The 111,880-nt window shown below is 68.9% G+C and carries 77 protein-coding genes and 3 tRNA genes (1 of these 80 only partly in view); 27 read left to right on the top strand and 53 right to left on the bottom strand.

The genetic code is table 11. The features are described 5' to 3' along the window. Window positions 1-150: 150 nt before the first annotated feature. Complete coding sequence (locus AC1DP3_RS08085; RefSeq protein WP_477292640.1) at window positions 151-1,011, bottom strand: alpha/beta fold hydrolase; 861 nt, start codon at window positions 1,009-1,011, stop codon at window positions 151-153. Window positions 1,012-1,170: 159 nt separating this feature from the next. On the opposite strand from AC1DP3_RS08085, the gene AC1DP3_RS08080 reads away from it, so the two are divergent. Further along, entirely contained in the window at window positions 1,171-1,374 is a 204-nt protein-coding gene (locus tag AC1DP3_RS08080) for a hypothetical protein (RefSeq protein ID WP_477292639.1), read from the top strand. Between the two features lie 125 nt (window positions 1,375-1,499). Here AC1DP3_RS08080 and AC1DP3_RS08075 read toward each other — a convergent pair whose 3' ends face one another. Together AC1DP3_RS08075 and AC1DP3_RS08070 are read right to left on the bottom strand one after the other, a co-directional pair. Further along, the gene (locus AC1DP3_RS08075) at window positions 1,500-2,294 is read right to left on the bottom strand and encodes an SDR family NAD(P)-dependent oxidoreductase (protein ID WP_477292638.1); all 795 of its coding nucleotides are present in this window, start codon (window positions 2,292-2,294) and stop codon (window positions 1,500-1,502) included. Continuing rightward, the gene (locus AC1DP3_RS08070) at window positions 2,281-4,002 is read right to left on the bottom strand and encodes an IlvD/Edd family dehydratase (RefSeq protein WP_477292637.1); all 1,722 of its coding nucleotides are present in this window, start codon (window positions 4,000-4,002) and stop codon (window positions 2,281-2,283) included. Before AC1DP3_RS08070 ends, AC1DP3_RS08075 begins: the two co-directional genes overlap by 14 nt. A gap of 315 nt (window positions 4,003-4,317) precedes the next feature. Here AC1DP3_RS08070 and AC1DP3_RS08065 point away from each other — a divergent pair, with 315 nt between their 5' ends. After that, window positions 4,318-4,668, top strand: a complete 351-nt coding sequence (locus AC1DP3_RS08065; protein WP_477292636.1) for a metallopeptidase family protein — start codon at window positions 4,318-4,320, stop codon at window positions 4,666-4,668. Window positions 4,669-4,733: 65 nt separating this feature from the next. Here the strand turns inward: AC1DP3_RS08065 and AC1DP3_RS08060 are convergent, their stop codons facing one another. Together AC1DP3_RS08060 and AC1DP3_RS08055 are read right to left on the bottom strand one after the other, a co-directional pair. Continuing rightward, window positions 4,734-6,287 (bottom strand): molybdopterin-dependent oxidoreductase, encoded by a 1,554-nt coding sequence (locus tag AC1DP3_RS08060; RefSeq protein ID WP_477292635.1) that lies wholly within the window; start codon window positions 6,285-6,287, stop codon window positions 4,734-4,736. Window positions 6,288-6,600: 313 nt separating this feature from the next. Next, window positions 6,601-7,317: a TetR/AcrR family transcriptional regulator C-terminal domain-containing protein gene (locus AC1DP3_RS08055; RefSeq protein WP_477292634.1), complete on the bottom strand. Its 717-nt coding sequence runs from the start codon at window positions 7,315-7,317 to the stop codon at window positions 6,601-6,603. Between the two features lie 123 nt (window positions 7,318-7,440). Here AC1DP3_RS08055 and AC1DP3_RS08050 point away from each other — a divergent pair, with 123 nt between their 5' ends. The 3 genes from AC1DP3_RS08050 to AC1DP3_RS08040 all read left to right on the top strand — a co-directional run bounded on the left by AC1DP3_RS08050 (window position 7,441) and on the right by AC1DP3_RS08040 (window position 9,887). Further along, entirely contained in the window at window positions 7,441-8,130 is a 690-nt protein-coding gene (locus AC1DP3_RS08050; RefSeq protein WP_477292633.1) for a hypothetical protein, read from the top strand. A 51-nt stretch (window positions 8,131-8,181) separates the two neighbouring features. Then, complete coding sequence (locus AC1DP3_RS08045) at window positions 8,182-8,967, top strand: DUF2382 domain-containing protein (RefSeq protein ID WP_477292632.1); 786 nt, start codon at window positions 8,182-8,184, stop codon at window positions 8,965-8,967. Window positions 8,968-9,098: 131 nt separating this feature from the next. Continuing rightward, window positions 9,099-9,887: a hypothetical protein gene (locus AC1DP3_RS08040; protein WP_477292631.1), complete on the top strand. Its 789-nt coding sequence runs from the start codon at window positions 9,099-9,101 to the stop codon at window positions 9,885-9,887. A 393-nt stretch (window positions 9,888-10,280) separates the two neighbouring features. Here the strand turns inward: AC1DP3_RS08040 and AC1DP3_RS08035 are convergent. The 4 genes from AC1DP3_RS08035 to AC1DP3_RS08020 all read right to left on the bottom strand — a co-directional run bounded on the left by AC1DP3_RS08035 (window position 10,281) and on the right by AC1DP3_RS08020 (window position 13,155). Continuing rightward, a tRNA-Met gene (locus AC1DP3_RS08035) sits at window positions 10,281-10,354 on the bottom strand. Between the two features lie 34 nt (window positions 10,355-10,388). Further along, window positions 10,389-10,460, bottom strand: a tRNA-Thr gene (locus tag AC1DP3_RS08030). Window positions 10,461-10,545: 85 nt separating this feature from the next. Next, a complete protein-coding gene (locus AC1DP3_RS08025; RefSeq protein ID WP_477292630.1) occupies window positions 10,546-12,099 on the bottom strand; it encodes a M23 family metallopeptidase in 1,554 nt (517 codons plus the stop codon). 261 nt (window positions 12,100-12,360) lie between these two features. Beyond that, window positions 12,361-13,155: an inositol monophosphatase family protein gene (locus AC1DP3_RS08020; RefSeq protein WP_477292629.1), complete on the bottom strand. Its 795-nt coding sequence runs from the start codon at window positions 13,153-13,155 to the stop codon at window positions 12,361-12,363. 64 nt (window positions 13,156-13,219) lie between these two features. Here AC1DP3_RS08020 and AC1DP3_RS08015 point away from each other — a divergent pair, with 64 nt between their 5' ends. Beyond that, window positions 13,220-14,872, top strand: a complete 1,653-nt coding sequence (locus tag AC1DP3_RS08015; RefSeq protein WP_477292628.1) for a phytoene desaturase family protein — start codon at window positions 13,220-13,222, stop codon at window positions 14,870-14,872. A 13-nt stretch (window positions 14,873-14,885) separates the two neighbouring features. Here AC1DP3_RS08015 and AC1DP3_RS08010 read toward each other — a convergent pair whose 3' ends face one another. The 7 genes from AC1DP3_RS08010 to AC1DP3_RS07980 all read right to left on the bottom strand — a co-directional run bounded on the left by AC1DP3_RS08010 (window position 14,886) and on the right by AC1DP3_RS07980 (window position 21,735). Further along, the gene (locus AC1DP3_RS08010; RefSeq protein WP_477292627.1) at window positions 14,886-15,836 is read right to left on the bottom strand and encodes a hypothetical protein; all 951 of its coding nucleotides are present in this window, start codon (window positions 15,834-15,836) and stop codon (window positions 14,886-14,888) included. Between the two features lie 184 nt (window positions 15,837-16,020). Continuing rightward, window positions 16,021-16,102 (bottom strand) — tRNA-Tyr (locus AC1DP3_RS08005). Window positions 16,103-16,222: 120 nt separating this feature from the next. After that, on the bottom strand, window positions 16,223-17,140 hold the full coding sequence (locus tag AC1DP3_RS08000) for a PfkB family carbohydrate kinase (RefSeq protein ID WP_477292626.1): 918 nt from the start codon (window positions 17,138-17,140) through the stop codon (window positions 16,223-16,225). Next, window positions 17,137-17,631, bottom strand: a complete 495-nt coding sequence (locus tag AC1DP3_RS07995) for an FBP domain-containing protein (RefSeq protein ID WP_477292625.1) — start codon at window positions 17,629-17,631, stop codon at window positions 17,137-17,139. Before AC1DP3_RS07995 ends, AC1DP3_RS08000 begins: the two co-directional genes overlap by 4 nt. 169 nt (window positions 17,632-17,800) lie before the next feature. Further along, the gene (locus AC1DP3_RS07990; RefSeq protein WP_477292624.1) at window positions 17,801-18,802 is read right to left on the bottom strand and encodes a sugar ABC transporter permease; all 1,002 of its coding nucleotides are present in this window, start codon (window positions 18,800-18,802) and stop codon (window positions 17,801-17,803) included. A 1-nt stretch (window position 18,803) separates the two neighbouring features. After that, the gene (locus AC1DP3_RS07985; RefSeq protein WP_477292623.1) at window positions 18,804-20,423 is read right to left on the bottom strand and encodes an ABC transporter permease subunit; all 1,620 of its coding nucleotides are present in this window, start codon (window positions 20,421-20,423) and stop codon (window positions 18,804-18,806) included. Between the two features lie 88 nt (window positions 20,424-20,511). Continuing rightward, on the bottom strand, window positions 20,512-21,735 hold the full coding sequence (locus AC1DP3_RS07980; protein ID WP_477292622.1) for a sugar ABC transporter substrate-binding protein: 1,224 nt from the start codon (window positions 21,733-21,735) through the stop codon (window positions 20,512-20,514). Between the two features lie 265 nt (window positions 21,736-22,000). On the opposite strand from AC1DP3_RS07980, the gene AC1DP3_RS07975 reads away from it, so the two are divergent. Beyond that, entirely contained in the window at window positions 22,001-22,489 is a 489-nt protein-coding gene (locus AC1DP3_RS07975; RefSeq protein ID WP_477292621.1) for a YajQ family cyclic di-GMP-binding protein, read from the top strand. Between the two features lie 26 nt (window positions 22,490-22,515). Here the strand turns inward: AC1DP3_RS07975 and AC1DP3_RS07970 are convergent, their stop codons facing one another. The 6 genes from AC1DP3_RS07970 to AC1DP3_RS07945 form a co-directional block, all read right to left on the bottom strand. Then, entirely contained in the window at window positions 22,516-22,788 is a 273-nt protein-coding gene (locus AC1DP3_RS07970) for a hypothetical protein (RefSeq protein ID WP_477292620.1), read from the bottom strand. A gap of 750 nt (window positions 22,789-23,538) precedes the next feature. After that, window positions 23,539-24,369: an endonuclease domain-containing protein gene (locus tag AC1DP3_RS07965; RefSeq protein ID WP_477292619.1), complete on the bottom strand. Its 831-nt coding sequence runs from the start codon at window positions 24,367-24,369 to the stop codon at window positions 23,539-23,541. Between the two features lie 946 nt (window positions 24,370-25,315). Beyond that, on the bottom strand, window positions 25,316-26,689 hold the full coding sequence (locus AC1DP3_RS07960) for an FAD-dependent oxidoreductase (protein WP_477292618.1): 1,374 nt from the start codon (window positions 26,687-26,689) through the stop codon (window positions 25,316-25,318). A 79-nt stretch (window positions 26,690-26,768) separates the two neighbouring features. Then, window positions 26,769-27,824, bottom strand: a complete 1,056-nt coding sequence (locus AC1DP3_RS07955) for a polyprenyl synthetase family protein (RefSeq protein ID WP_477292617.1) — start codon at window positions 27,822-27,824, stop codon at window positions 26,769-26,771. A gap of 9 nt (window positions 27,825-27,833) precedes the next feature. Further along, entirely contained in the window at window positions 27,834-28,565 is a 732-nt protein-coding gene (gene ubiE / locus AC1DP3_RS07950) for a bifunctional demethylmenaquinone methyltransferase/2-methoxy-6-polyprenyl-1,4-benzoquinol methylase UbiE (RefSeq protein WP_477292616.1), read from the bottom strand. A gap of 9 nt (window positions 28,566-28,574) precedes the next feature. Then, window positions 28,575-29,138 carry a DUF402 domain-containing protein gene (locus AC1DP3_RS07945; protein WP_477292615.1) on the bottom strand — a complete coding sequence of 188 codons (564 nt, stop codon included), beginning with the start codon at window positions 29,136-29,138 and terminating at the stop codon, window positions 28,575-28,577. A gap of 120 nt (window positions 29,139-29,258) precedes the next feature. Between AC1DP3_RS07945 and AC1DP3_RS07940 the strand changes: the two genes are divergently transcribed. Then, a complete protein-coding gene (locus tag AC1DP3_RS07940) occupies window positions 29,259-30,518 on the top strand; it encodes an isochorismate synthase (protein ID WP_477292614.1) in 1,260 nt (419 codons plus the stop codon). A gap of 125 nt (window positions 30,519-30,643) precedes the next feature. Here the strand turns inward: AC1DP3_RS07940 and AC1DP3_RS07935 are convergent, their stop codons facing one another. The 6 genes from AC1DP3_RS07935 to AC1DP3_RS07910 form a co-directional block, all read right to left on the bottom strand. After that, window positions 30,644-30,964, bottom strand: a complete 321-nt coding sequence (locus AC1DP3_RS07935) for a hypothetical protein (RefSeq protein WP_477292613.1) — start codon at window positions 30,962-30,964, stop codon at window positions 30,644-30,646. Between the two features lie 183 nt (window positions 30,965-31,147). Continuing rightward, complete coding sequence (locus tag AC1DP3_RS07930) at window positions 31,148-31,972, bottom strand: SGNH/GDSL hydrolase family protein (protein WP_477292612.1); 825 nt, start codon at window positions 31,970-31,972, stop codon at window positions 31,148-31,150. Window positions 31,973-32,061: 89 nt separating this feature from the next. Then, complete coding sequence (locus AC1DP3_RS07925; protein ID WP_477292611.1) at window positions 32,062-32,871, bottom strand: ABC transporter permease; 810 nt, start codon at window positions 32,869-32,871, stop codon at window positions 32,062-32,064. 53 nt (window positions 32,872-32,924) lie between these two features. Continuing rightward, window positions 32,925-33,962, bottom strand: a complete 1,038-nt coding sequence (locus AC1DP3_RS07920) for an ABC transporter ATP-binding protein (RefSeq protein WP_477292610.1) — start codon at window positions 33,960-33,962, stop codon at window positions 32,925-32,927. Between the two features lie 137 nt (window positions 33,963-34,099). Beyond that, window positions 34,100-34,996: a permease prefix domain 1-containing protein gene (locus tag AC1DP3_RS07915; protein ID WP_477292609.1), complete on the bottom strand. Its 897-nt coding sequence runs from the start codon at window positions 34,994-34,996 to the stop codon at window positions 34,100-34,102. Then, the gene (locus tag AC1DP3_RS07910) at window positions 34,993-35,343 is read right to left on the bottom strand and encodes a PadR family transcriptional regulator (RefSeq protein ID WP_477292608.1); all 351 of its coding nucleotides are present in this window, start codon (window positions 35,341-35,343) and stop codon (window positions 34,993-34,995) included. Before AC1DP3_RS07910 ends, AC1DP3_RS07915 begins: the two co-directional genes overlap by 4 nt. Before the next feature lie 79 nt (window positions 35,344-35,422). Between AC1DP3_RS07910 and AC1DP3_RS07905 the strand changes: the two genes are divergently transcribed. Continuing rightward, window positions 35,423-36,181: a class I SAM-dependent methyltransferase gene (locus AC1DP3_RS07905; RefSeq protein ID WP_477292607.1), complete on the top strand. Its 759-nt coding sequence runs from the start codon at window positions 35,423-35,425 to the stop codon at window positions 36,179-36,181. A gap of 21 nt (window positions 36,182-36,202) precedes the next feature. Here the strand turns inward: AC1DP3_RS07905 and AC1DP3_RS07900 are convergent, their stop codons facing one another. From AC1DP3_RS07900 to AC1DP3_RS07890, 3 genes are all read right to left on the bottom strand, one after another. Further along, on the bottom strand, window positions 36,203-37,066 hold the full coding sequence (locus AC1DP3_RS07900; RefSeq protein ID WP_477292606.1) for a PPK2 family polyphosphate kinase: 864 nt from the start codon (window positions 37,064-37,066) through the stop codon (window positions 36,203-36,205). Window positions 37,067-37,138: 72 nt separating this feature from the next. Next, on the bottom strand, window positions 37,139-38,998 hold the full coding sequence (gene menD / locus AC1DP3_RS07895; RefSeq protein ID WP_477292605.1) for a 2-succinyl-5-enolpyruvyl-6-hydroxy-3-cyclohexene-1-carboxylic-acid synthase: 1,860 nt from the start codon (window positions 38,996-38,998) through the stop codon (window positions 37,139-37,141). A 3-nt stretch (window positions 38,999-39,001) separates the two neighbouring features. After that, window positions 39,002-39,478, bottom strand: coding sequence for a PLDc N-terminal domain-containing protein (locus tag AC1DP3_RS07890; protein WP_477292604.1), 477 nt, complete (start codon window positions 39,476-39,478; stop codon window positions 39,002-39,004). Window positions 39,479-39,560: 82 nt separating this feature from the next. Here AC1DP3_RS07890 and AC1DP3_RS07885 point away from each other — a divergent pair, with 82 nt between their 5' ends. After that, window positions 39,561-39,836 (top strand): DUF4229 domain-containing protein, encoded by a 276-nt coding sequence (locus tag AC1DP3_RS07885; protein ID WP_477292603.1) that lies wholly within the window; start codon window positions 39,561-39,563, stop codon window positions 39,834-39,836. A 10-nt stretch (window positions 39,837-39,846) separates the two neighbouring features. On the opposite strand, the gene AC1DP3_RS07880 is transcribed toward AC1DP3_RS07885, so the two are convergent. Beyond that, window positions 39,847-40,827, bottom strand: coding sequence for a 1,4-dihydroxy-2-naphthoate polyprenyltransferase (locus AC1DP3_RS07880; RefSeq protein ID WP_477292602.1), 981 nt, complete (start codon window positions 40,825-40,827; stop codon window positions 39,847-39,849). Window positions 40,828-40,920: 93 nt separating this feature from the next. Between AC1DP3_RS07880 and AC1DP3_RS07875 the strand changes: the two genes are divergently transcribed. Further along, entirely contained in the window at window positions 40,921-41,292 is a 372-nt protein-coding gene (locus tag AC1DP3_RS07875) for a VOC family protein (RefSeq protein WP_477292601.1), read from the top strand. Window positions 41,293-41,314: 22 nt separating this feature from the next. Here the strand turns inward: AC1DP3_RS07875 and AC1DP3_RS07870 are convergent, their stop codons facing one another. Further along, the gene (locus AC1DP3_RS07870) at window positions 41,315-42,466 is read right to left on the bottom strand and encodes an AMP-binding protein (protein WP_477292600.1); all 1,152 of its coding nucleotides are present in this window, start codon (window positions 42,464-42,466) and stop codon (window positions 41,315-41,317) included. 98 nt (window positions 42,467-42,564) lie between these two features. Continuing rightward, on the bottom strand, window positions 42,565-43,491 hold the full coding sequence (locus AC1DP3_RS07865; RefSeq protein WP_477292599.1) for a 1,4-dihydroxy-2-naphthoyl-CoA synthase: 927 nt from the start codon (window positions 43,489-43,491) through the stop codon (window positions 42,565-42,567). 80 nt (window positions 43,492-43,571) lie between these two features. Here AC1DP3_RS07865 and AC1DP3_RS07860 point away from each other — a divergent pair, with 80 nt between their 5' ends. From AC1DP3_RS07860 to AC1DP3_RS07835, 6 genes are all read left to right on the top strand, one after another. Further along, on the top strand, window positions 43,572-44,117 hold the full coding sequence (locus AC1DP3_RS07860) for a hypothetical protein (RefSeq protein WP_477292598.1): 546 nt from the start codon (window positions 43,572-43,574) through the stop codon (window positions 44,115-44,117). A gap of 4 nt (window positions 44,118-44,121) precedes the next feature. Further along, complete coding sequence (locus AC1DP3_RS07855) at window positions 44,122-47,004, top strand: ATP-binding cassette domain-containing protein (RefSeq protein ID WP_477292597.1); 2,883 nt, start codon at window positions 44,122-44,124, stop codon at window positions 47,002-47,004. Continuing rightward, window positions 47,001-47,405 carry a glucose-6-phosphate dehydrogenase gene (locus AC1DP3_RS07850; RefSeq protein WP_477292596.1) on the top strand — a complete coding sequence of 135 codons (405 nt, stop codon included), beginning with the start codon at window positions 47,001-47,003 and terminating at the stop codon, window positions 47,403-47,405. Before AC1DP3_RS07855 ends, AC1DP3_RS07850 begins: the two co-directional genes overlap by 4 nt. Before the next feature lie 158 nt (window positions 47,406-47,563). Beyond that, entirely contained in the window at window positions 47,564-48,025 is a 462-nt protein-coding gene (locus AC1DP3_RS07845; protein ID WP_477292595.1) for a methyltransferase family protein, read from the top strand. Between the two features lie 93 nt (window positions 48,026-48,118). After that, window positions 48,119-48,316, top strand: coding sequence for a hypothetical protein (locus tag AC1DP3_RS07840; protein WP_477292594.1), 198 nt, complete (start codon window positions 48,119-48,121; stop codon window positions 48,314-48,316). Next, window positions 48,316-48,501, top strand: a complete 186-nt coding sequence (locus AC1DP3_RS07835) for a hypothetical protein (RefSeq protein ID WP_477292593.1) — start codon at window positions 48,316-48,318, stop codon at window positions 48,499-48,501. The genes AC1DP3_RS07840 and AC1DP3_RS07835 overlap by 1 nt, the downstream gene beginning before the upstream one ends. 910 nt (window positions 48,502-49,411) lie before the next feature. On the opposite strand, the gene metH is transcribed toward AC1DP3_RS07835, so the two are convergent. Further along, window positions 49,412-53,041: a methionine synthase gene (gene metH, locus AC1DP3_RS07830; RefSeq protein WP_477292592.1), complete on the bottom strand. Its 3,630-nt coding sequence runs from the start codon at window positions 53,039-53,041 to the stop codon at window positions 49,412-49,414. Window positions 53,042-53,108: 67 nt separating this feature from the next. After that, window positions 53,109-53,906 (bottom strand): LLM class F420-dependent oxidoreductase, encoded by a 798-nt coding sequence (locus AC1DP3_RS07825; RefSeq protein WP_477292591.1) that lies wholly within the window; start codon window positions 53,904-53,906, stop codon window positions 53,109-53,111. A 169-nt stretch (window positions 53,907-54,075) separates the two neighbouring features. Between AC1DP3_RS07825 and AC1DP3_RS07820 the strand changes: the two genes are divergently transcribed. Continuing rightward, entirely contained in the window at window positions 54,076-55,041 is a 966-nt protein-coding gene (locus tag AC1DP3_RS07820; protein ID WP_477292590.1) for a TIGR03885 family FMN-dependent LLM class oxidoreductase, read from the top strand. Then, the gene (locus tag AC1DP3_RS07815) at window positions 55,038-56,699 is read left to right on the top strand and encodes an alpha-amylase family protein (RefSeq protein ID WP_477292589.1); all 1,662 of its coding nucleotides are present in this window, start codon (window positions 55,038-55,040) and stop codon (window positions 56,697-56,699) included. The genes AC1DP3_RS07820 and AC1DP3_RS07815 overlap by 4 nt, the downstream gene beginning before the upstream one ends. Before the next feature lie 25 nt (window positions 56,700-56,724). On the opposite strand, the gene AC1DP3_RS07810 is transcribed toward AC1DP3_RS07815, so the two are convergent. Continuing rightward, window positions 56,725-57,696, bottom strand: coding sequence for a permease prefix domain 1-containing protein (locus AC1DP3_RS07810; protein WP_477292588.1), 972 nt, complete (start codon window positions 57,694-57,696; stop codon window positions 56,725-56,727). Between the two features lies 1 nt (window position 57,697). Beyond that, entirely contained in the window at window positions 57,698-58,033 is a 336-nt protein-coding gene (locus AC1DP3_RS07805) for a PadR family transcriptional regulator (protein ID WP_477292587.1), read from the bottom strand. 108 nt (window positions 58,034-58,141) lie between these two features. Between AC1DP3_RS07805 and AC1DP3_RS07800 the strand changes: the two genes are divergently transcribed. Beyond that, window positions 58,142-59,134 carry an o-succinylbenzoate synthase gene (locus tag AC1DP3_RS07800; protein ID WP_477292586.1) on the top strand — a complete coding sequence of 331 codons (993 nt, stop codon included), beginning with the start codon at window positions 58,142-58,144 and terminating at the stop codon, window positions 59,132-59,134. 45 nt (window positions 59,135-59,179) lie between these two features. Here AC1DP3_RS07800 and AC1DP3_RS07795 read toward each other — a convergent pair whose 3' ends face one another. Beyond that, window positions 59,180-59,839 (bottom strand): TetR/AcrR family transcriptional regulator, encoded by a 660-nt coding sequence (locus AC1DP3_RS07795; protein ID WP_477292585.1) that lies wholly within the window; start codon window positions 59,837-59,839, stop codon window positions 59,180-59,182. 101 nt (window positions 59,840-59,940) lie between these two features. On the opposite strand from AC1DP3_RS07795, the gene AC1DP3_RS07790 reads away from it, so the two are divergent. After that, window positions 59,941-62,814, top strand: a complete 2,874-nt coding sequence (locus tag AC1DP3_RS07790) for an MMPL family transporter (protein ID WP_477292584.1) — start codon at window positions 59,941-59,943, stop codon at window positions 62,812-62,814. Further along, on the top strand, window positions 62,811-64,826 hold the full coding sequence (locus tag AC1DP3_RS07785) for a YhgE/Pip family protein (protein WP_477292583.1): 2,016 nt from the start codon (window positions 62,811-62,813) through the stop codon (window positions 64,824-64,826). Before AC1DP3_RS07790 ends, AC1DP3_RS07785 begins: the two co-directional genes overlap by 4 nt. Before the next feature lie 199 nt (window positions 64,827-65,025). Here the strand turns inward: AC1DP3_RS07785 and AC1DP3_RS07780 are convergent, their stop codons facing one another. The 6 genes from AC1DP3_RS07780 to AC1DP3_RS07755 all read right to left on the bottom strand — a co-directional run bounded on the left by AC1DP3_RS07780 (window position 65,026) and on the right by AC1DP3_RS07755 (window position 102,456). Beyond that, complete coding sequence (locus AC1DP3_RS07780; RefSeq protein ID WP_477292582.1) at window positions 65,026-97,257, bottom strand: hypothetical protein; 32,232 nt, start codon at window positions 97,255-97,257, stop codon at window positions 65,026-65,028. 257 nt (window positions 97,258-97,514) lie between these two features. Then, window positions 97,515-98,567 (bottom strand): c-type cytochrome biogenesis protein CcsB, encoded by a 1,053-nt coding sequence (gene ccsB / locus AC1DP3_RS07775; protein ID WP_477292581.1) that lies wholly within the window; start codon window positions 98,565-98,567, stop codon window positions 97,515-97,517. A 23-nt stretch (window positions 98,568-98,590) separates the two neighbouring features. Further along, window positions 98,591-100,342: a cytochrome c biogenesis protein ResB gene (gene resB / locus AC1DP3_RS07770; RefSeq protein ID WP_477292580.1), complete on the bottom strand. Its 1,752-nt coding sequence runs from the start codon at window positions 100,340-100,342 to the stop codon at window positions 98,591-98,593. Continuing rightward, window positions 100,323-101,177 carry a cytochrome c biogenesis CcdA family protein gene (locus tag AC1DP3_RS07765; RefSeq protein ID WP_477292646.1) on the bottom strand — a complete coding sequence of 285 codons (855 nt, stop codon included), beginning with the start codon at window positions 101,175-101,177 and terminating at the stop codon, window positions 100,323-100,325. The genes resB and AC1DP3_RS07765 overlap by 20 nt, the downstream gene beginning before the upstream one ends. A 14-nt stretch (window positions 101,178-101,191) precedes the next feature. Next, complete coding sequence (locus AC1DP3_RS07760; protein WP_477292579.1) at window positions 101,192-101,830, bottom strand: TlpA family protein disulfide reductase; 639 nt, start codon at window positions 101,828-101,830, stop codon at window positions 101,192-101,194. Next, a complete protein-coding gene (locus tag AC1DP3_RS07755; protein WP_477292578.1) occupies window positions 101,827-102,456 on the bottom strand; it encodes a histidine phosphatase family protein in 630 nt (209 codons plus the stop codon). Before AC1DP3_RS07755 ends, AC1DP3_RS07760 begins: the two co-directional genes overlap by 4 nt. A 124-nt stretch (window positions 102,457-102,580) precedes the next feature. On the opposite strand from AC1DP3_RS07755, the gene aspS reads away from it, so the two are divergent. Next, window positions 102,581-103,924, top strand: coding sequence for an aspartate--tRNA(Asn) ligase (gene aspS, locus AC1DP3_RS07750; protein WP_477292577.1), 1,344 nt, complete (start codon window positions 102,581-102,583; stop codon window positions 103,922-103,924). 228 nt (window positions 103,925-104,152) lie between these two features. Here the strand turns inward: aspS and AC1DP3_RS07745 are convergent, their stop codons facing one another. The 4 genes from AC1DP3_RS07745 to AC1DP3_RS07730 all read right to left on the bottom strand — a co-directional run bounded on the left by AC1DP3_RS07745 (window position 104,153) and on the right by AC1DP3_RS07730 (window position 105,188). Then, on the bottom strand, window positions 104,153-104,407 hold the full coding sequence (locus AC1DP3_RS07745; RefSeq protein WP_477292576.1) for a glutaredoxin family protein: 255 nt from the start codon (window positions 104,405-104,407) through the stop codon (window positions 104,153-104,155). 35 nt (window positions 104,408-104,442) lie between these two features. Next, window positions 104,443-104,736, bottom strand: a complete 294-nt coding sequence (locus tag AC1DP3_RS07740) for a rhodanese-like domain-containing protein (RefSeq protein ID WP_477292575.1) — start codon at window positions 104,734-104,736, stop codon at window positions 104,443-104,445. Window positions 104,737-104,815: 79 nt separating this feature from the next. Next, entirely contained in the window at window positions 104,816-104,914 is a 99-nt protein-coding gene (locus AC1DP3_RS07735; protein ID WP_003792170.1) for a 30S ribosomal protein bS22, read from the bottom strand. 82 nt (window positions 104,915-104,996) lie between these two features. Further along, a complete protein-coding gene (locus tag AC1DP3_RS07730; RefSeq protein WP_477292574.1) occupies window positions 104,997-105,188 on the bottom strand; it encodes a helix-turn-helix domain-containing protein in 192 nt (63 codons plus the stop codon). Between the two features lie 180 nt (window positions 105,189-105,368). Here AC1DP3_RS07730 and AC1DP3_RS07725 point away from each other — a divergent pair, with 180 nt between their 5' ends. Further along, window positions 105,369-105,710, top strand: coding sequence for a hypothetical protein (locus AC1DP3_RS07725; RefSeq protein ID WP_477292573.1), 342 nt, complete (start codon window positions 105,369-105,371; stop codon window positions 105,708-105,710). 50 nt (window positions 105,711-105,760) lie between these two features. On the opposite strand, the gene AC1DP3_RS07720 is transcribed toward AC1DP3_RS07725, so the two are convergent. Further along, window positions 105,761-106,174 (bottom strand): ArsR/SmtB family transcription factor, encoded by a 414-nt coding sequence (locus tag AC1DP3_RS07720; RefSeq protein ID WP_477292572.1) that lies wholly within the window; start codon window positions 106,172-106,174, stop codon window positions 105,761-105,763. A gap of 176 nt (window positions 106,175-106,350) precedes the next feature. On the opposite strand from AC1DP3_RS07720, the gene AC1DP3_RS07715 reads away from it, so the two are divergent. After that, window positions 106,351-107,721 carry a TrkH family potassium uptake protein gene (locus tag AC1DP3_RS07715; protein ID WP_477292645.1) on the top strand — a complete coding sequence of 457 codons (1,371 nt, stop codon included), beginning with the start codon at window positions 106,351-106,353 and terminating at the stop codon, window positions 107,719-107,721. Then, a complete protein-coding gene (locus tag AC1DP3_RS07710; protein WP_477292571.1) occupies window positions 107,714-108,385 on the top strand; it encodes a potassium channel family protein in 672 nt (223 codons plus the stop codon). The genes AC1DP3_RS07715 and AC1DP3_RS07710 overlap by 8 nt, the downstream gene beginning before the upstream one ends. A 45-nt stretch (window positions 108,386-108,430) precedes the next feature. On the opposite strand, the gene AC1DP3_RS07705 is transcribed toward AC1DP3_RS07710, so the two are convergent. The 3 genes from AC1DP3_RS07705 to proC form a co-directional block, all read right to left on the bottom strand. Next, window positions 108,431-109,126, bottom strand: a complete 696-nt coding sequence (locus AC1DP3_RS07705) for a potassium channel family protein (RefSeq protein ID WP_477292570.1) — start codon at window positions 109,124-109,126, stop codon at window positions 108,431-108,433. Further along, window positions 109,119-110,480: a TrkH family potassium uptake protein gene (locus AC1DP3_RS07700; protein ID WP_477292569.1), complete on the bottom strand. Its 1,362-nt coding sequence runs from the start codon at window positions 110,478-110,480 to the stop codon at window positions 109,119-109,121. The genes AC1DP3_RS07705 and AC1DP3_RS07700 overlap by 8 nt, the downstream gene beginning before the upstream one ends. 227 nt (window positions 110,481-110,707) lie before the next feature. After that, on the bottom strand, window positions 110,708-111,544 hold the full coding sequence (proC, locus tag AC1DP3_RS07695) for a pyrroline-5-carboxylate reductase (protein ID WP_477292568.1): 837 nt from the start codon (window positions 111,542-111,544) through the stop codon (window positions 110,708-110,710). An 86-nt stretch (window positions 111,545-111,630) separates the two neighbouring features. On the opposite strand from proC, the gene AC1DP3_RS07690 reads away from it, so the two are divergent. After that, on the top strand, window positions 111,631-111,880 hold the start of the coding sequence (locus AC1DP3_RS07690; RefSeq protein WP_477292567.1) for an ArsR/SmtB family transcription factor. 263 nt of this gene lie beyond the right edge of the window; only the first 250 of its 513 coding nucleotides appear in the window; its start codon is at window positions 111,631-111,633; its stop codon lies off the right edge, out of view.

The raw sequence follows: 111,880 nt of genomic DNA, 5'->3' as shown, positions 1-111,880 counted from the left end.
AGTCCATGCCGGTCTCGCGCGGCTGGTCAGTGCGCATCCACAGCAGGATCGACGAACTGAAATGCTTGGACGCTTTCAGGGGTGGTGACGACGCGTTGATGATGTCTCCTTCGTGATGAATTGCTGGTTTGCTGCGCGTGGAGTGGCGGTTCACTCAGCAAGGAAGGCGGCGGCGACAGGTGCGAACTTCTCCCAGTACTGGAAGATGCCGCCGTGTCCGGAGTTGGGGTAGATGATCAGCTCGCTGCCTGCGATGCGCGTGTGGAGGTCGCGGGAGAGCACGGAGGGCACCATGCGGTCGTGGTCGCCGTTCGCGATGAGGGTCGGCTGGGTGATGGCCGACAGGTCTGACGGCTTCGAGCGGCCGAAGCGCTGGATGGCTTTCAACTGCGTGCGGAAAGCCTTCGTCCTGATCGGCTGGTCACGGTCCGTCGCGCGCTCCTTGAGCCGCTCCACGAAAGCCTTGCCGGCCTTCTTGCCCGCTTCGTCCCGGTTGAAGAACAGGAACTCCTTCGGGTCGGACCGGGTGATGAGGGAGCGGAAGATGTCGCCGTACGTCACAGCCACGACCTTGTCGATGTCCTTGCCGCCCCGGGGGCCGGTTCCGGTCAGCACGAGTTTGCGGATCAGTTCGGGATGCTTGACCACGAGGTCTTGCGCGATCATGCCGCCCATCGAGAACGAGAAGACGTCGATCTGGTCCAAGCCGAGTGCCGTGATGAAGGTGTACGCGTCGTCGGCTGCTTCCTCGATCGTGAGCGGTACGACGCCGGATGAGGAGCCGACGCCGGTGTTGTCGAACGTGATCACGTGACGGGTCTCCGCGATCGAGTCCACGATCCGTGGGTCCCAGTTGTCCAGCGTCGCGGCCAAGTGCACGAAGAAGACGACCGGGATGCCGCCCTTCGGGCCGAGTTCCCGGTAGGCGTACGAGGTGCCGCCGGCGCTGATCGTCTTCGTCGGAGCTTTCGGATACGAGGTCATGACGGATTCGCTGTTCTTCGCATTCATGCTCGACGGCTTCCTTGGTGTCGGGTGAGTCGGGAATTCCACTCACGTTGTTGACTGTACTCATACTTGAGCGTACTCACAAGCCGTACGAGGAGATGAGGTCGGGGCCGGGAGTCCCCTCTCAGTGGAATAGTTTCTGACTGCGTCCAGGTCGTCGGGGTGCACGTCGGCTACGTCGACACCCCCATGGCCGCCCACGCCACCAGTGCGAAGCTCGACCCCGCCGTGCTCGTCGCCAAGGTGTTCGACGCGACCGAAGCCGGCGAGCACGAGGTCCTCGCCGACCAGACCTCMGTGCAGGCCAAGGCCGGGCTCTCGGCACCGCTCGAAGTCGTCTACCCGCAGCTGGCGGTCGCTCGGTAACGCGATGCCGGGGAGGTGACTGGAGTTTCAGCCGGTCGCCTCCCTCCACCCTCGACTCACAGAATGTCCCGCTTTCGGGAGGGGATGCCGGCGGATCTGCCCGCACGCTGCCGCATTGTGGGTCTTCAGCGAATGGTCCATCCGCCGTCGACGACAAGCGTCTGGCCGGTGATGAGCGAAGCCGCCCGAGAGCAGAGGAACAGCACGGCTCCCGCCACCTCACTGGGGACACCCACCCGATGCAGCGCGGCGATCCGGTCGATGACGTCGGCGCGGAAAGCTGGATCCGACAGCGCCTCGGCGGTGCCGTCCGTCTCGATGAACGTGGGGGCGACCGCATTGACGCGGATGCCTCGCTCACCCCACTCGATCGCATGACAGCGAGTCATGTGCAGCATCGCCGCCTTCGCGATGCAGTACGAGGATTCTCCCGGCAGCGCGACGATGCCTGCCTGCGAGGCGACATTCACGATCGCACTCCCGGACGGCATGGAGCGCGCGACATGTTGCGAGAGGAACAGCGCCGAACGCAGGTTGAGCGACCAGACCGCATCGAAGTCCGCCTCGGTGACGTCGATCGCCGGCCCGACGATTCCACCCCCGGCGTTGTTCACGAGGATGTCGAATGCGCCATCTCGGGATGCCGAATCGATCGCAGCGCGAGCCTCGTCGAGCCGCGTGACATCAAGGGCGATCGATGAGGCTGAACCGCCTTCGGCGCGAATCGCCTCCACTGGTTCTTCCGCGCTCTCAGGATTGCGCACGCCCAGAACGACGTCGGCGCCGGCATCGGCCAAAGCGGATGCGATCGCACGACCGAGACCGCGGTTGGCGCCTGTGACGAGAGCTCGCCGGCCGGCCAGATCGAAGTACCCCATGTCCTTCACCTCCGCTTCCGATGCGATGTCAGTGGGACTCACGGCTGATTCCGGCTCCGCTGGATCCGACGAGGAAGTCGAGGTCGGCGCYGGTGTCGGCCTGCGTGACGTGGTCGACGTAGAGCTTCGCCCAGCCGCGTGTCGGCGCTGCATACGCAGCCTCGCTCGCGGGGGCCTGGCTGCGGGACTGCAGTTCGTCTTCCGTCACGTCGAAACTCAGGATGCGGTTCTCGACGTCGACGGTCACGATGTCGCCGGTCCGGATGAAGGCGAGCGGTCCGCCGGCGGCGGCCTCCGGCGCGACATGCAGGATGACGGTGCCGTACGCGGTGCCGCTCATGCGCGCGTCGCTGATGCGCACCATGTCACGAACGCCCGCCTCGAGGAGCTTGCGAGGCAGCGGCATGTTCCCGACCTCCGGCATGCCCGGATACCCGCGCGGCCCGCACCCCCGCAGCACGAGCACGGAGTCGGCGGTCACGTCCAGGTCGGGATCGTCGATGCGGGCACGCATGTCTTCGATCGAATCGAACACCACCGCGGGTCCGACGTGCTGCAGCAGCTCGGCTGTGGCTGCAGAGGGCTTGATGATGGCGCCGCGCGGAGCGAGGTTGCCGCGCAGCACCGCGATTCCGGCATCCGCCATCAGGGGAGCGTCACGCGGGAAGATCACCGACTCGTCGTACACCTGCCGGTCGGGCGTCAGATAGTCGACGAGCGGTTTGCCGGTGACGGTGATCGGCTCCGGGTGCAGCAGGTCCTTGACCTGGGTCAGCAGCGCGAGCACTCCCCCTGCCCGGTACAGGTCGTCCATCAGGAACTCGCCGCTCGGCTGCAGGTTGGCCATGACCGGCACGCCGGCGCCGGCTGCGTCGAAGTCGCCCAGAGTGAGGTCGAGGCCGAGCCGTCCCGCGATGGCGAGGAGGTGCACGACGGAGTTCGTCGATCCGCCGACGGCGGCGACCGCGACGATCGCGTTGAGGAAGGCTTCCTTCGTCATGATGTCGCTGGGCTTCCGGTCTGCCGCAACCAAGTCGACGATGAGCCGGCCGCTGTCGTGCGAGAGCGAGAGCAGCCGGGCGTCTGCGGCCGGTGTGCCGGCGAAGCCGGGGATCGTCATGCCGAGTGCCTCGGCGACGACCGCCATCGTCGACGCGGTGCCCATTGTGTTGCAGTGCCCCTTGCCGCGGATCATCGACTGCTCCGACGCGATGAACTGCGCGCCCGAGATCGTGCCAGCACGTGCCTCTTCGCTCAGCCGCCAGACGTCGGTGCCGCAGCCGAGCGCCTGACCGCGGAAGTGTCCTGTGAGCATCGGGCCGCCGGGAACGACGATCGCCGGGATGTCGACGGATGCCGCTGCCATCAGCAGTGCGGGGATCGTCTTGTCACAGCCGCCGAGCAGCACGAGCCCGTCGATCGGGTTTGCGCGGAACATCTCCTCCATGGCCATCGCGGCCATGTTGCGCCACAGCATCGCGGTCGGCTTGACCTGCGTCTCGCCGAGGGAGACGACCGGGAGGTTGTAGGGAACTCCGCCCGCCTCCCAGACGCCGTGCTTCACGCTCTCGGCGACCTCGTTGAGGTGCATGTTGCACGGGGTGAGGTCAGAGGCGGTGTTCGCGATCGCGATCTGCGGCTTGCTGCCGTCGAGCGAGTCTTCAGGATTGCCGCGGCGCATCCATGCCCGGTGGATATACGCATTGCGGTCACTGCCCTGGTACCACTCGGCACTGCGGAGTTGATTCACCTGCGAACCTCATCTACAAAATGTTGAACCCTAGGTCAATGTTCTGAATCATGCCACCGAGGGCACTTCCGACGATAACTTCGGGAACCATGACGTCCATCGACGCTGCCGCCGCCACCGCGAGGGCCTGATGCGAGCCTCATCGCACCGCACGTCGCCGGGCCGAGGTGGTCGAAGTGCCGGACCCGGTTGCAGCGCCGGGACAGCTGCTGGTCGAGGTCGAGCGGTAGGGATCTGCGGCACCGATGTCGAGCTGTACACCGGCGAAATGGCATACATCGAACGCAACCCGGCCACGAGCGGGAAGATTGGACCATGGTCGAGATCTCCGACGACGACTTCGAACGCATGGTGTCCGAGGTGTTCGACGCGCTTCCCGACGACATGGTCAGCGGGCTCGAGAACGTCGGGATCGTCATCGAGAACCAGCCTGCGGGGCAGCGGCCGCGGCTCTTCGGGCTGTACCGAGGACATCCCCTGACAAGACGCGGCGTTTACGGCTTCGGAGAACTTCCCGACCGGATCACGTTGTACAAGAACACCATGCAGGAGCACAGCGCTGACCTCGACTCGCTGCGTACGCGAGTTCGCATAACGCTCGTGCACGAGATCGGTCACTACTTCGGGCTGGAGGACTCCCGACTCCAGGAGCTCGGCTGGGCATAGCGCGCTCCAACCCGGGTGGCGGCGCGCATGGATGCCGGATGCCGGGGGCGGCCGATGAGGAACTCTCAGCTCACCTGAACGAGCATGCGGTGCCAGCCGGTTGAGCCGTTCGGCGCAATCGGCGCTTGCTGCTCGGCCTGCAGCTCACCGTTCTTGTTCACGGCACGCACGGTGATGTTGTGGCTGCCGGGAGTGGCGTCCCAGTCCACGAACCACTGGACCCACGTGTCGTCGTTGACGGGCGCCGACAGCGTCGCCTGCTGCCATTCTGTGTCGTCGATCTTCACCTCGACCCGCTCGATGCCCACGGTCTGGTCCCACGCGACGCCGGCGACCGGCGTGCGTCCCGCGGCCAGGGGCGTCAGCGTGCGAGGGGTATCGAGGCGGGAGGAGAACTTGATCGGTGCCTCGGCGCTGTAGCCCCGCGGGGTCCAGTACGCCTCGTCGGCGGCGAACGTGGTCACCTTGAGCTCCGTCAGCCACTTCGTCGCTGAGACATAGCCGTAGAGGCCGGGGACCACCATGCGTACCGGAAACCCGTGTTCCAATGGCAGCGGCTCGCCGTTCATCCCCACCGCGAGGATCGCATCGACCCCGTCATCGGTGAGCGAGGCAAGGGGTGTGCTGGCCGTGAACCCGTCGACGCTTCGGGAGAGGACCATGTCGGCCCCGGGCTGAACTCCGGCGAGCCGCAGCACGTCCCGCACCGGGACACCCAGCCACTTCGCGTTGCCGATCAGGTCGCCCCCTACGACGTTCGAGACGCAGGTGAGGGTGATCGAGTACTCATCGAGCCCCATCCCGATGAGGTCCTCGTAGCTCAGCTCCACCCTCTCATCGACCATGCCGTCGATCACCAGACGCCAGGTCCCGGGGTCGACCGAGGGCACGGTGAGGGCGGTATCGACGCGATAGAAATCGCTGTTCGGCGTGAAGAGCGGAGAGAGTCCCGGGATGTCGAACTCGGCGCCATCGGGAACCACGACCGTCGATCGGGGCGCCGGCAGCTTCAGTGCCTTTCGCACCGCGGCTATMGACGACGTCGTGGCGTTGAGCGCGCGCGCACCGATACCGACGATGAGAGCGGATGCTGCGGCAATCGCGGTCACGCGGAGGAACATGCGTCGGTCCACCCCGGCCTCCTCCGCGGCCGTTGTCGGGGCTGTCGACCAGCGGCGAAGGCGGGAGACCAAGTAGGTGAGGAGCACGCTCCCGGCGATCGTCCCCGCGATAGGAGGGAGCGACGCGAGTGGGGTCGCGCCGGCACGCGTGACGATGGCAGCGATCGAGATGGCCCCGGCGATGACCAACGCGACGACCCCGAGAGGAGGCTTGATGTATTGCGCGATCCCGGCGATGGCAGAGGCGATCAGCACCGCCAGGCCGAGGCCGGCCAGCAGGGCGATCTTGTCGTATTCGCCGAATGTGGCGATGGCGAACTCTTTGAATGGCTGCGGGACGATATCGATGACGAAGGACCCGATCGCCAGGATCGGGCTGGCCTGCGGCGCGACGACCAACGCGACCAGCTCGGCGACCGCCAGGAACACCGCCGCGCTCACCACTCCGGCGAGCGCGCTCAAGAACCAGAACCACGCATGACCGTTCTTCTTGTCCATCGACCGAACCTCCGCATCCGCGCAGTCGAGAGCCCGCGTCACCGGGTTGTTCGGAGCGGCGAGGTATCCGGATTGTTCCGGTTCACGAGGAAGGTGGTCGATCGCGAAACGCGTAGAACTCTCCTCATGGCGGTCCTGGATGGACTCCGCCTTCAATGGCTGCTCAACCCGGCCGTCAACGTCGCGGATCCCCTCCACCAATTCACGGCATGGCTCATGCTGCCTGATCCGGCAGTCGTAACTCGCGCCCAGGTGGTCATCGCCCAGCTCTCGGCGGAGATTGATGGTGAGACCTTCCTTGTACGTCGCCGCGTCACTGGGAGATGTCGCGATCCAATCGGTCGAGCAGGACCTCCAGCGAGACTTCGAACTCCTCGTCGCTGCGGTCCTCACTCAGAAACGTGCGGAGGCGACGAACCTCGGGTGCGCTGTCCAGGGAGATCAGGCMGTCACCTTCYGGGATGGCCGCGCCACCCTCATCCAGCGGTTCCTCCACGGGGCCAGTCTCGGCCCCGCGGACCGCGGACTCCAGGAGCAGTTGTCCGAGCAGAAAGCTGCTGAACGCTCGATACGCGCCGACAGCTTGCGCATCCGTGAATCCGTGGCCGATGAGCGTGGTGAGGAAGGTGTTGACGACGTCGACGCTGCGAAGCGGGGGTCGAAGCCAGGGCGCTGCCGGGTGCCGTGTGGCGACCAGCGGGAACGCCCGGGGGTGGTCGATTGCGATGCGGCGGACCTCGTGTGCGACGGTCTGCAGGAAGCCTTGCCAGTGCTCAGTCAATTCGTCATCGAGGCTGGATGTCAGATTCCCCATCAGCAGTGCGACCACGCCCTCGAGCAGATCCTCTTTGCCGTGAACGTACCGGTACAGAGACATCGCCTCGACGCCAAGCTCCTGTGCCAGCGTCCTCATCGACAAGCCTTGCGTCCCAGAACGGTCGATCTGAGCGAGGGCGGTTTCGACGATCAGCTCCCGATGGAGGCGGCGTGTCGTCGGTCCCGCCGTCGTCTTACCTACGGGCTTCTCCATACCTCACTCTCCCGCCTGCACACAAGTCCCACGGCAGGGCAGTTCGATGCCGATTACTCTCACGCTAGTCCGGCTTACGGTGTAAGCGGACCTCACCCAACGGTCGTCACCCAGGAGGCAGAAATGACAACGAATCGTGTGAACAGACCCGACGGCGCGGCAGCGCGCTCCGTCGCCACCGATGACGATGCGGCGAAGGAGGCACTCATCGGCACGGAACGCCTCGGGCGGCCTGCGAACGTGTCATGGGGCTCGATCTTCGCCGGTGTRGTCACTTTTCTGGCCGTAACGGTGCTGCTCTCGCTGGTCACTGCGGGGATCGGCCTCGGCGGCTCGGGGGTCGGCGCCGGCATCTGGAGCGTCATCGCCCTCGCGCTCGCCCTTGCCGCGGCAGGCTTCGTCGCMGGCGCCCTCGCCGTCCGCAGCGGGCTTCTGCACGGATTTCTCACCTGGGCTACGTCTCTGGTCGTCGCTCTAGCACTCACGGTGTGGCTCAGCGCCAGCCTGCTCGGTGCCGTCGGCGGCGTCGTCAGTTCGGCGACACAGGCTCTGTCGGGTACCGACATCAGCCAGGTCGCCGAAGATGTGCAGGGCAACGTCGACGAGCAGCAGGCGCAGGACCAGGCGGACCAGGCACTCGAGGACGCACAGCAGACCGCTGAGGACGCGGCCGATACCGCTCAGGCAGGCTCCTGGTGGGGATTCGTCGGCCTGCTCCTCGGCGCGGTGATCGCGGCGCTGGGAGGCATGCTCGGCGTCCGCACGGTGGTCAATCGCGACCGCGACAACAAGACCGTCAGCACCACCCGCTGACCCGCCACACCAAACCCCAACGGACCCTCGCCAACTCACCTGGAGGAAGAAATGATCCACGCAAACAATCTCGGCAGCATCATCGGCTCCAACGTCGTCGACTCGGACGGTGACAAGATCGGCACGGTCGGCCAGGTCTACGTCGACACCGACACGGGCGCCCCCTCGTGGGTGTCGGTCCGCACCGGATTCTTCGGCATGTCGGAGAGCTTCGTCCCCATCGATCAGGCGGACCAGACCGGCGAAGAGCTCCGGGTGCCGTACAGCAAGGAGTTCGTCAAGGACGCACCGCGGATCGACGCCGACGGCGCCCTCGAGCACGCCCAGGAAGACGAGCTGTTCGCCTACTACGGCAACGGCTCGACCGGCTACGGGAACGCGACCACCGGCACCACCGGCTATGACCGCGAGGTCAATACCGATACCACCGTCGGCCACGACACATCCGGCCCCACGACTGACGACGCGATGACCCGCTCCGAGGAGCGTCTGCGCGTCGGTACGGAGAAGCGCGAAACCGGACGGGCTCGCCTGCGCAAGTATGTGGTGACCGAGAACGAGACGGTCACCGTCCCGGTCAGCCGTGAAGAAGTGCGCCTCGAGCGTGAGCCGATCACTGACGCGAACATCGGCAACGCGATGAGCGGTCCTGAGATCAGTGAGGAGGAGCACGAGGTTGTCCTGACCGAAGAGCGCCCCGTCGTGGCGAAGGAGACCGTACCGGTCGAGCGCGTCCGTCTCGACAAGGAGACCGTCGCTGACACCGAAACCGTCACTGGCGAGGTCCGCAAGGAAGAGATCGAGCTGGAGGGCACGGAGCGCAGCAGCCGCAGCTGACTTCTCCCTCATGCCCCCGCGGTGACCCAACCGGTCCCCGCGGGGGCGCCCGTCCAGCGAAGTAGCCGCCCTCGCGCCGATTCCGCAGCAGCAGCACGCGCCTGTGCCCACCTGGAGTTACTGTTTTGCCCATGAAACGAGCGACGAGCGTAGGGAGACTCGGGCGGGCGGGCGCACTGAGCGCGACCGTGCTGACGATGGGGTTGGTCGTCGCAGGATGCAGCGGGGGCGGCGGCGAAGCATCCGGGGAGAATTCCACCGCGCCGACGAATGCGCTCCCGCAGGGGTCGGCCACAGTCACCATCGATCCGGCACAGTTCAGCACCACCATCGACAACCCCTTTTTCCCCATGGCGCCCGGTGATGTCTGGACCTATCGAGAAACCGATGACGACGGAAAGAACGGCACCGTGGTGGTCACGGTGACCGAAAAGACCAAAGTGATCGACGGAGTGACCACTCGCGAAGTGCACGACGTGCTCACCGACGCCGGCGAGGTGGCCGAGGACACGCTCGACTGGTACGCGCAGGACCACCAGGGCAACATCTGGTACTTCGGGGAGGCGACCACCGAGTACGGCGCCGACGGTGAGGCGTCGACGGAAGGCTCATGGCAGGCCGGCATCGGCGGCGGACAGCCGGGAATCGTGGTGCTCGCCGAGCCGCAGCCGGGACAGTCATACCGCGAGGAGTACCTCGCCGGTCACGCTGAGGACAATGCACGCGTGCTCAGCATCGACGAGATGGCCGATGTGCCGTTCGGAAGCTTCGATGACCTGCTGATGACTCGCAACGCGTCCCCGATCGAACCGGACGTTCTCGAGTACAAGTGGTACGCGAAAGGAGTCGGGCCGATCCGCGAGGAGAGCGTCTCTGGTGGGTCCGACAAGACGGTGCTGATCGACTTCCAGAACGGATGATCAGCTCAGCCGGCCGCCGCGTCGGTCGAAATCCCGAGGGCGCGGTGCATCCTCCTCGCCCGTACGAGCGGACGGCCAATAGTCGTGAGGTCACTCGTCGAGGATGTCGGCCTCCGACGTCCTCGTTAGGGCTCATTCGTCATCGTTTCTCGGAGTTGGTCAACCGTATGACTGCCCGAAGCATGCTCAAGACAACCCTCCCGATACGAAGAAAGCGCCCCGGCAAGCGGGGGCGCCTTCTTCATAGCAGGAGCGGGGCTTGGCCACTCCGCCCCTCCACACGCCGCTGCGCGTCGCGCGGAGCCTCCGGCGGAGCGGGACCGCCCGAAGCGGGCTCGAGACAACCCTCCCGATACGAAGGAAGGCCGCCCAAAAGCGGGCGGCCTTCCTTCGTAGCAGGAGCGGGGCTTGAACCCGCGACCTCACGATTATGAGTCGTGCGCTCTCACCAACTGAGCTACCCTGCCGCACGGCATCCGTGGTCCAGATGTGGATGCTGCGAGCCCCGAGTCAGGATTGAACTGACGACCCCTTCCTTACCATGGAAGTGCTCTACCACTGAGCTATCGGGGCGTTGAACCCGCGAACGGGCAACTAGAAGAGAATACCAGAGCGGAGGCATCCCGCTGAATCGAGGCCGTGTCAGAGCCCCTCGGGATCACCAGTGATCGAGGCTGTAGCGGCCTGCGTACGAGCGGAGCCACRTGATCGGGTCGATCGCCGTCGTTCCGCCCTGCAGAATCTCGAAGTGGGTGTGGGCGCCATATGAGCGCCCGGTGTTGCCGGTGTTGCCGAGGACGGTGCCGACCGTCACGTGCTGACCCACCGACACCTTGAGCGAGCCATAGAGCATGTGCGCGTAACGGCTCGAGACGAGCTGCCCGTCGATGATGTGGTCGATGACCACCGTCACGCCGAAGGCGCCTCCACTGCTCGTCGCGATTCGGACGGTGCCGTCGGCGATCGCCTGGATCTCGGCACCTTCTCCGGGCACGAAGTCGGCACCCTCGTGCATGCGGCCCGACCGCATTCCGTATCCGAACGTGATCGGCACGCCGACCGCGAACGGCCACTGGATGGCGGCGTTCTGGTCGTTGATGAAGAAGTTCGAGTAGTTGGTGATGCCCTCTTCGGAGGCGAGCTCGCCCATCGAGACGCTCGAGTAGTTCTCGTCGCGCTCGAGGGCTGCGCTCTGCAGGCCGCCGGGAGCCACCCATGCCTGGATGTCTTCTGCGTGCGAGTGGGACTCGACATCCGACGCGAGGAGCGATGTCGGGTCGGTCCCGTTCGCGGCAGCGACAGCGGCCGCGGGCGTCGTCATGCCGACGGCGAGAAGTCCCACGATGCCCATCACCCCGACCGAGAACGAGGCGGCGCTCATCTGGCGGCCGATATTCCGCACCCCGCGTCGCGTGAGGGCGACGTGCGAAGCCGCTGGCGTGGGCTCGTCGGCAGCCGCCTCGGCGGTCTCGTCGGACGCAGCCTGCGATTCGGGATCGGCAGGAGCGGCGGATTGCACGGGCGTCTCGCCGGTGAAGGCGAAGAGGCGGGCTGCCAACTCGAATTCGTCGACATCGGATGCCGGCGGCTCGGGCTCGTCGGCATCGTTCGCCGCGTGCTCGGCATCCGTTGCGGCGGCAGGCTGCGGTTCGTCGGCCTCGACGGGCTCCAGAAGCTCGAAGGGCTCGGCCGGCGCGAGGACGGGCTCGACCGGAACGATCTGCGGCTGCGCGACGGCTGCGGCGGCAGCGGCCGCCCAAGCGAGGGCAGCAGCGGGAACGATCGGATCGACCGGCCCAGACTCGGCCGAGCCAGTCTCGGCGCCGGGGCCGGCGGGGGCCGAGGGAACAGGGATGGCTGCCGAGCTCGCGTCCGGCGCCTGTCCGATGATCTGCGTGGACGCCGTGCGAGCGCGGCGGCCCGCACGGGTCGTCGGCGCGGCTGGGGCTTCCGCAACCACTGCTGAAGCTGTCGGCTCCACCGAATCAGCGGGTGCGGCGGCGGCATCAGGCGACACAACCGTCGCAGCGATGACGGCGACCTGCGCGACCACGACGTCCGGCAGCGATGCGGCGTCGGCGTCCGCCCCGACGGCCGCGGCGTCTGCCTGCGTGCCGGGCGACGAGATCGTCTGCTGAGCACCAGTGACCGCGCGCTGCACGCGGGCATCGCGTCGGCTCAGCGCAGTCTCGCGCGCGTCGGCGGCGGGCACAGCGGAGGATCGGCTGGTTCTGCGCGTACGCGCAGGCTCAGCCATGGGGGCGTCAAACGGCAAAACGCAGGGCTCTCGGTCGGAGTCGCTCGATCGAACAACGGAGGGGCAGCGGGCTCTAATCACCTCGCCGTTCGGGCGGCGATGGTAACGATCAGGTAAACACTATCGGGCAGAGACTGAGAATGCCATGTGGGGCGCGCCTTCCCAGCGATATATCGTCACGCTCCGATCCGTGTTGACACGTGGCGAAGCATCCCCTCAATCCGTGGCAAGGGCGAGAACCTTCTCGAAGAGGGCCGGGGCGGCGGCGACGATGAGCACGCGGCCGTGCTCGTCGGCCGGGAGTCCCCCGACCATTCCTCCCGCTTCGACGACCAGCAGGCCGCCGGCCGCATGGTCCCAAGGAGCGAGTCCGCGCTCGAAGTACGCATCCAGTCGCCCCGCCGCGACAAACGCCAGGTCGAGGGATGCCGCGCCGATGCGGCGGATGTCGCGCGCGATCGGCATGACGCGCGAGAGCCGGGCGAGATCCCCTGCGTGCGTCTCGGGGCGGTAGCCGAAACCGGTCGCCACGAGGGCACCCGCCGGCGACGGCTCGGCGTTGACCGTCAGACGCGTCTCGCCGAGCCACGCCCCACCGCCGCGGGTGGCATGGAAGAGCTCGTCGGTGACCGGGTTGTAGACGGCCCCGGCGAGGGCCTCCCATCGCTGCGGGTCCAGCTCGCCGGCCACCGCCGCGATGCTGACGGCATACGCCGGGATGCCGTACGCGTAGTTGACCGTGCCGTCGATCGGATCCACCACCCAGGTAATGTCGCTGGTGCCTCGGCCTGCACCCGACTCCTCGCCGAGGAAGCCGTCATCGGGCCGCTCAGCGGCAAGACGCCCCCGGATGAAGGACTCCACCTCGCGGTCGGCCTCGGTCACGATGTCGGCGAGGGCGGACTTCGTCGCGGCCACCGAGACGCCCTCCGAACGGCGACGGCGTGCGAGCTCTCCCGCCTCTCGTGCGATCTCGCGGGCGAGCAGTCCCAGGTCCTGTGCAAGCGGCATGGTCCCACGCTACCGGGGCGGCGCCTGCCACAGCCCTGTCGCACACGAGGGCTACCGTGGGCGGATGGGCTCTGCGATCCACGACGTCGTCATCGTCGGCGGCGGGCACAACGGCCTCGCCGCGGCCGCCTATCTCGCCCGGGCAGGCAAGAGCGTCGTCGTGCTCGAGCGGCTGGCTCACGCCGGAGGAGCAGCCGTGTCGGAACGGCCCTGGGCGGGTGTCGACGCCCGCCTCTCGCGGTACTCGTACCTGGTGAGCCTGCTCCCCCAGCGAATCATCGACGAGCTCGGCCTGCGCATCTCGCTTCGCCGGCGCCGGTTCTCGTCGTACACGCCTGATCCTGACGACCCGCGTCGCGGAATTCTGATCGACAGAGCGGATGCCGCTGCCACGGCCTCCTCCTTCCTTCGCGCGACGGGTGATGCGGCCGAGGCATCGCGCTTCGGCGCCTTCTACGACCGGCTCGCCCCGCTCGCGCGTTCGATCTTCCCCACGATGACCGGCCCCCTCCCCCGCGCTCACGAGCTGCGCCCTCTCCTGGGCGACGACTCGCTGTGGTCGGGAGTTGTCGACCGGCCCCTCGGTGAGCTGCTGAGCTCCTCGCTGCGCAGCGATCTCGCACGCGGCATCGCACTCACCGACGGACTCATCGGCACCTTCTCGCACTCCGACGATGAGACGCTCCGCCAGAACCGGTGCTTCCTGTACCACGTGATCGGCGGCGGCACAGGAGACTGGGACGTCCCCGTGGGCGGCATGGGTCACGTGACAGCAGAGCTGGAACGAGCGGCTCGAGATGCCGGGGCCGACGTCCGCACCGGCTCGGACGTCACCGCGATCAGCCCGGACGGCGACGTGACGATCGACGGAGCCACCTCCGTCGCCGGCCGCCTCGTGCTGAGCGCGGTCGGTCCGGCCGTCCTCGCGCGGCTGCTGGTCGCGGGTGGTGCCTCCGAAGCCGCGGTGAGCGCGGAGCGCGCGGGCGCCCCGGCGAGCGCGGAGCGCGCTGGCGCCGCGGCGAGCGCTCCCGAAGCGCCAGGGACCGCTGAGCCCGAGGGTGCCCAGGTCAAGGTGAACATGCTCCTGCACCGGCTTCCCCGGCTGCGCGATGCCGAGGTGCCACCGCACGCGGCGTTCGGGGGAACGTTCCACGTGAACGAGTCGCTGTCACAGCTGGACCGGGCCTTCGCCGCGGCGACGGGCGGCAGCATCCCGGATCCTCTTCCAGCCGAGATCTACTGCCACTCCCTCACCGACCCGTCGATCCTCGGGCCTGAGCTGCGTGCCTCCGGCGCGCAGACGCTCACGCTTTTCGGACTGCAGGTGCCGCACCGACTGATCGCGCAGCGCGACCCTGACGCGGCGCGAGCCGAGCTGCTGCGCGCCGCGCAGGCATCGCTCGACTCGGTGCTCGCGGAGCCGATCGCCGACTGCGTCTACGCGGCCCCCGACGGGACCCCGTGCATCGAGGCGAAGACCACCATCGACCTCCAGTCGTCGCTGGGGATGATCGGCGGTGACATCTTCCATGGGCCGCTGTCGTGGCCGTGGGCGGCCGACGGCGAGGCGCTCGCGACGCCAGCCGCACGCTGGGGAGTCTCGACCGAGCACCCCCGAGTGCTGGTGTGCGGATCGGGGGCGCGGCGCGGTGGGGCGGTCTCGGCGCTGGGAGGCCAGAACGCGGCGATGGCCGCGCTCGAGCTGCTCGGAGACTGACGACCGCGATGCGTCAGCCGCGCGGCGGCAGCGGCGGAGGGGGCGGATAGCCGTCGTATCCGGGCCCGGTCTGCGGGGTCGGGTGCTCCGTCGGCGCGGACGTCTGTGCCGGTGACGGAGCACGCCACTCGGAGTCGTCGACCGGGGGCGCACCCGGATGCGATACCGGAGCGAGCGGGGCGGTCGGCATGATCGCCTGCGAGATCGTCGACGGATAGCCGGTGTAGTACGCGTTCCAATCCGGTGAGCCGTCCGGCATGACCGGCAGCGGAGTCACGCCGTCGACATACGTCGGCCACGGCTGGAGGCCAGGAGGCTGCGCGACCGACCGTGCCGGCCGGGGCGCGAAGAGGGCGTTGATGAGCGGGATCAGCGCGGTGCCGACGGCGGCGAGGATCGCGAGGGCCACGACCGCGCGCCAGTACGGATCGCTGTAGGTGACGAACTCCCACGTCATGAGCGGGAGCACGAGCAGGAACGCGAGGATCAGCACGATGGCGATCGTGATGATCGTGACGGCACGCGTGAATCCTGTGACGTGGCGCAGATGCGCCTTCACGAGCAGCCGGCTGTGCAGGAGCGCCAGCTGGAGGATCAGGACGATGAGCAGGAACGACACGAACCGGCCGTAGCCGCCGTCGTAGTAGTACATGTCCGGCGAGGGCAGCCAAATGAGGACCGCGCCGATCAGCAGGGCCAGCACCCACGACACCATGCTCGCGAGGGCGAACCACGGAGGGCGCTTCGGTGCGAGGCGAGCATCCAGCAGCGCGATGCCCGCGAAGGCGGCCAGGAGGACGACCGTGAGGAATGCCCGCCCCACGATGTCGTTGTCGGAACCGACGAGCACCCACACCACGCACACCAGCGCGGCCACGATCAGCGCTCCGATCGCGACCCAGAGCGCGATGCGAATGAGCTTCGATTCCGATGTCCCCGTCTGAGGGCGCTCGGGCACAGTCATTGTGGTCCCCACTCTCTACAGGTCGACCCTGCACGCCCATCCTGGCACGCGGGGACCACGCCCGAGCGGACAGGTGAAAGGGAGTGGACGGATGCCGTGCCGTGCGCCCGCGCTGTGTTCGGCCGTCACAGAAACGATGAACGACGGAAGGGCTCCGCTTTCGCGGAGCCCTTCCGTCGTCCGGTGGCGAGTGAGGGATTCGAACCCCCGAAGTCGATGACAGCTGAGTTACAATCAGATCCCTTTGGCCGCTTGGGTAACTCGCCATGCGCACCCGCCCAGCTTTTCCAGTCGACCGGAGGCGCGATCAACGATATTACCCTCCAATGCCGGAGGTCAGAAATCGGCCCCGTCGTCTCCGCTCCATGCGGGCAGGAATGCCGGCGTCAGGTGCCGATCTGGTCGAGATCGAGGTCGGCGACCGCTGAGGGGAGACGCAGCAGCGCTCCCTCGAACCGGCACGTGGCGGCGGCGACGTCCATGGCCCGCTCCAGCAGTTCGCCCCAGGCATCGGCGTCTGCGGGAGTCGACTCGAGCAGGCCGGCGACTGCCGTCGCGAACGCGGCGTCGCCGGCGCCCATCGTGTCGACGATCCGCCCGGGAAGCGACGAGATCGGTCGTGTGACGACATCCGACCCCGCCTCGATCGTCGCGCCGTTCGCCCCCTCGGTGGCGAGCACCGCCCCGACCCCCATGTCGACGAGTCGCGCGCGCAGTGCGTCGAGTTCGTCGCCGTACAGCAAGCGCGCGTCGTCGTCGCCGACCTTCACGAACGACGCGCCCACCGCGAGCGCCTCGAAGCCGCGCACGAACTCGGCACGGTCCGACATCATGCCCGATCGCGGGTTGGGGTCGATCGCCAGGCGGACCCCGGCGACCCGCACGGCCTCGGTGAACTCGAGCGTCTGCGCGACGTCGTCGAACGGGAAGCAGCTCACCGCGACGATGGATGCCGCCGCCATGGCCTCGCGCTCGGCATCGCCGAAGCGGATGCGGCGCGCCTGCGCCGCCGTGTTGAACTCGTACGTGGGCTCGCCGCCCGCGCTGCGCGTGCTGACCGCGCGGGACGAGCCGTGCGGTGACGGTGTCGCGAGCAGCTCCACGCCGAAGTCGCCCAGATAGGCGCGGATGTGATCGCCGGCCTCGTCATCGCCCACCATGGCGATCAGGGTCGCCGGCACGCCCAGGCGGCTCAGCCCGACTGCGACGTTCAGTGCGGCGCCTCCGACGAACTCGCGTACGCCGGCATCGTCGCGCAGCTCGTCGATCAGCGCGTCGCCGACGACGACCGCACGGCCGGTCACGCGGCCGCCCCCTCGAGCACTCGCTCGACGAAGGCCTGTGTGCGGCGCCGGGTCCCATCGATCTTCCGGTCGACGCTCGCCCTCAGCTCGCTCGGAGCGAGGGGCGCAGCGAGCCTGACATTCTCGTGGCACGACAGGTCACGGCAGATGTAGGTGCCGACGCTGTCGCCCTGGCTCCCCGAAGACCCGGCCTTGCGGGCGGTGAACAGCGCGACCTGGTCGGCCGGCTGCATCGTGTGGCACAGATTGCACATCGCAGACCGGGCGCGGGACGTGCCTTCGGCTGCGCGGAGGACGACCCCGGTCGGCTCACCGTCGACCTCCGCGATCAGATAGCCACGACCCCGCGTGCGAGGGTCGGGCCACGCGAAGAAGTCGAGGTGATCCCAGTCCGTGAGGATGAAATCGGCGGGCAGCGCGAGGTGGCGCACCTCCTCGGGTGCTGCGTTCACGAACGTCTCGCGGATCGCTTCCTCGGTCAACGGGTGCATGGTTCCTCCTCGCCGTGGAGATCCCCAGTTTACGAAACAGCCGGGATCGCGGAAGGTCCGTGTTCAGCGAGGAGGCCGGACAGCCCTTTCGCACGACACGACGACGCGTGACGGATGCCGAGGCCCGGCCCGGGCGCCGGGCCCCAGCATCCGTCTCTCGAAATGCGTGTCAGCCCTTGGTCGCGCCTGCGGTCAGGCCACCGACGATGTACCGCTGGAGCAGCAGGAACACCACGACCACGGGGATCGCCGCCATGACGGCGCCCGCCGAGAATGCCGACCAGTCCGCGTACCGCGGGTTGGAGACGAGCTTGGTGAGGCCGACGACGAGCGTCTGCTTCTCGGGGTCGATGAGCATGACGCTCGCGATGACGTACTCGTTCACGATGCCGATGAACGACAGGAGGCCGACGACCGCGAGGATCGGGGCGACCAGGCGCAGGATGATCGTGAAGAAGATGCGCGCGTGGCCTGCTCCGTCGATCTTGGCGGCCTCGTCGATCTCCTTCGGGATCGTGTTGAAGAACCCGTACATCAGGTACGTGTTCACGCCCAGCGCGCCGCCGAGGTAGATGAGGATCAGACCCGTCAGCGTGTTGAGGCCGATCGCCGGGAACCAGTCGCCGATCGAGCTCATCATCAGGAAGATCGCGACGACGGCGAGCAGCTGGGGGAACATCTGCACGACCACGATCGTGACGAGCCCGACGCGCCTGCCGGAGAAGCGCATGCGCGAGAACGCATATGCGGCGAGCGCGCCGATGACCACCATCGTGACACCCGTGACGGTCGCGACGAGCAGGGTGTTGAGGAACCACATCGGGTACGGGATCTGCGGATCGGTGAGGATCCGGACGTAACTGTCGAACCCGATCGCGGAGAACAGCTGGTTGGTGCCGGTGAGCGTGYCGCGCGGATTGAGCGACGCCGACACGACGTACAGGATCGGGAACACCGCGAAGATCGACACGATGATCGCGACGAGGTGGCGCCAGCCGGTCGAGCCGAACCACCGACCGAACGAGCGGCGGCGGCGCGGCGCCTGATACTTCTGCGAGCCGAGGCCGACGGTCGCGGTCTCGAACTGCTCGGCGGTGCCGCCGGCGAAGACGGCGAGCGCGGTGTTCTGGCCGATGGTCTTCTCGGCGTGAGGGAGGCGATCGTCGGTCATGTCAGTTCAGCTCCTCGAGGGCCTTGGTCTTGCGGAAGCTGACTATCGCGATCACCGACACCACGATGAAGATCAGGATCGTGAACGCCGACGCCAGCCCGTAGTCGCGGTTCTGACCGGTGAACGCCACCTTGTAGACCATCGAGATCAGGATGTCGGTGTGTCCGACGGGGATCGAGACGTCCGAGAAGCGGGGCCCGCCGTTGGTCAGCATGTAGATGAGGTTGAAGTTGTTGAAGTTGAACGCGAACGATGCGATCAGCAGCGGCGCGACCGTCACGAGCAGGAGCGGCAGCTTGATGCGGCGGAAGATCTGCCACGGGTTGGCGCCGTCGACAACAGCCGCCTCGTTGACGTCTTCCGGGATGCCCTGCAGCGCACCCGTGCACACCAGGAACATGTAGGGGAAGCCCAGCCACAGGTTGACCACGAGCACCGAGATCTTCGCGAGCACGGGGTCGGTGAGCCACGGGATCTCGGCTCCGCCCAGCAGCACCTGGTTGATGAAGCCGAAGCTCTCGTTGAGCATGCCCGCCCAGATGAGAGCCGACAGGAAGGCCGGGAACGCGTACGGGAGGATCAGCATGATCCGGTACCCGTTTCGGAACCGCATGCTCTTGTGGTTGAACACGAGCGCGAGCAGCAGGCCCAGGAAGAACGTCGAGGCGACCGAGATCGTCGCGAACACGAAGGTCCAGATGGTCACCGCGATGAGCGGACCCCGGATCGTGGCATCCGTCAGTGCCCGGACGAAGTTGTCGAACCCGACGAAGACCTGCCAGCCGGGAAGCAGCTGCTCACCCGATTCGGACGTGAAGGCGCCCTCGCCGGTGTTGCTGTAGACGGTGCCCGTCTCGGTGTCGGTCATCGTGTCGGCGACCGGGTCGTACTCGAGGGTCGAGACGTACAGGTAGCCCTTCTGCCCGTCCTGCGTGCGGATCGCCCCGTCGTTGGGGTCGTCGCTGTAGGCAACCGCGAGCGCCTCGACCTCGTTGCTTCGGCTGAGCACCTCGGCGAACGTCAGGGTGTCCCAGCCGTCGAGCGAGACGGCCTTGCCGCCCTCCATCGTGGCGCCGTCGGCGGGATGCAGCGGCTCGGTGTTCGTGCCGACGCTCACCTCGCGGTCGGTGGGGTCGGTCACGAGGAGACCCAGCACGCCGACGCGCTCGACGACGGCGACGTCGAAGGTGGGCGAGTCGTCGACCCGGACGAGCGAGGACCGCATGAGCGACGCGATCGCCTGGTCCTGGCTGCCGTTGTGGCCGGTGCCGTAGTTCGTGAAGCCGATGTACGCGGTGTAGCAGAGGGTGAAGATCTGGAAGACGACGAGGAGGATGATGCCCGGCGTCAAGTACTTCGCCGGGATGTGCTTGCGTGAGAAGTAGATCCAGTTGACGAGGATCGTGACCGCGACCACCAGGCCGAGCACGAGCCATTCGCCGTGCAGCGCGAGCACGGCGGCCGCGTAGAGCGCCACCGCATCGACGACGGCGAGCATCGCGATCTTGAAGATGATCCAGCGATTGCGGCCGGACGCGGCATCCGCCAGACGCGCCGCCTGGCGCTGCTTCTTGCTCGGCGGCTCGGTCTTCTCGGCCGTCGCCTCGATGGTGTCGGTCATACGTCGTCCTCGTCGTAAGGGCCGGCCGGGACGGATGCTGGGCACCCGCCCCGGCCGGCATGTTCGCGGCCCTGGGGCAGCGACGGTGTTACTTGATGGCTGCCGTCACGTCGTCGACGAGCTTCTGCCACGTCGCCGTCGGGTCTGCGCCGTTGATGATCGCGGCCTCGGCCACGCCCCAGAACGACCAGACCGAGCCCATGGCGGGGATGGCCGGCATCGGGACGGCCTCGGCGCCGACGGCCTGGAAGCCGGCGACGATCGGGTCGGCGGCGGCGGTGTCCGCTGCGGCGGTGAGCGCCGGGAGGACGTTGCCGGCCTCGAACAGCGAGAGCTGGACGTCTTCGGTGCCGATGTAGTTCACCAGGAAGTCGTTCGCGGCGACCTTGTTGTCGGACTCCGAGCTGATGAAGAAGCCCTTGACGCCGGCGAACGGCGATGCGGGGGCGTCGGTGGGGCTCGGGACCGGGTCGATCGCGACGTTGATGCCGGCATCGACGGCMGACCCGACGTTCCAGGGGCCGGTCAGCCAGAAGGCCGACTCACCTGCGAGGAACTTGTCCTTCGCGATCTGGCCGTCGATGTCGGTGTTGAGGGTGCCCGCAGCGCCCTGCGCGCCGAGCCAGGTGGCGAACTCGAAGCCGCCGGCGCTGCCGAGCTGCAGGTCGGCCGGGTCGTAGTTGCCCTCGGCGTCGGTGCCGAACACCGGGGCGCCGAACGCCGTCYGGAACGGGTACAGGTGGTACGGGTTGCCCTCGGCACCCTGCTCGACCACGAACGGCGTCGCCAGGCCTGCGGCCTGGCCCTTGGCGATCATGTCGTCGAAGCTCGTCGCCGGCTCGGCGATGATGTCGGCGTTGCGGAGCACGGCGATGTTCTCAACCGCGTACGGGAGCATGTAAGTCGTGCCCTCGTAGGTCGAGGCCTGCAACGCGACCGGTGCGTAGTCGTCGGCGGTGTCGCCGAGCTCGATCGGTGCGACGACGCCGTTGGTCGACAGCTCGCCGAGCCAGTCGTGCGCGCCCATGACGACATCCGGACCGCGGCCGGTGGGGGCCTGCTGGATGAAGTCATCCTTGATGGTGTTGTTGTCCTTGCCGACGAGATCGACGGTCACGCCGGTCTTCTCGGAGTACGCGTCAGCCGCGCCCTTGAGCGCATCCACGCGCTCGGAGTCGACCCAGACGGTCAGGGTGGTCGCGGCGTCTTCGGTCGCTTCGGGCTCAGCGGAGTTGCCTGCGCAGCCTGCGAGCACGATCGAGACGGCGGCGATGCCGCCGAGAGCCAGCCAGCTCTTCTTGTTCACCTTCATCGGTGCAGTGCCTCTCTGGAGTACATGTGAATGTCGGCGGCGATGCCGTTCGCAACACCGCGGACACTGTGACGTGATGCCTGCATGATGCAAGCGCTTACATTTGTAACACGCGATCCCCGGTTCCGAAGAATTCGATCCCGCTTTCGATATAGGTTCGTGACATATCGAGCCTCGGTAAGCGTTTCCAACCTCGCGGGGTCGCAAACGCTTGCATTGCGGGACGACAGGGAGAGTCGCGGCTGAGCCGGACTAGACTCCCCGCATGGCTGATTCTTCGTTCGACATCGTGAGCAAGGTCGATCACCAGGAGGCCGAGAACGCGCTCAACCAGGCCCGCAAAGAGATCGAGCAGCGCTACGACTTCAAGGGCACCGGCGCCTCGGTCGAGTGGAGCGGCGAGTCCGTGCTCATCAAGGCGAGCTCCGAGGAGCGCGCGAAGGCTGTTCTCGACGTCTTCCAGTCGAAGCTCATCAAGCGCGGCATCTCGCTGAAGAGCCTGGAGTCGGGCGAGCCCTTTGCCAGCGGCAAGGAGTTCCGGATCGTCTCTACGATCAAGGACGGCATCTCGTCCGAGAACGCCAAGAAGATCTCGAAGATCATCCGGGACGAGGGGCCCAAGGGCGTCAAGTCGCAGATCCAGGGCGACGAGCTGCGCGTGCAGTCCAAGAGTCGTGACGACCTCCAGGAGGTGCAGCGCCTGCTGAAGGCCGCTGACCTGGACGTCGATCTGCAGTTCACCAACTACCGGTAAACGCGCTTCCGCACCGCTGGGGCTGGTCACACCACCCTGCGGCCGCCCCAGTCTGCGATGGGTCCTCCGCCGGGACCGTGGTCTTTGACATAGGCCCCGTGGACGCGCTCGCACGCGACGCGCAATGACGTCGCCCAGCCGATCACCTCGCCACGGTAGATCGCCTTGTAGCGGACCTCGGCACCGTTCATCACGCGGCGGATCTCGATCGACCCGTAGGTGCGGCCCTGCGCCTCGATCATGCGCCACGTCCCCGTAGGGCCCTCCTGCGCGCACAGGATCGGGTGCCAGTCGGCCATTCGCGGGGGCGTTCCTTCCTCCGGCCGACAGGATCAGGCTAGGCCGATCTCCCGACACCCGGAAGACGGGGTTGGTCGCGCCGGCGCCGGGCGCAGAGGGCGTCGATCTCGGAGGGCGCCGATCTCTGAGGGCGCCGCGCGCAGAGGGATGCGGCGGCGCAGGTTTCGGCATCCCGCGCGCTGCGGCATCCCCCACGCTGCGGCGGCTCACGGGTTGGGGCATCCCCCGGGCGGCGATAGCGGGCTGGGGAGGTTGTGTGCCCGATGGGAGGAGGAAACCGCGGGAAGGGTCCTCCGATGACCTGCGAGTCCTCCGATCGCCCTCACCGCGCGGGATGCAGGCCGGCCGCCACGGCCCGCATGATGAGGCATCTCCCGGGCTGTGCCACACCCCGGGCTGCCAGCCGGCGCGGGCTGCGACAGCCGGTGGGCCGCGGCATCTCCCGGCGGACAGCGGGTTGCGGAGGTCTTGTGCCCGATGGGAGGAGAAGACGGCGGGAAGGGTCCTCCGATGACCGGCAAGTCCTCCGATCACCATCACCTTCCGCGATGCCGACCGGCCCCACGGCCGGCATGATGAGGCATCTCCCGGGCTGTGCCACACCCCGGGCTGCCAGCCGGCGCGGGCTGCGACAGCCGGTGGGCCGCGGCATCTCCCGGCGGACAGCGGGTTGCGGAGGTCTTGTGCCCGATGGGAGGAGGAAATCGCGGGAAGGGTCCTCCGATGACCGGCGAGTCCTCCGATCGCCCTCACCGCGCACGATGCAGGCCGGCCGCCACGGCCCGCATGATGAGGTCCTGCACCGTCGGCCACCCGTCCACCATCTGCCGATACCCGACGCGGATCACGTGGTAGCCCATGAGCATGAGCGCCGCATCGTGGGCGATGTCCTGCTCCCGCTGTGCGCCTACGTGGTGTCCACCGTCGATCTGCAGCACGAGCCGCTCACCGATGAGCAGGTCGACGCGGTGTCCGGCTATGGAGATCTGGCGCACCATCGGCAGGCCGAGCCAGCGCAGTCGGGGCAGCGCGAAGCTCTCGAGACCCGAGTCCGCCCACGGCTGGGCCACCTCGAGCAGGGCGCGGGCGGATGCGGGCAGCGGAAGCCGGCCCATCGCGAGGCGGTCGACCAGACCCTTGCGCAGCGCCGATTCCCAAATCGCCAGCGCCGCCTCGCGCGGCTGACATCGCGCGGTGAGGACGAGCACATTCTCGATCGAATCGACGAGATGATCCGGATGCCGCGGCACGAGCGGCCTGCCCCAGTGGACTACGGCAGTCCCCGTCGGTGCTCGACCTGCGTGCGGGCCGGCTGCGACATGGACGGCCGGTTCCTCGAGCACCCAGAGACCCAGTCGTCGAGCCTGACTGATGCACGAGATGACAACGCCCGCGCGAGCGGCGGCGATCTGCATCGGATCGGCGTCGGGAGTGGACACCCACCCTCGGCGCACTCGCGTCACTTCGCCTGCGGCGAGGGCACGCTGAAGGGCTCGCTCACCGAACCCCGCTTCGCGGAGAAGGGTCACACGAGCGACGCCGCCGGCTCGGGTGACAGCATCCCGAATGGCATCCTGCATCCGCCCACACTGCCCAGTGCCGAGCGTTCACACTTCCCGGGCGTGCGCGTCTGTGGACAACGATGGCGATTGCTGCGGAGGTGAGGACAACCCTGCAGGCCGATCCGGATGCCGCGCCCGGCGGAAGGGGACCTGCGGGCGAGGGCCAGCGGAGGTGTTGTCGCCTATCGGAGGATGGATGCCCCGGCTCGCTCCTCCGATCGACGACACTTCCTCCCGAAACGGCGCGCCACTCCCGGAGTCCGTGCCCAGCGGAGGTGTAGGCCGCCGGGACCCGCAGAGGCTCGACCCGTGAAGGTGACACCGGCGCGCGAGGGCCAGCGGAGGTGTTGTCGCCCATCGGAGGAGGGATGCCGCGGCTCGCTCCTCCGATCGAGGACACTTCCTCCCGAAACGCCGGTGCCCGCGGAGGCTCGGCCCGTGAAGGTGACACCTGCGGGCGAGGGCCAAGCGGAGGAGTTGTCGCCTATCGGAGGATGGATGCCGCGGTTCGCTCCTCCGATCGAGGACACTTCCTCCCGAAACGGCGGGGCACTCCCGGAGCCCGGGCCCGCGGAGGTGTAGGAACGCCGGGACCCGCGGAGGCTCGACCCATGAAAATGACCCCCGGGCGCAGGGCCGGCGAGGTGTTGTCGCCTATCGGAGGATGGATGCCGCGGCTCGCTCCTCCGATCGACGACACTTCCTCCCGAAACGGCGCGCCACTCCCGGAGTCCGTGCCCAGCGGAGGTGTAGGCCGCCAGGACCCGCGGAGGCTCGACCCGTGAAGGTGACACCGGCGCGCGCGGCCAGCGGAGGTGTTGTCGCCTATCGGAGGATGGATGCCGCGGCTCGCTCCTCCGATCGAGGACACTTCCTCCCGAAACGGCGCGCCACTCCCGGAGTCCGGGCCCAGCGGAGGTGTAGGCCGCCGGGACCTGCGGAGGACACGTCCTCCCGAGCCCGCCTACTCCGCGCGCGAGACCGAGACCATCTCGTCGCGCGGGACGACCTTCACGCGGGCACGCCCGTGGGGCGCGCCGAGTCCCATCTCGTGCTCGTCGAGGCGATGCCAGCCCTCGAGATCCGTCCAGGCGACGCCGCGCGATGCCAGGAGTGCCGGGATCGCCTCCTCGGACGGGTCGACCGGCTGCCACCACGACCCCTGGTCGTTGATGATGTGACGCACGGTCTCCATCGCATCCGATTTCGTGTGGCCGATGAGCCCGACCGGACCGCGCTTGATCCATCCCGTCGCGTAGACGCCCGACACCCGTTCGTTGGAATCGGGATGCAGCGCCTGGCCCTCGTGGTTCGGGATCACGCCGTGGCGCTCGTCGAAGGGCACGCCCGGAAGCGGGGAGCCGAAGTAGCCCACCGCGCGGTAGAGCGCCTGAATGGCGACCTCGCGGATCTCACCGGTCCCCACGACCCCGCCGGCGCCGTCGGGTCGCGTGCGCTCCCAGCGGAACGCGGCGACGCGACCCTCGGCATCCTTCACGATCTCGAGCGGCTTGGCGTAGAAGTGCAGATGCAGGCGACGGGATGCCGAGCCGCCGGCGTTGTTCACCGAATCGCGCTTGCGCCAAGCCTGCAGGATGCGGTCGATGACCATGACCTGCTTGTTGCTCGCGATCGCCGCCTTCGACGCCTCGTCGTAGTCGAAGTCCTCGTCGTAGACCACCATGTCGACGTCGTTCAGCTCGCCGAGCTCACGCAGCTCGAGCGGGGTGAACTTCACCTGTGCGGGCCCGCGGCGGCCGAAGACATGGACGTCCGTGACGGGCGAGGCTTTGAGCCCGTCGTACACGTTCGCCGGAATCTCGGTGGGGAGCAGATCGTCGGCGTGCTTGGCGAGCATGCGCGAGATGTCGAGGGCGACGTTGCCGTTGCCGATGACCGCGACCGACTCCGCGTCGAGCGGCCACTCGCGAGGGACGTCGGGGTGCCCGTCGAACCAGCTCACGAAGTCGGCCGCACCGTAGGAGCCGACCGCGTCGATCCCCGGGATGCTGAGGTCGGTGTCGCGGATCGCGCCGGTCGCGAAGATGACGGCGTTGTAGTGGTTCTTGAGATCGTCGAGGGTGATGTCCTCGCCGAAGCGGACGTTGCCGAAGATCCGGATGTCGCCGCGGTCGAGCACTTCGCGGAGGGCCGTGATGATGCCCTTGATGCGCGGGTGGTCGGGGGCGACGCCGTACCGGACGAGACCGTACGGCGCCGGCAGCTGCTCGAACAGGTCGATCGAGACGTCGAACTTGCGCTCCGCCTTCAGGATGATGTCGGCGGCGTAGATGCCTGCCGGGCCGGCGCCGACGATCGCGAGACGGAGCTTGCTCATAGAGGTCCTTTCGGGAGGCGCCCCTCCGCTCGATCAGCGAACCGGACTCCGGTGGTATCGCGCGGTGAGGCGGGAGAAGCTAACTGGAACGGTCTGCCACAGCCTGCGCGAAGCGCGTCAGCGCCTCTCGCACAGGGCCATCGGGAATCGGGGCGAGCGCCTCGATCGCGTCACGTGACCAGGAGTTAGCGAGGTCGAGCGTCTCGCGGGTCGCGGGATGCTCGCGGAGCGCGGCCAGCGGCGCATCGAGCAAAGCGGGGTCGGCGCCGTCGGCGATCAGTGCCACCCCGTCGTCGATCTGCGAGTGCAGTGAAACGGATGCTGCGTCGTCCCGCCGACCGAGGAGCAGGTACGGCATGGTCCTGACCCCGGCGCGCAGGTCGGTGCCGGGAACCTTGCCCGTCTCCCCCGGGTCGTCGGAGAGGTCGATCACGTCGTCCAGGAGCTGGAAGGCGACGCCCGCCTTGTCGCCGAAGATGAACATCGGCTCTTCGAACTCCTCCGGGCCCTCGCTGAAGATGACTCCGGCCTGAGCCGATGCCGCGATGAGGGAACCGGTCTTGTCTGACAGCACCTGCAGGTAGAACTCCACCGGATCAGCATCCGGCTCGGGTCCGACCGTCTCGTGCATCTGGCCGAGCACCAGCCGCTCGAAGGTGTCGGACTGGAGGCGGATCGCACGGTCGCCGTGGCGCGCCATGATCTGGCTCGCCCGCGAGAAGAGAAGGTCGCCGGTGAGGATGGCGATGCTGTTGCCCCACACCGCGTGCGCGCTCGGGACACCGCGGCGCTTGTCTGCAGCATCCATCACGTCGTCGTGGTACAGCGATCCGAGGTGCGTCATCTCGAGCGCCGTGGCGCCCTGCACGACTTCGTCGGTCGTGCCCTTGCCGAGCTGCGCCGCGAGAAGCGCGAGCATCGGGCGCACCCGCTTGCCGCCCGCCTCGTAGAGATAGCGGCTGGTGGCGTCCGCGAGCGAGTCGGCGACGCGAAGCTCTTCGCGCAGCTGGAGGTCGACGCGGTCGAGACCTGCCTCAACGGTCGAGAGAAGCCGGCGAGACCGCGGACCGGCGAAGACGCGATCACTGAGGCCCAGCTTGCTCGCGAGACGCGAGCCCGGCGCTGAGGGAGTCACGGCTACAGCCTACCGGGAGGGCTTGCGGGCCCGGTGAAGTGCGACGATGCCGAACGAGAGGTTGCGGTGCGCGACATCGGTCCAGCCCGCGCCGCGGATCCACGACGAGAGCGTCCGCTGGTCGGGCCAGTCCTTGATCGACTCGTTCAGGTAGTCGTAGGCATCGGCGTTCGAGCTCACCGTCTTGGCGACGACCGGCAGGACCCGGTCGTTGTAGAAGCGGTACAGCCCGTTGAAGGCGGGCGACGGCGGCTGCGAGAACTCGCAGACGACCAGGCGGCCGCCGGGCTTCGTGACGCGCAGCAGCTCGTGGAGAGCCTTCTTGGGCTCGTTCACGTTGCGCAGGCCGAACGACATCGTGACCGCATCGAACTCGGCGTCCTCGAACGGCAGTGCCGTGGCGTCTGCTTCGACGAAGGTGAGATTCGGGATGCCGCTATGCCGGCGTCGCCCTTCGGCGATCATGCCCGGCGAGAAGTCGGCCGCGACGACGTCCGCTCCGCTGCGGGCGAGGCTGACGCTCGACGCGCCGGTGCCTGCCGCGAGATCGAGGATGCGCTGGCCGCGACGAGGGGCGACGGCACGGGTGGTCGCGACGCGCCAGAGCTGGTCGTTGCCGAGACTCAGGACGGTGTTGGTGCGGTCGTACCCGCGCGCGACCTCGTCGAACATGCCGCTGACGCGCCGGGGATCCTTGCCGAGATCAGCGCGGTGCGGCTCGTGGCCGGAGCTGGAGGTCATCGGACGAGTCTAAGCGCCGGGTTCGTGAGGCCCGAAGGAGCCGAGCAGGCCGAGCCAGCGCTCCGGGGTGGGATCGTCGAACGGCGCATCGTGCGCCGTGACGCGCCGCTCGAGGTCGACGGCGAGCGCCTCGAGCCTCTCCACGAGGTCGAGCGGATACCCGTACGCGACGCGGTGCTCGTCCCACTCGTCGCGATCGTCGATCCAGATTCCTCGCCCGTCGCGCGTGTCGACGACGTCGAGGTCCATGTCGATCCCCGTGGGCTCCTCGTCCTCCCAGTGCACGTCCCACGCGATGTCGATGTACACCCGGTACGACCCCGGGCTCGCGTTGAACGTCGCCGCGTAGTCGCCGGTCGGCGGCAGCAGCGTCACGTTCGGCACCTCGACGGCGAAGTCCCGCCCCGGGCGGCGGCTCCGCCATCCGGCGGGCTGGCCGAACCACTCGCCCCACCGATCGGAGCCGAGGTACACGCACTCGTGCTCCCAGTGCGCGGAGCCGTCCCACTTCCGCCAGCGGAACAGCAGGCGGGTGCCCGGCCGGGGCCGAGCGAGGCGGGAGTCTTCGGACACAGGGCGAGTCTATTCGCGCAGCAGCGATCGATACGGGGCGTCGCTCTCCACGCGATCCGGAGTCCCCGTCCGCTGAGCGCGGACTTCGCTCGCATCGGCCGGACTCGACCCTAGGCTGGAGTGGTGATCGACCCGCTCCGCCCGCCGCGTCTGGTGGTCGAGACCCGGGAGATCGGCGCCGATCAGGACATCCTCGCGTTCGCCGACCCCCAGTCGCCGCTGGCGTGGCTGCGCCGCGGCGACGGGATCATCGGGGTCGGAGGCGTCGTCGCCGGCTTCGACGCGGGGGCTCCCGGTGCGCCGGATCCTTCGACCGCCTGGCGGGCGATCGCGGCCGCCGCGGAGGTCGACGACCCGATCGGCCTTCCGGGCACGGGCCTCGTCGCATTCGGGGCCCTCGCCTTCGACGCCCGGTCTCACTCGTCCAGCCGGCTCATCGTCCCGCAGGCGATCGTCGGCCGCCACAGCGGTCGCGCCTGGATCACGCGGATCCGTTCGGCCGAGACGGCCGACGCCGTCGTCGAGCCTCTCCCCTACGGGCCGTACTGGTCGGCGACGCTGGGCCCGGGGGCGCTCGACCCCGCCGGCTACCAGGCCGCCGTGCGCGGCGCCCTCGATGCCATCGAATCCGGCGAAGTGCGCAAGGTCGTCGTCGCGCGAGACCTCGTCGGGACGGTTCCTGCAGGTGCGGACCTCCGGCGCCTGGTCCGCGCGCTGTCGGCCGACTATCCCGACACCTGGACGTTCGCCGTCGATGGACTGATCGGGGCGAGTCCCGAGACGCTCGTGACAGTCTCGGGCGGCACGGTCACGGCGCGCGTGCTGGCCGGGACGTTCCCGCGAGGAACCGACGCAGGAGACGACGTCGCCGCATCCCTCGCCCTCTCGCACAGCGCCAAGGACCTCGATGAGCACCGCTACGCGATCCAGAGCGTGCTCGACTCCCTGGCCCCGCACACGCGGGAGCTGCGCGCCGACTCCGAGCCCTTCGCTCTGGAGCTGCCCAACCTGTGGCATCTGGCGACCGATGTCGCCGGGGAACTCACGGACCACGCTTCGGCGCTCGATCTGGTGGCGGCCCTGCATCCCACTGCGGCTGTCGCCGGGACACCCACGGATGCCGCCATCAGGCTCATCCGGCGGCTCGAGCCGTTCGACCGGGGCCGGTACGCGGGGCCTGTCGGCTGGGTCGCCGCGAACGGCGACGGGGAGTGGGCGATCGCGCTGCGCTGCGCGCAGGTCGGGCTCGGACACACGGGAGACACAACCATCCCGGTCGTCGCGCACGCGGGCGCCGGCATCGTGGCGGGGAGCAACCCCGAGACCGAGCTCCTCGAGACGCGTGTGAAGTTCCGGCCGATCGTGGACGCCCTCGCCTGAGGGTCTTTCCGCCGCTCGGGCGCTTCGCCGACTTCGGATCGTTCAACCGATTTCGGCAGCATGGTCGAGACCTCGCCGCTGTCGCCGGCCGCGATGCCGGACGGATCGGTGCGGATCGTCGCGTCTCAGCCGAGACCGCGGGCTGTGGCGTTGCCGTCGGGGTGGGTGCTTGGGGACTCGGTGCCGCCGCCCTTGGGCGTCCCGTCGGCGGTCGAGGTCTCGACGTCGGGGCCTTCGAGCGAGCCGTCGTCGGGCTCCTCGAACGGGTTGCCGGGACGCACCGCTGCACTCGGAGCGATGTCGATGCGCGTGTTGCCGTCGTGCTCGCCGACCTCGATGCGCGGGTCGGCGTCGCTCTCGACGGCGCCGGGCGCGGACAGCAGCTGATCGCGCCGCTTCTCTTCGTCCGTCATACCGGTCGGGTCGCTGCTCGTGGTCTCAGACATATCCGGACCCTACGCACCCGGCACTCGGCGCCGGCAGCCCTGGCGCGGCAGGTGCGGCCGTGCTAGACGTGCCCCCGAGGAGGCGGGTCGGGGCGCGAGAAGGCGGGTTCGGTACGGAGAAGGTGCACCCTCTCGGAGCCGAACCCGCCTTCTCGGCGACTGAGGCGCCTTCTCGCGACGGGCTCAGTTCGACAGAGCCGTGAGGACGGCGCTCCGGTAGATCCCCTGGCCCGCGGCTGTCGGGTGCAGGAAGGTGATCGGGTCGGTCGGGTTGGCCCCCAGCCACGGGTCGGCATTGCCCACCTGGTGTCCGGCGAAGGCGTAGGCGACGCTCGCCGTTTCGGTGTTCACGCCGTTCGCGGCCGCAGCCGCCACGGCACCGGCGATCTGGTCGTCCAGAATGGCCGTGGCCCCGTTGACGTAGTTCGCGATCCAGTCGTTGGTTCCGGCCGCGAAAGGCAGCGGATAGTCGGTGACGATGATCTGAGCGTTCGGCGCACGCTCGGCGATGGCGCGGATCAGCGCAAACAGGTCCGCTCCGATGATGCCGGAGTTCAGCGCCGCCTGTGCAGAATCGATCGCTGCATCACAAGCGTCCGAGAGGGGCGCGCCTGAGCAGGCGGCGTAGATGGCGCCGGCACCCACGTCGTTCGCTCCCACGGTGAGCGTGACGAGCGTCGTGCCGCGATTCACCTGCGACAGCTGCGTCGCGGTGACATCGGCGATCGTCGCGCCGCTGCACGCGGCGGTGCGCAGCAGATTGATGCGCTGCTCGGCGTCGAGCAGGACCGGGTAGGCCGCGGTGCTGCGCAGGCACCCGTCGAGGGGAGCGCCAGCGCCCTGACCTGCGGCGTACGAGTCGCCGAGCGCGACGTACTTCTGCACGGGCGTCGTGGGCGGGGCGGCATAGGCGGGTGCGGAGACTCCGAGGAGCAGGGCGACGAGGGCGATGACGACGGCGGCGGTGGAACGAAGGCCGCGGCGGCCCGGGCGAGGGAGGGGTGACATGGCTGAACCCTAGTCCCTGACGGCGATCCGCCGACAGACCCGGCGGTTCTCTGCCGGAGGTGGGTCTCGTGGATCCCGAGTTCGATGCCTCAGATCGACCGCTGGTAGGCGCGGATCGCGCCGACGGACCACGCGAAAGCGAGTCCGGCGAGCACCACGAGGCCCGCCACCTGCCACCAGGCGTTCCCGGGGTACGAGCCGTCGAGGCCTCCGCGCCCGAGTTCGACGGCCCACGTCATGGGGTTCCAGCGCGACACGCTCTGCACCCACTCGGGCATGAGATCGGCGGGCATCATCGTGGTCGACAGGAACGTCGCCGGCAGCACGATGAGCTGCGACAGGCTGATGAGCGCGATCTGGTTGCGGGTCGTCAGGGCGACGGCGGTCGACATGGAGCAGAAGATCGTCGCGAGCAGCGTCGCGACTCCGAGCGCGACGGCCATACCCCCGACGCCTCCGGGATAGCGGGCGCCGGCGAGCCACCCGATCCCCAGGACGACGAGCGACTGGAGCACGTTGACGATGAGCTGCTGCACCAGCTGCCCGGTGATGATCGCCGTGCGCGAGATCGGCGATGTCAGGTACTGATCCATCACCCCCGACGCCATGTCATCGATGTAGCCGGTGCCCGCCCACGCCCCCGAGTAGAGGACGGTCATCATCAGGATGCCGGGCACGAGGTAGTCGATGTACCCCTCGCCGCCGAACTGGGGCAGGGCGCCCAGCGAGGAGAAGACGGCGCCGAAGAGCACGATCCAGATGACCGGCTGGATGAGCGACATGACGGGACCCCACGCCTGTCGCCAGCTTCCGATGAGCCAGCGCCGCAGCACCTGGCCGGTCTGGGTGAACCAGCCGGAGCGGCCGGGTCCGGCGCTGAGGGCGATGGACGGGCCCACGCGCCGAGAGGCTCCGCGCGACGCGCCAGCCGCGCGTGGAGTAGGCGTGGGGATCATGCTGCCGCTCCTGTCTGGATCGTGTCGGTGACAGGGCGTGCGCCCGCGTCGGCCGAGGTGTCGAAGGTGTGCCCGACGAAGTGCAGGTACACATCGTCGAGGGTGGGGTGGGATGCCGAGACCTGCCCGAAGCGGATGCCGGCGGCATCCAGAGCGGCGATGACCGCACCGACCGCCGCCGAGGCGTCGTCGGTGCGAGCGGCGAGGACGCCATCGACTCCGGATGCCTCGACCACGAGGTCGCGGAGGCCGGGGACTCTCGCGAGCGCGGCCCGTACGGCCGCAGGGTCGGGCTCCACCAGCGAGACCCGGAGCGAGTCGCCGTGCAGCGCCGCCTTCAGCTCGGCCGGAGACCCCTGCACGACGGCGCGCCCCCGATTGACGAGCAGGAGCTCGTCGGCGAGCCGATCCGCCTCCTCCATGTAGTGGGTCGTGAGGACGACCGTGAGCGCCTCCTCGCCGGCGAGCCGACGGATCTCCGCCCACATCGCGGCCCGCGCCTCGGGGTCGAGCCCGGTCGTCGGCTCGTCGAGGAAGAGCACACGCGGCCGGTGCACAAGCGCCGCCGCCACGTCGAGCCGCCGGCGCATCCCCCCGGAGAACGTGCTGACCGGGCGACGCGAGGAGTCGGCCAGGCCGAACTCGCCCAAGAGGTAGGCGGCACGGGTCCACGCCTCCGCTGAGCCCGAGCCCCGCAGCCGTGCGGCGATCTCGAGGTTCTCGGTGGCGGTGAGGAGGGGATCGGTGCTGGAGCCCTGCGAGACGTAGCCGATCGAGGCGCGAACGGCGTCGGGACTCCGCAGCACGTCGTGGCCGTCGACCCGCGCGGAGCCGCTCGTGGGCCTCGACAGCGTCGTGAGGATCTTCGTGGTCGTGGACTTGCCGGCGCCGTTCGGTCCGAGGAGTCCGAAGACGCGCCCTGTGGGGACGGTGAAGCCCAGTCCGTCGAGGGCTCGGACGGCGGGCTTGCGCCCGCGACCGGGGTAGACCTTCACAAGGTCTTCGGCGACGATCGCCGAAGTGCTTTCGGGCATGGCGAAGCATCCCTTTCTCATTGGTGGGCGGTGCGATGCGGGCTGGTGCACCCCCGATCGACAGGTCAACCACGCGTCCGCAGGGGGGATGGGCCGGAATCGACCTGTAAGCGGGTGGTTGACCTGTGAACGAGGAGTTACGGGGTGGGCTTGCGGGGGCCGAACAGCATGCGCGCGAGGACGAGCAGCATGACGGCGAAACCGCCGACGAGGGCGAGCAGCCCCCACAGCCAGCCGACGGTGAACACCAGGACGGCGATGACCGCGAAGGTGACGATGAAGATCACGGCGGTGTAGATGCCGAAGCGCGCCGCCGTCTCGGGGTCCTCCTCGAAGCGATTGGGAGGGGTGTCGGAGATCGACTGACGGACCCAGGCCTTCTTGCGGTTGGTCTGAGTCGCGGCGAGGAAGGAGAACAGCACGATCGACGCGACCACCGCCAGCCCCGCGATGATGATGGCCCACACCTCGAGTGCGCCCAGGGCGACGAGGCCTCCGAAGCCGAGGCCGAACGCGCCGATGAAGCTCGCCAGCGCGAAGCCCGAGGCGCGACCGATCGGAAGGGGGTGGCTGGTCGTCGTCTCCTGCGAGAGCGAGTCGCCGACGATCAGCCCGACTGCCATGGATCCGAGGCCGAGAAGCGCGATCTCGACGCCGACCGCGAGGGGGAGGATGGCGAGCGCTCCGAGGGCCGCCAACCCGAGGGCGGCGAGGAGGACCACGGAGTAGACGACCGTGCGGACGACGAATGCCGGCTCGGGACGCACGTGGTGCCGCGCGAAGGCTTCCTGGGACCAGGGCGAAGCGGGCGATGCGGGCGACGAAGGCGCCGCCTCGGGGAGCAGGTCGCGCACGTCGCCGAGCTCGGAGATCGCGGTCTGCGCAGCGACGGCCGGCGCTGTGCCCGATGCCTCGAGTTCGGCGACCCGGGCGACGAGGTTCGCCCGCACCTCCTCTTTGAGGTCCTGGGCATCGGGTGTCATGTCGACCCCGGCGAACGCCTCGTCGAGAAGGCGGTGAATATCTGTGCTCATTGCTTTTCCTTCACGTCGAGGAGGGAGTCGATGATGCGACGGGTCGCGACCCAGGCCGCCACGTTGGAGCGGTAGACGGCGCGACCCGCGTCGGTGATGCGGTAGTACTTGCGACGTCCGCCCTGCGTCTCGTCACCCCAGTAGGACTCCACCAGGCCGTCCTTCTCGAGCCGCCGGTACGTCGCGTACAGCGTCGCCTCTTTGATCTCGTGGTCGCCGCCGGTCGCATCCCGGATCGTCTTGTAGATCTCGAAGCCGTAGCGCTCGCCGCGACGCAGCACGCCGAGCACGATCGTGTCGGTGTGACCTCGCAGCAGATCCGCCGCGAAGGCATCGTCCTGTGTCATGACAAGTACTGTATCACGTCAACTACTATTCGAGGCGAGGATCTTTCGGCTCCGGATGCGGCGGCCTAGACTGCCGCGCATGTCGTTCGATGTGGCGGCGGAGGCCTACGACCGATTCATGGGGCGGTACTCGGTGCCGCTCGCAGACGTCTTCGCCGACTTCGCCCGGCCGGCGGAGGGCGGCCGCGTGCTGGATGTGGGCTGCGGGACAGGGGCGCTGACCTCGGTGCTCGCGCGGCGGTACGGCGAGAGCGAAGTCGCCGCCGTCGATCCGTCGGCGAGCTTCGTCGCCGCGGTCGCCTCGCGCTTCCCGTGGGCCGACGTGCGCCACGGCCACGCCGAGGACCTTCCGTATGACGACCACGTCTTCACTGCGGCGCTCGCCGAACTGGTCGTGCATTTCATGACCGACCCCGTCGCGGGTCTGCGAGAGATGCGGCGCGTGACACGGGAAGGCGGCGTGGTCGCCGCGTGCGTCTGGGACTTCGAGGGCGGACGAGCGCCCCAGTCGCGCTTCTTCGCCGCACTTCGCGAGGTCACGGGAGCAGCCGACGACGAGCGCGATCGGCCGGGGGCGGGGGGCGGTCGGCTGGCAGCGCTCCTCGAGGACGCCGGCTGCAGCGACGTCGCCGAAGGCGAAGTGAGCGTCACGCAGTCCTTCGACGGCTTCGACGACTGGTGGGAGCCCTACACGCTGGGCGTCGCGCCCGCCGGCAGGCAGCTGGCCGCACTGGACGACGCGGAGCGCGAGCGGGTGCGCGCCGCTGCGCGCACCCGCTTTCCACACGGCCCCTTCACCCTCGAGGTGACAGCCTGGGCCGCTCGCGGGATCGCGTGACCCCGACGTCTCGCGTCCTCGTCAGGTCGCCGCGAGGCGCTTCTTCTCCGCCTCGATGTCGTACGTGGCCTTCGGCCACTGGGGGTCGATGTCTTCGAGCGCCTCGGTGAGCAGCTCCTGCACAGCGACGCGGGCGTACCACTTGTGGTCGGCCGGGACGACGTACCACGGCGCGTGCTCGCTGGACGTGCGTTCGAGCGCGATCTGGTAGGCGTCCATGTACTCGTCCCAGCGCCCGCGCTCGTCGATGTCGGTGGGATTGAACTTCCAGTGCTTGTCAGGCCGGTTGAGACGCCGACGCAGCCGCCTCTTCTGCTCGTCCGACGAGATGTGCAGCATGACCTTCACGATGCGGGTGCCGGAGTCGGTGAGCTGCTTCTCGAAGTCCACGATCGCCCCGTAGCGGCGTTCGATCTCCTTCGCCGGCGCCAGCTTGCGGACCCGCGCGATCAGGACGTCCTCGTAATACGACCGGTCGAACACTCCGATGAGCCCGGGCGTGGGAAGCCGCTTCTCGAAGCGCCACAGGAAGTCATGCTTCAGCTCTTCCTCTGACGGCGCCTTGAATGCGGCGATCGTGATCCCCTGAGGGTCGACCGTGCCGACGACGTAGCGGATGATCCCGCCCTTTCCCGCGGAGTCCAGGGCCTGCAGCACCAGGAGCACAGACGCATCAGTCGCATCCGATCTGCTCTCCGCGTAGAGGCGCTCCTGCAGCGGGCCCATCTTCTCGGCGCCATCCACGAGATCGGACTTCCCCTCCTTCTTGCCGCCGGCGTAGCCGGGGCTCGAGGAGGGATCGACGTCGGCGAGGCGGAAGCCTTCGCCGACGCGCAGAAGCTGGGACGTGTCTTTGGTCCAGTAATGCTGGCCTTTGGAGCTCATGGCCCCATCATGGCGTGCGGGCCTGATCCGGGGCGAGGTCTTGACGGCGACGCCGATCCGGGCATCCCTCCGTCAGCGTGCGAGCGGAACCTCGATGATGCGGCATCCGCCGCCCGCGGAGGTCAGCGCCTGATCGAGCGCGGCGCGCGTCGACACCCTCTCGTAGCTCCAGCCATAGGCGAGCGCGAGCTGCTCGAGGCCGACGGCGTGCGGCGTGTAGAGCACGCGGTCCATCGCCTCGGGTCCGGCGACCTCCGCGACCTCGAGTCCGTCGAAGATCGTGCCGCCGCCGTCGTTGCCGACGACGAGCTGGATCCTCGGCTCGGGCTCGCGCGGAGCTCGCAGCAGGGCGCCGACGTCGTGCAGGAATGCGAGGTCGCCGAGCAGCACCCGCGTGACACCCGCGCGTGCGCCGGACTGGCTCGCGAGAGCGATGCCGAATGCGGTGGCGATCGTGCCGTCGATGCCCGCGAGGCCGCGGTTCGCGTGCACCGGGACCTTCTTGCCGCCGAGCACCGCATCGGCGACGCGCACGAGCCGCGACGACCCGAAGACGAGCCGGTCGTGCGGCCAGGTCGCACGCCAGACGGCGTCGACCAGGCCGACCCGGTCGAGTGGTGCGCGGATGGCCTCGAGCTCGGCGGCGATCGCACCCAGGCGCTCACCGGGGACGGCGGAGGCGAGTGCGGCGGCGTCAGGAGCCGCAGGAGTGAGATCGACGGATGCCTCGCGCGACGCTCGCAGCCACCCTTCGAGCCAGGCGCGATCGGTGTCGCCGGGCGCGACGCCGATCGTGTCGAGGGGTGTCGTGACCCCGTTCAGATTGAGGGGCTCCCCCGGTCCGCGGAGGGCGAAGACCTCGACCTCCGGGTCGCCGAGCAGCGCGGCCACCTCTCGGCTGAGAGTCGGGTGGCCGAGCACGACGGCCCTCTCGATGCGCCCGCCGAGGTCGGGAACGGCGAGGAGCTCGCGGTAGCCGTGCACGACGAGGCGCCCGAAGCGCGCGCCGCTGACGATCTCCGCGATGAGGGGCCAGCCGCCCGCGTACGCCAGAGCCTCGGCATCCGGTCCGGCATCCGCGCCCGCGATGACGACCGTGCGGGGTCCTCGCGGAAGGAGGAAGGGCTGATCCTCGGGCTCGATCGGGAGATCGGCCTCTCCGATGCCGCCGCCGCCCTGGTACAGCGCGCCCGAGGGATCAGGGACCGCCTCGGGCTCGACGGGAGCCGCATCGGGGTTCTCGTCGGGTTCGACCGTCAGCTCGGCGACGGGGGTGGTGAGCCACCCCGGAAGGTCTCCGGCGAGGGGCTCGCGGAAGGGAAGGTTGAGGTGCACCGGGCCGGGCGAGCGCGTGCCCGCTCCCAGCGCAGCCGAGACCGCCTGCTCGGCCACCTCGCGGAGCATGAGGCTCTGCTCGGCGCCCCCCTCGGCATCCGTCGCCTCGGGGACGGGGAGGTCCGCCTCGAAACGCGTGCTCGGCGAGAACATGCCGGGCTGCCGGGTGGTCTGGTTGGCTCCGACGCCGCGCAGCTCGGGCGGACGGTCGGCGGTCAGCAGCAGGAGGGGCACGCCGGCGTGGTGCGCTTCGAGGGAGGCCGGCAGCAGGTTCGCGGCGGCAGTGCCCGACGTGCAGACGACGGCTGCCGGCATCCGGGTCTCGCGTCCGATGCCGAGGGCGGTGAACGCCGCCACGCGCTCGTCGATGCGCACGTGCAGCGACAGCACGCCGCGACGCTCGAGCTCGGCGGCGACGAGGGCGATCGACTGGGAGCGGGAGCCGGGACTCAGGACGACGTGGCGGACGCCCTGCTCGACGAGGGCTCCGAGGAGGGCCGCCGCAGCGTCGGTCGCCGGCGAGGGATGCGCGCGGCTGTCCTCACACGACTCAGCCGCGGGCGGGGTGTCGCGCTCGCCGTCGGCCTCGGGATCCATTGGTCAGCCGGCGACGCCGCGCTGACCGCGGGTGTCGTCGTCGGCTTCGGGGGTTGGGGTGTGAGTCGTCGGCTCGGGCGGGGTTGCGGCCTCGGCAGGCGGCTCAGCGGCGGCGGCGATCGTGCCCCCGGCCGGGCCGTCGGGGTGAGTCCAGCGAGGATCGTCCCCCTCGGCGTCGAGCTGCGCGAGCTCTTCCTCGAGGCGTCGGATGCGCTCATCCTGATCGCTGATCGTGCCGATCTTGCCGAGGAACTCGGGGTCGTCGTCAGGTGCACGTCGCAGGGTGGCGGCCGTCTCGCGTGAGCGGCCCACGACGAACCAGAGGATGCCGCCGAGCACCGGAAGCAGCACGACGATGACCAGCCAGACGGGCTTCGGCACACCGCGGTGGCGGATGGCCGGCTGAACGGCGCAGTCGACGATGGTGAAGACCCAGAACGCAGTCGCCACCAGGGCCATGATCAGCAGCACCTTCGGCACACTCCCATCCTAGGCGCGTGGGCTGGACATGGCCTGTCGATACCGAACCGGGACCTGGGAGCGGCCAATTTAGGATGAGAGGGTGAAAACCCGCTCCGCCCTCTTCTACACCGTGATGCGGCTGCTCGCGTTCTTCGTCCCGTTCGGGATCCTGATGCTCTTCCCCGTCTTCCAAGAGCTCTATTGGCTCGCGGCGCTCTTCGCCGCGCTGATCGGGCTGAGTCTCTCGCTGCTGTTCCTGCGCCGCCCGCTCGAGGATGTCTCGGCGGGCCTCGCCGCTCGGCGCGAGCGCACCCGCCGCACAGACACCGATGAAGACGTGGAGGATGCCGCGGTCGACGCCGACCCGGAGAGCTGACGCTCGAGTCTCAGCCGATGAAAGCCCAGAGCAGCGCGGCACCGTAGGCGACCGACGTGAGCGAGGTCAGCGCCAGGGCGATCACGAGCTCCTTCGGCAGCCGGTACGTCCAGACGATGAGGATCGCCGGCAGCGCCGCAAGCAGCGCCATGAGCGCGAGCCACGCGATCGGGTAGAACAGCGCGAGGAAGATCGCGATGCCGAACGGCGCCAGGACGAAGACGGTGAAGAGCACCCGGGTCCACCGCCGGCCGATGAGGACCGTCAGCGTGCGCTTGTGCGCCAAGCGGTCCTGATCGATGTCGCGGAGGTTGTTGGCCAGCAGCACGGCGCACGCGAGGAGACCTGCTCCCACGCCGCCGAACCAGGCCTCCTGCGGCACCGAGAGCACCTGGACGAACGCTGTGCCGGCCGTCGCGACCAGGCCGAAGAAGACGAACACGACGACTTCGCCGAGGCCGTAGTAGCCATACGGCCGCTTGCCGCCGGTGTAGAACCAGGCGGCGAGGATGCAGACGGCTCCCACCGCGAGGAGCCACCACTGCTGTGTGCGGATGACGATGGCGAGGCCGGCCACGGCCGCGATCGCGAAGAACACGAGCGCCACGATCAGCACCGAGCGCGGCTTCGCCTTGCGCGACGCGGTCAGACGTGACGGGCCGACGCGGAAGTCGTCGGTGCCGCGGATGCCGTCGCTGTAGTCGTTGGCGTAGTTGACGCCGATCTGCAGGCTGACCGACACGATCAGGCAGAACAGCGCGATCACCCAGTGGAAGAGCCCGTCGACGAGGTGGGCGGCGCCCGTGCCGATGAGGATCGGGGTTACAGCGAGCGGGAGCGTCCGCAGCCGCGCTGCGCCGATCCAGTCGCGCGCGGTCGCCTTCTCGACGTGACGCGGGTCGCGCGTCTGCACGGGCTTCTGCGGATTGCCTCGCGCGACCTGCTTCTTCGCCGGGGTCCGCTTGCGGTTCTTGCTCGGGGTGCCTGCCACGTCTGCAAATCCTAGATGCCCGTGGCCTGTGACATCGTCAGGCGCGGTGCGCAACCCTGTGCGCGGCATCCGTCGCCCTCGTCACAATGAAGGATGCTGAGCTTCGGAACGGTCGTGCTGACCGTAGAGGACATCGATCGTGCAGGGGCGTTCTGGCGCGCCGCCCTCGGGTACGTCAACCGGCTCGAGCCGACGGAGGACTGGGTCGTGCTGGATCCGCCCTATAAAGAGCATTGGAGCGCGCCCGGCGCGAGTATCGCGCTCTCGGTGACCGGGTATCCGCAGCACTATCCCCCGCGCATCCACCTGGATCTGTACGCCGACGATCAGGCTGCAGAGGTGGAGCGACTTCTCGGCATCGGCGCACGAGAGGTCGACTGGCACGACTATCCGGAGGACGCCGACTGGATCGTCCTCGAGGACACCGAGGGCAATCGCTTCTGCGTCGCCGACAAGTCGGGCTGAGGCGCCTCAGCCCGAAGTCGTCTCAGCGCAGGGTCGCCAGTGCCCGGCGGATCGCCTCGCGATCGGGCTTGCCGGAGGGCAGTGTCGCCAGCTCATCGACCAGCACGAGCCGGGCCGGCCGCGCGTACGGCCCGATCTCGGCGGCGACCGCCGTGCGCGCCTCTTCGAGCTGCACGGACTCGCTGCGGCGGAGAGCTTCTCCTCGTGGCGCGACGACGATGGATGCCTCTCCCCACTGGGCATCCGGCACACCCACGACCACGGCGGTCGCGAGGCCGGGCACCGAGCGCACGACCCGCTCGACCCGATCGAGTGAGATGTTCACCCCGCCCGACACGATCACGTTGTCCATCCGGCCCCGCACGCGCAGCAATCCATCCTCGATGAGGCCGGCGTCGCCGGTGCGATACCACCGTCGGCCGTCGTCCTGGCGGAAGGCGGCATCCGTCGCCTCGGGCTCGCCGAGATAGCCGTCGGCGAGCGTCGGCCCCGAGATCTGCACCTCGCTGTCCGCGATCCGCACGCCGACACCGCCGAGCGGACGGCCGTCGTAGACGCACCCGCCGCTCGTCTCGGTCGAGCCGTACGTCCGCACGATGCGGGCGCCCAGCGCCTCTGCGCGTTCCATGATGATGGGAGGAAGCGCCTGCCCGCCGACGAGGATCGTCTCGAACGAGCGCAGAGCGGCGGCCACCGCCGGGTCGTCGGCGGCGGCGTCGAGCAGGCGCGAGAGCTGCGCGGGCACGAGCGACGTGTAGGTCGGGATGCGCGTGCCGCCGACGCTTCCGACCATCGTGAGCGCTGCGGCGGCGAATGCCTTCGGCGAGAACGGCCCGCTCACGATCCCCGGCTCCCGCCCCGACACGATTGCCCGCACGAGCACCTGCATGCCTGCGACGTAGCTCGCGGGCAGCGCGAGCAGCCACGCTCCCTCGCCGATGCGGTCGGCGGTGGCAAGAGCGCCCGCCGTCAGTGCGTCGCGGCTGAGGATCACGCTCTTCGGGATGCCGGTCGACCCGGAGGTCGTGACCACGACGGCGGTACCCGCCCGGACCGATGCCGGGATGGGCCGCACCATCCCGAGTCCGAGCGCAGGACCGGCGCCGTGGATGGCGGCCTTCAGCGCCCGGAGGATCTCGCGCGGGTCATCGCCTATGACGGGTTCAAGCTGCATGGGTGGAGCACTTCTCAGCCGGCGGCGCGGGACGCTGCCCGCTCGATGTCAGGCGGCGCCGGGGTGAGCGCCAGGTGCGCACCGCGATCGGGTGCGGGTCAATAGTGCCACGGATAGGGCGACCAGTCCGGGTCGCGCTTCTCGAGGAACGAATCCCGCCCCTCGACGGCCTCGTCGGTGCCGTAGGCGAGGCGCGTGGCCTCGCCCGCGAAGACCTGCTGGCCCACCATTCCGTCGTCGACGGCGTTGAAGGCGAACTTCAGCATGCGCACGGCGGTCGGAGACTTCGTGAGGATCGTGCGGGCCATCGCCAGGGCTTCCCGCTCCAGGTCGGTGTGTGGCACGACCCGGTTGACGGCGCCCATCTCGTAGGCCCGCTGCGCCGAGTACTCCTCCGCGAGGAAGAACACCTCACGCGCGAACTTCTGCCCGATCTGACGGGCGAAGTAGGCGGAGCCGTATCCCGCGTCGAACGACCCCACGTCGGCGTCGGTCTGCTTGAAGCGGCCGTGCTCGGCGCTGGCGATCGTCAGGTCGCAGACGACGTGGAGAGAGTGGCCGCCGCCCGCCGCCCACCCCGGGACCACCGCGATGACGACCTTGGGCATGAACCGGACGAGCCGCTGCACCTCGAGGATGTGGAGTCGCCCTGTACGCGCAGCATCCACTCCTCCCCCTCCGGTCTCTGATGCGCCGGCAGGGTCGCCGCCCTCGTACTTGTAGCCGTCGCGCCCGCGGATCCGCTGGTCGCCCCCCGAGCAGAAGGCCCAGCCGCCGTCCTTCGGGCTGGGGCCGTTGCCGGTCAGCAGCACGACGCCGATTCGGGGATCCTGGCGCGCGATGTCGAGAGCGCGATAGAGCTCGTCGACCGAGTGGGGCCGGAAGGCGTTGCGCACCTCGGGCCGGTCGAAGGCGATGCGCGCGATGCGAGCGTCTCTCGACACATGGGAGGTGATGTCGGTGTAGGCCTCGCTGCCGGGGGCCGGCATCCATTCGGCCTCGTCGAACAGCTCGGAAACGCTCACCGCGCCAGCCTACGGCGAGGCGCTCTCCATCGCTCGTCATCCGGACAGACACACCTCGGGCACGGCCGTAGCCTGGAGTGATGACTACGACACTGCGCACTCTCGCCGCTGCCTCTGCCGCCGCCCTGCTGCTCACCCTCGCCGCCTGCTCGTCCACTCCCTCCGCCGGCGAGCCGTCGGCCACCGCCGATTCGTCCGCCAGTGCGGCCGTCGACGGCGCGTGCGAGGGGGTCATGGTCGTGGTCGACGCGAGCGCCCTCGATCTCGACGACGACCCCTCGCAGGAGACGTGCATCGAGACCGATTCGGCGATCGCGGCGAGCGACGCGCTCGACGAGGCGGGCGTCACCACCGAAGGCACCGACGAGTACGGCGATCAGGTGGTCTGCCGCGTCAACGGCGTGCCGGCCGAGGACTTCGCACTGACTGCCGAAGACGGCTCCGACTACTTCGAGACGTGCGAAGCGATGCCCGCCGCCTTCGCCTACTGGGCGCTGTGGGTGCAGCCCGAGGGCGGCGAGTGGGAGTACGCCCAGGAGGGCCTCTCGACGTTGCAGGTCGAGCCCGGCCAGAGCATCGCGCTGCTGTTCAGCCTGAACGGCGAGCCCGCCACGCCCGCCGCGTGAGACCGTGACCCTGCGACCCGGACCCCTGCGCGCGGCGGCGGCTCTCGCCGTCGGATTCATCGCGGTCCGGGTCGTCTATCGGGTCCTCTTCCACGGCGCCGACGGTGCAGGCGCCGTCATCCTGCCGCTGCCGGCGGTGCGCCTCGCTCCCCCGTTCGCTCACGTCGTGCTGCTCGGTCCGGTCACCACAGGGGGACTCTGGGATGCTGCGGCCAGCGCGCTCCCGATCGCACTGACCATCCTCGCCTTCGGCCTCGTCAACGCTCTCCTCGACCTGCCGCGGCTGTTCGCGCGCGGCTCGCGGCGCGGCCCGCTGCGGGGAATCGCCCGGACTCTCGCCGTGGCATGGGGCGCTCTTCCGGCCCTCGCCGATGCCGTGCGCTCGGTGCGCTTCGCCCAGCGCCTGCGCGGCGAGCGCGGCGGCATGAGGGTGCTCGCCCCCGTACTGGAGCGCACCCTCGGACGCGCGACGGCCGTGGCGGCCGCCCTGGAGCTGCGCGGGTTCGCGGGCACCTCCGTGCCTGGCGACTGCGAGGCGCCTGTCATCGTGCGGGGCGCCAGCGTCGCGCACGCCGGGGGACCCGGGGTTCGCATCGACGAACTCGTGCTCGCGCCGGGCACTCTCACGGTGCTGTCCGGCGCCACCGGGTCGGGGAAGTCGACGGTGCTGCGCGCGCTGAGCGGCCTCCTGACGCACATCGACGGCGGCTCCATCACGGGCACCCTCGACGTCGTCGGTCACGCCCGCACCGCCGTTCCGCCTCGCGACACCGCCCAGCGCGTCGGCGTCGTCCTGCAGCAGCCGCGCGAGGCGTTCGCGGGCGAGCGCGTGCGCGACGAGATCGGGCTCGCCCTGGAGCTGCGAGGGGTCGCTCGGGTGATCGTCGCCGCCCGCGTCGACGAAGTGGCCGAGTCGGTCGGCATCCGTCCGCTGCTCGACCGCCGGCTGCGCGGACTGTCGGCGGGCGAGGCGACGCTCGTCGCGATCGCCGCCGCCATCGTGGAGCACCCCATCCTCCTGCTGGTCGACGAGCCGCTCGCCGACCTCGACGCTGCCTATCGCGAGCGGATCGTCGCACTCCTGGGTGCCCTCGCGCATGATGCCGGCGTCTGCGTGGTGGTCGCGGAGCACCGCGCCGCCGAGTTCACGGAGGTCGCCGACCGGAGCCTTGCGATCAACGAGGGGTCGCTCGGCGAGGCGGCGCCCGCCGATGAGCCCGCGCTGACCCCTCGCGGTGCGGCGAAGCCGGGCCCGGTCGTCCTCACCGTCCGGGGACTCACCGTTCGCCACCACGCCGGCGAGTCCGTCCGCGACGCGAGCTTCACCCTCCGCGCCGGGGAGCTCACGGCCCTGGTCGGACCGAACGGCGCAGGCAAGTCGAGCCTGCTCGCGGGGATCGCGCTTCCGGATGCCGCCGCCGACATCACCCTGGACGGCACGCCGGTAGCAGCGCGGCGGGCGTTCGGCGGAGTCGCCCTCGTGCCCGATGCCTCGGACGACCTCTTCGTCTGCGACACGGTCGCGGCCGAATGCCGGCGGACCGACCGGCATGCCCGCCTGCCGGCCGGGACGACCCTGCGGCGGCTCGCTCTGCTCGTGGGCGTAAATGCCGACTCCCTCGGCCTGACTGCGCTGGCGGAACGGCACCCGCTCGATCTGTCCTCGGGTGAGCGGCGATGCCTGGCCCTCGCGCTGCAGCTGTCGTCATCGCCGCGGGTTCTCCTCGTCGACGAGCCCACCCGCGGACTCGACCCGCGCGCTCGAGGGCTCGTCGCCGCAGCACTCACGCGACTCGCCGACGGCGGCGCGGCGGTGCTCGTCGCGACCCACGACAGGGACTTCGCGGCGGCGCTGGCGGACAGCATCCTTCCCCTTCGGGAAGGAAGGCTCGGCGAGCCGGTGCCGGTCGTTCGCGACGCTTCCCCCGTTTCGCCGTCACGTCCGCCGCGCGCCGTGGTGACGTCGCCGTCACCCCCGCCCGCCCTGGCGGCAGAGACCGGCCGGCGGCGGCACTCGCGTCGCGGGACGCTCGTCCTGGTGGCCGCGAACGTCGTCGCCCTCGCGGCCTTCTGCTGGCCGTTCGCGGCGATGGCACTGCCCGCTCAGGCACAGGCGGCGGTCCCGTTCGCCGCCTTCGCGCTCGCGCCGCTGGCGATCCTGGTGGTGCTCGCCTCGCTCGACGGGACCGTCCGGTCGGCGCACACGCTCGCTCTGCTCGGCATCCTTGCGGCCATCGGCGCGGCCATTCGCATCGTCGGAACCGGCGTCGGCGGGGTCGAGGCCGTGTTCATCCTGCTGATCCTCGCCGGACGCGTCCTCGGGGCGCGCTTCGGCCTCCTCCTCGGCGTGCTCACGATCGCGCTGTCATCGATCATGTGGGGCGGCATCGGACCATGGACGCCGTTTCAGATGTTCGCGTGCGCCTGGGTGGGGGCGGGCGCCGGGCTGCTCCCACGACGGCGGGTGCCGGTGCCGCGCGGCCCGCGGCACTCGGTCCGGCTCCCTCGTAGCGGGGAGATCGTGATGCTCATCGGGTACGGCATCCTCGCCTCCTACGCGTTCGGGCTGCTGATGAACCTGTGGTTCTGGCCCTTCGCCGTCGGCACCCAGACGGGCATCTCCTACGAACCGGGCGCTCCGATCGGGCAGAATCTCGCGAGCTTCGTCCTCTACTCGCTCATCACGTCGACCCTCACGTGGGACACCCTGCGTGCCGTCACCACCACGATCGGGCTGCTCGTCATCGGGCCGGCGGTGCTGACCTCGCTGCGGCGCGCGAAGCCCGTCGCGCCTCTCGCAGCGGCGCCCACCGGTCAGATGCTCAGCGAACGTCATGCACACTTGATGAGGGCCTCGTCTGGGGCCCCGAGGAAGGACATGCCATGAGGGTCGTAGAGAGCGCAGACTGGCGGGACTCGCTGCCGTTCGAGAGCCCCGTGCTGGTGTCCGAGATCGCCCCCGGCGAGGACGCGCGCTGCGCCGGCTGTCGTCACGACGTTCCCCCGCACCCGCGCACCGAGCTGTGGGCCGTCAAGCATCGGCACCCCAACGACCACGGTGGGTTCGTGCGCTTCTACTGCATCGACCACAAGCCGGCCCCCGCGCCCGTCGCACCGGCCGCCCTCGCACCGGGTCGCGCATCGGCAGCACGCCGGAGTGCGCCCGCCGAGAAGCGCCCGCCCGTGCGCCGCGCGACGCACGACGACCGGGTGCGGGCCATGTGCCCCAACTGCTTCATCGAGGTGTCGGCAACCGGAGAGTGCGGAGTCTGCGGCGCGGTCGCCTAGCAGCGGTCGCCTGGTCTGGCCTCCGGTCTCCTGGGACCGGCCCCGGTCCCCGGGGTCTCGGTCTCTGCGGTGGCCTCCGGCGGCTGGGCGTCAGTCCTCGGCGTCTTCTCACACCCGGCGCCGTTCCTTCCCGGGCGGTCGCTGGCTACACTGCCGGGATGGCGGACGCGCCTGGTTACCGGATCTGGCCTCCTGTGGCGCTGGGCGTGCCCCTGGTCGCCGGCTGTGCTCTCACTGCCTTCGCAGGCGATCCGGTAGCGCTGCCCGCCGCGGCCTCGGGCAGCATCGCCCTCGTGCTCACCGCGGCGTTCGCGCTCTGGAACGGATGGGCCCTTGTGCTCATGGCGCGCCGCCGCACCGCGCTCCTGCCGGGTGGAGCGACGCGGAAGATCCTCGACCGCGGGCCCTTTCGCTGGAGCCGGAATCCGCTGTATCTCGGGCTCATCGCCTTCGACGTCGCCCTCGCTCTGTTCTGGCCGTCGTTCTGGGCGCTCGTCCTGACGCCGGTCGGCATCCTGGCGCTCTGGTGGGGAGCGATCGTCCCGGAGGAGCGCTACCTCAGCGAGAAGTTCGGCGACGAGTACGGGGAGTACCGTGCCCGCGTCCGCCGCTGGCTCTGATCGTCGAGCGACGAACCAGTCGGGACTTTGTCAAGCGGGATCCGCGAAGCTGCAGGCGGCCGTACGTTTCGGGCATCGACGAAGGAGCATCCTATGAATGGCAATCCAGACGAACCGATCACGGACGACAGCGGCACCGAGAAGGCCGGCGGTCTGGGGCAGGACGGCACGATCCCGCCGGCCCCCGATGGCGTGGCGGCGGGCCACACCGGGGAGCCGTCGAACTTCGAGCCGGAGGAGGACGACCCCTCCTCACCCGAGGATCCGTCCGCCGCGAAGAGGGGGGCATGATGAGCGATTCTGTGATTCCGCGTCTCTCACCGGAGGACGGCAATCCAGCCAGCGACCTCAAGACCGACGTGATCAAGGACGTCGAGCGCGAGCACACGATCACGGGAGACTTCGTCGGACCGCGTGCCGACGAGATTCCCGCTGAGAAGTCCGACCGCGACACCGCGGACGACGAGGAGTCCTGACCGACTGGCGCCTCAGCGCAGCATCCGTCGATCACCAAAATCGGACGATTGCAGCAATGTCGGACGATCCGGCGTGAATCGTCCGACTTCGGGGCATTCCTCCGACTTTGGCGCACCACCCCGCCGGCCCACCCCGCGCGCCACCCCCGACCCCGCCCGGCGCCCGGGCCGCAGCATCCACAGATCACCAAAATCGGACGATTGCAGGAATGTCGGACGATCCGGCGTCAATCGTCCGACTTCGGCGCGTTCTTCCGACTTTGGCGCACCGCCCGCGACCCCGCACGGCGCCCGGGCCGCAGCATCCACAGATCACCGAAATCGGACGATTGCAGCAATGTCGGACGATCCGGCGTGAATCGTCCGACTTCGGCCCGTTCGTCCGACTTTGGCGCACCACCCCGCCAGCCCACCCCGCGCGCCTCCACCCGCGACCCCACCCGGCGCGGAGCGGCAGCATCCACAGATCACCAAAGTCGGACGATTGCAGCAATGTCGGACGATCCGGCGTGAATCGTCCGACTTCGGCGCGTTCGTCCGACTTTGGCGCGCCGCCCGCGACCTGACCAGGGGCGCGGCGGGCAGCATCCACAGATCACCAAAATCGGACGATTGCCGGAATGTCGGACGATCCGCGGCGAATCGTCCGACTTCGGCGCGTTCGTCCGACTTTGGCGCGCCATCCCGCCGGCTTGTGGCGCGCTCGTCCGGATATGGGGCCAGCCGGCCTGGATCGTCCGATTTTCGGGCCATTGTCCGACTTCGGAGCGCTGCCCCGGCGTCGGCAGATCACCCATTTCGGAAGATTGGACGACGATCGGACCAGGCGGCGTGAATCGTCCGAATTCGGCGCATTCGTCCGACTTAGGAGAGGCGCTGCCTGCGACCCGCCCGGGATGAGAAGCCGGTGCTAGACCGAGAAGTACTTCGCCTCGGGGTGGTGGAACACGAACGCGTCGGTCGACTGCTCGGGGTGCAGCTGCAGCTCCTCGCTCAGCTCCACTCCCATGCGCTCGGGCCGCAGCAGCTCGACGACCTTGCGGCGGTCCTCCATCTCGGGGCACGCGGGGTAGCCGAGCGAGAAGCGCGCGCCGCGATACTCCAGCTTGAAGAGCCCGGCGACGTTGTTCGGGTCCTCGTCCGCGAAGCCGAGCTCGGACCGGATGCGTCCGTGCCAGAACTCGGCGAGCGCCTCGGTCAGCTGCATGACCAGCCCGTTGAGCTCGTAGTAGTCCCGATAGGCGTTCGCCGCGAACAGCTTCGCCGTCACCTGGTCGATGTGCGCACCGGCGGTCACGAGCTGGATCGGCAGGACGTCCACTGCGCCGGAGTCCTTCGAGCGCACGAAGTCCGAGAGACACAGGTGCCGGTCGCGGCGCTGGCGCGGGAAGTGGAAGCGCAGCCGCTCGGCGCCCGGCTCGCCGCCGGAGCCGCCGTCCGGGGCGAGGAGCCCTGCGTGGCCGAAGGCTCCGGACGGGTCGTCTCCGTGATGCAGGACGATCAGGTCGTCGCCCTCGGACACGACCGGGAAGTAGCCGTACGCGATCGAGGGATCCAGCATCCCCTCGGCGAGGATCCGGTCGAGCCAGTACCGCAGGCGGGGACGGCCCTCGAGCTCGACCAGCTCTTCGTACGACTTGCCGCCCTCGCCCCGGCCGGGCTTGAGACCCCACTGCCCCATGAACGTCGCACGCTCGTCGAGGAACGCGGCGTAGTCGGCGAGCGCCACTCCCCTGACGATGCGGGTGCCCCAGAAGGGCGGCGCCGGCACGGGATTGTCGGATGCCACATCCGATCGTGCGGGCATCGCCTCGGGCTCGGTCAGCGTGAGCTGGGACGTCGCCTTGTGGATGCGCTTCTTCAAGGGTGGGAGTCCGACCTCGTCGGGCGAGGCGCCGCGGGCGATCCGCACCAGCGGCTCCATGAGCGTGAGGCCCTCGAACGCGTCGCGGGCGTAGCGGACGTTGCCGTCGAAGAGTCCGGCGAGGTCGTCCTCGACGTACGCCCGGGTGAGCGCTGCACCGCCGAGGATGACGGGCCAGCGCTCGGCGAGCCCGCGGGTCTGCAGCTCGTGCAGGTTCTCCTTCATCACGACCGTGGACTTCACGAGGAGCCCGGACATGCCGATCACGTCGGCGTTGTGCTCTTCGGCGGCGGCGATGATATCGGCGATGGGCTGTTTGATGCCGAGGTTCACGACGTCGTAGCCGTTGTTGGTCAGGATGATGTCGACGAGGTTCTTGCCGATGTCGTGCACGTCGCCGCGGACGGTGGCGAGCACGATGCGGCCCTTGCCCGAGGCATCCGCCTTCTCCATGTGCGGCTCGAGCAGCGCGACGGCGGTCTTCATGACCTCGGCCGACTGCAGCACGAAGGGCAGCTGCATCTCGCCCGACCCGAAGCGCTCGCCGACGATCTTCATGCCCTCGAGCAGGTGGTCGTTGATGATCTGGAGCGCCGTGAGCCCGCCCTCGCGCGCGAGGTCGAGGTCTGCCTCGAGACCCTTCGCCTCGCCGTCGATGATGCGGCGTTCGAGCCGCTCGCCGACGGGCAGGGCGGCGAGCTCGGCCGCCCGCTGATCACGCAGGGCCGCGGTGTCGACACCGGCGAACAGGTCGAGCATGGTCGCGAGCGGATCGTAGGTGAGGTTGCCGTCGGCGTCGTACTCGCGGCGGTCCCACACGAGGTCGAGTGCGACCTTGCGGCGCTCTTCGGGCACCGACGCCAGGGGCACGATCTTGGCGGCGTCGATGATCCCCGAGTCGAGCCCGGCCTCGACCGCTTCATGCAGGAAGACGGAGTTCAGCACCATGCGCGCCGCGGGGTTGAGCCCGAACGACACGTTCGAAACGCCGAGGGTGGTGTGGATGCCGGGATACTTCGCGGTGAGCCGACGGATCGCCTCGATCGTCTCGATGGCGTCGCGCCGCGTCTCCTCCTGACCCGTCGCGATCGGGAACGTGAGGCAGTCGACGATGATGTCGCTGACCTTCAGGCCCCACTCGCCCACGAGAGTGTCGACGAGCCGCGACGCGATGCGCATCTTCTCGTCGGCCGTGCGGGCCTGGCCCTGCTCGTCGATGGTCAGCGCGATGACGGCGGTGCCATGCTCCTTGACGAGCGGCATGATCCGCCCGAAGCGGCTCGTGGGGCTGTCGCCGTCCTCGTAGTTGACCGAGTTGACCACGGGCCTGCCGCCGATGAGCTCGAGCCCTGCCTGGATGACGGCCGGCTCGGTCGAGTCGATGACGAGCGGCAGGGTCGAGGCGCTCGCGAACCGCGACACGACCTCGCGGATGTCGGCGACACCGTCCCGCCCGACGTAGTCGATGCACACGTCCAGCAGGTGCGCGCCGACGCGGATCTGATTGCGCGCGATCTCGACGCAGTCGTCCCATCGCTCCTCGAGCATCGCCTCGCGGAAGGCCTTCGAGCCGTTCGCGTTGGTGCGCTCGCCGATCGCGAGGTACGAGGCATCCTGATCGAACGGGACGTGCTGGTAGAGCGACGCTACGCCCGGCTCCGCGACAGGTTCGCGCGATCCGACCGACTGGAGGGGACGCAGCCGCTCGACGACCGCGGCGAGGTGCTCGGGCGTGGTGCCACAGCATCCGCCCACCAGTCCCAGCCCGAACTCGCGCACGAACTGCTCGTGGGCGTGGGCGAGTTCGTCCGGGGTCAGCGGATAGTGCGCGCCGTCCGCGGTGAGGATCGGCAGGCCGGCGTTGGGCATGCACGCCACCGGCACCCCCGAGTGCTTCGAGAGGTGGCGCAGGTGCTCGCTCATCTCGTCGGGGCCGGTCGCGCAGTTGAGGCCGATCGCGTCGACTCCGAGCGGTTCGAGCGCCGTGAGCGCGGCGCCGATCTCGCTTCCCATGAGCATGGTGCCGGTCGTCTCGACCGTCACCTCGACGAAGATCGGAAGACGGATGCCGCGGCTGACGATCGCCTGACGACAGCCGTTGATCGCGGCCTTCGTCTGCAGCAGGTCCTGCGAGGTCTCGACGAGGAAGGCGTCCGCGCCGCCGTCGATGAGCCCCTCGGCCTGGAGCGCGAAGGTCTGCTTGAGGTTCTCGTAGGTCGTGTGTCCGAGGCTCGGGAGCTTGGTGCCTGGACCCATCGACCCGAGCACCCAGCGCATGCGCCCGTCGGCGGCCTGGGCCGCCTCGACCCGCTCGCGCGCGATGCGGGCGCCGGCCTCGGCGAGCTCCGAGATCCGGTGCTCGATGCCGTAGTCGCCGAGGTTCGACCAGTTCGCGCCGAACGTGTTCGTCTCGACGGCGTCGATGCCGACGGCGAGGTACTCGTCGTGGATGGCGCCGATCATGTCGGGCCGCGAGACGTTCAGGATCTCGTTGCAGCCCTCGAGCTGCAGGTAGTCCTCGAGCGAGGGCTCGTGCCGCTGCAGCATCGTGCCCATCGCACCGTCCGCGATCACCACACGGGACTGCACGGCGTCGAGCAGCGCCTGCGCCCGGAGCGGACGCGGAACCCCGTCGATGTCGAGCGCGAAGCGGGGAGCGGTGGCGGCAGAGGTCACTCGGGCGATTCTACCGAGGGCCCGGGGCGGCGGCCCGCTCGTTACGCGGGGATCGCCGTCCTACCGGTCAGCCGTTCTTGGCGTCCCGCCAGCGCAGCCAGGACTCGATGAGCGAGTAGTCCCAGTCCGGCCCCTCGAACGCGAGCGTGAACAGCCGCGTGCCCGCGTCGTACAGCTCGTCGGCGAAGTCCTCGGTGCGGCGGTGCAGCTCGTTCGACACGACGAGGTTCGACGTGTCGCGCCCCTCCTTATCGGCCCACCGCTGGATGACATCGATCTTGTGCGGCAGGTCGTCGGGCCCGACGAAGCTGTGCCAGATGTCTGCGTGGCGAGCGACCAGACGCAGGGTCTTCTGCTCGCCCTTGCCGCCGATCATCACGGGGATCCGGCGCGTCGGCGCCGGGTTGAGCTTCTGCCAGCGGGCTTCGATGCGCTGCAGACCCTCGGCGAGGTCGTCCAGGCGCGACCCCGCGGTGCCGAACTCGTAGCCGTACTCGGCGTAATCGCGCTCGAACCAGCCCGATCCGGTCGCGAAGATGAACCGGCCCTCGCCGCCCTTTGCCGAGATGTGGTCGATCGTCCGCGCCATGTCGGCCTGGAGATCGGGATTGCGGTAGCTGTTGCAGTTGACGAGCGCCCCGAACTCCACGCGCTCGGTCTGCTCCGCCCAGGCCGCGAGCATGGTCCACGACTCGAAGTGCAGCCCGTCGGGATCGCCCGACAGCGGGAAGAAGTGGTCCCAGTTGAACAGGATGTCGACGCCGAGGTCTTCGAGCCGCCGCACGGCGTCGCGGAAAGCGGTGTACGGGGCGTGCTGCGGCTGGAGCTGCACGCCGAGCCGCACGGGAGTGTCGAGAAGAGGCATGGGGCTCAGCCTAGGGCTGGCGGAGGACGGCAAGGCGAGGACGGCGCAATCACTTTGTGACCTCGTCTCAGCGCAGCCCGAGGCCGGCGGGGGCGGGCGGCTCATGCCGGATCCGGAGATGCCTCGCAAGCCCCTCGTGGGGTGGCCCCCGGCCCGAGAGACTGAGGGGATGACTTTCATCGGATACCACTGCTCGCACGAGCAGCTTCCGCCGAGTGCGCTGCTGCGCTTCGTTCAGGATGCCGAGCACGCCGGCTTCGACGGCGCGATGTGCTCGGACCACTACGCCCCGTGGGGCGTGCGACAGGGCGAGTCGGGGTTCGCGTGGTCCTGGCTCGGCGCGGCGCTGGCCACGACATCCTTCTCGATCGGCGTCGTGAACGCGCCGGGGCAGCGGTACCACCCGGCGGTGGTCGCGCAGGCGATCGCGACGCTCGAGGAGATGTTCCCCGGACGGTTCTGGGCGGCGCTCGGGAGCGGCGAGGCGATGAACGAGCACATCACGGGCGACCCGTGGCCCTCGAAGGACGACCGCAACGCGCGGCTGGACGAGTCGCTCGGTGCGATCCGACGCCTGCTCGCGGGAGAGGAGGTGTCGGCCGACGGCTTGGTGAAAATCGACAGGGCCCGACTCTGGTCACGGCCGATCGCCGCACCGCCGCTGTTCGGCGCCGCGGTCAGCGCCGAGACCGCGGGATGGCTCGCCGGCCGCGTGGACGGTCTCGCGACCGTGGCGCAGGAGCCCGCCGCGCTGCGCCGCGTCGTCGAGGCATACCGGTCCAACGGAGGCACCGGGCCCTGCGCCCTGCAGGTGCATCTCTCGCTCGGGACAACGGATGCCGAAGCTCTGGCCCTCGCGCGGGACCAGTGGCCCAACGGGCTGATCGGGCCGCCGCGCGCCTGGGACTTCGATCAGCCGGAGGACTTCGATGCGGCGGTCGCGGATCCCGACGAGGACCAGTTGCGCACAGCGGTGCTGGTCGATTCGGATGCCGGGGCGCTGGCCGAGCGGATCGCGGAGCTCGCCGCGATCGGCTTCGACCGGCTGTACCTCCATCACGTGGGGAAGGAGCAGACCAGCTTCCTTCAGCGAGCCGAGGCGGAACTGCTGCCGCGTCTGCGGGAGGAGTCATGAAGATCACCGACACCAGCGACCTGTGGTGGAAGACGGCGGTGATCTACTGCCTCGACGTCGAGACGTTCATGGATGGGGACGGCGACGGCATCGGCGACTTCCTCGGCCTCGCACGCCGCATCGACTACCTCGCGGACCTCGGTGTGACGTGCCTCTGGCTCATGCCCTTCTATCCGACCCCCGACCGCGACGACGGCTATGACATCACCGACTTCTACGGGGTCGACCGCCGCCTCGGCAGCCACGGCGACTTCGTGGAGGTGATCCGCACCGCGAAGGACCGGGGCATGAGGGTGATCGTCGACCTCGTGGTGAATCACACCTCGGATCGGCATCCCTGGTTCGTCAATGCCCGTCGGAGCCGGGACGCGAAGTTCCGGGACTTCTACGTGTGGGTGGATGAGCCGCCGAAGAAGCAGGCGGAAACGGTCTTCCCGGGCGAGGAGACCAGCGTGTGGGAGCTGGAGGAGAAGACCGGGCAGTACTTCCTGCACAGCTTCTACCGGCATCAGCCCGACCTGAACATCACCAACCCCCGCGTCCGGGACGAGATCGCCAAGGTCATCGGGTTCTGGCTCGAGCTCGGCGTCTCGGGCTTTCGCGTCGACGCGGTGCCGTTCCTCCTCCAGGCGCCTCCCGGCGTCGCGAACACCGACCCGCACGAGTACCTGCGCGACATCCGGCGATTCCTGCAGCGGCGCAGCAGCGAGGCGGTGCTGCTCGGCGAAGTGAACCTGCCATACGACGAGCAGCGCGAGTACTTCGGCGTCGACGGCGTCGAAGAGCTCACCATGCAGTTCGACTTCATCTCGATGCAGGCGCTCTATCTCTCACTGGCGCGCTCGGATCCGGCTCCTCTGGTCCGCGCCCTGACATCCCGACCCGAGATCGCCCCCGAGGCGCAGTGGGCGAACTTCGTGCGCAACCACGACGAGCTGACCCTCGACAAGCTGACCGACGCGGAGCGCGAGGAGGTCTTCGAGGCGTTCGCGCCGGATGAGCGCCAGCGGGTCTACGGCCGCGGGATCACGCGGCGCGTCCCGCCGATGCTCGCGGGCGATCCCCGCCGCATCCGCATGGTCTACAGCCTTCTCTTCTCGCTTCCCGGCACGCCCGTCCTGTTCTACGGAGAGGAGATCGGCATGGGCGAGAACATCGACATCGAGGGCAGGCAGTCGGTGCGCACGCCCATGCAGTGGGACACCGGCAAGAACGGCGGCTTCTCCTCTGCGGCGGCATCCCGCCTCGTGGCGCCGCAGCCCGCGGACGGGTACGGGCCGGAGCACGTCAATGTGAACGCGCAGATCGCCGACGACGATTCGCTGCTGCAGTTCGTGCAGCGCCTCGCGGTGCGCTACCGCTCCTCGCCCGAGATCGGCTGGGGCCGATTCGAGGTGCTCACACAGGATCAGCCGGCCGTGCTCGCCCACTCCGTGCGAGCGGACCCTGGACGATTCGTCGCGCTGCACAACTTCGCGGACGTCCCCGTCAAGACCGTGATCTCGCTCGCCGACGATCCCGACGCCGTGGCGCTGTCGGACCTCCTCGGACCTGAGCGGATGGCCTTGGACGATCGGAAGGAGGTGACCCTCGAGCTGCCCGCCTACGGCTACCGCTGGCTGCGGGTCGTCCGGCCCGGGGACGGCCGGCTGTCATGACCGGCCGTCCGTCTGCGTCGTGCCCTCACCGTGAGCGGCGGGCTTTGAGGAAGCCGTCGATGATGTCCCAGAGCGCGATGACCACAATGCCGAAGCCCGTGAGGACGGCCATGATCTGAGCGACCTCGGCCCCGTCGTCAGGGACGAGACTCGGGAAGAACTCCGGGTTGAGGAGCTGATCCTGGGCGAGCAGCCAGAGCGCCGGAACGGCGAAGGCCAGCGCGAGCAGCGCATTCGCGATCGCCAGGCCGAAGGTCCAGCGGCCCCCGCGGTAGACCAGGAAGGCGAGCAGCGCTTCGAGCCCCATGAGCACGAAGAGGGCGGCGATCCACCACGGCCAGAGGCCGGGATCGAGGAACGACAGATCAGTGCCGGGAACGAAGCCGATGAGCAGATCCCACAGGATCGCCGCTGCGCCGAGCACCAGGAAGACCAGTGACCCGATGAGGTCGGGGAGTCTCGCACCCGACTCCCGCACCTGCGGAAGCTGATCGAGGGTCCATTGCGGCCACGGCTCTCCGCCGCGACGCGCTGTGCGACCGCGCGCACCCTCACCGGTGCTCCGCTCCAGGATCGCGAACACGAGCGTCACCCAGAAGAACAGATGAACGATGACGCCGATGATGCCCGCGACCGTCGAGCCGACGACCTCGCCGAACGTCCCACCGGCGAGAGTCTGACCGAGCGCGATGCCGAACGCGGCGCACGCGGGGACGATCCACAGCAGCAGCTTCAGCAGCCGCCACCAGTCCAGGTAGTAGCGCGGACCGATCAGATGCAGGGGCCGGTCGGTGTAACCGGCGGCGAGCTTGTCGGGGTCGCCGAGCTCGGTCAGCACGGCCCGCTCCGCGACCTCCTGCGGGTCGCCGGCGTCGGTGCGCGCGTCGATCTGGTCGGCGATCGACCCGCGGAGCTCAGCGGAGAGGTCTGGCCGCTGCTTCTCCGGGACGGTCCGCATGGCGGCGTCGATGTAGCGGTCGGTGAGGGTGGCGTTCATTTCAGTCCTCCTCGGGGAGTGCGTCGATCGCGGCGACGACGCGCGCGAGATCCTGGCTGAGGGCGCCGGCGAGACGGATGCCCGCCGCGCTGGTGCGGTAGAACTTGCGGGGTCGTGCCTCGTCGGTGTTCCACTCGCTCGTCAGATGCCCCTGCTTCTCCAGGCGGCGGAGCAGGGGATACAGCGTGTTCGCATCCGTGTCGAAACCACGGGTGTTCAGCTCGTCGAGCAGTCCATAGCCGTACCCGGGTCGCCGCAGGAGCCGCAGGCACGCGAGGACGACCGTTCCCCGACGCAGCTCCTGGAGATGCGTCTCGAGTGCTTCGGTCTCGCTCATGTCTCACACCTTACTGTGCGTTACACACTATAGTCAATCGCACATTGCTGTGACCCGGAATGCCGCGCGGAAGCAGGCGCTCGAGCCGGGGTGAGAGAGGATGGGCGCGTGACCGACGCCGCTCCCGTCCCCCCGCTCGCCGAACTGCTCGCGTCTGCCAGGGTGGTGGCACTCCCCCTTGTGACGCGATTCCGCGGGGTCGAGGTGCGCGAGGCCGTCCTGCTGGAAGGTCCGGAGGGCTGGACGGAGTTCTCGCCCTTCGCCGAGTACGGCGACAGCGAGGCCTCGACCTGGCTCGCGGCGGCCATCGACTTCGGATGGGCCGAGCAGCCGACTGCGCGTCGATCGGAGATCCGCGTCAACGCGACGGTGCCCGCCGTGGGTGCAGCATCCGTTCCCGAGATCCTGGCCCGCTATGACGGATGCCGGACCGCCAAGGTCAAGGTCGCTGAACCCGGGCAGACCCTGACCGACGACATCGAGCGGGTGCGCGCCGTGCGCGCCGCGATGGGCCCCGAAGGGCGCGTGCGCGTCGACGCGAACGGCGCGTGGAACGTCGATGAGGCTGAGCACGCCGTGCATGCACTTGCCGAGTTCGACCTCGAATACGTCGAGCAGCCGTGTGCCAGCGTCGAGGAGCTCGGCGAACTGCGGCGCCGCATCAAGTACATGGGGGTGCCGATCGCCGCCGACGAGAGCGTGCGCAAGGCGGACGACCCGCTCGCCGTCGCGCGCGCGGGCGCCGCCGATCTCCTGGTCATCAAGGCCCAGCCGCTCGGCGGAGTGCGTCGTGCGCTCGAGATCGTCGCCGAGGCGGGACTGCCGGCCGTGGTCTCGAGCGCCCTGGATACCTCTGTGGGCCTCGCGATGGGCGTCGCGCTGGCGGCGGCTCTCCCGGAGCTCGACTACGACTGCGGGCTGGGCACGGCGTCGCTGTTCGAGTCCGACGTGACGAGCCCCGCACTCACCCCGCGCGGAGGCGTGCTGCAGGTCGGCCGCGTCACGCCTGACCCGGCGCTCCTGGCCGCTCAGGAGGCATCCGCCGCCCAACGGGACTGGTGGCTCGAGCGCCTGACGCGCTGCCACGCCCTGCTCGCCTGACTCGCTGCCACGCCCTGCTCGCCTGACGCGGCAGGGGGCCGATTCTCAGCGTGGCTCGATGATCAGCTGCGCGACCCGGGCGATCTCCTCGTTGGAGCGGCGGCACATCTGCTCGTTATCGACGCCAGCCATCGCTGCGCGCACCGCTGAGCTCTCCCATACGGCCATCATGATCCGCGCCGCTTCGTTCGCGGGCAGCCGGAACGAGAGCGAGCCCCCGCGACCGATGTCCTCGATGATGTGCGCGACACTGTGCACCATCTCCTGCTCCTGCGCGAGGTAGGCCGCAGCGAGCTTCGGGTTTCGCAGTGCGTGGATGCGGATCTCACTCATGAGCAGGATGCTGAGGCGATCCTCGGCGGAGGTGTCGAGAGCCGCCTGGATGATGGAGAGCGCATCGGGCGACGTATCGGCCAGGGCCCCGCTCGCCTCGAGCTGTGTGACACGAGCGCGCACCGACGCGACCCGCTCGCGCTGGACGATGCCCGCAAGCTCGAGGAAGAGCTCTTCCTTCGTCTCGAAGTTGGAGTAGAAGGCTCCCCGGGTGAACCCGGCGCGTTCGCAGATCGCCTCGACGGACGCCGCATCCAGTCCGACCTCGGCGAAGACCTCGGCGGCGGCATCCACGAGACGCCGGCGGGTGACGTCTCGGCGGCGGGTGGTCGCGGCATCCGTCAACATGTTCTCCTCGTGTGGCTCATTCACACCTGGCGCTCAGCCTTGCGAACCGGTGCGACTTTACGATACATCTATGTATCGGATACAGCGGCGTATCGGACCATTCTGAATTTCCGACCGGAGGCTCCGTGTCCACTCTGCTTTATGCCCTCGGGCGCTGGTCGTACCGCCACCCGTGGCGCGTCCTCGTCGCGTGGCTGCTGCTGCTCGGCATCGCGGGCGGCAGCGCTGCGGCGTTCATGCAGGGCACCGACAACTCGTTCTCGATCCCGGGCACCGAAGCCCAGGCCGGCATTCAGCAGCTCGCCCGGTCGTTCCCGCAGGCGAGCGGCACGAGCGCGCAGCTCGTGATCGTCGCCGCCGACGGCGACCAGGTCGACGAGGAGCCCTACAAGTCGGCGATCGACGACACGATCGCCGACCTCGAAGACCTCGACGGGGTCCTGGCGGTCACCGATCCGTTCAACGAGTTCGTCTCGGGGCTGGTCTCGGACGACGGGAACGCGGCGATCATCCGCCTGCAGTTCGAAGGACAGGCGACGGATGTCTCCCCCGAGGCGAAGGCGGACCTCAAGGAGGTCAGCGCCGACCTCGAGGAGTCGCTCCCGGCGGGCTCGCAGGTGGCGATCGGCGGAGACCTCTATTCCCAGTCCGTCCCCGCCATCTCGATCGTCGAGGCCGTCGGCGTTCTCATCGCGCTGTTCGTCCTGATCGTCACGTTCCGCTCATTCGCCGTGGCATGGTTCCCCCTGGTCACCGCGCTGATCGGGGTCGCACTCGCGATCTCGCTCATCTACGTCTCGACCGCGTTCGCGTCGATCTCTTCGACCACGCCGCTGCTCGCGATCATGCTCGGGCTCGCGGTCGGCATCGACTACGCCCTGTTCATCATCGCCCGACATCAGGATCAGGTGCGGACGGGCGTGGACCCGGAAGAATCGGCCGCGCGCGCCACCGGCACGGCCGGCTCGGCCGTCGTGTTCGCCGGCGTCACGGTGCTCATCGCGCTCATCGGCCTGTCGCTGGCGAACATCCCGTTCCTCACCACGATGGGCATCGCCGCCTCGGTCGCCGTCGCGATCGCGGTCCTCGTCGCCCTCACCCTCTCCCCTGCCCTGCTCGGCTTCGCCAAGGGACGGGTCGTCGGCTGGAAGCGGCGCAAGCCTGCTGTCCCGCCTGTCGACGAGACGGATGCTGCGCCCCCCGTCCCGGTGGATGACCAGGCATCGACCCGGGCCGCGGCATCCGCCACCGCGGCAGCCGCCACCGCGGCATCCGCCACCGCGGCAGCCGCCACACCCACGCGCCGCCGACGTCGCGGCTTCGCGGAGCGCTGGGTCGGCGGGGTGACGCGGCATCCGGTCATCACGACGATCGCGGTCGTCGTCGGCCTCGGGATCCTCGCGATCCCGGCGGCGAGCCTGCGCCTCGCCCTGCCGAACGCGGGCATGCAGCCCGAGACGAGCGAGGCGCGCCAGGCCTACGACCTGACCACCGAGCACTTCGGCCCCGGCTTCAACGGCCCGCTGATCCTCACCGGCACCATCGTCACCTCGACCGACCCTCTGGGGCTCATGCAGGACCTCGGCGACGCGGTGCTCGACATCCCGGGCGTGAAGGCTGTCGCCCTGGCGGTCCCGAACGAGACCGCCGACACCGGAATCGTGCAGCTCGTGCCCGAGACGGCGCCGGACGACCCCGCCACCGCGGAGCTGGTGCGAGAACTGCGCTCGCACCACGACGAATGGCTCGAGAAGTACGGCGTGGACCTCAAGGTCACCGGCTTCACGGCCGTCTCGATCGACATCTCGGACCGCCTCGGCGGCGCACTGCTGCCCTTCGGCATCTTCGTCGTGGGCCTGTCGCTCGTGCTCCTCACGATCGTCTTCCGGTCGATCTGGGTGCCGATCAAGGCGGCCCTCGGGTATCTCCTGTCCGTGGCGGCGGCCTTCGGCGTCATCGCGCTCGTGTTCGAGTTCGGCTGGTTCTCGGATGCCCTCCACGTCGCCAAGACCGGCCCGATCATCAGCTTCATGCCGATCATCCTCATGGGCGTGCTGTTCGGCCTTGCCATGGACTACGAGGTGTTCCTGGTGTCGCGCATGCGTGAGGACTACGTCCACAAGCGCCGCGCCCAGGGCGGCGTGGGCGATCGCGACATGGCGGTCGGCGCCGTGCGCTCCGGCTTCACCGCCTCGGCTCGTGTCGTGACGGCCGCAGCCGTCATCATGTTCGCGGTCTTCGCAGCGTTCATCCCCGAAGGCGACACGGCGATCAAGCCCATCGCCCTGGGTCTTGCCGCGGGCATCGCGATCGATGCGTTCTTCGTGCGCATGACGCTCGTTCCCGCCGTCATGGCGCTGCTCGGCGACAAGGCATGGTGGATCCCGCGCTGGCTCGACCGCGTCCTCCCCCACTTCGACATCGAGGGCGAGGCCGTCGAGCGCGAACTGTCACTCGCGGACTGGCCCGAACGCGACACCACCGCCGTCGTCGTCGCGGAGGACCTCGACGTGTCGGATGACGGACGAGTGCTGCTCACGGACGTCTCGTTCCGCGCGGAGCGGGGCGACTCGCTCGTCGTCACCTCGGCGGTCCCCGCCTCCGCCACAGCGCTCCTCCTCACCGTCGCGGGGCGTCTCGCCCCCACCGACGGCAGGCTTCGCGTCGCCGGGCACCTGCTTCCCGAGCGCGGCGCCTGGGTGCGCGCGCACGTCGGCGTCGCGCTGCTGCGCGGCTCGGACGAACCCGTGCGTGAAATCGAGCGCGCACTCCGCGGTCGCACGTCGCTCGTCGTGATCGACGGCGCCGACACCCTGACCGCCACCGAGCTGACAGAGGCGGCCGAGTCGCTGCGCGGCGCGGCATCCGTCACCGTCCTCGTCTCGGCGACCGACCCCGCCCTCGCCCGGGCCCTCCTCACCGAGGCCGGCCGCTTCGACGCGCCGACACTCGACCTGTCACGGACAACCGCTCCCTCCTCACTGGAAGTGAACGCATGAGCCTCCCCATCGAACGCGCCCGCTCGCGGAAGCCCGTCACGTGGCTGACGCTGATCGGGGTGCTGCTGCTTCCCGTCGTCATCGGAGGCATCCTCGTCGCCTCGCTGTACAACCCGGCCGAGCGACTCGACCAGATCAATGCGGCCATCGTCAACAACGACGAGCCGGTCACGATCGACGACCAGATCGTCCCCCTCGGCCGCCAGCTGACGGCGGGCCTGGTCGAGGGGTCGGACGAGCTCGACAGCAACCTGACCTGGACGCTGTCGAACACCGACGACGCGGCCGAAGGCCTTGCCGACGGCACCTACGACGCGGTGGTGACGATCCCCGAGAACTTCTCGGCGGCCGCCACCTCGACACGGCCCGGCGAGACTCCCGAGCAGGCCACGATCGGGGTGCAGACGGCACCCGACGCCCTGATCGTCGACAGCGCCATCACCGCCCAGGTGACACAGGCCGCGGCATCGCTCATGGGAGACCAGATCTCGCAGGTGTACCTCGAGAACGTCTTCCTCGGCTTCACGACGCTCGGCGACCAGCTGGGCGAGGCAGCGACCGGCGCGCGTGAACTCGCAGACGGCGCACAGCAGGCCTCCGACGGCGCAGCGCAGCTGCCGAGCGGCGCGACGCAGCTCGCCGACGGCGCAAGCGGCATCGCGTCAGGTGCGACGTCGCTCGCCGGCGGTCTGGACCAGATCGCCGCGGGCATCGGCGGGGCCGCCGGGGGCGCACGCGACCTGGCGACAGGACTGGATCAGGCGGCCGCCGGGGTGCAGAACCAGCAGCTCAAGGACGCCGCGAACGCCACCGCGAGCTATGCCGGTGACGCCGCGGCGCAGACGCAGGCGCTCGCCCTCACTCTCGGCAACCCGGCCCCTGATGCACCTGGCCTCGCGCAGCAGCTCGGTGCACTCGCCGCGCAGTGCGGGCTCACGGGAGAGGACCCCGCGTTCTGCCAGCAGCTCGGCGGCATCGCGGCCGGCCTCGGGGCAGCGGCCGCGGACGCGGGCACGGCTGCCACCAGCGCCGGCTATGCGAGCGGCTACGCGACCCCGACGGCGAGCGGCATCGCCGACCTCATGACCCAGACGAGCGCAGGACTGACGGATGCCGCGGACGGCGCCCGCGGGCTCGCATCGGGGCTGGACAAGCTGCAGTCGGGCACGACCCAGTCCGCGGACGGCGCGCGCCAGCTGGCGACGGGCGCGTCGCAGCTCGGGGACGGCGGCGACCAGCTCGCCACGGGCGCGCAGAGCCTCGCCGACGGCGTCGCCCAGCTCGCCTCGGGCACCGACCAGCTCGCGACGGGACTGCAGACCGCAACCGACCAGATCCCGACCTACTCCGACACCGAAGCGGCGAGCCTCGCCGATGTCGTGTCGAACCCCGTCGCGGCCGAGGGAAACTCCAACAGCCTCTTCGGCGAGTCCGCTATTCCGCTGCTCGCGACGGCAGCCCTGTGGTTCGGCGGGCTCGCCACCTTCGTGGCGATGCAGGCGGTCAGTCGTCGGGCGCTCTCGTCGCGGGCCCCGTCGGCCGCGATCGCCTTCCGGGCGTTCGGGCCGGCTGCCGCGATCGGCGCTCTGCAGGGACTCCTCGTCGCGAGCGTCGTGCAGCTCGCCGCCTCCTACGACTGGACCGAGTGGTCGCTCTTCGCGGGCCTCTGCATCGGGGCAGGCGTCGCCTTCGCCGCGGTCAACCAGGCGCTCGTCGCCGTGTTCGGCGGCGCGGGCCGCTGGATCGCGGCGCTCATCGGCGCGTTCCTGATTGCCACCGGCGTCGTCTCCACCGTGCCGCCCGCACTTGCCGCCATCTCGACCGTCATGCCCACGACTCCTGCCTACAACGGCATGGTGGGCGCATTGACGGCGGCCGGCGGAGTGGGCGCCGGGCTGGCCGGGCTGGCGATCTGGGGGGTGCTCGCGTTCGTGGCGACGGTCCTCGCCGTGACCCGGCGGCGCACGATCTCCGCGCGGACGCTGCTGGCGGCATCCCCCGTCGCGGTCTGACCGGAACCGGCGCAACCAGGCGGCGGCATCCCCGGGGTTGGCATCGAGGGGCTTCGCCTCGGCGGACATGAGACCCGCTCACCCGCTGCACCGCAGCACGAGGGGCACGCGCCGCTTTTCGGTGTCGGGTGAGCGGGCTGCGATCCCCGTCCGGATGCGCGCTAGGGGGGCTGCGGTCCGGAGGACTTCGGGATCGTCGCTATCTGTCGTCGTTGAGGATGGTCACGACACCGCCGGACTTCTTGAGGTTGACGGACGGTGTCGGGAGCAGCCGGACGACAAAGGACTCGTCGGGTTCAAGGGTGCCGTCGCCCTTGACGATGAAGGTGATGGTGGCGGTGGTCTGGCCCGGGGCGAAGGTGACCGTGCCGCTTGTGGCGCTCGCACCGCTTGTGCCGGCCGTGAAGTCCGTGCCCGCTGTCGCGGTCGCGCCCGGGTCGAGGGTCCAGCCCACGCTCAGTGAGCCCTCGGCCGACGATCTGGTCACGGTCAGCGTCACGACTTTCGTCGTGCCGGCAGCGCCCTCGGCCACGCTCACATCGCTGATCGAGACGCTCTGAAGCGGCGGCGGCGCATTCGCGTAGACAGGCGCATCGGTCTTGATGCGGTAGTCCGCGAGCGAGACGACGGTCCCCGTTCCGAGGCCGAAGACTCCCTGCCTTCCGTCGCCGATCGGGGCGTTGAAGATGATCGATGCCAGCACCTGGCCGCTCAGGGTGACCGTGACGACCGTCGCCTTGAGCACGATGTTCAGCAGGTAGTCCGCACCCGCCGTCAGAGGCCGAGCGATCGACTGGTCGATCACGCGGTTGCCGCGCTCCAAGTGGCCGACGATGATCCGCTGACCCGCGACATCCAGGGCCACGAACTTGTAGTCGGTACTGCTGTACCAGTCGAACATGAAGCCGGTGGTGCCGACGGCGCGGAAAGTAGCCTCCAGTTCGATATAGGTGAGCGGGTCGAAGATCGGCACCTGCGGGTTCGAACCGCCGACAGGGACGCCCAGGAGAGTGGATGCCGAGCCCCCCGCGGCACTCCCCTCCAGGCGTCCCGTCGACGTTGTCGTCCACGTCCCTGTGAGGTCCGTGCGTTGCAGCCCGCCGCTGCCCTCGAAGTAGTCGGTGCGGTCGATCGTGATCTCGGGCGAGATGACCGTGAGCGTGATGTTGTCGAACAGTCCGCGCGCCTGGTCGGAGCCGAAGCCGACGAGGCCCCGGTTGAGGGCGACCTGATCCTGGCCGACGATGCGTGGTGCGAAGGTGTACGACACCGCATTCTTGCCGTTGATGTACGCCGTGACCACGAGTCCGTTCACGATGACATTGAGGTCGTAGAACGTGCCGGCCTTCACACCCCCGGGAACGGAAGCCTGCGCGAGGGTGGCCCAGCCCCAGCTTGCGCGGTACCCGATCACGACCTTGCTCGTGGACTGGTCGATGCCGGCGAACTTGAAGTCCATCGGGCCGTAGTAGTCGAAGATCACGAAGGCGTTGGCCTTCCACCCGGCGGTCGGCTTCTCCATCGAGATCTTCGCCGCGAGCTCGTAGTAGACCGTCTTGTAGGCATCCGAGTACCAGACGGCCACCGCGTCGCCGGTGCTGCTCGCCGCTGTCACCCTCAGGACGCCCGACTGGACGGTGAATGTGCCGGAATCCGTCGCGAAGCCGGTCGCGGCGCTGGGATCGTTGAAGTCCACGCCCCTCAGGGTGTCCCTGCGGCCGCCCGGAATGTTGCCTGCCTGCGGGTCGGTCGGACCGCCGGTCTGGGTCTGCCACTGGCCGTGGTCGGACTGGCGGATGAGGCCGAGCTCGCCGAACGGCTCGCCGTTGCGGGCCTGCTCGCTTCCTTCATCGGTCCAGCGGGTCATGTCGACACCCTGGCTGCGCGACAGCGCGTACAGGAACTCGGGCAGCTGCGGCTCGTTCTGGCGGCTCACCGTCGCGATGCCGAACGGCGCGAAGGGCACGATGTACGAGTTGAACTCGCCGACCCAGTCGATCAGGCGGTCGCCGCCGGTGTTGCCGATCAGGATGTCGAGGCCGGCGCCGCCGTACACGCGGTCCTGGAAGCTCTCGTTCACGCCGTCCGGCACATCGTTCAGCCACGTGTCGCCTGGGGTGGTGCAGGTGCCGTTCGGCTGCATGGTGACGCACCCAGAGTGCAGGTTGTCGTCCGCGTTGTGCAGGTCGTTGCCCCAGCCGCCCCAGAGCGTGTCCTGCCCTGTGCCGCCGACGAGCCAGTCGTTGCCCAGGTCGCCGAAGATGACGTCGTTCCCATCGGAGGGCTGGTGGGTGCCCGCGCCGGCGAGCGTCGTGTACAGCGTGCAGTTGCCCTGGTTGTCGACCGCGATGCAGGAGACCACCCAGTTGCCGGTGAGGTCTTCGTTGTTCAGGAAGAACTGGTTCGTGAACGAGCCGATGGGGTTGCTCCCCGTGCAGGTGTGACCGCTCGGCGTGTACGAGACGCAGCCCCAGGTCTGCCCGGCGCCGTTGAAGAGGATCGCGCGGCGGGGGTCGTATTCGTCGTACAGGAGGAACTCTCCGAGCCGCTGCGCGATGTGGTTGTTGGCGTGCCACGGGTTCGTGTCGTCGCCGAAGTGCAGGACGTCTCCCGGGTTCCACGGGTGCGCGAAGTCGATGTACTCGAGTCCGTTCGGGTCGCCGCGGTTCGGGCCTGTCTGCACGAAGTGCTGCGCGTAGCCGCCGGCATAGTTCGGCATGCCGGTGGGGCTCGGCGTGCCTGCGCCGATGGCTTCGGCGCCGCTGATCGCATCATCGCCTGCGCCGCCGTGGATCCAGTCGGAACCCCAGCCGCCGAAGATGATGTCGTCGGAGTTGTTCGCGTCGTACAGCGGCTGGTTGACCTGCTTGTTGCCGAGGATCTCATCGGGACCCAGGTTGTAGACGGTGAGGTCGACGCTCTTCACGAGCTCGCCCGCGATGTTGATGCGGGCTACCTGCACCTGGCCGGGCGTGTAGATGAGCTCGTTGAGCACGTCTCCCTGACTGGTCTTGGAGTCGGGGTCGCCCTGGCGGAGATTCACGATGCCGTAGAGCGGTTCGGCGAACTCGGTGTTGCAGGTCGACGTCGAGGCGGCGCCGGCGCAAGCGGTGTTGCGGCTGGTGAAGATGCGGCCGTCGTCGCCGAGGATGCCGTCCGAGCCCGTGCCGCCCGAGATCCAGTCGTTGCCCCAGCCGCCGATCAGGTCGTCGTTCTGGGCATCGCCATAGAGGATGTCGTGGTCGCCGCCGCCGTAGACGGTGTCGTCGCCGGTTTCGCCGTGGACCTCGTCCCGACCGCCGGTCTGGGTGACCCAGACGGGCTTGGCCGCGGTGCCGCTGTTGACGGCCGTGTTGCGCCAGGCTCCGGCATCCGTGTCGAGGACCACCGAGCAGTTCGGCTGCGTCGGCGAGCCGTTCGGGGCGAGGCAGTCGACCGGCTGTCCGAAGTTCAGCGGCAGGTAGTCGGGGCCTCCGACTGTGTAGTCGAGCAGGTGGACACCGCGAACGATGAGGCGCTGCTCGGTGGGCGCGGCGACGGTGTCGTACGCGAACTGCCGGTACGGGGTGCTGTTCGCGACAGGGGCGACGCCCACGGTGCCCGCGGCCGTGATGCCCAGGTCGGTGCGGTTCGTGCCGACGATCCGGATGACGCGTCCGTTGTCTCCGACGATCGTGTCCGCGTCACGCGCATCCATGTCGGCGGCTGCCGTCGTGTCGGCGAGGAAGCCGCCCGGCGCCGCCGGCGTGCTCGCAATGCCGCTCACCTGGTTGTTGATGCCGACCTGGGTGCCCGCGCCGCCGAACAGGATGTCAGCGCCGCGGTCGTGTCCGGGGAGGTAGCCCAGCGCCGGGTTCTTCAGACCGTCAGGCCGCTTGTCAGGGGTGTTGAGGCTGAAGAAGTCGCTCGAGCCGCCGAGGATGTCGTCCTGGCCCAGCCCGCCGAAGATGACGTCGTTGCCGGCGTTGCCCTCGAGGTAGTCCTGACCGTCGGTCCCCAGCTCCGTCGCCGGGATGACGACGAGGAGGCCGGTGTAGTCGCAGAGCATCGCGACGCTCGCGGAGGGATCGGTGTCGACGCAGCCGGCGGGCGTGCGCGACGCTCCGACGTGGATGGCTGCCGTCGTCGTGACGATCGAGCCGTCGCCGTTGAGCGTCGGGTGCTGGTCGATCCAGCGCTTGTACGCGCGGTCGATGTCGCCGTCGCCCTGCATGACGTCGTCACCCAGCTGGCCGAACACGAGGTCGTGCGCCTGGCCGCCCGCGAGGTAGTCGTTGCCCCACGTGCCGGCCCACTTGTTTCCGGTGTCGGACGCCACGTCGTGGAAGAGGTTCGTGACGTCGTACTCGGCCCACCACGGCGCGCCGTCGGGATCGCGGTAAGACCGCGGGGTGCCGTCGGTGAGCAGGAGGCCGGAGGTGTTCTCGCCCGGGACCGGATAGAGGTTCGGCGTCTCGCTTCCCGGCGGCAGCGGGCACAGGTTGGCGAGGGCAGCCGCGCCGACCGTGATGTCGCTGCGGCTGTAGAGGAGCGTGCCGCAGAGCGCCTGGAAGCGGCCGCTCGTCCAGTCGCCGAGCGTGCGGTCGAACCAGACGGCGTCCCCGAAGATGATGTCGTCCGCCTCGTCGCCGTCGACCATGTCGTTGCCGGCGCCGCCGACGAGCACGTCGCGCCCGAGCCCGCCGAAGATGACATCGTCGGCGCCCTTGTCGAGGTTGACGCTGCGGATCCGCAGCACTCCGACACCGGTCGGGAGTGAACCGGTCAGCGCCGTGGTCTGAATCTTCTGGAGCCGTGCGTCGGGCGCGTTGGGGTCGGCGACGTCCTGGTCGATCACGCCGTGGTCGCCGAAGACGATGTCGTCATACGCGGAGTCCGGCATACCACCGGCGTTGACGGTCGAACCGCCCAGGCCGGGGCCGGGCGCCCCGTCGCCGTAGATGAGGTCGTAGCCCGCGACGAGCAGGTCGTCCACGATGCCCGTCACGCCACCCAGGATCGGGGTGAGCGTCGTGCCGTTGGGGATCCAGCCGGCACCCGTGACGGTGGGCTTCGGGCTGTGGTTGACCGTGGCGATGTCGAGCGCGCGGGTCAGAACATCGACGTTGACACCCGAGTCACCGTAGATGTGGTCCACTCCGCGCTCGCCACGGATCTCATCGTCGCCCGAGCCGCCCGCGAGGTGGTCCCCGGCCTGGCTGCCGATGATGAGGTCGTCCCCCAGCCCGCCATAGGCGGTGATGCCGACGGTGGGCAGCGCTGCCGGCGCAACCTCGGCGAACAGCCCGGAGGCGTCGATGATGTCGTTGCCGCTGTGATCGAAGGGATTGGCGAGGCCGAAGATCCACTCGTCATCTTCGTTCTGGCCGTCTGGGATATGAGTGAAGGGATCGAAGGGCTTCGGACCGAACTCCATGCCGAGGTTGTCGCCGGGGCTGCCCGAGTACCAGACGCCGTCCTGCGTCGTGTCGCCGTAGACCACCAGCGGTGAACCCGGGCCGGCGGTGTGCATGGCGTCGCATGTCACCGGGTCATCGATGGCGCCATCGAAGTCCGCGTCGATCTTGAACAGCGAACCGGCCTCGCGGTTGCAGACGGTGATGACGTCGCCGCCGATCATGATCCCGGCCGAGCTGCGGAACTCGTCCCATCCGGTGACGGTGAGAGTGACAGCATCCAGCACCACAACGCCTGTCGAACTGAGGTGCTGACTCGGAGTCCACGAGGCGTTCGCCACGTTCATCACGGAGTCGTTCGCACCGGAGAAGCTCGCGATCGTGAAGGGGCCGGCGAAGCCGCTGATGCGCACCTGCATGCCGACCTTGTAGCCCGCGGTCGTCCAGCTGAGACCGTCCGTGCGGGTGAGGCTCGACGTGCGGATCTGAACCGGCGTGGTGACCGTGATCTGCACCGGTTGAGCGACGCGGACGTCTGTCGACAGGTTCGTGCCGAAGGGCACAGCCGCCGCGCCGGAGATGGTGGTGTCCGGGCCACTCAGGATCATGACCGAACCCTTGCCGCAGTTCGGGAACGGGTCCGTGATGGGGGCGGAATAGAGCAGGCAGTTCGCGTCGACGAATCCGAGGACCATGCGAGTGAAGTTCTCACCCACGAGCTGGATGTGCTGGTACTGGTGAAGGTAGGGGTCGCCCGCCAAGTATCCGCTGCCGGGAAGGATGCCGTTGAAGGCCCAGTTCAGGCCGTCGAGGCGCGTGAGCACCATTCCGGCGCCGGGGTACGTCGCCAGCTGAGCGGGCGTCAGGACAGCGGCGGGGTTTGCGCGGTCCATGGTGAAGATGTTCTGGATGGGGGTGTTCCCGCCTCCGTGGACTGTCGTGATACCGCCATGCGGGCCCGGGACGAACACTGACAGGGCGCCGCTGACGGGTGCCGCGATCTTGTCGCCGCGCTGTAGGGTCAGCGTCTTGCCATCGGACGAAATGGCCATCACCCGCCACTTGCCGCTGAGCCCGTCGATCATCACGAGCTGTCCGACCGTGAAGCCGTCGGTCACCCAGCTGCCGGTCGCGCGGGAGACCATGCCGCCGTCCGCGGCGACCGGGGTGATCGTGATGGCGCCGGTCGCGTTGCCTGCGGCGACGCCGCCGTAGACGGGCACGTCCGCCGCCGTCACGGTGCGCAGCGACGAGCCGGTCGCCGGCGACCCCGACAGCAGCACGAGGTACAGGATCGTATTGTCGGTCGTGTCCTCGGGGTGGTCGTCGCCGAAGCCGACGACGCGGAAGGTCGCTCCCCCGGTCATCGTGATGGTCTGGCCGACGAGGAAGCCCTGCGCGGTGAAGTCGAACGGCGCGGAGCGGGTCAGGCGGTACGTCGAGCCGAACGGTCCGGCGGCCGCGGTGAGGATGGAGGTGCCGACGACCTTCACCGGGACGTCCGGCTGAAGCGTGCCCTGGATGTCGAGGCGGTCGTTGCCCGAGCCGAGGAAGAGGTTCAGCACCTCGATCGTGCTCTTGCCGCCGTCCGTCTGGAACTGGCCGTCGACGTACGAGACCGAGCCGAAGCTGACACCGCCGGGGAAGATCTGCGGCTCTCCGAATGTCTCGCCCTGCAGGCCGCCGTACGTCGACCCGAAGTCGAGGTCCTTCGCCATGCCGAGGCCGCGCAGCGTCGTGGAGGTCATGACGCCCCAGTTGTGCGCCACACTGCCGTCGCCGTAGATGTTCAGGACGTCGATCTGCTTCGACTCGGGAGCCTGCGTGGCGATCGCGAACAGCGGTCCATCCTGCTCTCCGGGGAGCTTGAGTCCGAGCTCGAGCGACCGGTCGGCGCCGGTCACGCCACCCTCGACGGCGAGCGGGCCCCGGAGGCGGGAGAGCAGGTGCTGCGACGCCGGGAAGTTCTTGACGCCCTGCCGGACGATCGGCTGGTAATAGCCGAGGTCGGCGCGCAGCTCGACGAACTGCTCAGTGAACCAGTTCGCGCTCGTGAAGGTGACCTGTGCGGCGATGCGCGTGACGGTGTAGGGACCGGCGCCGATGGCCGCGAGGCTGTCGTACGACGCCGGACGGAACTCGAGCTGGCTGTCGAACGCCGGTCCCGATCCGCGGATGTTCTGGATCTTGACGCGTGCGCAGCCGCCCGAACCGCACACCTCAACCCACATGCCCTCGAGGAACCCGTCGGTGAGCCATCCGCCGGAGGTCCGAGTCAGCCGGTAGTGCATCTGTCCGTCGTCGCCCAGAACGGGCGCGGAGGTGCCTGCACCGTCCCAGATGCCGCGCCGCGTCAGAACGTTGATCGAGGTATCGGCAACGGTGCCGCCGCACCCGGTGAGGGCCTGATCGACCGTGAAGGAAGTCGCTGTCGGGGTGCCGGTGACGGTGTAATACCCCACTCCTGGTGTCGTGCACGCGGCGAACTTGACCCGCATTCCGACGACGACGCCTTCCTCCAGGAAGCTGCCGGTGTCGCTGCTGCCGACCCGCGTGACGGTGCTGCCCGAGAAGGTCAGGTTGCCCAGGAAGAGCCGCGACGCGATGTCGCCGCCGATGATCGCATACCCGGCCGGCGTTATTGCGACACCGCCGATGGAGACGACGTCGACGAGGCCGTCGGGAGTGAGGGCGATCTTGACGTCGGTGCCTGTGTACGGCGGAGTGTTCGGAACGGGCAGGTGGGGGGCGGTGGTCAGCCGGATCCAGTAGCCGTCGGTGAGGCCGGGCACCGTGCACAGCGCGTCACCGCACTTGACCACGACGGTGTCTGTCCCGCTCGGGATCGTGACGACCTGTGCCGTCTCGTCGTCGTACACCAGGACGTCGGTGCGCTGGCTGCCCGAGCGCAGGTTCGGGAACCGGTAGGCGTTCGTTGCGCCCTCCTGACCCCAGTTGATCACGGCGGTCGTCGGGTCGCCCGGGTCCGAGTTGCTCCGCGCCTGCAGGGTGAGCCGGACCGGGATGAACCAGTTGCCCGCGTTCCCGCCCAGGAACGTCAGCAGGTAGTACGTGCCGTCGATGAGGTTCGACACCGCCGTCCAGCGGGCCGCGAGCCCGGGATCGAGAATCTGCAGGATGCGCTGAGAGTCGGCATCCATGGTGATCTTGACGGTGATCGTGACGCCCGCACCCGGATCCTTGGCGAGTTGCACGAGCACCTGATCGGTGCGCTGCGTGGTGGCGCTGCCCTCGATGACGATTCCGCGGTCGTCGAGCACGCAGCTCTGCGCATCGGCGGCGCAGGCGAGCTCGGCTGCCGTGTTGGGCGGGGTGGCGGGGTTCTCGGTGGACGGCTCGATGTGCGTCACGTAGACGCCCGGCGTGTCGTTGTCATAGACCCGGACGTTGACCTGGCGGACCGCTGCGCCGTGGAACTCGGCGTCGAGGAGCCTGTTCTCGGCGATCACGGAGTGCTGCACCACGACGGTGCGGTCCCCCTCGGAGCGGAGGTCGTCATAGGCCCGCACGTACACGCGCTGCGGAGCGTTCCAGTCGCCGGGCGTGAAGGTCAGGACCACAGCGCGACCGGCCTCGTTCACCAGCACGCCGTTGCGGATGTAGTGCCGCTGGAACTGTCCCAGCGTCGAGCACTCGCCTGCGAGCACCGGTCCGGTCGCGACGCACAGCCAGATGGTGTCGGCCTCGCCATCGGCGAGCCCGAAGCCCGTCGGGTTGTCGAACGTGTCGCGAGCTTCTTCGTCGGGCGAGAGAGCAGCCGAGACCGTCACGTAGATGTTCGCGTCCGGCGCGTGACTCAATTCGACCGTGTAGTGGGCGATCTCGGTGATGGGGCCGGTCGTGGTCCCCTCGCGCACGCTCGTGGAGGGGCCGAGCTCCTTGATGACGACGACGCCGGTGTTCGGGGTGGCGAGGTTGTAGGGAACGCCATCCACGACGATGCCGTCGTAACGCGGGTCGAGCGACGTGACGATGTGGTCGACGGCACCCGAGAGCCCTTCGAGCTCGCGCGTCACGATGTCGGCGGTGACATCCCCTGCGACCGAGATCTGGTCACTGCCGAGGCCGCCGATGACACGGTATGCGACGCCGAAGGCGGTGGAGAGGACGAAGAACTGGTCGTCCCCCTCCAGGCCGTCGATCTCGAGCACCTCGATCGTCGTGTACTTGACGTTCAGGCCTGCACCGTAGATCGCCTTGTCGGTGATGGCGAAGTCGTCCGCGAACTCGGTGCCGAGGATCACCAGCTTGTCGAAGCCCGTGCCGCCGTCGACGTTGACGGGGGCGTTGACGTTGTACTGGACTTCGTCCTCGCCGCCGCCTGCGCGGATGTCGAGCGGTCGGTTCGTCGAGAAGCCGAGGCCGATCACCGGAACCGCCACACCGTTCGCGTCGAGCGGGATGACGTCGTCCTGCCACCTCGTGTTATCGAGGTCGACATTGCTGCCCGCGTCGTGGTTGTAGGTGATGTGCGCGTCGGCGTTGTTGCAGACCTTGTCGCCGTTGTTGTCGTACCGCGTGTATCCGGCGATCACCTGACCCGTCACCCGCGAGGTGTAGGCGCCGATGACACAGGAGCCGAAGGCGACCGGAGTGGTCGGGAACACTCCGCCTGCCGGGCGGAAGTCGACATCGTCGAGGTCGCAACCGGCGACACTGTCGGCGCTGGTGTCGCAGACCGCCGCGATCGCGAACGCCCGGACGATGAAGAGGTCATTGTCGTCGTCGCCGTTGAGCTGTATCTCGGCCTGGTTGGAGTAGACGATGAACCGGTCGTTGCCGGTGCCGCCCGTCGCGAGAAGGGGTGCGTGGGCGCCGGGGCTGAGCCAGCCGCGAGTGGTGGCGACGAGGGAGGGGAACGTGTCGGCCGCGAGCAGGGCGCCGCCGTTCGGTGCCGACTCGCTGTCGCGCTGCGTGCCGAAGATCTGGCCGATCTGGAAGCTGTCGTTGCCGGCGCCGCCGTCGAGGGTGATCGTGGCCTGCGTGTCGTCGACGTAGAAGGCGTCGTTGCCGCCCATCCCGAAGACCGTGATGCGGCCGTTGAGCGCGCGGTCGTAGTTGATGCGCTGCACCATCCAGCTCGGCTCGTTGCCGGTCACCCGGTCACGGTAGAGCCCCACGCCGCCGTCGGAGGCGCTGCTGCCCGCGAGGAGGGCGATGAAGGCGGGGTGGTCGGCGGTCTCGGTCGCGCTCGCTCCGCAGGATGCGGGGACGCCGGTGACACCGTACGGCGACTCGTTGTCGATGCAGGTGAGGGCCCGAAGCAGCCAGATGTCGTCTGCTCCACCATTGGCCCCATTGAAGGGGGCGTCCGCGGGACGGTTCACCGGATCGCTGTCGTACCCGTAGACGTCGAGCTCATCGACACCCTGGTCCGCGAGTCCGGTGTCGAGCACGTTGATCACGTAGTTGCGGGTGCTGCCGTGGCTGCCGTTCGTGTAGATCGCGTAGTGGTCGGTCTCGCCCTGGCCGTCGAGGTTGAGCGTGTGGCCGGCGCCAGTGCCGTTGCCGATCGTGTTGGGCGCGGTGTTCTGCATGCCGGTCGGGCTGGTCAGCACATCCATCGACTGCAGATACCAGACGGTGATCTCGTCCTCGCCGTCGGCGGTGGCCGAGTCAGCGGGGACGGCGGCGAGGGCATTGCCGTGGATCGTGGTCTTGGAGCCKAGGAAGATGTAGCCATCGTCGCCCCACGCGGTCTTGTCCGCAGCGCTCGGCGTCTGCTCGGGGTCGAGGCCGGACGGGTCGCCGAGGTGGATGACATCGACCTCGGAGTTGCCCCAGACATGTGTCTGCGGTGAGACGCTCGCGTTCGACGTCGCCGCGGCGCAGTTGCCGATCGGCTCGTCACCGGCTCCGGCATCCGTCACGATGCACCCGGCGATGATGCTGCCGCGGAGGATCATCGACGTGCCGTACTCGCTGAGCGGCAGCGCGGGGACATCACTGAGCGGGCCGCCCTCCAGGCCGAAGCTGGCACCGGTCGTGAGCGAGAAGTCGCCGCGGATCTGGATGCCGAGGCCCGCCAGGATCTGGCTGTTCTGGTGCAGTGTGACATCGTCGCCGACGCGGAGTTCGACGCTGCCTGCCTCGGCGAAGATCGTGCCATGGCCGATCTGGCGAAGGGCGTCGGCGTCGCTGTACGGGAGCCGCGTGTTCGACTCGGCGAACTGCGCGGTGCCGTCCTCGATGAGGTAAAGATCCTCGTCGAGGTCCACGGTTTCGCGGACGGTGAGACGGATGCTGCCGGTCAGCGTGTGCGCGAGGACCAGCCGCAGGTACGCATCGGTCTCGGTGTAGTAGATGTTCGTGGTCGCCTCGAGCGCCACGTCGTCGCTGTCGGCGGCGAGCGCTGCGTCGGAGGTGCCGTTGGAGTTGTTGCCGCAGTTCACATTGACACRGGCGAAGAGAGGAGGCGCTCGGCCGGAGTCGACCATGACGTCCTTGGACTGCAGGCCGATGGATCCGCCGTTGGCGTCGAGATCGACGGAGTCGCCGCGGATGTTGTCTTCGGTGGCGTTGAGCTTCGCGTTGAGGATCGAGCCGCCGACCGTGCGCGCCGAGACGTTGCCCGTCGCGAGACTCGTGTCGCCCTCGGTGTACAGCTCGTGGATGGGCATGTCGCCTTCGAGCTCGTCGAGGTAGATGCCGGCGGTCTGACTGTTCGCCCCGGCGGTGTCATACGCCTTGAGCACGCCGTCCGAGACGTCATCCCACGTCGGGTCGAGCACCGACGTGTTGATCTCGAGGAAGTCGGTCGGCAGCCCGATGCCGCCGATTCCGCCGTCCTCGCCGGCGTACATCGTGATGTTGATGCCGGTGACATCGATCGTCGGCCGGCCATCGGCATCCAGGATCCGCATCGGCGAGTGCAGGATGATATCGCCGTTCGTGGAGTGGATGTGCCCTACGAGCATGTCGCCGACGAGTTCCGTCGCGGTGATGTCGCCGTTGGTGCGGATGAAGATCTGCGCGACATTCGATGCCATGCCCGGGTCGTCGACCGGTCCGGTGTGACCGGCGCCTCCGGCCCAGGCGACGTCCGTGTTGATGACGATGTCGATCGTCGTGTMCGGTGTCGTGTCGGCGGTGACGACGTGCGTGGCGGAGTCGATGGATGACGTGAAGCAGGTCTTCGGCTCCTCGCCGCCGGTGGTGACGTGGCAGATGTCGATGTCGTCGCCCGCACGCACCGCGGTGAAGTCGTAGGTGGAGTCGATCTCTCCGTCGTTGTCCGTGCCGAGTGCACGCAGGATGTGGATCAGGCTCGCGTCTGTTCCGTCGGGGCGGAAGTGCGTCTCGTACTTGCCCGAGCCGCCGCCGCAGTCGCCACCGGGGCACGGCGAGAGAGGTCCGGTGTCGGTCAGCGCGGGGTTGTAATGCTGGTAATACGTGTAGCCGTAGTACGTCGTGCCGGGGTTGTACATGTCGACCTCGACCAGCACCAGGGCGCTGGTGCCGTCGCCCGCCTTGCTGTCGTTGAGCACGAGGTCCACGTCGTCGCCGGCGTTGATGTGGTCGATGACGACGGTGATGACGTTCGCCAGCGTCTCGTCGGTCCGGCGGAAGGTGGTGAGGTCGAGGACCGCGTCTTTGCYGGCATCCACCGTCACGACGACGTCGTACATGCAGGGTGCCGGATCGGAGGGGTCGCCGCAGAATTCGGAGTCAGGGTGGATGTACTTGACGAGTTCGACCTCGATGGGGTTGCGCCCGGTGTCGTTCGCCGGGTGGGTCGCGGTCTGGAACCCGACGTTGCCGTGCGGCGCGTCGATGTCGAGGATGTTGGTGCGGATCAGCTCGTGGCCCGGGCCGGAGAGGACGTCGCCCGAGGCGTTGTGGATCTCGGTGGTTCCGAGCGGGTTCTCGATGTAGCCGTCGAGCCGGATGAAGGGCTGCGGCGGGCACGAGAACGCGCACGTGTTGTGGATCTGGACGAGCGTCGGCGGGAAGCGGTAGTGGATGTCGAAGTCGAACCGGTAGTTCGCGGCGAAGTCCGCGACCGACGACGGCACCGACTCGGTGATGCTGGGGGCGTTCACGCCGCTGCCCGTCGCGATCGAGTCGACGCGGATGTCGATGACCGGCGAGTTGGCGGTGTTCACGACGTCGATGATCCCGGTCACGAGGTTGAGGTTCGACGCGTTGAAGATGTGGACGTAGTCCCACGTCTGCTGGAAGTCGAACCGGCCGCCGCGGCCCCAGATCATGCCGGCGGATCCGCCGATGCCAGTGAGGTCGTTGGCGAGGAACCGGGCGCGGGCGCCGTGGTCGTAGATGATCGGGTCCACCGTCACGGTGACTGCACCGGGAGCGGCGAGGCTGCCTTGCGTGTGCTGGTCGGTGAAGGGGTCGTCGATGTAGCACGTGCCCAGGTTGTTGCAGACGCGCGCGTTGACGAGCGTCGTCACGACGCCGCTGGAGTTGATCTCCACCTCGGGGTTCGGCTCGCCGAGCATGATGGCGCGCGCTTCCCAGAAGATGTGCCGCGTCAGGACGCCGTTGCTGCCGTTCTCATCGCCGTCGTTGCCGAAGTCGAGGAACCCGCCTCCGGTCGTCGCCTTACGGCGGATCCGATTGACCTGCTCGTTCGTCGCGACGGTGAGGTCGGAGGTCGTGATCACGACGCCGTTGCGTGCGGTGACGACCGTGTCGACCGACTGGTCCGCGGTCTCGCCCGTGTCGAAGATGCGCCCGTACGAGTCGGTGTCGCCGCCGCCGCAGGCGCAGACCGCGCGAGCGTCCGCATTGAGGTCGATGGCGAGCCATTCGGCGAGCAGCGCGGTGTCGACCTGTCCCACGATCGTGAGGCCGGCCAGAAGCGTGGTCTTCGTCGAGCCCTGCACCGCGATCTCGGAGTCGGCGTCCGAGTTGGCGCCGAGGGCTGCAGCGTAGGTGTGCGTGTGCGCGTAGGCGACGAGCGAGTCGACCGCCGAGGCGATGCGGACGTGACGGCCGGTCACGCTGCCGCCGACATCGGTGAGGGTGTCCGCGTCGTTGCCGCCGCCGGTGCCGATGAACACATTGGCCTCGGTCTCGGCATCCGCACCCAGTCCGCCGACATCCGCCACGGACTCCGAGAAGCCGTTGACGGCGGTGTGAGACTCCACAGCGGCGTGGTTGCCCGCGACGAGCGTGCCGTTGCTCGTGGTGTGCGTGGTGTAGCTCGCGGTCGCATCGGTCGAGCCGAAGGATCCGCCGACGAGGCCGCCCTGCGAGGTCGAGGCGAGCACCTTCGGACGCAGGTCGCTGTTGGTCGCGATGAGCAGATCTTCTGTCGCGGTGAGCACGGCGCCGCTCGCCACGGTGATCGTGTTCACGATGGCGGTGCGCGCGCGGGCATCGGAGTCGCCGATGCTGATGGCTCCCCCGCCCGCATTGCCCGAGACGCCCTTGGCCATGGCGACCGCGTGAGTCGTGATGGCAATGCCGCGGCCGGTGATCTCCGCCGAGCCGCCGACGGTCACGGTCACCGTCTGAGACGTGCTCGCGTTCGATGTCGCCGTCGAGACGTTGATCGCTCCGCCGCCGCCGCCCGCCGCGGTGGCCGAGATGACGCCGTCGGCGGCGCTCGTCGCACCGGACGGTCCGCCGATGCCATCGAGCTTCTGGATGCCGCCGGTCGCGGTCAGCTGCAGGATCAGCCGCTGGATGCCGCTGCCGGCTCCGGTGAGGTTGAGACCCTCTACCCGGAACACGTGCGGGTAGGCGCCGCCGCCGGTCAGGTTGATCGCCGAACCTCCGGACGTGAGCGACAACTGGAAGCTGCTCCCATTCGCCCCCACGACGTAGTAGCCGTTCCGGTCCTGCAGATTGCCGATCGCGCGAGTGGTCGTGGCGGTCAGGAGGTGGCGGACCGCGGCGAAGGCCGCGCTGACATTGGGAGTGAGGGTGATGCCTGCGACAGCCGCACTGCCGACCGCACCGTCGTCGCCCTGCACGCCCAGGGCGAACGTGCTGTTGCACACCGTGTCGACGCCGACGGCGATTCCCCGTGCGTTGCAGTACGTGCTCGCGAGCCGGAGGTGCTGGCCGTCCACCCGGATGACGAAGTAGGTCGCGCCGTTGGAGAGCCCGCCGATGAGCTTGCCGGTGTCGCTGGCCGTGTACGTCACCGGAGTCCCGCTCAGAGGCACGGTGTTCGCGATACCGACATCGATGACGCTGCTCGAGACGTTCTTCGATGAGAACCCTGCGGCCGACGGTGCCGCGTGATAGGTGACGTACTGGTTGTCGCTGAAGTTTCCGGTGATGCGGTCGGTGGTCGTGTCGACCTGGCTCGGCAGTGCCACGACCTCGGGCGGCGCGAGGACGTTGACGGACGTCAGCTGCAGCTTCAGGCGGAAGTCGTCGATCTTGTAGACCTTGTACACCCCGGCTGCGAGACCGCCGATCGCACCGCCGATCGGCTGGTACACGACAAGGTCGCCGGTCTCGAAGTGGTGCGACTGGAAACCGAAGTCGATGATGTCGGTGGCGGCATCGATCACGGCGCCCTCGATGACAGTCGGCGTCGACGGGTCGTCGAAGACGAACTCGAGTCCGAGCTGCAGGGTGTTCGCGCCCGTGACGATGACGCTGAAGCTGCGACCGTCGATACCCGTCGCAACCGGGGAGCCGTTGCCCTGCGTGTTGTAGATGACCAGCTGCCCGGTGTAGGCATCATGCTGCAGCGTGAACGAGATGGTGTTGCCCGCGACGGCTCCGGCGTTGAACGAGCCGTCGGAACTCGGTGCGGGAGTCGTGTTGCTCGTCGCGTCGATGCCGACGGTTCCGTTCGAGCTGGTGATCTTGGCACCCCCGGTGACGGTGACGGTGACCGTCGGGGTCATCGTCGCCGTGGCGCCGAACAGATTGATGTTCAGCGCACCGCCGGTTCCGCTCGTGGTCGAGGCATCCGCGTCGTTGTGGCTGTCGGCCTTCGCGTTGATCGCGCCGGTGGCGATGATGATCGACGATCCGCCGCCGAGCGTGGCGCCGACCGTCGGCGTCCCAGTCGCGGACGAGCTCGAGTCGTTGACCGACACGATGCCGCCGCCGGCGTTCTTCATTCCCGCGAAGGAGTGATCGTCGGCCTTCGCGAGCACGTCGAGCACCGAGGCTCCGCTTCCGCTGGTACCGCTTCGGACATGACCGAAGAGATCGGCGCGCGTGATGCCGGAAGCATCGGCGGTGGGGTTGGCGTCGGGCGCGATGCTGGCGAGGAACCCGCCCTGCGTGCGCTTGTACGTGGCCACCGCCGAGTTGAGCGACTGTGCCCGGAGCGCCGCCGTGCCCGATGGCGCGGCGAGCGTCGCCCCGGCCTCGACGGTCGCCGTCGTGGAGGCATGCGCGTTGGCCAGCATGCTCACGCTGCTGATCGCCAGGCCGAGGGCGAGCGTAACCGACCCGGCCGAGGCGTTGACCTCGTTCGCGGCGATGTAGGCGACTCCGTCGAAGTTGTGCCACGCGAGCACCGACGCGTTGCCGGAATCGCTGTGCACCGCGCCGGTGCCGCTGATCGAGGCGGTCGTGACGGTGGCGTCCTTCGCGGTGACCGAGCCGGCCACGCCCGACACGAACAGCGAGATCGAAAGCGCCTTGTACAGCGACGAGACGGCGATGCGCGCGTCCGCGAGCACGGTCGCGTTGTTGGTCGTGTGCAGGTTGCCGCCCACGCGGCTCGTGACGGTGCCGGATGCTGTCGCAGCCAGCACCGCGATGTTGACGGCCGCACCGACGGAGCCGGAGGCCGAGCGGCCCTCGATGTGCGGTCGGGCATCCGAGCGAGCGGTCATGGTGGCGGCGAGGATAGTTCCCGAGGTGCCGTCGAAGTAAGTGCCGACCGATCCGCCGGACGTCGCGGAGCCCGCGACGATCCCGATGCCGGCGAGAAGGCCTGCGGCGAGGGAGAGGGCGTCGACCTGCGCGTCGCCGAACGACCGGCCGAGGATGGTCAGGAGGGTCGACGCGCTGACCTGGGTGGCGCCGCCGACACCTGCCGCGACGACAGCGGAGTTGTTGGCGTCTGCGAACCCTCCGGCCACTCCCGCCGCGAGGCCGACCGAGCCGAGGGTGACCCGGGCGAACGCGGGCGCGACCGAGTTGGAAGTGTTGGAGATCGAGCCGTTGGCGTCGTTGATGGTGCCGAAGGTGTAGCTGGGTGAGAGCAGGTTGCCGTTCTGGTCTACGTTGGAGCGGGCGATGATGTTGACGTTGGCGCCGGACAGCGAGCCGAAGCCCTCGGTGAACGCCCGCACCGTCGGCGTGACGGACGCGTGCGCTGATGTCAGGCCGGCGTCGAATCCGAGCGAGACTCCGAAGCCCTTGGCGTCGGAGATCGCGACGGCGGTGACGGCGGCGATGAACGAGACCGTTCCTGCGCCGGCCGAGACCTGCGCGTGATCGCCGAGGTAGGCGAGGACCGTCGGTGTGGAGGTGGCGGTGGAGTCGACGACCGAGCCGCCGAATCCGAGGCTGATGCTCAGGCCGGCGGAACTGGCGAGCGGCAGCGAGGAGTAGCTGGTCGAGACGGTCACGCCGGATCCGGTGGTGGTGACCGTGGTCGGATCCGCCAGGTTCGCCGCGGTGGCACCCGTCGCCGGGCCGACGTAGGCGGCGACCGTCGTGGAGTCCTGCGCCTTGAGCTCGACGCCCGAGCCGCCGATGATCTGCACGCCGACCGCGGTGCTCGAGACCGACGGACTGCTCGTGCCCCCCGCCGTCATCGTCACCGATCCGGCGGTCACGTTCGCCCGATCGTCGATGTGAGCGGCGATCGTGCCCTCGGTGTACGCCTCGAGGTGGACGAAGGAGATGCTGATCGGCGAGACCGTCACGCGGAGCCCGCTGGCTGTCGATACGGCCGTGCGGTTCGCGGTCATCGTGACCGCACCCGAGCCGAGCTGAACGGTCTCGTTGTCGCCGATGTACACCTCGGTGGTGCCGCCGACGTGGGACACCGGGTTGGTCACGAGGACGTTGGCGACTGCGGCCAAGCCGACCATGTTCGCCTCGGTCACGGCATCCGGAGTCGAGGTGGCGGTGATCGAGAGCGAGGATCCCGAAACCGACTTGCCGTTGCCCACGAACGCCCGCGTGCTGCCCTGGGAGCGCGCGTCCGGCTGCAGGAGCTGGACTCCCAGGGCGCCGGCAGCAACGCCGCCGGCCTTGGCTGTCGCGTCGTCGTCCGAGGTCGCCGAGATCGTGACCGTTCCGCTGACCGTCGCTCCGCCCAGAGCCGCCTCGGTGGACGAGGTGACCACCGCGAGGGCGTAGGCGACCGAGACGGCGATGATGCCCACCGAGATGATTTCGGATGCGTCCGCGAGAGCGGTGTTGTGCGAGTTGGAGGTCGCCGAGGCAGTCGTGCCGCTCGTGACCTGCCCGAGGTAGTTGGCCTTCGTGCTTCCGCTGACGGTCGCGCTCGGGAGCTTGACGTCGACCGAGAGGAGCCCGATCGTCGGTCCGTCGGAGTCCGCGGTGGCGTTGTAGGTCGAGTCCGCGGTGACGAGGAAGGCACCGGTGCCGCCTGCGCTGCCGCTGTCGCCGCCGGCGATCGTGTCGCCGCTGACGAGCGCGATCGTCTCGCTGCCCGACATCGCCACGCCGCCGAAGCTCGCGAAGTCGCTGGTCGCCAGCGCGTCGGCGTGGGCATCGGCATTGATGGTGAATGAGGTCGCCGATGTGACCGCGCCGTTGAGCTTCCCGCTCACCGAACCGGAGACGGTGGCGGTCGCGCTCATCAGGTTGAACCCGCCGCCGAGCCCGCCGCCCGCACCGCGGATCTTCGCCTCGGCGACGTTCTGGTAGCCGCCGCGCGCGCCGTTCACCAGGTGCGAGTCGATCGACACGGCGCCCGAGAGCGCGATGCCGGCGTTCGCGTCGATGACGGCATCCGTGTTCGACGAGACCTTCGCCTCGGAGACGATGACTGTGACCCCGCCGAGAAGGCCGATCGTGACCACCCTCGTGTCGGTGAACGCATCGTTGCTCGCGATCGCCGTCACGGTGAGCGATGCCGTCTTGGTGACTGTGCTCGGGATGTCTCCGTCGAAGGAGGCCTTCGTCGAGCCTGCGATGGTCACGAGGCTCTTCTGCGCGCTCACGCTGAGTGTGGCGGATGCCGACACCGATGTCGCCGACGCCTCGGCGACGTTCGTGGCGGTCGCGTGCACGCTCACCGTCCCGGCGGGCGCGGAGACTGTCGAGTTCTCAAGGACCAGCGCCTGCGTCGATGCGGCGGAGGTGATCCGCGCGTCGGCCACGTTGACGGCCGCAGCGCCCAGTCCGCCGATCGAGACGATGAGCACATCGGTCGTGGCGGTGTTGTGGCTCGTCGCGCCGACCTCGACCCCGGCTGCCCCTGAGGTGACATTGCCCTGCACGCTGGCCTTGGTCGCCCCGCCGACGAGCGCCGACGGCACCGACACGCTCACACCGAAGAGGGCACCACCGGCGCCCATGCCCGTCGTCACCGTGGCGGTGTTCGTCGACGTGGCGATGAAGCTGACCTTGCCGCTGCTTGTGATCTGCTGGTTGTTGTTCGCGTCGGACGATGTCGCCTGGACGTCCGCGCCGGATGCGATCTCGGCCACCGCCACGCTCACGGCGATCCCGGCCAGGCCGCCCGCCGCGACGACGACCAGGTCCGCCTTCGCCTTGCTTCCACCGGTCGCGGTGACCGAGACGGAGGTCGACGAGGTGACGTTGCCGTCGAGCGCCGCGGTGACCGCGGCACCCTGCGTCGCCTTGGCGACGAAGATCGCGCCGCTGCCGAACAGCGCCGCCGCTACGTTCTGGCCGTGCGCGACCGCCTCGATCAGGCCGCTCGCTCCCAGCACGAGTGCGATGACCGAGACCGAGCCGCTGCTGGTGATCGAGGCGGCACTCGTGACGGTCGCGGTGATGTCGGCGTCTGACGTCACCTCGGCGTCGGCCACGGCGACGTTCAGTCCGACACCCGAGATGCTCACGACGAGCACATCGGCGGTGGCCCGGTTCTCGGCCGCCGCGCGCACCTGGGCGCTGGCCGAACCCGCGACAATGCCGGACAGGGTCGCGGTGGTGTGGCCCGAGACAGTGGCGATGGGGATCATCGCGCTCACGGCGATTCCACCGATCGCCACGCTCGGCGTGCTGGCGGTGACGATGTTCGTCGCTTCGGCATTGACGACGACCCCGCCGGATGCCGTGATCGAGCCGCCGAGCTCGGCCTCCGTGTCGCGGTCCATCGTGGCGATCGACACGGTGAAGCCGACCGCTGCGATACCGGTGGTGACGTTGAGCGTCTGCCCCGTCATCGGCTGGCGCTGGCCGAAGGCCTGGACCGAGACGCCGCCGCCGATCGTGACGGGGCCGTGTGCGAACGAGGCCGCGCGCGTGAGGCCCGAGTAGTCGATGACGGCCACGATGCCGCTGATGCCGACCCCGACACCGCCGACGATTCCGATCGCCCAGGCCGTGGGGGCGAAGACATCCGTCGCAGTGACCGTGATGCCGCCGATCGCGCCTTGTGCGCCGATCGCGACGTCTCCGATCAGCGCGGTCGTGTCGCCCGAGACCTCGATGACCGAGATCGCGGCGCCGATGCCGCCGAGGGCGATCGTGATGCCGACCGCGTACCCCGCGACGTCCTTGTCGGAGCGGGCCGTCACGACGATCCCTCCGGCGGCCTTGAGGACGTCGGCGGAGTCGTCGATGTGCGCCGTCGTGGCGCTGGTGTCGGTGAGGACGAGGATCTGCCCCGCGATGGCGACGGCGCCGATCGCGCCGGTGACGGCGAGGATCGTGATGTCTTCCTCGAGGTCGGCGACGACCCGGACCGTACCGCCGGCCGAGACGTTGGCGGTGCCGTGGATGCCGGCATTCACGTTCCCGCTCACGGTCAGGATCGCGATGCCCGCGCCGATCGCTCCGGCGCCACCGGCTACGGCTCCGGCGAGGACGAACACGTCGACGCGCTCACGTGCCTCGACGTCGATGTCCGAGAGCATCGAGTGGACCGTGCCGTAGATGCCGGCAGAGACACCCGACGGAGGTGCGGGCTGGGTGAACTGGTCCTGTGTGGGACTCGTGCCGGAGTACGAGCCGTTGACCGCGCCGTCGGATGCGGACGACCCGCCGAAGACACGGAACCGGTAGTCGTTGTCGGCCTTCCCCCAGTGCGCGGTGTCGATCGTCGGGTTCCCACTGGAGACGAAGCTCGAAGTCGCGCGGTACTTGTGGCCGCCGAAGCTGACGTAGTCGCCGGTCGTGTACGCGTGGACGGTCTGGAACGCCGGAGTCCCGTCTGCGGGCGCCCCGTCGAGAGCGCCCTTCCAGCCGTCCTTGACCGCGTACCACTTCGTGTTGTGCTCAGGATCCGTCTCATTCGCCGCCACGGCCGCCGTCGCCTGATACTTGACGCCGTTGAATGTCACGTAGTCGCCCTTGGCGTAGGCGAGCGGTCCGCTCCACAGCGGCGCGGGGGCATTGCTGCCGTTGCCGGAGGCGACCTGGTCGGCCTGCGACTGCCCGCTGGTGCCCTCGCCGTCGGTGGCGTTCTTCGGCACATCCTCTTGCCAGATCGTGCCGTCGGATCCCGGCGTCACTCCCGTGCTGTTCTTCTTGGCGACCCAGGTCTTCGACGCGTAGGTGACCACGTCACCCGAGGCGTAGGACTTGCTTCCGTCCCAGCCGCCGCGGTTCGGACCGTGCGAGTCGCTGGAGTACGACGCGGTCGGTGCGGTGCCGATGGACCAGACCGAGACGGCCCCGGCGACGCCGACGAAGCCGCCGCCGATCGAGACGGCGTAGGACTGGACGTTCTTGATGGCGAGCGCGTTGACACGCACGGCGGCCTGTGCCCAGACATCCGTCCCCGTCGCGAGATAGGCGTTGACGGTGATCGACGCGACGCCGATGTCGATGCCGCCGGAGGCCCCCACGAAGCCGCCCGCGACACCGCCGGCGAAGGTGAGGGAGTCGAAGAGATCGGTCGCGGTCACCGACACGCCCTGGGCCGCGTTGACGCCCGTGACGATCGAGTCGTCCGCGGCCGTCAGCGTGCCGTGGTCGTCGCGGTTGACCGTCGTGCCGAGGTCGACATAGGCCTGAGTGGTCACGGTGAAGACGTTGACCCCGATGTTGGCGGTCACCCCGACGAACCCGGCGCCGACACCCGCGACGAGTCCGAACAGCTTCTCGCTCGACGCGGACTGGACGATGAGCCCGCGGAACGTCACGGTCGGGAACCCGCTCGCGCCCAGTGTGCCGTTCGATACGCCGGTGAGGCCGCCGCCCTGCGCCTTCACGATGACGATGTTGTCCTGGCCGAGGTACGCCTTCGTCGTCTTGTCGACGACCGCGACGCCGACCCCGACGCCGACCCCGACGTAGCCGGCCGCGATCGAGGCCGTGATGAGGAAGAGCACAGAGGCGCTGTGCGCGAAGACGCCGATGTTGTTGTCGGCCCGGAGCGTCACGCCGCTGCCCGTGAAGGCGTTCGTGAACTCCTTGATGACGCTGACGCCGACCGTTCCGGCCACGCCGACCGTTCCGCCGCCCGCTGCGGCGTTCACCGAGATGACCGAGGTCTGAGCGTCGGCGAGGATCTCGATGTTGTTCCTGGCGTTGACGACCGCTCCGCCTGCGATCGAGGCATCCGTGTGGATCTCCACCACTCGCACGGCGACCGAGGCGCCGACGCCCGCCGACCCGCCGATGGCGATGGAGGCCGCGATGCCGAGGGTGCGGAAGTTGTTGACGGCCGAGACCAGGACCGACTGGCTGCCATCTGCCGAGGCATCGTTCGTGGCGCACGCGATATCGGCGGCTGCGCAGTTGATCTTCGCGCCCGCGCCGATCGTCGCCGTCGTGTGGACGGTGACGACGGCGATGGAGCCGGAGAGGCTCACCGCGGCGGTGCCGGCACCGCCGGCCGCGATGCCGATCGAGCCGAGGTAGTCGCTGTTGGACGCGGCGACGGCCACGCCGCCGAAGCCGCCACGGGCGGGGGCGAGGATGACCTGCGGGCCGACCTCCGAGCCGGGTCCGGCGGGAAGCATCCCAGACGGAACGAGGCTGTGCGAGCGCCCGCTCCCGGTCGAGGTGAAGTCGATCGGGGTTCCGCGCGCGATGTCGGCCGGGGTGTTGCAGTCGTCCTTCTTGCCGGTCGCCTTGCACTTCGTGTCGACGAGCTGAACGTGGCTCAAGTCGACATCGTCTGCGGGATTCGCGGTGAAGAAGTAGTAGGTCTTGCCGTCGACGAGACCGCCGATGGGGGTGCCCCCGCCCGCGCTGTAGACCACAGGATCGCCGTTGTGGAGCACCATCGGGGTGGTCCCGTCGTCCTCGTACAGGATGTACGGCAGGACGAGGAAGTTTCCGCTCGTCGAGACGGCGCGCTCGGCCGTGAAGCGGGGGCTGACGTCGGACTTGACTCCCGGCTCCGTCGTCGGGACGAAGCGGTGGTTCTCGCCCATGACGCCGGCCGGGAGGGTGAGGCCCGTGACCTCGAAGCCCGGCTCGCACGAGAACTCGTCGGAGCCTGGAGCCAGCGGGGGTCCGCGCTGCGTGCAGAGCTGGATCTCGGTCGCCGACACGGGGATGACGTAGTACGTCCCGCCGTCCGTGAGGCCGGTGATCGGCGCCCCGCCGCCGGCGTCGTAGACGACCTGCTGACCGGCCTTGAATCCGTGGTTGTAGCCGAGGTTGATGGTGGCGCCGTCCGCGTTCAGCCCCTTGCCGTCGAGCCCGCCGCCCGGGAACGGCACCGGCCACCCGCCCTGGGCGCCGCGCGGGTCGAACCGCGTGTCGGTTCCTGTCGTGGAGTAGCTGCCCGCGTTCACGACCGCGTGTGAGATGTGACCGGCCATCGCCGCGCCCGTCACGCGGGCGTTCGCACCGATCGTCGCGCTCGTCGTCTTCGTGACGACGGGCACCGCGACAGCGGCCCCCACGGCTGCGGTGCCGGCCACCGAGATGTTGCCTGCGATGGTGAAGAGGGTCATGGACTCGTCAGCGAGGACCAGGACATTGCCGCCCGCACGCAGGTCGGCGTTCGCCCCGACGGATGCGGTCGTGGTGATGTTGATGACCGGCACCGTGACGTTCACATTGACCGCCGCGGTCCCGCCGCCGCCGCCGCCGACCGAGATGGACTTCAGGTCTTCACTCGACGTGGACTGCACCACGATGTCGCCGTTCGCGCGAACCACCGCGCCGTTCCCGATCGATGCCGCGGTCGTCTTGTTGATGGCCGCGACATCCACGCCCACACCGACGCCGGCCGTGCCGCCCACGGCGAGCACGCCCGCGAGTGCGAGCACGGACGTCGCGTCGGATGCCGACACCACGACGTCCTGAGTGAGCTCCGGCAACGTGTTCGTGCACAGGACGCCGACGCAGTTGACCTTGGCACCGCCTCCGATGGCGGCGGTGGTGTGATCGGTGAGCACGTCGACCGTCACGGAGCCGCCGACACCTGCCGACTGACCGCCAGCCCCACCGACGGCCAGCAGCAGGTAGTCGCCGGTCTGCTCCGCGATGACCGAGAAGTCGTCACGGGCCCGCACGTCCGCGCCGCCCGTGACCCGTGCAGTCACGTCGTTGTCGCGCACCAGCACCGCGACCGAGGCACCGACGCCCGCGCCGCTGGTCGACACCGAGAGGTTGCCGCTCGCCAGGTTGCTGTCGACGTCCTTCTTCGCGTGCACCGTCACATCGTCGAGGGCGGCCACCACGGCGTCGCCGATCTCAGCAAGCACCTGCGGGTCGGATCCGCCCTGGTTGGCCACCACGACCAGCACCGAGCCGGTCGCCGCGACGGATCCGGCGCTGCCGGCGCCCGCCACGGCGAGCACGAACCAGTCCTCGGCCGAGAGCGCCTCGACCGTGACGGAGCCGTCCGCCCGCACGTGCGCTCCGTCGCCGATCCACGCCCGCACATCGGAGTTGGAGATCTCGACGACCACGGTGATGCCGACGCCGGCGGAGCTCTTGCTGAGCGCGAGCGTGCCGCCCACGTCGACCAGGGCGATGTCCTCCTGCGCGTGAACGGTGATATCCTGTCCGGCGCCTCCGACGGCGCCTTCCTGGTTCACCTGCGCGCCACCCGCGATCCACGCACGGGTCGAGAAGTTCAGGATGTTGACGATGAACGCACCGGTGACCGCTGCGCCGCCCGAGCTCGCGGCACCGGCGATCGCGACGTTGGTGAGCGTGAGCCAGTCGATCTTGCCCTTCACGGGCTCGGGCACCTCCGGCACGAGCGCGACCAGCGTGCTCGTGGCGGAGACGGCGACTTCGCCCGTCGCGTCGACCTTCGTCTGAACACCGGCCGTCGATGCGATCCAGGCCTGGGTGTTCACCTCGAGGTAGTTGACCAGGAACGCGCCGCCGATCGCAGCACCCGAGTTGGTCGAAAGCGCCCCCGAGATCGCGAGGTTCTGCAGGCCGATCGCCTGTGCCGCCGTCACCGATACTCCCCCGGCCGGCGCGTCGAGCTCGGCGCCCTGGCCGACGCTCGCCTGGCTCGTGAGAAGCAGGATCTGCACCGCCGCGCTTCCCGCGACCGACGTGCTCTTCCCACCCGCAGCGGCGAAGGACCAGACGATGAAGTCGTTGCGTCCGCCGTCGGGCAGCACGGCCGCGACCATGATGCCGGTCTGGCCCGTGACATGAGCTCCCGCTGCGACGGACGCGGTGTTGTGGGCGTCCTGGACATTGAGTCCGATCGTCGCGCCCACGCGGGTGCCGTCCGAGTCGAGATCGATCGCCGACCCCATCGAGAACGCCTTGCCCGAGAGCAGGAACGTCGAGGACACCGTCACCCCACCCGTCGTCGCCGTCACGGTCACGGGGTTCGTGATCCTCGCGGTCGAGGTCGCGACGATCCAGTTGACCGATACCGCCGCGGCGACGGCCGTCGTGCTGCTGCCGCCCGATCCGGACTGACCCGACTGGCCGGACTGCGCGCTGTTGGCGCCGTTCGCACCGTTCGACCCATTGGTGCCGCCGTTGGACGAGGGCATGCTGGATGTCGAGGACTTCGTGCTCTGCGTGTTCGGGTTGTCGCCGTTGGCCTGTCCGCTGGCCTTGCTGTCGCCGTCGGAGTCGCTCTCCTCGGCGCCCTTCGCACTCGCGACCGCCTTCGCACGCGTCCGCGCCTCGGAAGCGGCCGACACGGCGACGCTCGTCGCGGTGGCGCTGCGGGCGAGTTCTGCGAGGGTGTCCCAGCCGACCACGAGGTTGAGCGCGAGGTCCGCGCCGACCGCGGTGCTCTTTCCTGCGGCTTCGGCATTGCCTTCCGTCTCGGCGCCGAGCGTGTGCCGGGCGGAAACGGTGAGCGCACCGGTGCCCGCGTAGGCGGCACCCGTCCCGAAGCGAGCGGTGACGTCGTCATCGATGCTCACGACCATCGCGACGACCGGCGTGATCGCCGTGCCTCCGGCCGTCCCGCCTTCGGCCTTGGTGCTCATGTCGCGCAGCCCTCGGGCGTCCACCGCGAGAGCGCCGGCACCGGTGAACCCGGCGCCGTCCCTGATCTCGGCGGTGACGTCGCTGCCGTCGATGACCTGCAGAGCGAAGGATGCTCCCACACCGGTCGCCGATCCGACTTCCGCTTTCGCACTCGCCGTTGCGGCATCCCGGTCGTTGCTCTGCGCGAAGACCGTGGAGTCAGCGCCGGAGAGCGTGACCACAGCCGTGGCAGGAACGATCGCCTCCGTCTGGTTGCCGAGGATGTTGATCGCCGCCGCCCCCGCGACGCCGACGCTCGTCGACTTGCTCGCGCCGGCACGGGCGGTCGTCAGAACCTCGTGCTCCCAGAGCCGGAAGAGCTGGTCTGCCGTGGGCGCTTCCGGGAAGTCCGCGCCATCGGCGATCGTCGCGCTCGGCTGAAGGATCCACTGGTGATCGCCATCGCGCTTGTAGAACCCCGGCGCCTTCGTGCCGTCCTGCTCGGTCAGACGGAACCAGGTGTCCTCGTCGATGTCGTCCTTGGGCAGCTCGCTCTTCTCGTTGACGACATCGGAGGTGACCCAGATCCACGCGCTGCCGTTCCACTTCCAGACGCTGTTCGCCGGCTTGCCGTCCTTGGCCACGGTGAGCAGGAAGTAGGTGCCCGATGCCGGCAGCGCGTCCCCCTCGGTGATCGTGACGTCCTCGTCGAGCGACCACGGCGAGAGGAGCCCGCCGGAGAACTTCCAGAGACCGTCGTTGCCGCCGGAGCCGTTGCTCGTCTTGACATAGACGAGGTCGTCCTTCGACGGTCCGGGCAGCTCCTTGCCCTCCTCGACGATCTCCCATTCGGATCCGTTCCAGTGCCGGATCACATCGTTCTCGTCGCCGCCGCGCATTCCTGCGGAGAGTACGAGGCCTGTGGCGGTGATGGTCGTGGCGCCCGTCGTGGCACGGTTCAGGATCTCGATGGCCTGTACGGCGACACCCGCTCCGATCCCGACCGAGCCGTCCGTCGCCGAGTCGCCCTTGGCGGATGCCGCAGCATCCGTGTTGGCGAGAGTCTTGAGGGTGACGACACCGCCCGAGATGATGACGAGTCCGTCGGCGAAGAACGCGCGGACCGTCGAGGCGACCACGTTGATGGCGATCGCGCCGGCGATCGAGATCGAGTTGCCGCTGTCGTCGCCAGTCGCGGCCTTCGGGGTGTCGCTCTTCTTCGTCTGCGATGCCGTGTTGTCATCGCGGGTGCTGTTGGCGTTCGAGAGGTTGTCGTCGGCCTTCTTGTTGACGTCCTTGCCGCCGTTGTCTTTGCCCTCGGACTTGTCGGCGCCCTTGGTGGCTGCTTCGGCGGTGGTCGTCACGTCGACCGACTGCGTGGCCTGGAACGAGACGGCTCCGGTGGCGGTGATGCTGCGAGCGCTGCTGGACTCGGCGACGATGTCGTCGAGGATGGCCAGCGCGAGCGATACGCCGATGCCGGCGGAAGATCCGGCGACCGTCGAGCCCTTCGCGGTGGTCTCCGCGGTGACGGTCTGGGTGGCCTGAGCGTCGATGCTCGTGGCCTGAAGTGCTGCTGCTGCGGCTCCGAGGGAGGCGCTGGTGTGGATGGTGGCGAGGGTGATCGCGATGGCGGGGACGATCGTGACGCTTCCGCCCGCTCCTCCGGCCTCCGCCTCGGTCGTGATCTCGACCTCGTGTTCTGCTTCAAGGGTGAGGACTCCGGCACCGGTGACGGGAGGTCCGCGGGTCGGGTCGTTCACCTGCGTCAGACCGGCGAACACGTCGAGATCGAGCAGGTTGAGGGCGAACGACGCGCCGATGCCGACCGTCCCCTCGCCTTCCTGCTCGGCCTTGCCCGACGCCTTGTTCTTGCTCTTCGAACCGGCGTTCATCGTCACTGTGCCCCCGCTCGCGAGGTAGACGCCCGGCTGCGGCGCGGGGAGGGCCGGCAGCGTCGGCGACGTGTCCTCGACTGCCGCGCGCGTCGTCTCGTCCACGATGTTCAGCGCGAACGCCCCCGCGACGCCGAGGGTGCCACCGGTACCCGTCGCGCCCGCTTCCGCCTCCGCGGTGAAGCTGTGCTCGACATCGCCCGCGTTGTCCTTCATGATCGCGCTGAGCGTGAGCCCCGTCGCGTGCAGCTCGGCGCCCTCGCCGATGCCTGCCCGGTTCACGAGGGTCACCTTGTTCACCGCGAGCGCGGCGCCGATGCCGACCGTCGACGATCCCGTCGCCGTTCCCTTGGCGGTGGCGGAGGCATCCGTGTTGTTCTTCGTCTGGAACGATGCCGTGCCCGTGGTGACGAGCACGCCGCCGTCGGCGAGCACTGCCCGCGTGACCGAGTTCACGATGTTGAAGGCGATCGCCGCGGCGACCGAGACCTTCGTTCCGTCTTCGTTCTTGGCATCCGGGGTCGTCGTACCGCCGCCCGCTCCTCCCGAGGTGCGACTGCCGGCGTTGCCGGCCTTGTCGTTGGCCTTGGTGTTGGCGTCCTTGCCGGTCGAGTCCTTGCCACTGCCGCCGGACTCTCCGGGCGCTCCTTTCGAGGTCGCCTCTGCGCTGGTGGCTGTGGTCGAGGTGCCCTCCGCCGTGAACGAGACGTCGCCGCCCGCGGTGACGTTTCCGCCGATGGAGGATTCCGCCACATGGTCGGCACTCGTCAGGGCGAAAGCGATGGTGAGCGCCAGCGTGGCCCCCGAACCCGCCTCTGTCGCGCCCACGGCCTTCGTGGTGGCCTTCGCGCTCTGGTCGGCCTTCGCCGAGATGCCACCCGTTGTGGCGAGTACGGAGCCGCCGAGGATGGATGCCGTCGTGTGCACGTTGTGGATCGCGATGCTCGCGACGCCGGTGAGGGAAGCGGAAGTGCCGCCGGCCGCACCGCCCTCGGTCTCGGTCGTGGCGTCGTCGACACCGACAGCCTCGATTGTGAGGGCGTCGATGCCGTTCGCTGCGGCATTCGCGTCGACTCCGGCGAAGGTCTCGTTGCGGATGAGGCTCAGTGCCACCGATGCTCCGAGCCCGACCGAGCCGGTGCCGTCCTGCTTGGAGGTCGCTTTCGCGTGGCTCTTGTTGTCGCCCCGCGCCTTGAGCGCGAGGTCTGCTCCGCCGAACGTGCTTCCCGTGCCCGCGACTCGTGCTGATGTGTGCGAGGTGATCTTGTCGAGCGCGAGCGATCCGGCGCCGCTGAAGGATCCGCCGCCGCCCGCGCCCGAGATGGATGTCGCGGTGAAGGACGAGTCGCTCGCGTCCGGGGCGTCTGCCTCGACAGTCACTCCGCCTCCGGCCACGAGGTGCGCAGCCTGGACGAAGGCCTCGGTCAGGAGGGTGACGATGTTGATCGCGACGCCGACGCCGACGCCCGTCGCGCTTCCCGCCGTGGTGCCGCCGTCACCCGTCGAGGCGACGGTGTTCTTCGACTTCGACGTGATCGACTGGGCTCCCCCGGTCGTCGTTACTGTGGCGTTCTGGACGCGAGCGTGGGTGTCGATGTCGAGGATGGAGAGCCCGAGTGCGCCGGCGATCGACGTCTGCGTGCCGTCGTCGTTCGCCGCCTGTCCGTTGGCGCGGCTGGGAGCATTCGGGCTCTTGTTGTTCTGCCCCGAGGCTCCGTCAGATCCGGCTTTGGAGGAGGCGGTCACCGTCGAACTCTGGTCGGCGAGGATCGCGAGCGAGGCCGCAGTCACACCACTCGGGTCCGTGTTCTCGATGGCGGCGTCGGTCGTCTGGTTGAGGTACACGACCGCGATGCCGGCACCACTGGACTCACCCGACGCGTCGGCGTTGGCGACGAGGGTTGCCACGTTCGCCGCAGAGATCCCGAGCGCTCCGGTGACGGATGCGGTGGCCTGGCCCGTGATCTTGCTCACGACATCGGAGTCGACGGTCAGGACCGCCACGGCAGCGTCGAACTGCCTCGGCGCGTCATTGGGGTTGGCCGTCTGCGGGATCGCACTCGCGGTCACCGTCGAGGTCGCGCTGATCGTCGCCGTGCCGTGGACGTCGAGGACGGAACTGTCGCCGACCGTCGCCGTGGCGTCCGAGCTGATGATCGCGGCATCGCCGTAGCGCTTGTTCAGCGTGAAGGGCCCGACGACCGAGCTCGCCGTCATCGTCAGGTTGCCGGTCGCGTTGAGGTGCGACGCACCACGCACATCGACCGTCGCCGTCGAGTTGACGAGGACGGCGTAGGCGGTCGCCGCGGAGGCGTCGGGGATCACGGTCGCTGTCGCGGTGAGGGCGATGTCACCCGCGTTGATCGTGCCGCCGTCGACGATGACCTCGGCAGTCGCGTCGTGGTCGAGGCAGCTGACGACGCTGAAGTCGTCGAAGTCGGTGCACTGGGCGACGTTGAATGGGATCCCGTCGGTATTGGACTGCGCCGCGTTGAGTGTGACCGACCCGGCGTTGATCGTCGCGCCATCCACGAGGATCCGCTCGAACGCGGCGATGAACGCCGCGATGCCGAGGTTGATCGTGCCCTGAATGGTCAGCCTGTCGTTTCCGGCGCCGCCGGAGAGGCTCAGAGTGCCGGTGCCGCTCGGCGCCGAGAAGGTGGTGTCTTCGAAACCGGCGTTCAGGCTGCGGAGACGAAGCAGGAGCGCGTTGTTCGGATCGACTTCGAGCACAGCGTCGTCGTCGCCCGCGCCGAGGGTGAAAGCTGCGTCATCCATCGCCAATGTGGGATTCACGTTGTCGACACCGCTGTTGTCGATCAGCGTCGGCTCGATACCGGCATACTCGACGGTCGTTGCGCCGAAGAGGATCCGCCCCGACGAGCCGTCGATGGCGGTCGACTGGAACCCGCCGACACTGCGCTTCGTTGCGAGCGTGTCGAACCCGGCGGCCCCGTCGAATCCGATCGTGATGCCCGGGTCGGTGCCGTTGAAGTCGATGGTGAACGTGTCGTCGCCGCCGGTGCCGGTGACACGGATCTCCGAGATCTCGGAGAGCGGCCGGGTCTGGCCCTGGAAGGTGACCGTGCCGTCGCCGTTGAAGACGAGGGATGCCGCGTTCCCCGACATGACGAGGAACCAGGGCGCGGGGGCGACAGGTGCCGCGACTTCGCTGACCGGAGTTTCGGAGGGCTGCTCTGCGGGCGCCGCGTCGGCGGGCGCGGCCGGGTCAGCCGCGGGGACCGCAGCGTCGACGGGCGCGGGCTCGACTGCGGCCGGTTCGGCCGGAGCGGGTTCCGCAGGCGGCGGTACCACAGCCGGTTCCGCAGGCGCCGGCTCTGGCGCGGGAGCGGCAGGCGCCGGCGCAGGAGGCTCAGGCGCGGGCTCTGCGACGGGAGCCGGGTCAGGCGCGGGCTCCGCCGCGGGGTCTGCGGTGACATCGAACGGCCGGACGTCGAGGAAGGCCGGCGACCCGACCACTTCTGCCCCGGCCGGAGCGCCCAAGCCGTCAACGCTGACCGGGAGATCAGTGAGCTGACCAGGGTTTTCCGCGGCGCGCAAGGGGGCGACCGGAGCGACGGAGGCGGCTCCTGCGGCGGCCGGAGCCGTGAGCGTGAGGCCGACGGCAAGCGCGGTGGTGGCCGCGATCGCACGGAACGCGGCGCTCCACGAGCGCCTCAGTCCCTCGTCAGTTGCCATTTCACGCCTGTCGTCAGCCCGGACGGCAGCGCTGCAGGCCCAGCGCGAGTAGCGGTGGTCCCGATATCTCCAGCGTTCCCTGTGAAGAATCCGCAGCCCCTGCGGCTCTTCGGACTTCGGGCCTGAAGCTAGACCCGCGCCGATCGCCGCGTCAAGAGCGTGCTTCGCAACGGATCGCCGACACGCACCCATACCGAGGGAGGCATGGACTGGTCTTCACTGAAGAACACCCGGTCACTCCGGCTTAGTGACGCGGATCAGCTCAGTCCGCTGTAGACGTGAAGTCCTTTGAAGAACATGTTCACGATGGTGAAGTTGAACATGACGGCGGAGAAACCGATGATCGAGAGCCATGCCGAGCGGCTCCCTCGCCAGCCTCGGGTGGCCCGCGCGTGGATGTAGCCGGCGTACAGCACCCAGATCACGAAGGTCCAGACTTCCTTCGTGTCGAAGCCCCAGTAGCGGCCCCATGCGTCGTTCGCCCAGATCGACCCGGCGATCAAAGTGAACGTCCAGAAGATGAAGCCGAGGATCGCGAATCGGTAGGCCAGCGACTCGAGCTTGTCGGCCGTCGGAAGTGTCCGGAGGAAGCCCGGGCCGCCCTTCCCGATGGAGGCAGCGGCATCCTGTGCCAGCGCTTTTCGCTCACGTCGCACCTGCATGAGCTGCAACACCGAGAGCCCGAAGGCGAGGGCGAACAGGGCCGTGGCGAGAGAGGCGACGAAGACGTGGATGACGAGCCAGATGGACTTCAGCGGGTCGGCGAGCGGCACGATCTCGGTGTAGAACCCCAGCGTCGCCCCGCCCAGGAGCAGCACGACCATGCCCGTGATGAGTGAGCCGAGGAATCGCAGGTCATACCGGAGAAGCACCACCAGGTAGACGGCCACGATGAGGAGCGTTCCCATGAGCGAGAACTCGTACATGTTGGACCAGGGGACCCGGCCGGCGGCGATGCCCCGGGTGAGGGTTCCGCCGAAGTGGAAGAGGAACGCGAGCACCGTCAGCGACGTGCCGATACGCGCCCACAGGTTGCGCTGCCGATCGCGCGGAGCCGCTTCGACCGCGGCGTCTGCGGCGGCCTGTTCGACCTTCATCCGGTCGAGAGAGGCCTCTCGCGGAGATGCTCCGGATGCCCCCACCACGGCGCCGACGAGCTGCCGGTCGCGAGCCTGGGCCCGATCCTGGGCCTCGGCGGCCAGCTCCCCGCGCTTCGCGAGGTCGACGGCATACGCGATGAAGGCCAGTGCGTACACCGCGATCGCCGTCCATACCAGCAGTACAGACACGGAATCGAGCGTGGCGGGCATGGCTTCCAGTGTACGGGCCGTGCTCAGGCGTCCGCGCGGCGCAGCGACTGGTCCACAGCCTCGCCGTGCTTGCGCATGACCTGATCGACAGCGGAACCGAGCATGGGGTCCTCGCCTCGAGCGAGGCCGGCGTACTCGAGACGCAGGGTGTGCCCGTCGGGTGTGACCTTGACCCACATCCGGCGCCGCGGCACGAAGAGCGCCGCGAGAAGTCCGGTGAGCGACAGGATCGCGAACCCGAGCACCCAGGGCGCCGCGATGTCGCGGTGCAGCGACAGAGAGACGTAGCGCTTGACCGCCCCGTCGTACCCCTCAGCGCCGCCGGCGGACTCGTCCTGGAAGGTGATCGTGCCGAGCCCGTTCGGCAGGTCCTGGGTGTCGCCGGGGGCGAGCTCGATCGATTCGACGCCCGTCTTGCCGCCGGTGAGCTGCGTCATGTCGGTCGGGTCGAGCGTGTAGACGGAGCGGGGGGTCCCGTCGTCGATCCCGAGGTCGCCCTCGTAGACGTTGAGGGTCAGCACCGGGTTGATCAGCGCGGGATAGGCGGAGGTGAAGGCGCCGCTGTCGAGCGGAGCCTGGGTCGGATAGAAGAACCCGATCATGCCGAGCTGCTCGGGCAGCCCGTCGGTGACCTTGACCACGCCGAGCGACGTCATATTGGTGTCCTGCGGCAGGAAGGGCACGGACTCGTCGAACACGACGTCTCCGTCGGCGTTGCGGATCGTGATGGTCGGCGCGTAGCCGTTGCCCATGAGGTACACCCTGTCGCCCGCGATGTCGAGCGGGTGGTTGACCCGTACCGCCCCCTCGCCGGGCTGCTGCTCGGGGAACTGGGTGGTGAGGTGCGCGACGAAGTCGCCCGCCTGCCCGGCGCCCCGTTCGCCGGACGGCACATACGTCACTTCGAAGTCGTCGAGGGTGAGCGAGTAGGGCGTCAGGCGCTCCTCGTCGACGAACCGGCCCGGGTTGAACGACGAGTAGTCCAGCATCGTGTTGACGAACGTGCGCCCCTCGATGATGACCGTCTGCCCCGTATAGGTGAATCCGCCGCCGATGCCGACGGCCAACAGCACGCCGACCAGCGCCGCGTGGAAGACGAGGTTGCCCGTCTCGCGCAAGTACCCGCGCTCCGCCGAGACCGACAGGGTCGCGCCCGAGTCGTAACGCTCGACCCGGTACCCCGCGCGCTTCAGCTGATCCACGGCCAACCCGATGGCGACGGATGCTGCAGCCGCGGCATCCGCAGGCTCGACGCCGTTCGGGCTCAGCTCGACGATCGACTCGCGATGGTCGTCCAGCCGGCCGAGGCGGGCGGGCGTCCGGGGCGGGCGCGCGCGGAGCGCCTTCCAGTGGTGCTGGGTCCGCGGGATGACGCAGCCGATGAGCGAGACGAACAGCAGGATGTAGATCGCCGAGAACCAGGCCGACGAGTAGACGTCGAAGAGCTGCAGGTTCTCCAGGATCGGCGCGAGATCGGGGTGGTCGGCGAAGTACTGCGTGACGCCGTTGGGGTCGGCCGTCCGCTGCGGGACGATCGACCCCGGGACGGCGGCGATGGCCAGCAGCAGGAGGAGGACGAGCGCGGTCCGCATGCTGGTGAGCTGGCGCCAGCCCCAGCGGATCCACCCGACCGGGCCGAGTGCGGGCTGGACGATATCGCCCGACGCCGCACTGTCGGCGTGATCGGCCGGTCGCAGCGGGTCGCTCACGTCGGCATCGCTGGCCCCCACGGCGTCGGGCGATGGCGCCGTGGACTCAGAGCGGGAGCGGGACACTCGTGAACACCCCCTGCAGCTGCGTCATCATCGCGCTCCAGACTCCGGTCACCATGAGCACGCCGAGGGCGATCAGCAGGACGCCGCCGATGACGTTGACCGCGCGGATGTGGCGCCGCAGGAACGCGACCGAGCTCGTCGCCCAGCCGAAGCCGAGGGTCAGCAGGATGAACGGGATGCCGAGCCCCAGCGAGTAGGCCAGCCCGAGGAGCGCGGCCCTCCCGGGGTCGCCCAGGTTCCACGAGACGGAGAGGATCGCCGCGAGGGTCGGGCCGATGCAGGGCGTCCAGCCGATCCCGAGCGCGACGCCGAGTAGCGGGGCGCCGATGAGCCCCATGTTGCTCTGCACGTGTGGGTGCACCGTCTTCTGCGCGAAGCCGAAGACGCCGATGAACACGAGCCCGAGGATGATCACGACGATGCCCAGGATCCGCGTGATGGCCTCGTTGTACGCCAGGAAGAACTGCCCGAGGGTGCCGCCCAGGATCGTGACGGCCATGAACACGATCGTGAAGCCCGCGATGAACAGGAGAACTCCGAGCAGCAGCCTGCTGCGCGTGGGGGATTCGAGCGCGGCGGCGGCCTCGGCATCCGTCGCTCCGGTCATCACGTTGGTCGGAGAATCGGCCGGAAGTCGGCCGGATCCGGCGGATTCCTCCGACGTACGGCCTTTCGCCCGACGCGCCGCACGCGGAGCGACAGGCCGAGGCGCCACGGCGCCGCCGATGAACCCGAGGTATCCGGGCACGAGCGGCAGCACGCACGGCGAGAGGAACGAGAGGAGCCCGGCGAGGATCGCGATGGGGATCGCCACCCACAGCGCCCCGCCCGCCATCACGGCGTCGATCGTCACGACTCGTCCAGCGTCTCGCGCACGAGCGTCTCGAGGATCGAGGCATCCAGGAGCTGCCCGATGATGCGCGCGGCGACCCGGCCCTCCTTGTCGATCACGAGCGTCGTCGGAGTCGCATTGATGGGAGTCCGCTCGGCGAAGGCGAGTTTGATGGCTCCGTCCTCGGCGGCGATGAGGCTGGGATAGGTGACGCCGTAGTTCTCCGCGAAGGCGGCAGCGGCATCCGGGGAGTCGCTCGTATTCACACCGAGGAACGCGACGTCCTGACCGTCGAAGCTCGCGGAGGCCGCTTCGAGCTCAGGAGCCTCTGCTCGGCACGGGCCGCATGCGGCGTACCAGAAGTTGACCACCAGCACCCCGCCCGCATAGTCGGCGCTCGCGACCGTCTCGCCCGTCTCGGTCGCACCCGTGAACACCACGGGCTCGCCGCGATCGGCTTCGGCGATCTCGACGACGCGGGAGTCCCCGGCGATGAAGCCCTTGCTGTCGCCGGCGCGGTACTGCTCGGCGAGCGGGTCGTTCGAGCACGCCGCAAGTCCCGAGACGAGTACCCCGAGGGCGACGACGGATGCCGCGGCCCGCAGCGCGCGGGAGGCTTTCGGCGTGGCCGCGAAGCGGCCGGGAAGACGGGTCACACGGCCCCCACGTCGACGGCGCCCGCGGTCGACGCCGGCTCGGCGTAGCTGACCTCGGCCCAGTGCCCGTCTCGCAGCTCGAAGCTGGTCACGCTCGACAGCGCACACCGGCGGCGGCGCGGGTCGTGGCGCGACTCCAGGCCCGCGACCGCGAGGTGGGTGATCCAGATGGGCAGCTGGTGCGAGACGATCACGACATCGCCCGAGGGCGCCGAGTCCCAGGCATCCCGCATCGCGCCGTCCATGCGCGCCACGATCTGCGTGTACGGCTCCCCCCAGCTGGGGAGGGCGGGTTGCGTGAGCAGGCGCCAGTTCCAGGGGTTCATCAGGGCGCGGTCCATCCGACGGCCCTCGAAGCGGTTGGTCGGCTCGATGACCCGCTCGTCGATGACGAGCTCGTGGCCGAACCTCGCGACGAACGGCTCCGCGGACTCTCGGGTGCGCTGCAAGGGCGACGACACCAGCGCTGACACGGGGCGCTCGAGGCTTGCGACGTAGTCCGCGGCCTGCTGCGCCATGCGGCGACCGTCGGCGCTCAGTCCGTAGCCGGGCAACCGGCCGTAGAGCACGCGGCGAGGATTGTCGACCTCTCCGTGGCGCACGAGATGGAGGCGATCGGCGGGCACGCCTCCAGTCTACGGCGGCTCGATCTGTKGGCAGCCTGAGCGTGCCCTCCGCTCGAGGGGGCCGAGGGGCACCGCGGATGCCATGAAGAATGCCTCCGAATCGCTCAACGTAGACTGGTCCCTCGTGACTGAACGCGTACTCGTCCAACAGCTCAACGGTCTTCCCGACGGTCTCGTCACCGTCTCCGGATGGGTCGAGACCGTCCGCGATCAGAAGAAGGTGCAGTTCGTCATCCTTCGCGACGAGACGGGCGCGGTGCAGCTGGTGAACCCGGCGACGCGCGAACTCGCCGAAGACGCCGATGAGCAGGCGGCGGCAGCGCTTGCGCTCACCGAGACGATCTCGGCCCTCTCGACCGGCACCTTCCTGACGGTGCAGGGTCAGCTCAAGCACGACGAACGCGTGAAGCTCGGCGGGGTCGAGATCAAGATCGGGTCGCTCGACATCGCGGGCGCCGCACTGGCGGAGACCCCGATCGCCGCCGACAGCGGTCAGGACAAGCGCATGGACTGGCGCTTCCTCGACCTGCGTCAGCGCCGCAACAACCTCATCTTCCGCGTGCAGACGACCCTCGAGCACGCGATGCGGTCGTACTGGATTGAGCGCGACTACATCGAGGTGCACTCCCCCAAGCTCATGGCGAGCGCGTCGGAGTCCAATGCCGAGCTGTTCGCCCTCGAGTACTTCGGCGACCAGACCGCGTACCTCGCGCAGTCGCCGCAGTTCTTCAAGCAGATGGCGCAGGTCGCCGGCTTCGGCAAGATCTTCGAGATCGCGCCGGCGTTCCGCGCAGACCCCTCGTTCACCTCGCGTCACGCGACGGAGTTCACGAGCATCGACGCCGAGATCAGCTGGATCGACTCACACGAGGACGTCGCCTCGATGCAGGAGGAGCTGCTCGCCACCGCCATCGCCGCGGTGAAGGAGAAGCACGGCGCCGAGATCGAGGAGCTGTTCGGTCTCGAAGTGCAGGTGCCCAGCATCCCGTTCCCGCGCATCCCCCTCGCGGAGGCGCTCGAGATCGTGAAGGCTCGCGGCTACGAGGTGCCCCGCACCGACGGCGACCTCGACCCCGAGGGCGAGCGCCAGATCTCGGCTCACGTCGAAGAGACGTACGGCCACCAGTTCGTGTTCATCACCGACTACCACCCCGAGATCCGCGCCTTCTACCACATGCGCAACGAAGAGACCGGGCTCACCAAGAGCTACGACCTGCTCTTCAAGGGAGTCGAGATCACGACCGGCGCTCAGCRCGAGCACCGCGTCGACGTGCTGATCGAGCAGGCCCGCGAGAAGGGGCTCGAGCCCGAGCACCTCGACTTCTACTTCGACTTCTTCCGATACGGCGCCCCGCCGCACGGCGGGTTCGGCATGGGCCTCGCGCGCGTTCTCATGCTGCTGCTCGGCGAGTCGTCCATCCGCGAGGTCACCTATCTCTTCAGAGGCCCCACGCGCCTCGCCCCGTGACGCCGCCCTCAGGTCGGTGAGCCACCGCCGGGGGTAGCAGCCGGAAGGCACGGGTGCGGCGAGGCCCCTCCCCCTGTTGGGACCATTCCACGGAATTCGGATCGGATGCTGCCACCGACCCGATTTCGGCGAACTCGTCCGATTTCGGTGAGGTGGGCAAGCGACCGGATGCCGCGCATGACGGCTCGGGTTCGCCGGTTCTGGACGGGCCGAGCCGTCGGCAACCGGTCAGGCCTCTGCGGCTGTCAGCGCGGCCCGGAGCCGCTCCGCCGACACCCGCCAGTGGCCGTGCAGACGTTCGTCGATGAGCACGACGGGGATCTTCTCCCACCACAGCTCGTAGAGGGCCGGATCATCGGCGATCGAACGCTCCTGCACCACAACGCTGTCCTCGGGAAACTCCGCGACGACCAGGTCGACGATCTCGCGAGCGACGTCGCAGAGGTGGCAGTCCGGCTTTCCGATGAGGGTGAGGGTGGTCACCAGATCATCGTACGAGCGGCGCGATCAGCCGGGGTTCAGCGCTCGATCGGGTAGCCGGAGGCCGCCCACTCGCCTGTACCGCCATCGACGTTCGTCGCGTCGAAGCCGCGCGCCTCGAGCGCCTGCACGACACGGGCCGAACGCCCGCCGATCTGGCAGATCACGTCGAACGCGCCGTCGGGGAGCTCGTCGAGGTGATCGCCGAGCGACGACATCGGCAGGTTGACCGCTCCCGGAACGTGCCCGGCCGCGAACTCGTCGCGCTCTCGCACATCGATGAGCGGGGTGTCCTCACGAGCGCGCAGCTCGTGAACGGTGATCGACTGCATGGAATCCTCGGGAATCGGAGGTTCGGCGGGGGGAACACGAAGCGCCCGTCCAGGGACAGGCGCTTGGTGTTCTAGCCGCTTACTTCTTGTTACGGCGCTGGTGGCGAGTCTTGCGAAGCAGCTTGCGGTGCTTCTTCTTCGCCATGCGCTTGCGGCGCTTCTTGATGACAGAACCCACGGAAAACCTCACTACGTCAGGGTCTGGACGCGCGTTGGCGCGCCCGGGAACCGGCAATTACGGAAAAATGCCTCGTATCAGTCTAGCCGACGTCGGCGACCGGCCTTTGCAGGGCATCGGTGACGGCTGATTCGGGGACGCGATAGCTGCGTCCGAAGCGCACCGCGGGCAGTTCGCCGGAGTGCACGAGCCGGTAGACCGTCATCTTGGAGACGCGCATGATGTCGGCGACTTCGGCCACCGTCAGGAAGCGGACGTTCGGCAGTTCCGTCATTGTCCCGCCCTCGCCTCGACGCCTGTGATGGGGACACTCTAGGGCCGGCGCGCGACGCCTGTAAACAGATGTTGCCTGTGTGGCCGCTGGGACGATGCCGCCGCCACAGTCGGGTGGATCTCCAGCGGATGCATAGCTTGCTCTTTCGTTGTGCACGGCCGGGTGGGATCCACTGGCCGCATGAGCGCACAGCACCCTCCCGGGCCGTCGCAGCCGTACGGCCCGCCCCATCACCCGGGAACAGAGGGACCGGTGCCGCCGGAGGCTTGGGCGCAGCATCCCGCTCCCCCACATGCCCGGCGCATGCACGCCGGCGCCATCATCGGCATCATCCTCGGCGGCATGCTCCTGCTCGGCATGACGTTCGCCGGCGGCGCTGCCGTCGGGTGGTGGGTCGGGGCTCATCATGGGGCGATGTGGTCCCCGCAGGGGCACATGTATCCCGGCGAGCCCGGTGCGCCCCACTGGGACGAGCGCCATCACCCCGGGCAGTCCGACGGCGAGGAACAGCCGGACTCCTGACATCACCGGTCGCGAGGCGGCCACCGCGGCCAGGCGTGCGCGGAGCGGCMTCAGCGCCCGGGAAGCTTTTTGAAGGCGTTGGTGACGGCGTGCTTGGCGGATGCCGCCGCTCGACCGACGACCTCGGCCGCGTGCGCGGCGGAGTCGGTGAGCACGGGAGAGGAAGGCGAGTAGTCGAAATCGTCGTCGTCGTCGACGAGGAAGGGCACGAGCCAGTCGTCGATCTCGTCAAGGGGGGCGGGCGACAGGCTGTAGTACCGGTGCTGACCTTCCTCGCGCACCGAGACGAGGGACGCCTCGCGCAGGACCTTGAGGTGCTTCGACACCGTCGGCTGGCTGACGCCCAGCTCATGGACGATCTGGGAGACGCTCGTGCCGCGCTCGCCGTCGGCCGAGCGTGAGAGCAGGAGCTGCAGGATCTCGCGCCGTGTGCCGTCCGCTATCACGTCGAAGATGTCCGCCATGCCGACAGACTAGCCGCGACCCCCACGGGATACCATGACTGAGGTTTGGGCACGCGAGAGCGATTGCCGCGGCCGAGCGAGGCGAATCGACAAGGGGGCATCGAATGGCGGCGGATCCCGTCAGCCCGTTCTCCCGCTTCGGGATCCGGCGGTTCTTCAAGCGGTTCTACGACGACATGCGGTCGCTGACCACGTCTTCCCCCGCCCGCTTCGCGGTCCTCATCTTCGCGGCGCTCATCACGCTCTTCACTCTGCTGCTGTGGATGCCGGCGGCGACGGCATCCGGCAACAGGCCGCCCTTCGCCGACGCCCTCTTCACCGCCGTGTCGACCATCTGCGTCACGGGGCTCTCGACCGTCGACATGGGCACCTACTGGTCGCCGTTCGGCCTGGCGGTCATCTACGTCGGCGTCAACGTCGGCGCGCTGGGCGTCCTCACGCTGGCGTCGATCCTCGGGCTGATCATCTCGAAGCGCCTGGGCCTGCGCGCCAAGCTCATCGCCGCGGGCGACACCAACCCCATGCGCGCGCACGGCGGACCGGTCAACGAGGGTCAGACCGTACGGCTGGGCGAGGTCGGTGTGCTGCTGCGCACCGTCGCCCTCTCGACACTCATCATCGAAGCGGTGCTGGCGGTCCTGATGTACCCGTCCCTCATCATCGGGGGCGTCCATCCGCTCACGGCTCTGTGGGAGGCGCCGTACTACTCCGCCATGGCGTTCACGAACACGGGATTCACCCCGAACGCGGGGGGACTCGAGCCCTTTGCGCAGGACTACTTCTTCCTGACGCTGATGATGGCTGGTGTCTTCCTCGGCTCCATCGGATTCCCCGTCATCTACACGCTCTGGAAGAACCAGTGGCACGTGCGGCAGTGGTCGCTGCACGCCAAGCTCACGCTCATCACCACGGTGCTGCTGTTCTTCGCCGGTGCCGCGGCCTTCCTCAGCCTCGAGTACGCCAATCCCCTCACCTTCGGGAGCATGAACGCGTGGGACACGATCTTCCAGTCGTTCTTCCTCTCGGCCATGACCCGTTCGGGTGGGTTCTCGGTGATTGACATCGGCGACGTCCATGGTTCGACGCTCGTCGTCGGCGCGATGCTCATGTTCGTGGGCGGCGGATCCGCGTCGACGGCCGGAGGCATCAAGGTGACGACGCTGGCGGTGCTGGCTCTCGCGGTGTGGTCCGAAGCGAAGGGCCGCCAGTCCGTGCAGGCGTTCGGTCGCCGCATCCCGAGCGATGTCCAGCGCGTGGCGCTCTCGGTCGTCGCATGGGGAGCGACGATCGTCGCTCTCTCGACGATCACCATCACCCACATCACGCTGGCACCGGTCGAGGACGTGCTGTTCGATGTCATCTCGGGCTTCGCGACCGTGGGCCTCTCGACGGGTCTCACCTCAGACCTGCCCGACTCGGCGGTCTACATCATGGCCCTGACGATGTTCATGGGACGCATTGGTACAGTGACTCTCGCCGCGGCCGTGGCCGCGACATCCCGTTCGCAGCTCTACTCGCTGCCAGTGGAAAGGCCGATCGTTGGTTGAGCAGATCCGCGGGGATGCACCCGTCCTGGTGATCGGATTGGGCAGGTTCGGCGCCGCCTGCGCAGGCGAGCTGGACCGCCTAGACCGCGAGGTGCTCGCGATCGACGACAGCCTGGAGCTCGTGCAGAAGTGGTCCGAGCGCGTCACCCACACCGTGCAGGCCGATGCCAAGAACATCGACGCCCTCAAGCAGATCGGCGCGCAGGACTTCCAGGTCGCCGTCGTCGCGGTCGGCTCGTCGATCGAGGCATCCGTCCTCATCACCGCCAACCTGGTCGACCTCAAGGTCCCCCAGATCTGGGCGAAGGCGGTCTCCCAGTCGCACGGCAAGATCCTCGCGCGTGTGGGCGCCAACCACGTGATCTACCCCGAGCGCGAAGCCGGCGAGCGCGTCGCGCACCTCGTGAGCGGACGGATGCTGGACTTCATCCGCTTCGACGACGACTTCGTGCTCGCCAAGATGTACCCGCCGAAGTTCATCCGCGGCGTCGGGCTGAACGAATCGGGCGTGCGATCGAAGTACAACGTGACCGTCGTGGGCGTGAAGAGCCCCGGCAAGCCGTTCCGGTACGCGGAGGCGAACACTGTGGTGACCAACCACGACCTGATCATCGTCTCGGGCACCAACTCCGATATCGAACGCTTCGCCGGCCTCGACCGCTAGAGCACCGGCCCTCCTCCAGCGGTGTCGTCCGAACGGACCGGTCCGTCAGAGGAGCTGGGCGAACGCCTCGACCCGGGTGGTGGGTCCGACGATGATCGCGAGGTCTCCCTCTGAAAGGACCGTGTCGTTGTCGGCGTTCCGCCACGTCCCGCTCCCGTGGCGGAACGCGGTGACCGTCACCCCGTGCATCTGTCGAAGGGCCGTCTTGCCGAGCGGCACGTCCCGGATGCTGGCGGGAGCCTGGATCTTCGCAAGCGCGTAGCCCGGCTCGATCTCGAGATAGTCGATGGCGGCGCCGCGGACGAGGTGCGCTACGCGGCGCCCCATGTCCTTCTCCGGGTAGACGACGTGGTGGACCCCGAGCTGCTCGAGGATTCTCCCGTGCTGCTCGGTGACCGCCTTCGCCCAGATGACAGGAATCTTCATGCCGAGCAGGATCGAGCATGTGAGGATCGACGCCTGGACGTCAGCGCCGATCGCCACCACGACGCGGTCGAACTCGTTGACGGCGAGCTGGCGGAGCGCCTCCTCCTTGGTCGAATCAGCCCGGACGACCTGCGTGAGCTGACCGTTGTGCGCCTGCACGAGATCTTCGCTGGCATCGATGCCGAGCACTTCCGTCCCGCCTGCCATCAGCTCGAGGGCGAGCGCGCTTCCGAACCGCCCGAGGCCGATCACGGCGACCGAGTCCGCCTCGGCGATCCGCCGGGAGGTGTCGCCGAAGAGTGCGAATCTAGCCAATTGCGGGCCTTTCCTTCGGGTATTCGTAGAGGATCCGTCGGTCACGGAGGGCGAAGGCGGAGCCGATCGTCAACGGGCCGAGCCGGCCGATGAACATGAGCAGGACGAGGATCATCTCGGCCGCGGGCGGAAGCCCGGTCGTCAGCCCGGTCGACAGCCCCACGGTGCCGAACGCCGACACCGCCTCGAAGAGCACCTTGTCGAGGGCCTCGCCGGTGATGAACATGAGCCCGAGCACCCCGGCCATGACCACGGCGATCGAGAGGAGGACGACCGAGATGGCCTGGCGGTGCACGGCCCGCGAGAGCCGCTTTCCGAAGATGTGCACCGACAGCTCGCCACGCAGCTCGGTCAGCAGGATGAAGAGGAGCACCGCGAAGGTCGTCACCTTGATTCCGCCGGCGGTGCCGGCGGGGCCGCCGCCGATGTACATGAGGACGTCCATGCCGACCCAGGTCTCGTCGTGCATCTGGCCGATGTCGACCGAGTTGAAGCCCGCCGTGCGGGTCTGCACCGAGTGGAAGAAGCCGATCAGCACGCGGGCGGCAGGGTCGTAGGCGCCGAGCGTGCGCGGGTTCGACCATTCGATGACGGTGATGAACACCGTGCCGATCAGCAGGAGGACGATGGAGACGGACAGCACCAGACGCGTGTTCATCGTCCAGCGCAGAGGATGGGGGAACTCCTTGCGCAGCTGCCTGAGCACCGGAAATCCGAGTCCGCCGAGAATCACCGCGCCGCAGATCGGCAGGCAGATGAAGGGGTCGGCGGCGAAGCCGATCAGATTGTCGCTGTAGAGCGCGAAGCCCGCGTTGTTGAATGACGACACCGACAGGAACAGGCTGTTCCACGCCGCGCTGCCGAGGTCGTAGCCGTACCCGAGCGCGAAGCGCGGAACCAGCAGCGCGAACGTCACCGCCTCGATCACCAGGGAGCCGATGAGGATGCTGCGAAGGAGGCCGCGGACGTCGTCGAGCCCCATGGCATTGGCCTCTGCTGCTGCCGTGAGCCGACCGGCAACGCTCATCTTGCGCGCCAGCAGCAGACCGATCATGCCGGCCGAGATCATGATCCCGAATCCGCCGATCTGGATGAGCAGCATGATGACGACCTGTCCGAACCCGTTCCAGTGCGTCGCGGTGTCCACGACGGTCAGACCGGTGACGCAGACGGCCGACGTCGCGGTGAACAGCGCGTCGAAGAAGTTCGTCATGGAGCCGGAGCGGGACGAGATGGGGAGCATGAGCAGCCCCGTACCCAGCAGCGTGGCGACGGCGAAGGCGCCGACCACGCTTCGGGCCGGCCGCACCCGGCGTACGCGAGCTCGCGCCGAGTTGAGCCTGCCGAGCGTCATGATCGGACTCTACGCCCGCGGCACGCCCTGATCGCGTCACCCTTTCGCCCCGGCAGGATGATCCGCGCAGAGTTCCCTGCCCCGGCGACGCTCCCTCCGCCACACTTCGATACGCGGCTTCGCGGCTGCTCAGTGACCGTCGCTGGCGGGCGTCGCCTACGCTCCCTCCGCCACACTTCGATACGCGGCTTCGCGGCTACTCAGTGACCGTCGCTCGCGGGGGTCGCCTACGCTCCCTCCGCGAGCTCCCTCGCGCGAGCGAGGGCGGCATCCGTCGCCTCGGCGAACAGTCCGGCGAGATGCGCACCCTGCAGGACCGCGATCGCGCGCTCGGTGGTGCCCTTCGGACTGGTGACGCGCCGGCGAAGCTCGGCTGGATCGTCACCGGATGCCTCGAGCAGGGCTGCAGCGCCGATGAAGGTCTGCTCGGCCATGAGCCGCGCCTGCTCCTCGCTGAACCCCTTGCCGACGGCAGCCTCCGTGAGCTCCTCGATGAGGAGATAGACGTAAGCCGGACCCGAACCCGAGATCGTCGAGAGCGCGTCGATGCGATCCTCCTGCACCTCGACCACGGTGCCGACCGTCTCGAAGAGGCGGCGGACCACCGCGATGTCGTCGGCCGTGGCCGCGGTGCCCGCCGCGAGGCCGGTCACCGCCTTGCCCACGAGGGCAGGAGTGTTCGGCATCGAGCGCAGCACGGGGAAGCCGGTGCCCAGAATGCCCTCGAACGTCGCGATCGTGACGCCTGCCGCGAGACTCACCACGACGGTGCCAGGACGCAGGTGCGGAGCGATCTCACGCAGCAGGTCGGGCACCATCACCGGCTTCACGCCGATGAGCACGATGTCTGCCGCGGCCGCGGCATCCACATTTCCTCTCGGCTCCTGCTCCAGCGCGATCGACCTCACGCCCGGGAGGTCGGCCAGTTCAACAGCCTTGGCCGAGGTGCGGTTTGTCGCTGCGATGCCGCCGGCGGCAAGGCCGGAGCGCACCAGGCCGCGGAGGATCGCGCCGCCCATCGAGCCGGCCCCGAGGAACGCGAGTGAAGGAAGGGTCTCTGGCATGCTGGCCATCCTAGGAGTGCTCCGTGAACGTGGAGCCGCATTGGTTGCGCATTGACTTATATAAGCTTTGGCGCAATAATGGCCCCGTGCACGCGCTTGACATCCTCGGAGACCCGGTCCGCCGCAGGATCGTGGAGCTGCTCGCCGACGGCGAGCGCAGCGCGGGCGAGATCGGCGGGATCGTCACCGGCGAGTTCCGCATCTCGCAGCCCGCCGTCTCGCAGCACCTGCGCGTGCTCCGCGAGGCGGGTTTCGCCACCGTACGCCCCGAGGGCACCCGCCGGCTCTATGCGGTGAACCCCGCTCCGCTGCAGGCAGCCGACGAGTGGTTCGATC

Source organism: Microbacterium sp. P5_B6, from assembly GCF_056400345.1.
Note: the sequence above shows the minus strand (reverse complement) of the source record. Positions and strands in the feature narration are given on the sequence as shown.

Bases quoted from the DNA above. Each gene is read 5' to 3' on its own strand.
- AC1DP3_RS07970 (WP_477292620.1), bottom strand. From the start codon at position 22,788: ATGGCCGACTGGCACCCGATCCTGTGCGCGCAGGAGGGCCCTACGGGG.
- AC1DP3_RS07715 (WP_477292645.1), top strand. From the start codon at position 106,351: ATGCGGTCGCTGACCACGTCTTCCCCCGCCCGCTTCGCGGTCCTCATC.
- ubiE (WP_477292616.1), bottom strand. From the start codon at position 28,565: ATGACCTCCAGCTCCGGCCACGAGCCGCACCGCGCTGATCTCGGCAAG.
- AC1DP3_RS08020 (WP_477292629.1), bottom strand. From the start codon at position 13,155: ATGCCGCTTGCACAGGACCTGGGACTGCTCGCCCGCGAGATCGCACGA.
- AC1DP3_RS07900 (WP_477292606.1), bottom strand. From the start codon at position 37,066: ATGAGCTCCAAAGGCCAGCATTACTGGACCAAAGACACGTCCCAGCTT.
- AC1DP3_RS07730 (WP_477292574.1), bottom strand. From the start codon at position 105,188: ATGACGGAACTGCCGAACGTCCGCTTCCTGACGGTGGCCGAAGTCGCC.
- AC1DP3_RS07875 (WP_477292601.1), top strand. From the start codon at position 40,921: ATGCTGAGCTTCGGAACGGTCGTGCTGACCGTAGAGGACATCGATCGT.
- AC1DP3_RS08040 (WP_477292631.1), top strand. From the start codon at position 9,099: ATGAAACGAGCGACGAGCGTAGGGAGACTCGGGCGGGCGGGCGCACTG.
- AC1DP3_RS07985 (WP_477292623.1), bottom strand. From the start codon at position 20,423: ATGACCGACACCATCGAGGCGACGGCCGAGAAGACCGAGCCGCCGAGC.
- AC1DP3_RS07920 (WP_477292610.1), bottom strand. From the start codon at position 33,962: ATGCCCGAAAGCACTTCGGCGATCGTCGCCGAAGACCTTGTGAAGGTC.
- AC1DP3_RS08065 (WP_477292636.1), top strand. From the start codon at position 4,318: ATGGTCGAGATCTCCGACGACGACTTCGAACGCATGGTGTCCGAGGTG.
- AC1DP3_RS07965 (WP_477292619.1), bottom strand. From the start codon at position 24,369: ATGCAGGATGCCATTCGGGATGCTGTCACCCGAGCCGGCGGCGTCGCT.
- AC1DP3_RS07815 (WP_477292589.1), top strand. From the start codon at position 55,038: ATGAAGATCACCGACACCAGCGACCTGTGGTGGAAGACGGCGGTGATC.
- AC1DP3_RS08085 (WP_477292640.1), bottom strand. From the start codon at position 1,011: ATGAATGCGAAGAACAGCGAATCCGTCATGACCTCGTATCCGAAAGCT.
- AC1DP3_RS07960 (WP_477292618.1), bottom strand. From the start codon at position 26,689: ATGAGCAAGCTCCGTCTCGCGATCGTCGGCGCCGGCCCGGCAGGCATC.
- AC1DP3_RS07935 (WP_477292613.1), bottom strand. From the start codon at position 30,964: ATGTCTGAGACCACGAGCAGCGACCCGACCGGTATGACGGACGAAGAG.
- AC1DP3_RS07910 (WP_477292608.1), bottom strand. From the start codon at position 35,343: ATGACACAGGACGATGCCTTCGCGGCGGATCTGCTGCGAGGTCACACC.
- AC1DP3_RS07870 (WP_477292600.1), bottom strand. From the start codon at position 42,466: ATGCAGCTTGAACCCGTCATAGGCGATGACCCGCGCGAGATCCTCCGG.
- AC1DP3_RS07840 (WP_477292594.1), top strand. From the start codon at position 48,119: ATGAATGGCAATCCAGACGAACCGATCACGGACGACAGCGGCACCGAG.
- AC1DP3_RS07995 (WP_477292625.1), bottom strand. From the start codon at position 17,631: ATGCACCCGTTGACCGAGGAAGCGATCCGCGAGACGTTCGTGAACGCA.
- AC1DP3_RS07725 (WP_477292573.1), top strand. From the start codon at position 105,369: ATGAGCGCACAGCACCCTCCCGGGCCGTCGCAGCCGTACGGCCCGCCC.
- AC1DP3_RS07915 (WP_477292609.1), bottom strand. From the start codon at position 34,996: ATGAGCACAGATATTCACCGCCTTCTCGACGAGGCGTTCGCCGGGGTC.
- AC1DP3_RS07905 (WP_477292607.1), top strand. From the start codon at position 35,423: ATGTCGTTCGATGTGGCGGCGGAGGCCTACGACCGATTCATGGGGCGG.
- AC1DP3_RS07720 (WP_477292572.1), bottom strand. From the start codon at position 106,174: ATGGCGGACATCTTCGACGTGATAGCGGACGGCACACGGCGCGAGATC.
- AC1DP3_RS08010 (WP_477292627.1), bottom strand. From the start codon at position 15,836: ATGACTGTGCCCGAGCGCCCTCAGACGGGGACATCGGAATCGAAGCTC.
- AC1DP3_RS07765 (WP_477292646.1), bottom strand. From the start codon at position 101,177: ATGGCGGGCGGGGCGCTGTGGGTGGCGATCCCCATCGCGATCCTCGCC.
- menD (WP_477292605.1), bottom strand. From the start codon at position 38,998: ATGGATCCCGAGGCCGACGGCGAGCGCGACACCCCGCCCGCGGCTGAG.
- AC1DP3_RS07860 (WP_477292598.1), top strand. From the start codon at position 43,572: ATGACTACGACACTGCGCACTCTCGCCGCTGCCTCTGCCGCCGCCCTG.
- AC1DP3_RS08015 (WP_477292628.1), top strand. From the start codon at position 13,220: ATGGGCTCTGCGATCCACGACGTCGTCATCGTCGGCGGCGGGCACAAC.
- AC1DP3_RS07975 (WP_477292621.1), top strand. From the start codon at position 22,001: ATGGCTGATTCTTCGTTCGACATCGTGAGCAAGGTCGATCACCAGGAG.
- proC (WP_477292568.1), bottom strand. From the start codon at position 111,544: ATGCCAGAGACCCTTCCTTCACTCGCGTTCCTCGGGGCCGGCTCGATG.
- AC1DP3_RS07700 (WP_477292569.1), bottom strand. From the start codon at position 110,480: ATGACGCTCGGCAGGCTCAACTCGGCGCGAGCTCGCGTACGCCGGGTG.
- AC1DP3_RS07805 (WP_477292587.1), bottom strand. From the start codon at position 58,033: ATGAGCGAGACCGAAGCACTCGAGACGCATCTCCAGGAGCTGCGTCGG.
- AC1DP3_RS07810 (WP_477292588.1), bottom strand. From the start codon at position 57,696: ATGAACGCCACCCTCACCGACCGCTACATCGACGCCGCCATGCGGACC.
- AC1DP3_RS07835 (WP_477292593.1), top strand. From the start codon at position 48,316: ATGAGCGATTCTGTGATTCCGCGTCTCTCACCGGAGGACGGCAATCCA.
- ccsB (WP_477292581.1), bottom strand. From the start codon at position 98,567: ATGCCCGCCACGCTCGATTCCGTGTCTGTACTGCTGGTATGGACGGCG.
- AC1DP3_RS07785 (WP_477292583.1), top strand. From the start codon at position 62,811: ATGAGCCTCCCCATCGAACGCGCCCGCTCGCGGAAGCCCGTCACGTGG.
- AC1DP3_RS07845 (WP_477292595.1), top strand. From the start codon at position 47,564: ATGGCGGACGCGCCTGGTTACCGGATCTGGCCTCCTGTGGCGCTGGGC.
- AC1DP3_RS07850 (WP_477292596.1), top strand. From the start codon at position 47,001: ATGAGGGTCGTAGAGAGCGCAGACTGGCGGGACTCGCTGCCGTTCGAG.
- AC1DP3_RS07825 (WP_477292591.1), bottom strand. From the start codon at position 53,906: ATGCCTCTTCTCGACACTCCCGTGCGGCTCGGCGTGCAGCTCCAGCCG.
- AC1DP3_RS07820 (WP_477292590.1), top strand. From the start codon at position 54,076: ATGACTTTCATCGGATACCACTGCTCGCACGAGCAGCTTCCGCCGAGT.
- AC1DP3_RS07740 (WP_477292575.1), bottom strand. From the start codon at position 104,736: ATGCAGTCGATCACCGTTCACGAGCTGCGCGCTCGTGAGGACACCCCG.
- AC1DP3_RS08045 (WP_477292632.1), top strand. From the start codon at position 8,182: ATGATCCACGCAAACAATCTCGGCAGCATCATCGGCTCCAACGTCGTC.
- AC1DP3_RS07930 (WP_477292612.1), bottom strand. From the start codon at position 31,972: ATGTCACCCCTCCCTCGCCCGGGCCGCCGCGGCCTTCGTTCCACCGCC.